Raw genomic sequence first — 113,514 nt, 5'->3', positions numbered from 1 at the left:
GGTGCGGATCGCCAAGATCGAGGAGCCCTGGATCAAGGCGACCATCATGCTGCCGGACGAATACCTGGGCAGCGTGCTCCAGCTCTGCACCGACCGGCGCGGCGAGCAGATCGAACTGACCTATGCCGGCAGCCGCGCCATGATGATCTACCGCCTGCCGCTGAACGAGGTCGTGTTCGACTTCTACGACCGGCTGAAGAGCATCAGCCGGGGCTATGCCAGCTTCGACTACCAATGGGACGAGTACCGCGAGGGCGACCTGGTCAAGCTGTCCATCATGGTCAACGCCGAGCCGGTGGACGCGCTGAGCACCATCGTCCACCGGGCGGCCGCCGAGAAGCGCGGCCGTGCCCTGTGCGAGCGGCTGAAGGAGCTGATCCCCCGGCAGATGTTCAAGATCGCGGTGCAGGCCGCCATCGGCAGCCGGGTCATCGCGCGCGAGACGATCAGCGCGATGCGCAAGGACGTCCTTGCCAAGTGCTACGGCGGCGACATCAGCCGCAAGCGCAAGCTGCTGGACAAGCAGAAGGAAGGCAAGAAGCGGATGCGCCAGTTCGGCCAGGTCGAGATCCCGCAGAGCGCCTTCATCGCCGCGCTGAAGATGAACGACAACTGAGACACCGCCCCCGGCCAAGCCGGGGGCGGTCTCTACGTCAGGGCAGCAGCAGGATCGCGCCAGTGGTGGCGCGGGATTCCGCCGCCCGGTGCGCTTTCGCCGCCTCGGCGAGCGGGAAGCGGCGGCCGATATCCACCTTGACCATGCCTGCCGCGATGGCGTCGAACAGGTCTGCCGCGTTGGCCCGGAAGGTAGCCGGATCGGCATTGTGCGGGAAGACCGACGGCCGGGTGAGGAACAGGTTCCCCTTCTTGTTGAGAAGTTCCGGCTCGATCGCGGGGGCCGGGCCGGACGCCGCGCCATAGACCACCACCAGCCCAAAAGGGGCCGCGCAGTCGAGCGATTTGAGGAAGGTGTCGCGGCCGACCGAGTCATAGACGACGCGCGCCTTGCGGCCGCCGGTCTCCTTCAGCAGCCTGTCCGGCCAGTCCGGGTCCGTGTAGTCGATCGCGACGTCGCAGCCGGCGGCCCGGGCGATCGCGCATTTCTCCGCCGAGCCCGCGGTACCGACGACCTCGGCGCCCAAAGCCTTGGCCCAGCGGCACAGGATCTGCCCGACGCCGCCGGCCGCGGCGTGGACCAGCACCATGTCGCCGGGCTGCACGGCATGGGTCTTCTTCAGGAGATACTGGGCGGTCAGGCCCTTGAACAGCAGGGACGCCGCTTGCTCGTCGGTCACTTCCGCCGGGATCTTCACCAGTTTCGCGGCCGGAACGTTCCGGATGTCGGCATAGGCGCCCAGCCCGGCGTTCATGTAGGCGACGCGGTCGCCCACTTCGAGGTCCGCGACCTCCGGCCCGACCGCCTCGACCACGCCGGCCGCCTCGTGACCGAGTCCGGTCGGCAGCGGAAGGGGGTAGACGCCCTTGCGCTGGTAGACGTCGATATAGTTGAAACCGACCGCGGTCTGCCGGACCTGAGCCTCGCCGGGACCCGGCGGCGGCAACTCGGCCGTTTCGAGGCGCATCGCGTCGGGCGATCCGAACTCCGTGATGCGGATCATGCGGGCGGTGGTCATGGGGTGCTCCGTGGTTCCGTTGGGTATCCGCCGCTCAGGCGCAGGGGCGCCAGGGCCTCTGGCAGGCGATGCGGGCGTGGCGCGCGTCGCGGTGGCGCGGGTTGATCAGGATATTGTGGCTTTCCGGCATGATGGCCGAGGGGACGCGCAGCAGGGCGGAGCGCCCCTCGGACAGCCAGCGGTCCCCGAAGGCACGGCAGGCATCCCGGCCATCCAGGTGGGGCGCATCCTCGAAACCGAGATAGTTGGTGTCGATGCCGAGCAGGACGTAGTCGTCCGGCACCAGCGAGAAATCCAGGTCCAGGTTGGCGCGCAGTTCCAGCGCGGCGAGCGCCGCGTCCATGGCGGCATAGACCACCGGCGTCCGCGGCGACGTCCACCGGCCGCCGAGAAGTTCGGCGCCGGCACCGGACAGGTCGGCGAAGGGAAGGCGGGTCAGGCGCCAGACTCGCATCAGGCGGCCAGGCCGTGGGCGATGCGGCCGAGCAGATGTTCCACCAGCCGCGCCCCCTCCTCGGTATCGAGAAGATCGAAGGGCGCCTCGTCCTCCAGGGCCCTGGACGGCCGGCGGAGCCAGGTCAGCGCCTTCTCCCGGGAGCGGAAGGTCTCCGTCGCGTCCGCGATCACGCGGGCGATGCGGACCACCCGCCCGGACTGCTCGGGCGTCAGGCGATTCTTGCGCCGCCGTTCGGCCATGACCTTGGGCGGTGCCACGATGCGATCCAACTCGGCCTGGCTGATCGCCTGGAGCTCAAGCAAATGGTCGATCACGTCAACCGGCAGGCCGTCGCGAACCAGGCGCGCGATGTCCAGGTCACTGGAAAGCGTGCGGCCAACGGTCTTTTCGCCCCCAAGAAGGGCGATCACCTGAGCGGCGCTGATCATACCTCAACCTCTCGGCCGACAGCCACGGGGCGCGGCGGCCTGAGAGCTTAAGGCGAAATCCCGAACCCATCAAGCGGAGGTATCATGCCGACGCGGGAACCACTCGGAAATAGGTGCGGTCGGCCTTTCCGGCGCTGCCGAGCCGGGACTGGAGGTCCCGGGCCACGATATCCCCGGCGACCTGGCTGGGCAGTTCAAGGATCCGATGGTCCATCGTGCCGTGCCCATCGGACGTGCCGAGTATCAGGAAGACCGGTCGGGAAGTTTCTTTTTGCATGGCATTTCCTCCTTATTGAGAAGCCAGCTTAATGCATGTTTGTGACGTTTTGCATTTTACCGATCGGTTTAGTGCCATGCGGCATTCTGCCGCTAAAGAGATTACGATTTAGTTTTAATGGGTGCATCGCTCCGCCAGCAGATCGTTCCAGTCATACCGGACCATGTTCGCCGGCACTTCCGCGGGCGGGCCGATGCGGGGGCCGCCCAGATAGGTCACTCCGGCGGATGCTGCGGCCCGGGCCTGCTCGATGGTTTGGATGCCGACGAGGGCCACGCGCGTGCCGGCATGTTCGAGCGCCCGGCAGGTCCGGTCGAAAGTGCCGGAGAAGCCGGTGCAGGGACCGCCGGAAAGATCGAAGCTGACGCCGTGCAGCCCGCATTCCCGGGCATGGACGATGCCGCGGGCCTGCGGATCGGCCGCCAGCAGGATAGAGCGGCAGAAGGGGCGCAGCATGCCGGCGAGATCGAGCAGGCGGGTCCGCGAGATGTCGCCGGGCACCCCGTACATCTCCAGCACCAGGAAGCGCCGTATCGTCGAGTCGGTACCGTTCAGCAGGTCGAGGATGCCGCTCCGGGTGCTGCGGGCGCACAGGCTTTCGAAATGCACCGGCGCATTGACGAAGACGCTGAACCGGTTGGCCAGCAGGTCGTCGAGGTCGGCGAGCGCATGGCCGAGGGTCATGCGGTCCAGTTCGGCGAAGCGGTGAGCGCCGGCATCGCCGCCGAGCACCGCGTACCCCTCCACCGGCGGACCCGCGGCCGGCCGGGTCACCGGAATGCAGCACCATGTCGACAGCACGTTGTGGCGCCTGTCCAGCACCGGGCGGTACCGCCAGTCGAGACGCAGGTCGCGGCCCGGCCGGTTCAATCCCAGCGCGGGGTTGGGCTGGGCGGCCAGCGGACCGAGGCCGGTCGCCATCGCGCCCAGGATATCCTGAAGCGACTGCTCCTCGAACACGACGCTGCCGTCCAGCCGCCCGACCGCCGACCGGATCACGATCCCGTCGAGATCCTCGTCCCCGAGGAAATGCCTGTAGAGGGACTGGGCGATGGCGACCGACTTCAGCCGGGCGGCCTCCGGGCCGAGGTGGGCGAAGGCGATCAGGTAGTCGAGCGCGCCGTAGCGGCAGAACACGTCGTCCGGTGCCAGGTGCTGGGAGATCGCCTTCGATGCAAGGAGATGGATGCCGTCCTGCAGCCGGGGCCACCGGTCGCCCAGCCGAGCCCGGATGGGTTCGAGGCCGATCAGGTGGATCCGCCCGGCGGTTGCCTTGGGATTGCCCGCCAGCAGGCGCGCCAGTTCCACCGTGAAGTCCGATGGAGAGCTACAGCCCATCGGAGCGGACGAGGCGGCGGGAGCGGCCCCGGCGGGGGGCGGGGCCGGGCGTTCGTCCTCCGCCAGGAGGCTGTAGAGACCGGTGGTTATCCTGCCGATGATTTCGCTCGCGGCCATGTCGCGGCCTCCCGGATCTGCATGGCCATCCGGTCGGATGCCCATGGACTCCATCTGCGGCATGACGACGCGGGTTGTTAGTATGCTTCCGTATGGAGGCGGAACGCTTGCGGTCAGTCCGCCGTATGTCCCTCCTGCCGCAGTTGGTCGCGCAGCGCCGGGCGGTAGTCCGGGTATTTCAGGGCGACGCCCAGCTCGTCCTTGATCCGTCCGTTGCGCACCTTCTTGTTGTCCGCATAGAAGCTGGCCGCCATGGGCGACAGCTCGGCCTGGTCGAACGGCACCAGAGGCGGCGGCTGGACGCCCAGCAGCTCGCAGGCGAAGGCCGTCACCTCGTGCCCAGGGGCCGGATTGTCGTCGCACAGGTTGTAGGCGGCGCCGGGGTTGGGCCGGTCGATCGAGGCGCGCAGCGTCCGCGCGATATCGTCCACATGGATGCGGCTGAAGACCTGCCCCGGCTTGTCGATGCGGCGCGCGGTCCCATTGCGCACGCTGTCGATCACGCTGCGGCCGGGACCGTAGATGCCGGCCAGGCGGAACAGGTGGACCGGAACCCCATGGTCGTGCCACAGCCGGAGCCACGCCTGCTCGGCCTCGGCCCGCTGCTTCTGGCGGCGGCCGGTCGGCCGGAGGGGCGTCGATTCGTCCACCCAGGCGCCGCCATGGTCGCCGTAGACTCCCGTCGTGGACAGGTAGCCGGCCCAGCGCAGTCCCGGCATCAGCGCCGCGATGTCGGCCGCGTGGTGGTCGAGCACCGGATCGCCGTCGGCATCGGGCGGCACGGCGGTCAGGAGGTGGGTCGTTCCGGCGAGGGCCGCGGCGGCATCGTCCAGCGGCCGGCCGCGGTCGAACAGGTGCGTCCCGATGCCGCGCGCGGAGAGGGCGGCGGCCTTGTCCGGGCTGCGCGTGGTGCCGGCGACATGCCAGCCTTCGGGCCCATGCTCGCGCCGGACGAGGTCGATGAAGGCCAGCGGGCTGAAGCCCAGACCGAAGCAGAAGAGTCGGGGCGTTTGCGGTTGCTGCATGATGGTTGGCCTTGCGCTCGGAAACTCCAGGCCCGAACTTAAGGGCCACCATGACCAGATACAATGTTCCCCCGAACCGTCCCGCCACCCGCCGCTTGCCGGCGCTGGCCGTGCTCGCGATCCTGGCGGCGGGTCCCGCCGCCGCCGCCGACCGCCAGGCGGTCGAGCATGCCCGCGAGGCGGCCGCCTGCATGCAGCTGGCGGAGAAGCGGCCCGACGCGGCCTTCGACAGCGCCCTGACCTGGGAGGACCGCGGCGGCGGCGACATGGCGCGCCTGTGCCAGGCGATGGCGCTGTTCCACCAGGGTCAGTTCCAGGCGGCGGCGACGCGGCTGGAAGAGCTCGTGCCGACCCTCGGCAAGGATACGCCGGAAGGGGCGTCGAGCCTGCTGGCCCGCGCCGGCTGGGCCTGGCTCCGGGCGGGCGACACGGCCAAGGCGGAAAGATCCTACACCCAGGCGCTGGGCTACAGCCCCCGCGACCCGGAGCTGATGATCGACCGGGCCTTCGCCCGGGCCGAGGCCCAGCGCTACTGGGAAGCGATCGAGGACCTGGATCGGGCGATCGACCTGGCGCCGCGGCGGGCCGACGCCTACCTCTACCGCGCCGGGGCCTATCGGGCGCTGGGCAACGACAGCAAGGCGCTCGACGATGTCGGCGTCGCCCTGCAGCTCGAACCGTCGAACCCGGAAGCGCTGCTGCTGCGCGGCAACCTGCGCGCGGTGACCGGCAACGCGGAGGGGGCGAAGGCCGACTGGAACTCGGTCATGCGGATCGATCCCGACACCACCAGCGCCCGGGCCGCCGAGGACAACCTGAAGCGGCTTCGCGACGGGCAGGCGGCCCCGCCGGCCGCCGGCGCGCCGGCGGCGCGGTAGGGAGCGCGATAGAGCGGTCCCCGATCAGGTTGAACCGCTCCGGTCCTCGCAGCCGGCCGTTCCACTCGCCGCGCTGTGTTGCGCCATGGGCGCAACCTACGGCTCGATGCAGGTCGGAGGTGATGCGGGCCGACGATCGTAGGTTGCGCCCATGGCGCAACGCATCGGATCGGCTGTCTCGGGCGGATCGACCTGATCGGGTACAGCCCTGGGGGGGCGCCTATCCGGCCGGAGACTGCTCCCGGCAGCCCTCGAAGATGTCTTCCATGATCCGGCGCAGATCGTAGCGCTGGCTCCAGCCGGGGTAGTCGCGGCGGAAGGCGCGGATGTCGCTGATCCACCAGATATGGTCGCCGATCCTGTTGTCGTCGCTGTAGGCGATGTCCATCGGCCGGCCGGTCAGCTCCTCGCAGAGGCGGATGGCTTCCAGCATGGAGCAGTTGGAGTGGCGGCCGCCGCCCATGTTGTAGACGGCGCCGGGGCGCGGCGCCTCGAACACCTGCCAGAACGCCGATACCAGGTCGTGCGAGTGGATGTTGTCGCGCACCTGCTTGCCCTTGTAGCCGAACACCGTGTAGGGCTTGCCGGCGACGGCGCATTTCATCAGGTATGACAGGAAACCGTGGAGTTCCGCCCCGGAATGGCCGGGGCCCGTCAGGCAGCCGCCGCGGAACACGGCGGTGCGCATGCCGAAATAGCGGCCGTATTCCTGCACCAGCACGTCGGCCGCGACCTTGGAGGCGCCGAACAGGCTGTGAAGGGTATGGTCGATGCTCATGGTTTCCGGGATGCCGTGCTCGGCCCAGGGATGGTCCGGCGACAGTTCCCAGCGGGTCTCCAGCTCGACCAGCGGCAGCGCGTTGGGCGTGTCGCCGTAGACCTTGTTGGTGCTGGTGAAGATGAAGACGGCGTCGCCGCAGGATTTCCGCGTCGCCTCCAGCAGATTCAGCGTGCCGTTGGCGTTGGTGGTGAAGTCGGTCACAGGCTCGCGCGCGGCCCAGTCGTGGGACGGCTGGGCCGCGGTGTGGACCACCGCCGCGATGTCCGCGCCGTACCGTTCGAAGATCGCCTCGATCGCGGCGGCGTCCCGGATATCGACGGCATGGTGGCGGTAGGCCGGGATATCGCGGGCCAGTCGCTCCAGGCTCCACCGCGTGCTCGCCCCGTCGCCGAAGAAATAGCGCCGCATGTCGTTGTCGATGCCGACGACGTCCAGCCCCTTGGCGTGGAAATAGCGGGACGCTTCCGCGCCGATCAGGCCGGCCGACCCGGTCACGATGACGATCGCCATGGCCGCGTTTCCTTCCGAGGAGGTTATGCCGAAAGCAGGAGGCCGAAAGTAAGGGGCGTTAGGTTAAGCGCCGGTTAGCGCGTGCCCGGACTCCCGGCGGCGCCGGTCCTCCCGGACGCCGTCCAGCAGGCCGACCAGCCTGTCGCCCATCGCGCCGAGATGGTAGCCGTCGAGCACGGCCGCATAGGCGCGGTCGGCCATGGCGCGGCGCAGGTCGCCGTCCAGGATCAGGGTTCCCATCCGCCGCATGTAGCCGGGGAGGTCGGATGCCAGCATCCCGCTCTCCCCGTCGCGGAGGATGTGCGCGGCCTCGCCGACCGGGGTGCCGAGCACGGCCACCCTCATGGCCATGTACTCGAACATCTTGGTCGGGCTCTTGCAGTGATTGAACGGGTTGTCGGCCAGGGGCAGCAGGCCGATGTCGCACCGGGCCAGCAGGCCGGGCGCCTCGGCCGGGGCGATGCGCTCCCGGAAGACCAGGTTCGGCAGGTCGCCCAGCCGGGCGGCCAGGGTCGCCTTGAACTCCGGCCAGAAGTCTCCGAACCCGATGATGGTCAGCCGGGCGAGGTCGCGGATCGATGGCGGCAGCGCGGCGAAGGCTTCGACCGCCATCGTCACGTCGGCGACGATCTGCGGCCCCCAGATGTCGCCCAGCCAGATCAGTTCGACGGGATCGCCGGGGCCGCGTCCGGCCGCGTCGCGCAGGGCGACGTCGAAGACCGACAGGTCCGTTCCGGTCGGGACCAGTTCGCACCGCTCGTTGAACTGGCCGATGATCTCGACCAGGCGACGGCTGGCGCAGACGCACAGGTCGGAACTCCGGGCCATCTCGGCGGTCGCCGGGACCGGCCCGATGCTGGGCATGAACCGCGTCATCCCCGGCATGAAGGGCGAGCGGAAATCGAAATCGTCATAGTCCAGGACGACGGGGTTGCCGTTGGCTCCCGCGGCCAGCGCCACCGCGAGGCTATGGTAAGACACCTTCTGCATGTACAGGATGGCGGTCGGGTTGAGCTTGAGGATGTCGGCCCCGAGGGCGGCCAGCCGCAGCTTTTCCTGCTCGTCCATGCGGTAGGCGCCGGACCCCTGGCCGGAGGCGCCCAGGTGATCGAAGAAGGACAGCACTTCGGCATTCAGGCCCCGTTCCCTGCACGCCTTGGCGAAGCTGTAGGCGCGGATCCGGCTGGGGGCCAGGGTATAGCCGTCGGCCGCGACGAAGATGACGTCGGCCCGGCGGAACGCCTTGATCTGCGCCTGGGAAAAGCTGACTTCCTGCACGTCGGGCCACCCACGGTCGGTCTATGAGGATAGTCCAAGCTTTCGGGTAATCGGTTAAGATGACATTAGCCGAACCGCCTAATTCAGGCTTGACCTGAACGGGGAGTTGCGGCTTCCTGGGGCGATCGAATTACCTCCGGTGGAGAAATGCGTATTCTGGTGACGGGCGGGGCCGGGTTCGTCGGATCGAACCTTGCCACCTTCTTCAAGCGCGACATGCCGGACGCCGATGTCGTGGCGCTCGACAATCTGCGGCGCCGGGGCAGCGAACTGGCGCTGCCCCGGCTGAAGGCGGCGGGGGTGGAGTTCAGGCACGGCGACGTCCGCAATCCCGAAGACCTCGCGGAGATCGGCGATTTCGACCTGATGCTGGAATGTTCGGCAGAGCCGTCGGTCCATGCGGGCTACGGCGCTTCCCCGGCCTATGTCGTCAACACCAACCTCGTCGGCACGGTCAACTGCCTGGAGGCGGTGCGCCGGTGCGGTGCCGCGCTGGTCTTCCTGTCCACCAGCAGGGTCTATCCGATCGCCGGGCTCCGGGGCCTGCCGCTGAGGATGGTGGACAAGCGCCTGGAGCCGGTCGAGGGCGCGGCGGGGCCGGGCTGGTCGGCGGCCGGGATCACCACGGCCTTCCCCATGGCCGGCAGCCGGTCGATCTACGGGGCGACCAAGCTGGCGTCCGAGCTCCTGATCGAGGAATACGGGGCGATGTACGGGACGCGCGCGGTGGTAAACCGGTGCGGCGTGCTGACCGGCCCGTGGCAGATGGGCAAGGTGGACCAGGGCTTCGTCGTGCTGTGGGCGGCCCGGCACCTGTTCGGCGGATCGCTGGCCTATATGGGGTTCGGCGGGACCGGGGTGCAGGTGCGGGACATCCTGCATGTCGCCGACCTGTACGATCTGGTCCGGCTTCAGGTGGACCGGATCGGCGAGCATGCCGGCCGGACCTACAATGTCGGGGGCGGGGCGGGAGTGAGCGTCTCGCTGGCGGAACTGACGGACTTGTGCGTGCGCCGCTGCCAGCGCGTCGTCGAGATCGGCCGCGATCCGGAAACCCGCGCCGCCGACATTCCGTACTACGTGACGGACAATGCCGAGGTGACCGCCGCTTCCGGCTGGAAGCCGACGCGCGGAGTGGAAACGATCGTCGGCGACATCTTCGCCTGGCTGGAAGCCCACGGCGCCGAGGTCCAGCCGATCCTGCGCTGATCCTCCCTGCGCATTAGAGGTGCATTTAACGCTTCTTTATCCATTGCCTCCTACTTTTGGTCGATCCGGCATAGCGACCCATTGCCGCAGGAGGAGAAGCCCCCATGAAGGTTCTTTTCAGCAATCCGCCCTGGTGGCTGGAGCAGGCCACCGTCAGCCAGAACGGGACTTCCCGCGACATCTGCCTCGCGGGCATCCGCGCCGGGTCGCGCTGGCCGCACACGATCCATACCTATTCGACGCCGGACAATTTCGTCTTCGGCGGCTACCTGCCGTATCCGTTCTTCATGGGCTACGCCACCACCTATGCCGCGCGGGCGACCGGGGTGGAGGTGGCGATGCGCGACAGCCTGGCGCTGCGCGAGAGCTATGCCAGCTATTTCAATCATCTGCGCGAAGCCAGGTACGACTATATCTTCATCGAATCGGCGTCGCCGAGCTGGGACCATGACGGCAAGATCATCTTCGCGATCAAGAAGGTCGTCCCGGAAGCCAGGATCGTGGTGACCGGCCCGATCTCCTCCAAGGGCAAGGAGATCATGGAGAATTTCCCGGTCCACGCGGTGATCAAGGGCGAGTACGAGAAGGGATCGGTCCGGGTTTTGGAAGGGGAGGAGGGCGTGATCGAGCACGACCTGCTGACCCTGGAGGAGATGAACAACGCCCCGTTCCCCTACTACGACTCCGTGATCGCGCACCGCTACTGGGACGACAATCCGCGCGGCCAGACCGCTCCCCACGCCCAGGTCTGGTCGAGCCGGGGATGCCCCTTCAAGTGCATCTTCTGCGTCTGGCCGGCGACCATGACCGGCAACGACCCGGACGGCACGGCCAAGCGGTCGGTCCGCCACTACTCGCCCGACTACATGGAAGCCTTCCTGTCCGAGTTGGTCGGCCGGTACGGCTACAGCTCGATCTATTTCGACGACGATACCTTCAACATCGGCAACGCCCACGTGCTGAAGATGTCGGAGGTGATGTCCCGGGTCGGCCTGCCCTGGTCGGCCATGTGCCGGGCAGACACCTCGCGCATGGAAAGCTGGAAGGTGATGCGGGATTCCGGCTGCTACGGGGTGAAGCTGGGGTTCGAGTCCGGCAACCAGTGGGTCGTGGACAATATCGTCAACAAGCACCTGGACCTGGAATACGCCACCAAGGTGGTCCACGAGATCAAGCGCCTGGGCATGACCTGCCACGGCACCTTCACCTACGGCCTGCCCGGCGAGACCAAGGAGCAGATGCTGGATACCAAGCGGTTCCTCGCCTCCCTGCCGCTCGATACCTGGCAGGAATCCGGCTGCGCCGCGATCGAGGGCACGCCCCTGTCCAACCTGGAGGAGGAAAAGGTCCAGAAGGTCTTCCCCGGAGCGGTCGCCGACGACAATTACGTGGTCGAGGCGGACGGCGCCAAGAAATGGCGCGAGCTGGCGTTCAGCCTGGCGAACTCCTGACCCGGAGGGGCGGAAGCGCGGAGCGGGCTCTGCGGGAATGGGTGTCAGCGACCTCGAGTCGCTTTCGCCCGGCGGCCGTTTCCGCTAGGAATGCGCCTCCCTTCCGGTTTCCAGGCCCTCGTCACCCGCCATGCCAAACGGCCCTCTAGCGCTCTACCGTTCCCGCCGGGGTACCGGCACCCTGAAGGCCGATGCTGCGCAGGAATATGCGGCCCAGAGGCTGCAATCCCTGTTCCAGGGCCTGAAGGACTATAAGCCCGCCATGGGCAAGGTCGGCTGGCGCGCCCGGTTCGGGCTGACGCGCCGGCCCGACCCCGCTCCGCAGGGGCTGTACATCTATGGCGACGTCGGCCGCGGCAAGTCGATGCTGATGGACCTGTTCTTCGAGACGGCGCCGGTGGAGCGGAAGCGCCGGGTCCATTTCCACGCCTTCATGATCGAGGTCCATGACCGCATGCACCGGCAGCGCCAGGCCTCGAAGGAGGAGGGCAACTCCGGCGGCAAGAGCGTGGACGAGACGATCCCCGACTTGGCGAAGGCGCTCGCCGACGAGGCGTGGCTGCTGTGCTTCGACGAGTTCCACGTCACCGACATCGCCGACGCCATGATCCTGGGGCGGCTGTTCACGGCGCTGTTCGACCTGGGCGTCGTGGTCGTGGCGACGTCGAACTGGCCGCCCGACGACCTCTACAAGGACGGGCTGCAGCGCGACCTGTTCCTGCCGTTCATCCGGCTTCTCAAGGAGAAGGTGGACATCGTCGAGCTGACGGGCCCCACCGACTACCGGCGGGATCGGTTCAAAGGCGCCAAGGTCTATTACTGCCCCCAGGGCCCTGCCACCGACCGGGCGCTGTCGGAGTTGTTCGACAGCCTGACCGAGGGCGCCGTGGCGTCCCACTGCAGCCTGACCGCCCAGGGCCGCAAGGTGGACGTCCCGAAGGCGGCCAAGGGCGTCGCCTTCTTCAGCTTCCACGAATTGTGCGCCCGGCCGCTCGGGTCGGCCGACTACCTCGCGATCGCGACCCATTTCCACACCGTCATCATCGACCGGGTGCCGAAGATGAAGGAGGCGCAGCGGAACGAGGCCAAGCGCTTCATGACGCTGATCGACGCCCTGTACGAGCACAAGGTGAAGACCATCATCGCCGCCGCCGGCCCGCCGGAAAGCCTGTACGACGAGGGCACCCACGCCTTCGAGTTCCAGCGCACCGTCAGCCGCCTGATGGAGATGCAGGCGGAGGATTACCTGGCGCTGGATCACCTGACCTGAGCGGCCGGGACGGGCGACGCCGGCCCCGGCCGCCAGACGCTCCGTCCAGGGGTCAGCCGGCCTCCGCCACCCACAGCGAGACGGACGGAACGGTCCGGCCGGGCGGCGTGCCGCTCGCCTGGGTGACTGGACCGAAATCGAGCGTGTAGAGATTGTGGTACGGGTCGACGGCGAGGCGTGCCGCCGGAATCCCGGTCACCGTCACGACCGGGTCCGTGGATGTGGCGGTCGCTCCGAACGGATAGACCGCGATCCCATAGTTCGCGACCTCGTCGTAGGTGCCCGTGCAACTGGAGACAAAGATGAAGCCGCCCTGGGCGTCTCCGACCACCGCGATGTCGAAGTAGTGGGCGCCGGGCGGCAACTCCAGGGTGGCCGAGGTGGTGCCTGGCGCGCCGCCGTTGAACATCTGGCTGGGCTGGCCCGTGATCGAGAAGGCCTGGAGCCTCGGCGTGGTGGTCGTCGAACTGCCCAGTTCCAGGACGAAGATGATGCCGTCGGAACTGACCGTGACCGCAAGCGGGTTCGCCAGCAGGCCGACGCGCAGGACTCCGTCGTCGCCCGTGGCATGTCCGGCGTTCAGCCGGGCCACCGGGGCGTCTGCCTGGGTCGTGCCGGCCGAGGCCGGTGCAGGCAGGATGAAGAGGTTGCCGTTGGTGCTGTTGACGGCGACGACATGCCCGCTGGGATGGATCGCGGCATCGGCGATGTTGCCGCTCAGCGCCTGGATCTCGGCTCCGGCGGCGGGCACCCGCCCCCAGCTTGGCGGCGTGGCGTTGCCCGGCGACGGCAGCGAGGCGAAGGCGTTCTGATCCCCCAAGGCCCCTACTTGGCGCGCGTGGTAGCCGGGAGCATCCTCCTCGTCCGCCCCCAGCGGGGTGGCGTCGATCACATAGCCCGGAGCGCTACCGGCCTGGGGGCCGGTTCCCGTCGGCCCCGCGATCGTCGAGCCCATGGTGCTGAGCCCGTTGGCCGGGAGTTGCAGCGTGACGGTATCCTGGGTCGCGTCGGACAGCAGGGCGAAGGCGATGATCTGGCCCGATACGGTCGACCCCCGCTCGTCCGTCAGCCCGGTCCCGGCCGATCGCCACCCCAGGGTCAAGCAGTGACTGGCGGCATTCAGTTCCAGCGCCAGAAGCTGGCTGATATCGCCCGCGTCGTATCCCGAACTCGGGTTGAAGGTGGCGCCCAGCGCCGCGACCGTGTCGTTCCACTGGTAACCCGGGTCCGTATAGCAAAGCCGAGACTGAAACGAATAGGTCAGGCTCGACGTGATCGGGACCGGCAGGTCCGTCAGCGTTACGGAGAGGGACGAGTTCGCCGTCAGGTTGGCCGGCAGCAGTTGGTACGCCGTCGTGGTGCCCATCGCGGAGGTCCAACTCGTCAGGGACGGCGCCACGGGCAGCAGCTTGACCAGGAAGCAGACGGTCGAGCCGTCGGCCAGGATGTTCGACAGTGTGACCGATACGGTATTGTCATCCTGGGTCAGGTCGATGTCGGGGAAGGTCCAGGTCTGGAACTGCCTGTTGGCGTTCGCCCCGGCCGATGGCCCGTCATACTGGCCGATGACCTGAAGCGTCCAGGTCGCTCCGTCGGGGCAGAACGGCACCGGGTCCGGGACCGTCACGGTCAGCGCAAGGCTTCCCGAGTAGGTTGCCGACGTGACGATCTCCTGCTGTGCCGAGCCGATGGAGGTGATGGTCGCACAGAGGGCGGCCAAGTCCGAGACCACGGCCAGCGCCGCCAGCCCCCACCCGACGAACGGGATCGCCTCCAGCAGTTCCTCGCCCGTGATCTCCTCTCCCAGCCATGTGGCGATCGCGGCGAAGGCGTCCGAAGTCCCGACGGCCAGCTCGCTTGCGAAGGACTCCGCCAGGCTTTCGACCGTATCGGCGTCGAGGCTCAGGTCGCCGTCCACCAGTTCGGGCAACTGCTCCTTGACGAAGTCGATCAGGGACTCCGACATCGACTCCACGTTTAACTCGATGGTCTCTTCTCCGATTTCCTCTACCGCCGCGGCGAGGAAGATCGCCGGGATCATCAGGTTGAAGATGGCCGTCATGGCGGCCCCGCCGATGAAGGCCGTGGCGTTCGTGAAGGTCCCGGCCATGCCCAGGCTGTCCGTGTAGATCGCCGCTCCGATGGCGTCGGTGCCCAGTGCAACCGACGCGACCTGCATCATTCCCGGTTCGTCCGTGTCGGCGAAGCCCAGGGTCGAATCGCAGGGCGGGCACAGCGCCACGGTGGACGACGGCCAGACCGATGCGCCGAGGCTTCCGTCGGCATTGACCGGCAGGATGTCCAGCCCGAGCCAGCGCAGCATCGTGTTGGAGAACGACACCGACAGCGTCAAGACGCCGTCGACGACCGACAAGACCGGCGTCACCGTCACGCCGTCCATCGGACCCATCGGCGACACGATCGTGGAGGAGCCGGCGGAGGTGGTGGAGTCCGCGAGGGTGGCGCCGCCGGCGAAATCCTCCACCGCGCCGGTCGATGCCGATGCGGTGGCGTTGCTGACCGCGGCCGCATAGTTGATGGTGTAGAGCGAACCATTGAGAGCGGTCGAGTTCTGGGCTGCCAGGGTCAGCGCCTGGACGGCCGCCGTGGCGGCGTCCATGACCGACGGATTGCCGCCGCTGCTCGACGTGTCCCAGACATTCGGCACGCTCGGCGTGACCGGCGTCGCGGAGGACGAGAACTGGACGGCGGTTCCGTCCAGCCATTGATCGTCCTCGCTCAACGCGGAGAACGACACGACCAGGGTGTTCAGGGCGGTGAGCACCGTGGGATCGGTCTCGAGCGCCTGGACGGCTGCGTATGCTGAGATCTGGGCCTCGTCCGCGTCGGAGCCGCCATCGGACGGGATAGCGACCATGTCGGGATGATGGCAGAGATAGGTCCACAGGGTCGTCAGGTAATCGATCCGGACGTTGGCGTCCCGGCGGGTGATCAGCGCCGTGCGGCGGATCGTCCACGCGCCGCTCTCCGCGTCGAAGAATCCGACCGTCGCACGCCGGGCCACCCTGCGGGCCGGCGGCCGGTCGATCGGAGTCGGCGTGTAATGGGACAGGCGGTCGATGCCGGCTCCCCATTCCGGTTCCGCGGCGAGCAGGGCGGCGCGCGATTCGGCGGTATGGGGAACCAGGGCATGGAACATTCCGCCATAGGATACCGCGTAACGGCGGTCGGCCGGCAGATCCGTCAGGTCGGCGTGAAACTGGATGGTCGTCATGATCTGATCACTCCTGCAAGGGGTGTGACGCTTCCGGACCGTTGGAGTGCGATGCCGGCCGCTGGAGGGGAGGGGATGGAAGGAACGATGAACTATTCGGTCTGCGGCGACGGTGACTCGCAGGTCGGCGCGCTCTGATTGCCGCAGCCGGATCCTGTACAAAGGGCCGAACTGCTGGGTATATCCAGGGAGGTGCAGTTGAAGTTGGGGTTGCCGGAAAGGTTGAGGACCGTCAGCGCGCCCTGGCCGTCGTCATAGAGCGCCGCGACCGACCCGATGCTGGTCAGCTGGTTGAACGACAGGTTGACCGAGGCGAGGCTCCAGGGGGACCCGGCGGCGAGGTTCAGCGACTGCAACTGGTTGGTGGAGAGATCCAGGGAAACGAGGTTGAACTGGAAGAGGAGCGAGATGCCCTCGATCTGGTTGCCCGACAGGTTCAGCATGGTCAGGGCATCCAGGCCGGTCAGGGTGACCTGGGTGATCTGGTTGTCCGACGCGCTCAGCGTCAGAAGCGTCGGCGGAAGGTCGGACGCCTCGATGCTCGTCAGCCGATTGCCATCGATGTTCAGGGTCGTCAGCGACGTCAGGGCCGACAGATCCGGAATCCCGGTGATGTGATTGTCGCTCACGTTCAGGGCGGAGAGGTTCGTGAAGGCGGCGAGTCCGTCCAGGGACGCGATGCCCATTCCGGGACAATCGATGCTCTGGGTCGCCGCGACCTGTGCCTGGGTCAGTTGGGTTCCCGGCGCCAGGCCGTTCGCCTTGTCCAGGCAGGCGAGCAGGTTCTCGTCGGTCACCGTGACCGTTCCGCTTGAGGAGCAGGTCAGCGGAGACACCGACGGCATGTTGCAGCCGGAGCGCGACCAGGGAACGCTGGTGCCGATCAGCCACCCCGTCGATGTCGCCGCTCCGCAGGGGCTGGCACCTCCGTTGGGACAGGTACCCGCGATGCCGGACGTGTCGTTGGGAAGCTGCGTCAAGCCGTAGGTCGTCAGGCCGTAACTGTTGTACCCATCCTGAACATACCCGCAGGTATATTCGCCCACCTCGCCGGCGACGGGGCAGCAGGTGGTCAGCGTTTGCTGGCCGATCTGGTAGCTCGCCTGCGGGAGCAGGAGGGCATTCGTCAGGTCGACCGAGTTGGGGGCGGTCCCGGACGTCAGGAAGATGGCCTGGGACAAGTCGGCACCGCCCATCATGGCGCAGGTGAAGTTCGTCAACTGGGAGTCGTTGGCGTAGGTGTTCGCGGAAATGGCGGCCGTGCCGAAACTCGCGTTGCTCAGGTCGGAGTTCAGGAAGTTCGTGCCGGCGATCGTCGCGGCGGAGAAGGAGGCGCCGACCAGGGATGAATTGCCGAGGCCGGCGCCCACCAGAAGGGCGCTGTCGAAGCTGGCGCCCGCGAAATCATTGTCGTCGAACTGGACATAATCCAGGCAGGCGGAGTTGAAGTTCGGCGCCGGGCCGAAGTCGGTTCCCTGCACGGACGCGACGACGACGTCGTTGGACAGCACGACCGAGGCGAAATTCACGCCGGTGGTGCCGTCGGACGGCGCGAAACTGGCATAATCCAGGTTGGTGCCCAGGAAAGCGGTTCCCTCGAAGGGCGTTGGCGGCGTCGTCTGGTTCGAACCGTCCCACGGGGCGCCGCCGCCGACGCCTGTGCATGGACCCTGGGCCGAGGACGCCGACGTCAGCTTGCCGGCCGGTTTCTCCCGACCTTGCCGCTCGGCGCTCCGGTGGTCGGCAGCCGCCGGGGGACGGCGCTTGCGACGGTCCCGCTTCGAGAAGGTGTTCTGCGCAGCGCCGGCGCCTGTGGTGGAGCCGGAAGCGGTGCAGGTGGCGGTCGTGCCGGCGTCGGGGGCCACTATGATGTTGGCGTTCTCGAATGTGGACTGAGAGTCGAAGGTCGCCCCGGCGAAGAAGGCGTTCTGGATCACCGTCTCGGAGAAATCGGTGCCGGTCGCGGTCATTCCGGCCAGGTTGACGTTGCAGAGTTCGAGGCCCTGGAAGGTCACGCCGTCGACGATCGTGTTGGTCAGGTCCACCATGCTCGGCATGGCCGCCGTGGTCAGGTCGAGGGTTTTGAGGGTGGCGCCCGTCAGGCTGAGTTGCTGCTGTCCCGCCGCCCAGGAAACATTGCCCATGAGGGTCTGCGACAGGGTCACGTCGCTCAGGTCCGGCGGAAGGATGCTGTTCGACAGGTCGGCGCCGGTCAGGTTGGCGCCTGTCAGGGTGAAGGACGACAGGTCGACCGAGTTCAGCACCACGTTCGAAAGATTGGCGGATGCGAGCGAGTTACCGGCTATCCCTTGCAGATAGCCGAGAGGTGCCGACGGCTGGCCGGGGTCCATGAGCGTCGCACCGGTCAGGTTCGTGCCTTCGAGGGTGGCGCCGGTCAGCGTGTAGCCGTAGAGAGCCAGTCCCGACAGGTCGGCGCCGGTGAAATTGACGTTCGTGAGATCGACCGGCAGCTTCGTGTTCGTCGCACTCGTCAAGGTGGTGTTGCTCAGGTTGGCTCCGGTCAGCGTGGCCTGGGAAAGATCGAGCCCCGACAGGTCGGCGCCGGTGAAGTCGACGTTCGTGAGCTTGGTCGGGAGCTTCGTGTTCGTCGTACTCGCCAAGTTGGTGTTGCTCAGGTTGGCTCCGGTCAGATCGGCCTTGGAAAGGTCGAGCCCGGTCAGAACGGCACCGCTCAGGTTGACGTTCGCAAGCTCGGCTGGAAGCGTCACCTGGGTCAGATCGACACCGCTGAGATCGACGCCCGAGTACGTCGACGACAGGATGTTGGTGCTCAGGTCCATGGCGCCGAGAATGGCATTGCTCAAGTTGGCGCCGCTGAGGTCCTGGCTCGCGAGATTGGCTCCGGTCAGGTTCACGCCGGTCAGTTGGGCCTTGCCGATCGCGGGCTCGCAGGGTACGCCCGTGCAGGACAGATCCGCCTGGCTGAGCGTGGCGCCGGAGATGGTGAAGGGTATTCCCTGGCTCGGCAGGTCGAGGATCGCTCCGAGGTCCAGGCCGGCGAGGTCGGCGTCATCGAACTTGGCTGAAATGACCGCCCCGCCCCTGAGTTGATTCAGATAGCTCAGGAAGCTGCCGAGCGATGTCTGATCCAGCGTCGATCCGGAAAAGTCCACGAGATCGACATCGGACTTCATCACGGCCGAGCCGACCTCGTTGTAGATGAAATTCTGGAAAGTCGAATTGGAAAAGCTGATCGTCTTCGGAGAGAAGTTAGCCGCTTGATAGGGAGCGCTGCATGAACTTACACCAGAAGCGGTATTGTAGGAATTGAGAGTGAGATTGGTGACGGTAGAGTATTGTATATTCAGGCACAGGGCCGAGAGGCTCGCCGGCTCCCCATTGTTCAGAGGCGCTATTTCGATGTTTGAAACATCGCTCTGATAGATCGATACCGTGGCTTGGGGATTGGCCGAGAATGTGATCGTGCTCAGGGATCCGGTAGCGCCGGTATTCTCCATGAAAACCCGGTCCAGGGTCACGAAGGCCGGTTGCTGCTCGCCGGCTGCCGCCGTCAGCGCCAACTGCACGGAGGGACCGATGAAGGACTGGGCCAGCACGATGTTCGACGACGTGACCGTGAATGTGCCCGTGTCGAACTCCTCGGCGAGCATCACGGGCCCGACGAGCGGGTTGGTCAGAGCATCCTGGCCGTTCGCGCACCCGTTCAGTTGGATCTGGTCCAGGATGGGTGTCGTGCAGCAGTACAGCGGTATGGTCAGCTTCGTCAGCAAGTCCTCGGCGCTATAGACGGAGCCGTCGGTCACGCACTGCACGCCGGTGATGCCTTCCCCCAAGCCTCCGCAGAAGTTCGCGGTGCTGGGATAGATGGCGAATTGGGGTGTGCTGCTATTGCAAGCCGGGTTCGTGGCCGCCGCGCCGGCGTGTGAGATGCCGGCTGCCGGCATGAACAGGCAAGACGCTATCCAGACGATCAGGTGGCGCATCGACGACGATCTTTCGGCAACCCTGCTGCCTTGACACGCGTCCGCAAGGGCATGGCAGGGGCTGCGCGCCCGGGAGGGAGCGGCCGGGCACGGGGACAAGCGTGTGGTGAGGCGGGACTTGCCGCGGCGTCACGTCCCCAGAGTGCCGGGGCGTTGTTCGGCGCTGTCGTAGAGGTTCGGCATGTCCGCTAGATCATGGCTCGGCTGTCAGGAGTTCACGCTCGGACGCGTGTCATGAAAGCTTGTCCCGCCCGGAGCGGCCGAGAGCGAGAAGTGTCGCCGCGTCTTGCTGATTGGGGTCAAATTCACTGACCAGTGAATCTAGAGCAATCATCTGTCTTCCTTAGTATGCTACAGATTTAGCGAAATCAGCAGATGTCCTAGAAGACTGCTATACCCGGCCAGCCATTGAGTCCATATGAGGACGACGTTTCTATGTACTTAGCTATGTTGATTATCAGAGTACTGTGAGAAGGAGCATATCACTGCATGATTTCTCGTGCGGAGATATGTTTTTGCCGCGATGCACTGCACGTTTTGATCTGCGCATGCGCCATTGCCGGCTGTTCCCGACGCAGCCGGTCGGAGATTCCGACGGGCGACTCGAAAGTACGGAGTATGACCGCGACTCCGTCTTCCAGTCACTGGCTGCGATCGACCGTCTGCGTCGTGGTCGGGCGCTCCATCAGCGGCTGGATCACCGGCGCCAGGGACTTCAGCAGCTGCGATGGCAGGGCGCTGGTGAATTTGTAGCGGGCGGCTTCCGGCCCGGCGACGTGGGCGGTGATGGTGCCGAAGAAGCGGTCGCCGATGAAGAAGACGAAGGTCGCGGTGCGGGCCATCACCCGGTCGGCGTAGCGGTGGTCGCCGGTGCCGGTCTTGCCGCCGATGGGGAGCACCTGGCCGTCCGGGGCGGCGAAGGCGCCGCGCACGCGGCGCGCCGTGCCGTTCTCCACCACGTCCTGCAGGGCGCGCCGGACGGTCGCCGTGATCTCCGGCGCCAGCACCCGCTCGCCAGGCTTCTGGTCGAAGCCGAGAACCGCCTCGTAAGGCGTTCCGGTCGCGAAATGAAGGCGCTCCACCCGAAGCGTCGGCACCCGGATGCCGTCGGACACGATGATTCCCATCAGGTCGGCTAGCGCGCCGGGACGGTCGGCGGAGCTGCCGATCGCGGTCGCGTAGGAGGGGGTCAGGCTGTCGAACGGATAGCCCAGCCGCTTCCAGGACTTGTGGATGCGCTGGAACGCCTCGGCTTCGAGAAGGATGCGGATGCGGGTGTCCTGAGCCTGCTTGCGGCTGGTCTTGAACAGCCAGGCATAGGTCTCCTGCCGCTCGTCGGCGCTGGCCTGGAGCACCTCGCTGCGCTTCGCCTCGGGATGGTGCTGGAGATGCTCCACCAGCCAGAGCTGGAGCGGGTGGACCCCGGTGATGTAGCCCCGGTCGGCCAGGATCCACTTGTCCTTGGCGTACTTGTCGAACAGCCGTTCCAACACCTGGTCGGTCAGCTCGCTCTTGGGCAGGCGGTCGCGCATGAAGCGGGTGAATTCCGCGAGGCTGGCCTTGGGACGCACCGACAGGAAGGCGGTCGCGAGGCGGTGCGGAACCGGCCGGACCCGCGTCGCGAGGAGCGCCAGCGCCTCGTCCGGCGTCTTGCCGCGGTAGTCCGTATAGAACCGGTTGAGGAAATGGCTGCCCTCCTTGTCGGCGAACTGCTCCAGGTAGGCCTGGCGCGCCGGGTTGGACGGATCGGTCAGGATCGTCCCGCCGGCTTCCTCGGCGCCCTCGGCGACATAGTACTGGACGATGTCCCGCATCATGCGGATGAAGGGCAGGTTGATGGAGCTGCGGAGCGACTCGGTCACGGTCGGGATCGAGCCGTTGTCCTTGTCGTCGAAATTGACGAAGCTGTGGACGCCGCCGCCGGTGAAGAACCGTTCGCCGGGGCTGGCGGAATAGCGCCGCTCCATGGCGGCCGCCAGCAGGGTGGCGAGGCTGCGGTCGGCAGCGTCGGACAGGTATGTGGAGACCCAGCGCGTCAGGTTGTCGGTCGCGTCCAGGGATACCGAGCGGAGCTGCTGGCGGGGCAGGTGGCCGTAGCGGCCATGCAGTTCCGAAATGATCTCCAGATAGGTGATCAGCGTGCGCAGCTTGGCGGTCGAGCCCAGGTCGAGCTTGGCGCCCTCGTTGATGTCGAGCGGCCGGTCCAGGTTGTCGGCCTGGATGCGGACATAGTTGGCGTTGGGGCCGCGCTCGTACAGCATGACGCTGTAGATCACCTTGTGCAGGTCGTTCTTGCCGGCATCCAGGAGGCGGAAGCCAGCCATCCCCAGCGTCTCGATGAAGCCGGGCTCGTTCAGCTTGGACAGCACCTCGACCATGCGCTGCTGGGTCGGGCCGTCCAGGCTGGTTTCCGCCGTCAGGTCGTAGCGGTCGAGCTGGTACAGGCTGGGGACGTTCAGCATGCCGAGCAGCCGGGTCCGGATCGCGTTCGCCGCCTTCTGTTCCACGAACGAAACGGGCGGCGGAAGGGGTGCGTCGTTCCGGAAGCGCAACTTGATATCGAGCGCCGCGTCGCGCAGGTCCTCGGAGATCGTCCCCTGGGATGCCAACAGCCGCAGATGGCTGTCGGCCAGCTCGTTCAGGGAAGCGCGGTCCGCGATCAGGTAATGGGTCGGCCGGCGCTGGGCCAGCAGCAGGCTCAGCACCTGCTTGTAGATCTCCGCCTGGCGGAGCCGTTCCAGGCCGTTGCGGGGCGTCTGCTTCAGGATCGCGTTGGCGTCCTTGAAGTCGGTGCCGTACCAGGCCCACAGGCCGTCGCCCAGCCCGTTGACCTCGCCGAAGCCGAGGCGGGCGGTCAGCGGCGTGGAATTCAGGTAATCGACGACGATGCGCCGGCGGGCGAAGGTGGTGTCCTGGCCGTCCAGATAGGCCCGCACGCTGGCCGAGACCATCTGGCGCAGCTTCTCGGTCGCCCCCGAGGTCTGGCCATCGGGCGAGTGGCGGTACTTCTCGATCTGGGTCGCCAGGGTGCTGCCGCCGGGAATGCGCATGCCGGGATTGAGCCACTGGGCCGGCAGCCCCAGGATGGCGAGGGCGAAGCGGTCCCACTCGACCGCGGGGTTCCGCTTGGGGTAGGTCGGGTCGAGCAGTTCCCGGTTCTCGATGAAGAGCAGGGTGCCGACCACCAGGGGCGGCACGGAGTCGAAATCGTCGTAGACCCGCTCGGGATAGCGGGCCGTGTAGAGGATCGACCCGTTGCGGTCCTTGAGGGTCAGGCCGGCGCGGGTCTTCTCCCGGAAGACCGCGAAGCCGCCGTACTCGACGAAGTCGGCCAGTTCGGGCGAGGTCCGCGCCTGCTGCTCGATCCGGAAGCCGTTGCCGGTGAGCGCCTCGATGGACTTCGGGATCGCGGTATAGCCGAGCCGCTCGTTGTAGGGACCCTGGGTCGGATACTTGACCAGGGTGCTGGCGCCCGGCTCGACCTGGTAGGTGAGCCTCTCGCCGTACTTGGTCAGAACCCCCGCCTGCAACCAGGAGGTCCGCATCTCCTGGTAGCCGACCCAACCGGTGCCCGTGGCTGCGGCGACAAGCACTCCACAGATCAGCCAGCGCTCCCAACCGAAGCGACGCATCAAGACATGCCTTCCCGAAACGATATTGGCACCGGCCCGAAACGATCGCCGGATCGGCTTTATCAAAAGCTAGGCTCGCGTGGTTAACAAACTGTTTTCAGCGGTACTTCCACTTCCGAAAAGGTCAGGTGTCCCCATTATGTGACACCCGATGGGTGAGACCTCCGGCCGGGCATGGAACGACTTCGGGAAGTCGATGAGCGGCATTTTAGATAAACCTGCTCACTTCGTCGGACTCACCGCGAAAGCCCCGGGTCTCTTCGGCGGCACCCCCGGACGATACAGCCATAGAGTGCGGAATTATGTGATTGCGTTCATACCCGGGCGGCCAAGGATGGGGCATGATGGCCCTCAGTTGCCCGTCGGCAGCAAGCGGGAGCGATCTCAGATCAGCCGGGACCATGACCCGGCTTCTCCGTCAGAGGAGACCCCGGATTGGACCAGGCTCCACCGTCCGTAGACACTGCCCTGGCCGCGGGCGGTGGAGCCTCGTCGATCACCGTCCGGTTTTCGCCAGCGCGGACTCCAGCGAGGCGATGAAAGCCCGGACCTTGGGCGGCACCAGCCGGGAGCTGGGATAGACGGCCCAGATGGAGATCTCCTGCGGGATCAGCGCCTCGAAATCGATCCGCACCAGGGCGCCGGAAGCGAGCTCGGTCACGACGTCCCAGCGGGACAGCAGGGCGATCCCTAGCCCGCCGATGCAGGCTTCGCGGATCGCCTCCACGCTGTTGCTGGCGAAGCGTCCCGAAATGCGGATTTCCCGTGCTTTCCCTCCGGAATCGAAGGGCCAGGACCCGGTGCCGCTCAGCACCAGGCACTCGTGCCCGGCCAGCGACTCCACCGCATGGGGAGTTCCGCGGCGCTCCAGGTAGGACGGGGCCGCGCACAGCACCCGCGTGTTCGGCGCCAGCCGGCGGGCGATCAGGGTGGACTCGCGCAGGCGCCCGATGCGGATGGCGACGTCGATCCCGGCGGCGGCGATGTCCACCACGCTGTCGGTCAGTTCCAGATCGATGCGCAGGTCCGGATTGGCGTCGAGCAGGGCCGGAACGAGCGGGGCGACCACCTTCCGGCCGAAGGAGGCCGGCGCGGTGACGCGAAGAAGGCCGCTGACCCCCTGTTCCGCCGGGGCCAGGCTGGCGCGCGCCGCTTCCTCGATCTCCAGCATGGCCTGGGCATGGGGCAGGAAGGTCTCCCCCTCGGGCGTGAGGGAAACCGACCGCGTCGTCCTGTGCATCAGGCGGACGCCGAGGCGTTCCTCCAGGGCGGCGAGGCGCCGGCTGGCGACGGTCGGGGTGACGCCGAGCCGGCGGGCCGCACCCGACAGGCTGCCGGCCGCGACCGCCTGCACCAGGACCGAGAGCTCGTCCGTTTCCATGGATTATGTCTGATTTCGATAAACCGGCTTGTCAGAATAGGGTGGTACAACGGATTCCGCCACAGTGCCATGTGAGGGGGCGAACTTCTTTGCCTCGGGGAATCCAAGCATGTCAGTCGAGTCCCTCTTCACGCCGGTCCGTGTCGGTGCCGTCAGCCTGTCCCACCGCATCGTCATGCCGCCGCTGACCCGCATGCGGTCGCGCCAACCGGGCGACGTGCCGCAGCCGATGAACGCCCAGTATTATGCGCAGCGGGCCACCCGGGGCGGACTGATCATCGCCGAGGCGACCGACGTGTCGGAACAGGCCCGGGGCTATCCCGGCGCGCCCGGCATCTATTCCGCCGAGCAGGTGCAGGGCTGGCGTCTGGTGACCGATGCCGTGCATGCCAAGGGCGGCGTGATCTTCCTCCAGGTCTGGCACACCGGCCGGATCTCGCACTCGTCCATGCAGCCGGGCGGCGTCTTGCCGGTGGCTCCCTCGGCGGTCGCCGCCGCCGGAATGCACATGACCAGGACCTTCGAGCCGGTCGCCTTCGAGACGCCCAGGGCGCTCCGCGAGGACGAGATCCCCGGCATCGTGGATGACTTCCGCCGCGCCGCGATCAACGCGCGGGAGGCCGGCTTCGACGGCATCGAGATCCACTCGGCCAACGGCTACCTGATCGACCAATTCCTCCAGACCGGCACCAACCGGCGCGAGGACCGCTACGGCGGCTCGATCGGGAACCGCGCGCGCCTGCTGCTGGAGGTCGTGGACGCCGTGAGCGCCGCCTGGAGCGCCGACCGCGTCGGCGTGCGGCTGTCCCCCTGGGGCCGCTTCAACGACATGAGCGACGAGAACCCGGGCGCCCTGTTCGACCATGTCACGACGGAACTGGGCCGGCGGGGCCTGGCCTACCTGCACCTGGTCGAGCCGCGGGCCGACCAGAACAGCGACACCAACGCGCTCGACCCCGAGGCGCCGGACGCCTCGTCGCGTTTCAAGAAGAGCTTCGGCGGCACGATCATCGCGGCCGGCGGCTTCACGCGGGAGACGGCGCCCCAGGCAATCGCCGAGGGCAAGGCCGACCTGGTGGCGTTCGGCCGCCTGTTCGTCGCCAATCCGGACCTGGTCGAACGGCTGCGGCGCGGCGCTCCGCTCAACCGCTACGACCGTCCGACCTTCTACGGCGGCGACGCGCGCGGCTACATCGACTATCCGGCGCTGGCGGACGCCTGAACGCGGACCGAGGAGAGCCGACGCAACTCCGGGGCGGTTCCGGCGGTTCTTCTGATCCAGGCAGAGCGCCTGGATCAGGCAAGACCCGTCGTCAAGGACCGAAATGGCCGGAACTGCTCCACCCCGCTGGTTTCATCCCCTCGTCGGCGCCGACCGCGCCACTCTCCGCTGGGCGCTGTCGGCCAACGGGCCGATAGCTTCCGATCGCCGGGCCGCGGTCTGGGCGACGCGGATCGGCGCCGCCTACCGCCGGCCCTTCGTGGCGTTGGAGAAGAGGCGGGTACGGCGGCGTCTGGACGAGGCCCCGCCGATGGCGCCGCCGGTCTTCATCGTCGGGCATTGGCGCAGCGGAACGACCCATCTCTACAACGTCCTCAGCCGATCGCCGCAGTGGGGATGGGTGCCGCCCTTCGCCGCCGCGCTGCCGTGGGATTTCCTGGGGATCACCGGCCCGATCCGGACCATCCTGGAAGACCACCTGCCGAGCGACCGGCTGATCGACAACATCCCCGTGACGCCCGACTCGCCGCAGGAGGACGAACTGCCGCTGGCATTGATGACCGGCGTCTCCTACTACCACGGCCTGTTCTTTCCCAGCCGGTTCGAGGAGCATTTCAACCGCGGCATCTTCTTCGACGGCTGCACGGAGGATGAGGTCGCGGAGTGGCGCGCCGCCTTCGGATATTTCCTGGCCAAGGTTTCGCTGATCCGGCCCGGACTTCCTCTGCTGCTGAAGAACCCGGTGCATTCCGCCCGCATCCCGCTGCTGCGCGCGATGTGGCCGGAGGCCAAGTTCATCCACATCCACCGCAACCCGTTCGTGGTCTATCCCTCGACGCGCCGCACCTTCGCCACGCTGCTGAACAGCTTCGCGCTGCAGGACACGTCGCGGGTGGACCTGGACCGGATCGTGCTGGACCTCTATCCGCGGCTGATGGACAGGCTGCTGGCCGACGCCTCGGCCTTGCCGGAAACCCAGTACGCCGAGATCCGCTTCGAGGATTTCGAACGGCAGCCGATCGCGGAGCTGGAGCGGGTCTACCGCACGCTCGGGCTGCCGGGGTGGCCCGACGCGGAGCGGCATTTCCAGGTCTACCTCGACGGAATACGGGGTTATGCGAAGAACCGCCACCGATATCCGCCCGAAGAGGTGGACCGGGTCGGCCGGCACTGGGGTGCCCTGATCGACCGCTGGGGCTATGCGCCGCCCGCGGGATGAAGCACCCGATGATCCGGATGCCCGATGACCTGGACGATCGGGAGGGCGCATTTCCGGCGGGACGGGGTTATCGTCCCGTCATCCTGCACAGCATCGGGCGACCGCCATGACCGACTCCCTGCTTCGCCTCCACACGGAAAACGTCCGGCCGGAATGGATCGACTATAACGGCCACATGAACGTCGCCTACTACGTGCTGGCGTTCGACCACGCGACCGATCGGCTGCTCGACCATGCGGGCCTGGGAGCGGCTTATGTGAAGGCGGAGAACCGCTCGGTGTTCGTGCTGGAGATGCATGTGACCTACGAGCGGGAGGTCAGGCAGGGCGACCCGCTGGCCTTCGGCACCCGCATCCTCGGAGTCGATGCGAAGCGCGTCCACCTGATGCACGCCATGCATCACGGCACGGAAGGATGGCTGGCGGCGACCAATGAGCTGGTGCTGATGCATGTCGATCTCGGGACCCGGCGTTCATGTCCCCTGCCGGATGCGGCGCGCCTGCTGCTGGAGGGGATCGGAGCCGCCCAGTCGGCCTTGCCCATGCCGCCGCAGGTCGGCCGCGTGATCGGCCTGGGATTCCGCAAACCGGACCATCCGCCCGCGTGATGTCGTCCGTACGATCGCCTCAATCCGAGATTAATTTGGCTTCCGGGTTTGTGTGACCTATCTAGGGCATCATGAAGCGTACCATCTCCGCCGTGCTCGCGGCAGCTCTCCTCGTGGTCTCAACCTCCAGCGCCATTGCCGACTGCACGGACCCGGCGAGCCCGGACGTCAATTGGCGGCGGTGCTATCTGGATGGACGGGATCTGCGCAACGTCAACCTGCAGGGTGCCATGCTGCGGGATGCCACCTTCCTGAGGGCGAAGCTTAGCGGCGCCGACCTGACCGGCGTGGATGCCTATCGCGCCAAGTTCTTCAGCGCGGACCTGACCGGCGCCAAGCTGGACGATGCCCGGCTGATCGAGGCCGACCTCACCCGGGCCGTGCTGACCGATGCCTCCCTGGCCGGCGCCGACCTGCGCAATGCCCGTTTCATCGACGCCAACCTGCGCAATGCCGACTTCACCGGCGCCCGGGTCCAGGGGACGCATTTCCGCAACGCCGACCTGACCGGAGCGACCTGGGTTGACGGCAGGACCTGCGCCGAATCGTCCATCGGGCAGTGCAACTGACGCAGCACACCCCGCGCCGTGGGTATCGTCGCTTGCAAGTTCCTAGCCCTTAGGTCATAGCCTACGCCGGAAGTTCAGGTTCTGGCGGAGATGGCGGCATCATGGAGCAGGCGACCAACTGGGCTGATCGGGCCATGGCGCGGATGGCCGCCGAATCGCTGCCGCCCACGCCCCAGCATTTCGCCATCTGGTACAGCTATTACAGCGGCGACCTGCCGGACCTGAACCGCGCCCTGGATAAACTGGCGGAAGCCGGGCACGGCGTCACGGCCGAGCGTCTGGCGGAACTCCACGACAGGTTCTTCAGCCTGGACCACGAGAAGCAGGCGGTCCGCGAGGCGGGCGCCCGGATCCAGGGGGCGCTGAGCCACCTGCTGGAGCTGCTGCGCGCGTCCGGCGCCGGCAGCGACCGGTACGGCAGGGCGCTCCAGCAATTCGGCGAGGATATGGAGGTGCGGGGACTGGAGCAGCTGAGCGCGCTGGTCGACGCGATCGCGGCGGAAACCCGGCTGATGGCCGAGCATAACCGCGAGCTGCACAGCCAATTGCAGTCTTCCAGCAGCCAGATGGACGAGCTGCGCCGCAACCTGGACGTCGTCCGCCAGGAGGCGATCACCGACTCCCTGACCGGGCTGTTCAACCGGCGCCTGTTCGACGCGTCGCTGGCCGAGGCCGTGGCCCGCGCGGCCCAGACCGGCCGGCCGCTGAGCCTGCTGATGACCGACATCGACCACTTCAAGCAGTTCAACGACGCCCATGGCCACACCATCGGGGACCATGTGCTCGCCCTGGTCGCGCGGACGGTCAAGGAATCGATCAGGGCGACCGACACGGCGGTCCGCTACGGCGGCGAGGAGTTCGCCGTGATCCTGCCGGACAGCCGGATGGCCGACGCGGCCAGGCTGGGAGAGCAGATCCGGAAATCCGTCGCGTCCAAGAAACTGGTCAACCGGTCGAGGAACGTGACGCTGGGCACCATCACCCTGTCGGTCGGAGTCGCCCAGCTCGCCCGCGACGAGACGCCGGCGGACCTGATCAAGCGGGCCGACGCCGCGCTCTATGACGCCAAGCAATCCGGACGCAACCGGGTCGTGGCGATCGGGAGTCGGGACAGGGATACGGGGCAGGGCGGCTAGGCCCGCACCCGGGGAAGCCGCGTGGCGCCGGTCAGGCCGGCTTGCGCGGCTTGGCGCCGCGGTTGTTGATCGCCCCCAGCAACCCGGTCGCCGGAGGTGCGGTCGGCCGGGGCGCGCGCAGCTTGGGAAGCTTCATGGTGCTGGTGGCTTCCAGGGCCGCGTCCGTGGCGTCGTCCGCGATCCGGCGCCGGACGTCGGGCTCCAGCGTCGCGAAGGCGCGCGACGCGAAGTCCATGCCGATCTGGGACCGCGTCTGCTGGACTTGGCGCAACGCCTTGGAAACCAGGGTGCACTCCAGGGAGGTCATCCCGCTGAAACGATCCAGAACGTCGGCGAGGATCCCGATGGCTTGAATCGTATGGTCGTCATCGAGGCGCAAGGACGGCATGGGCGACTCCGGTCAACAATCGCTATCTTCTAACATGGGCCGCCGGGTCCGGTCGAGGGCAACCCACCCCTTTTGAGCGCTCGGCGTACGATTGTCATCGGGGTCGCTCCAGATCATGTCAGGAACCTTCAACAAGTCCTTAAACTCGGGACCGCCGGCGGAGTATAGTCCTGCCCATGTCCGATCCATTCCACTATGACGACCCGCTGAACGACGCCGTTCCTGCGGTCTCACCGGCGACGGCCCCGGCCGCGCAACGCTTTACCTACTTCGACGGCCTGAACGAGGTTCAGCGCGAGGCGGTCGAGACGCTGGACGGCCCCGTGCTGGTCCTGGCCGGGGCCGGCACCGGCAAGACCCGCGTGCTGACGACCCGGCTGGCCCACCTGCTGATGACCCGGCGGGCGTCGCCGTTCCAGGTGCTGGCCGTGACCTTCACCAACAAGGCCGCGCGCGAGATGCGCGAGCGGGTCGGCGCGCTGATCGGCACCCCGACCGAGGGATGGTGGATGGGCACCTTCCACGCGCTCGCCGCCCGCATCCTGCGCCGGCACGCCGAGCTGGTGGGGCTGAAGGGCAACTTCACCATCCTGGACAGCGACGACCAGATCCGGCTGGTCAAGCAGCTCCTCAAGGCCGAGAACATCGACGACAAGAAATGGCCGGCGCGCGCCGTGCTCGGCGTGATAGAGCGGTGGAAGGACCGGGCGCTGACGCCGGACAAGCTGAAGCCCCAGGATGGCGGCGACATGGCGGGGGGCCGCGTGGTCCAGCTCTACCGGACCTACCAGGAACGGCTGCAGAGCCTGAACGCCTGCGATTTCGGCGACCTCCTGCTGCACAACATCACCCTGTTCCAGGCGAACCCCGAGGTGCTGGCGGAGTACCAGCAGCGTTTCCGCTACCTGCTGGTCGACGAGTACCAGGACACCAACGTCGCCCAATATCTCTGGTTGAGGCTGCTGGCCCAGAAGCACAAGAACATCTGCTGCGTCGGCGACGACGATCAATCAATCTATGGTTGGAGAGGGGCAGAGGTCGGCAACATCCTGAGGTTCGAGAACGACTTCCCCGGCGCGAAGGTGATCCGGCTGGAGCAGAACTACCGCTCCACGGGCCATATCCTGGCCGCGGCGGCCGGCGTCATCTCGAACAACCAGGGCCGCCTGGGCAAGACGCTGTGGACGCGGTCCGACCATGGCGAGCGGGTCAAGGTCAGGGCATTGTGGGACGGCGAGGAGGAGGCTCGCTGGATCGGCGAGGAGATCGAGGCGCTTCAGCGCGCCAAGGTGCCGCTGAGCCAGATCGCGGTGCTGGTCCGCGCCGGTTTCCAGACCCGCGAGTTCGAGGAGCGATTCATCACGCTGGGCCTACCGTACCGCGTCGTCGGCGGGCCGCGCTTCTACGAGCGGCAGGAGATCCGCGACGCGATGGCCTATCTGCGCATCGTCGTCCAGCCGGACGACGACCTGGCCTTCGAGCGGATCATCAACGTGCCCAAGCGCGGCGTCGGCCCCGCGACCATCCAGCAGCTCTACCAGCTCGCCCGCGCCCGGGGCATCCCGCTGACCGAGGCGACCTGGCAGCTCGTCCAGACCGACGAGCTGAAGCCCAAGATGCGGACGACGCTGCGCAACCTGATGACCGACTTCGACCGCTGGCGGACCCTCGGGGCCAGCACGCCGCACACCGAACTGGCCCAGATGGTGCTGGACGAGTCGGGCTATACCGACATGTGGAAGGTGGACAAGACGCCGGAAGCGCCGGGGCGGCTGGAGAACCTGAAGGAACTGGTCGCGGCCATGGGCGAGTTCGAGAACCTCGCCGGGTTCATGGAGCATGTCAGCCTGGTGATGGACAATGCCGAGGCCAGCGGCACCGAGATGGTCAGCGTGATGACCCTGCACGGCGCCAAGGGGCTGGAGTTCGACTATGTCTTCCTGCCCGGCTGGGAGGACGGCCTGTTCCCCAGCCAGCGCTCCATGGACGACACCGGCATCGCCGGGCTGGAGGAGGAACGCAGGCTGGCCTATGTCGGGCTGACGCGCGCGCGGCGGCGCGCCCATGTCAGCCATGCCGCCAACCGGCGGATGCACGGCTCCTGGGTCACGGCGATCCCGTCGCGCTTCGTCGGCGAACTGCCCGAACAGCACATCGAGACCGACGCGGCTCCGGGCCTGTCCGCGGCTCCGGCGCCCACCTTCGGCGGAGCGGGCGGGTTCGGGAGCAGCTTCGGCGGCTTCCGCGATTTCGGCGGCGGTTTCGGATCGAGGCCGCAGCGGCAGCCACCCGGCCCCCGAACGGGTCCGGTGATCGAGGGCAGCGCCTTCGAGGTGGCGCCCCGGAGGCGGCCGGACCAGCCGCTGAAGCGCGGCATGCGGGTGTTCCACCAGAAGTTCGGCTATGGCACCGTCAAGGCGGTCGACGGCGACAAGCTGGAGATCGACTTCGAGCAGGCCGGTACCAAGAAGGTGCTGGACAGCTTCGTGGTCCCCGCCGAGAAGGCCGGCTGATACGGTCGGGGGCGGACCTTCCGGCAGGTTTCCGTTAACGCTTCAGCAAACAAACCCGCTGTCCAATGGCCCGATCGGGATCGCCGGTCGGGCACCGGCGGCCGATCACGTCTGGTGGGCGGGGTGGATGGTCAAGAATCGCCAGATTACCTATGAGACCCTGATCTGCCGGGAGGGACGCTGGCTCATCCACTGCATCGTTCCCGAGGAGGAGGACGCGGTCGCGATCGGCCGCCATCTCCTGTCGGAGCCCGGCATCGAGGAGTTCAAGGTCGTTCGCAACCGGACCATGCTGTCCGGCTTCACCACAAAGCGGGAGATCCTCCACGAGATCCGGCCGCCTGTGAAGGAAAAGGCCATGGTGATCAAGGGCCGGATCGACCGTCCCGTGGTCTGCGAGCAGTTGGAGGACCTCTATGGCTTCCAGAGCCGGATGATCATGGGACGGCTCTTCAGGCTGTTCCTGGACAAGTACCAGATCACCGCGTCCGAACTCCTGCACAACTGGACCTACCTGCGCAAACTGTCCGAAGCGGGCAACATGATCCATGCGGCGGTCCATCAGGTCGCCATGGCGCAGGCGGACGAATTCAACATTCCGGCGAAAGACCGGATCCGTCATGTGGAGGGCCTCGTCCACCAGGCGATGAACCGGTCCCGCGACTTCTACGCCGAGCGGCGGCGCCTGCCCCGGTTCGAGACCGCCAACCTCGACCATGTCAGCCGGCGCATCCATGCCCGGTGCGGGCCGGAGAACTGGTCCTTCACGATGCTGTGCCTGCTGTCCCAGCATCTGATGGGCTACGGTTCGGTCGGGGGCAAGATGGAGATGCTTCTGACCCTGATGACGGAGGATCTGGATCCCGGCCTTAACACGCTTTTCGAAGGCGTCGTCGCGGACGCGCTGGTCGCCTCGGACATGATCAAGGACCTGCTCGGCCCCCATGCGAACCTCGCGGAGTCGCTCTGCGCCCTGGCCGATTTCCTGCACGGGCGCAGCGATCCCAAGCGGCTGAACCCGAACCTGGCCAGGATCGGCGCCTTGATCGCGCGCGGTGCCGGCGAAAGCTGCCGCCGCGTCCTGACGGAGCGCCTGCTGGCCGAGCTGAAGCGCGACCACCCGCTCGACCGGAAATGCCCCGAGGCCGACGGCGCGCTCCTGGAAAGCGTGATCGGGCACCTGCGCGGTCCCGACGGGAAACTGCTGGGCGGCGATGCCGCGGAAGCCGCCATTTCCGAGCGGCTGGTCCGGCAGCGCCAGGCTTTCCTGCGCGACCTGGGCATGGTCGAGGTCGCGGACCAGCTCCCCGGCAAGTGGAAGCCGAACGTGGTCTAGAGCTTCAGCCGATCAGTTCGATCCACCCGAGGCAGCCGATCCGACGCGTTGCGCCATGGGCGCAACCTACGACCGTCGGCCGGCATCACCTCCGTCCTGCATCGAGCCGTAGGTTGCGCCCATGGCGCAACACGGTGCGGCGACTGGAACAGCAAGGCGCGTGAACCGAAGTGGTTCAACCTGATCGGGTATAGCTCCAGGCATGTGGTCTTGGCGCGGGATCGCCGGACGGGGCGCCTTGCGCCCGCTCCGGCCATCGCCCATAAACGCGGCTTCCCTCAACGCCGGGTTTTCCGTGTCATGACCATTCCCGATCTCTGGCGCATCGCGCTCACCGTGCCCGAAAACCTGGTGGCCTTCTTCGCCGACGCCGTGGGCGACCATGCGGTCTCGGTCTCGACTTTCGAGGTCGAGGAGGGGGTGAGCTGGCTGGTCGAGGCGATCTCCCACGGGGAGCCCGACCGGGCCTGGCTGACGGCGCGGATCGCCGTCCTGGCGGAGGCGATGGGAATCGCCGAGCCCGAGATGGTGATCGAGCCGGTCCCCCAGCTCGACTGGCTCACCCGGTCGTACAAGAGCTTTCCGCCGATCCGCGCCGGGCGCTGCTTCATCTACGGTTCGCACCACGAGGGCGGGGTGCCGCCCTCCTCCGTCGGGCTGCTGGTCGACGCAGCGACCGCCTTCGGCTCCGGCGAGCATGCGACGACCTACGGCTGCCTGGTGGCTCTGGACCGGCTTTCCAGGCGTTTTCCGGTCCGGCGGGCACTCGACATGGGCTGCGGGTCGGGAATCCTGGCGCTGGCGATCGCCAAGCTCTGGCATGTCCCGGTCGTGGCTTCCGACATCGACGCTGAATCGGTGCGCGTCACCCGCCTGAACGCCAGGCGCAACCAGGTTTCGTCCCTCGTCCGGGCGGTCGGCGGCAACGGCTACAAGGTCGAGGCGGTCCGGCGGGGCCGTCCCTACGACCTGATCGCCAGCAACATCCTGGCCCGGCCGCTGGCCCGCATGGCGCCGGACCTGCGCCGCGCGCTGCGTCCCGGCGGCTACGCGGTGCTGTCGGGACTGCTGGACCGGCACGAGAACTGGGTGCTTGCCGCCCACCGGTCCCAGGGATTGCGGCTGGTCGGCCGGATTCCGGTCGGCGAGTGGCGGACCCTCGTCCTGCGCGGCTGAGGCGGGCCGGGACGTCCCGCTTCCCGCCTGCATTCGTCCTTGCGCGGCGGGGTAGGGGGTTCTAGCCTTCCGGACAGCAGGCAGTTTCGGCAACCAGAGGAAGGTTCTCCCGTGGAGGGCATCGCGACGGCTTCGGGCGAGTATGGCGGAGACGATTCCCTTGACCGGCTGCTCAGGCAGGCCGGGCTGGGCCGCTCGGCGGCGGAGATCCGGGCCTTGGTCGCCGGGGTCGTCGCGGCACCGGTGGGAGCAGATCCGGACGCCTGGCTCGAACTGCTGGGAGGGGCGCGCCTGCCGGCTGCCCTGGCCGCGGAACTGAAGGCGCTGCGGGCCGCGATGGCGGCGGAACGGCATTCCCGATCGGCCGCCGTCCCCGACCATGCCGCCCGCATCGCGGCGCTGCGGACCGAACTGTCCAGGCGCGGGTTGTCTGGGTTCGTGGTGCCCCGGTCGGACGAGCACCAGGGTGAGTATGTTCCGGCACGCGCCGAGCGGCTTGCCTGGATATCCGGGTTCACCGGCTCCGCCGGGCTGGCCGTCGTGCTGCTCGACCAGGCCGCCATCTTCGTGGACGGGCGCTATACCCTGCAGGTCCAGGCGGAGGTGTCATCGGCGCTGTTCCAGTACAAGCACCTGACCGAGGATCCCCACGCGGAATGGATCGCCGCGGCGTTGCCCCGGGGCGGCCGTCTCGGATACGATCCCTGGCTGCACACTGTCGGCTGGGTCGAGCGCCTGCGCGCCGTCATGGGGCGCGTCGGCGGAGACCTGCTGGCGTGCCCGGACAACCCCGTCGATGCGGTCTGGCCCGACCAGCCGCCGGCGCCCCTCGCTCCCGTGGTCCCCCACGACCTGCGCTTCGCCGGCAAGCCGGCGGCGGACAAGCAGGCCGACATGGCCGCGGCCCTGAAACAGGCGGGGCACGCGGCGGCGGTGCTGACGCAGCCCGACTCGATCGCCTGGTTGCTCAACATCCGCGGCGGCGACGTCCCGCACACGCCGCTCCCGCTGTCCTTCGCGATCATCGACGACGAGGGCGCCACGGATCTCTTCATCGATCGCCGCAAGCTGGTGCCCGGCCTCGAGGAGCATCTGGGAAACCGCGTGGCGATTCGCGAGCCGGACGAGTTCGGCCCGGCGCTCGACCGCTTCGGCGGCATGGCCGGCGCGAAGGTCAGGGTCGATCCGGCCTCCGCCGCGGCCTGGATCTTCGACCGGCTCCTGCTGGCCAATGCCAAGGTGGAGCGCGACTCCGATCCCGTCATGCTGCCGAAGGCGCGCAAGAACGAGGTCGAGCTGGCGGGTACCCGCGCGGCCCACGCGCGCGACGCGGTCGCGGTCACCCGCTTCCTGGCATGGCTCGCCTCGGCCGGCCCCACCGGAGAGGTCGGGGAGATCGCGGCCGCGGCCAAGCTGCTGGATCTGAGGCGCGGGGGAGGCCTGTTCCGCGACCTCAGCTTCGAGACCATCTCCGGATACGGGCCCAACGGCGCCATCGTCCATTACCGGGTATCGCCCAGGACCGAGCGCCGCTTGGTCCCGGGCAGCCTTTATCTGATCGACAGCGGCGCGCAGTACCTGGACGGCACCACCGACATCACCCGGACGATCGCCATCGGGGAGCCGACACCCGAGATGCGGGAGCGCTTCACGCTCGTGCTGAAGGGTCACATCGCCATCGCGACCGCCCGCTTCCCCAAGGGCACGACCGGGTCCCAGCTCGACAGCCTCGCCCGCCATGCCTTATGGCAGAAAGGCCTGGATTTCGACCATGGCACCGGCCACGGCGTCGGCAGCTACCTGAGCGTCCACGAGGGGCCGCAGCGGATCTCCAAGGTCGGCAACACGGTCGCGCTGGAGCCGGGCATGATCCTGTCCAACGAGCCCGGCTACTACCGGACGGGTGCTTACGGCATCAGGATCGAGAACCTGGTCGCGGTCCAGCCCTGCGCGGACCTGGAGGGCTCGGAGCGGCCCATGCTGTCGTTCGAGACGCTGACCCTGGCGCCGATCGACCTGGCGCTGGTCGAGCCGACCCTGCTGACCTCGGCGGAGATCGCCTGGCTCAACGCCTATCACGCCCGCGTCCGCGAGGCCCTGGTGCCGCAGCTCGACCCCGCGACCGCCGCCTGGCTGATCCAGGCCACGGACCCGGTCATGGCCTGACCGCCCGCGTTCCGTCGGGACGGATCCCGGTATGCGGGCCGGGTCGGCGGATGGGCATATCCGTGCCGGTTTAAACGCAATATTTACGCTCGCACAGCATGGTGGACGCTGCAGCATTCGGCCATAGCCGTCGGGTCGCATGCTGCCGCGAATTCTTCGAATGGCGGCGTCCGGATCGGCGGAGTCCGGGCGCTGCTGATGGAATGGGCGGGTTGCGGCGACCGGATGGATCGCGTGGCACGGCCATCGTCAACGGATGTATTTTGGAGCACACCATGAAGATCCTTGTGGTCGATGATTATGCAACCATGCGGCGTATCGTCCGTAACCTGCTGACCCAGATCGGCTATTCCGATATCGAGGAAGCGGGCGACGGCGTCACCGCGCTCGCCAAGCTGCGCGAGAGCAAGTTCGGCCTGGTGATCTCCGACTGGAACATGGAGCCGATGACGGGTCTTCAGCTTCTCAAGGAGATCCGCGCCGACAACAAGCTGAACGGCACGCCCTTCATCATGGTCACCGCCGAAAGCAAGACCGAGAACGTCGTCGCCGCCAAGGAAGCCGGCGTCAACAACTACATCGTCAAGCCTTTCAACGCCGACACGCTGAAGCAGAAGATCCAGTCCGTCATCGGTGGGTGACCGGAACGGATACGGGGGCGGTGGTGGACAGGCTGTTGCAGCTCACCGAAGACGAGTTCGAGCATATCGAGGATACCGTCGCGCGCACCGCGAAGGGCCGTGCCTTTCTGCGGCGCTACGCCCAGCGTGCTCAGGGCGGCGTGGCGGACGATATCCGGATCATGCTCGAACAGATGCGGTGCCTGCTGAACCAGGGCACCCCGATCTCCGGCGGAGCGTCGCATCTCGAGGTCCTGCGGCGCGAACTGCTGGAGATGGCCGGCTCGATCGAGAAGGCTCGCCGCGAGGTCGCGGCACTCCAGCCCCCGGACAGCGGCAACAACAAGATCCTGTCGGCGACGAACGAGCTGGACGCCATCGTCTCGGCGACGGAACGGGCGTCGTTCGACATCCTCAATTCCGCCGAACGCCTGATGGACCTGGGCGCCAAGCTTCGCAAGGGCGGGGCCGACCCCGATCTCTGCACCGAGGTCGAGTCGGAGGTGATGAACATCTTCACCGCCTGCTCCTTCCAGGACCTGACCGGGCAGCGCACGAGCAAGGTGGTCAATGCCTTGCGCTACATCGAGCAGCGCGTCAACGCGATGATCGCGATCTGGGGCGTGGAGGGCGTGAAGCCGGCCGACGAGGTACCCGACGTCTTCATCGACAAGCGCCCCGATGCGCACCTGCTGAACGGCCCGGCCCTGGACGGCCAGGGAGTCAGCCAGTCGGATGTCGATGCCCTCTTCGCCGATCCGCCGCCGGCACCGGCACCACCGCCGAAGCCCGCCAAGGCGGCGGTCCCGGTATCGCCGCCGCCTCCGGTTCCGGTGACGCCGCCACCCACGCACCCGCCGGCCCCTCCCGCCGTCGCGGTTCCGGCTCCGCCGAAGGCTGCGCGCAAGGCGGAGAAGGCTCCGCCGAAGCCGAAGGCCGCGGCCAAGCCGACGCCACCGCCGCCCGTCGACAAGGCGGCCAGCCCGCCGGCACCCAAACCGCCGGCTGCGCCTCCGGTAGCCAAACCACCTCCGGCACCGGAGCCGCCGGTCGTCACGGCGCCTCCGCCCACGGCACCGGCACCTCCGGCCCCTCCGCCGCCAGCACCTCCTCCGCCAGCACCTCCTCCGCCAGCACCTCCTCCGCCGCCCCCGGCCGCCGCACCCGCGCCGAAGGCGGCGCTGGACCAGTCCGCGATCGATGCCTTGTTCGGATGAGAGCGATTGACGCAGCGAGCATACTGGTTTGTGCGAGTTCAAACGATTTTAACGAAATGCGGGTAACCTGACCCGCGTACGAGGCAATTCACGGTCCCGGTACCAAGTCGAGGGCCGCAGAAATGGGAAAAGGGGCAGGGGATGATGGTCGAGACTACCGGGCGGAGCGCGCGGAAGCCTTTCATGGCGGAGTTGCAGCAAGCCCGGCGGGCCGCGGCACCCGGCGCCCCGCAGGGCGAACCCGCGGGCCTGATCTCCGGTCTGTCGTCGGACGCGGGGGTTCCGGCGGGTCCGATCTCAGTCGAGGTCGATCACACTCCCGTCCTTCGATCGATCGCGGAGCTTCATGCCAAGTTCGACCGGTTCATGAGCAGCGACCGGACCGACATCGAGCAGATCCAGGTCGAGATCGCCGACATTTCCGGCCGGATCAAGGCGACCAAGGCGGAAATGGCGGCACTCCGCCATCCCCTGGCCAGCGAAGACAAGTTCCAGCAGGCGTCCGAAGAGCTGAGCGCCGTGGTGAGCGCCACGGAGGCGGCGACCAACACGATCATCTCCTGCACGGAGGAGATCGAGGAGATCGTCCAGGAACTGAGGGCGCAGCTGCCCGATGGCTACCAGTCGAGCCGCGTCAACGACATGAACGAAATGATCGTCCGGATCTTCGAAGCCTGCAACTTCCAGGATCTGACGGGGCAGCGCATCACCAAGGTGGTCCGCGCACTCTCCTTCATCGAGGAGCGGGTAGATGCCATGATGGGCGTCTGGCACAAGCGCGAGTTCGAGACCATGCCGCTGCCCCCCGGCATCGCCGCCAAGGACGGCGACCTGGAACTTCACGGGCCGAACAAGGTCGATCCCAACAAGGGCATGATCAGCCAGGCGGACATTGACGCGCTGTTCGGGTGATTGGCGCGCGAGTTTTTCGGGCACGACTTTCCCGTTGGTGACGGGCCATTATCATAGTACAAAAGATATACCTATATCGTTTCAGGTATATCGTGTCCGTCGTACGTGCTTATCTCCGGTCGCTTCATGAAATTCGTTCCCTGCGGGCCGGCACTGGGGAGCGGTCTTACTATCCGGCGCTCCAGTCGCTGCTGAACGCCATAGGCGAGCAGAGGCGGCCTCGCGTGCTCTGCATCCAGGAACTCGCCGACCAAGGGGCCGGCCATCCCGATTTCGGCCTGTACAGCGCGACCCAGCTTCCTGCCCGGCAGGGCGAGCCGAGGCCGGGGACCTTGCCGGAACGCGGCGTCATCGAGGCCAAGCCGCCCCATGTCGCCGTCCACACGATCGCCGTGAGCCGGCAGGTCCAGGATTACTGGTCCCGCTACGGGCTCGTGCTCGTCACCAACTTCCGGGCCTTCCTGATCGTCGGCCGCGACCAGTTCGGCCACATGGTCAGGCTGGAGGAATTCACCCTGGCGGACAGCGATGCGGGGTTATGGGACTTGGCGGCGCAGCCGGCCCGGCTCAGCGAGGAACTGGAGACTCGGTGCGGGGAGTTCCTGATCCGGGCGCTGCTGCACAATGCTCCCCTGTCCCAGCCCAAGGACGTGGCCTGGTTCCTGGCGTCCTACGCGCGCGATGCGCTGGCGCGGCTGGAAGGGGCGAACGCGGGAACGGGTCAGTCCCTGGGGCGGCTGGACTCCGTGCGCGGCGCGCTGGAGGAGGCGCTGGGGATCACCTTCGGTGACGCCAAGGGCATTCATTTCTTCCATTCCACCCTGGTGCAGACCCTGTTCTACGGCCTGTTCTCGGCCTGGGTACTGTGGTGCAGGCAACATACCGACCTCCAAGCCCGCAAGGGGTTTTCCGCCAATGGGGCGGCATGGCATCTCCGGCTTCCGGTCCTGCGCGGCCTGTTCGAAGCGGTCAACACGCCAGGCGCGCTGGGGCCGCTGTGCCTGGACGAGGTCCTGGAATGGGCGGCGGGCACCCTGCGGCGGGTGGACGACGCCGCGTTCTTCAGCCGCTTCCGGCAGGACAGCGCGGTGCAGTACTTCTACGAGCCGTTCCTGGAAGCGTTCGATCCGGAACTGCGCCGGCAACTCGGCGTCTGGTACACCCCTCCTGAGGTCGTCGACTACATGGTCGAGCGGGTGGACCAGGTCCTGCGCCGGGATCTGAACCTGGCGCGCGGTCTTGCCGACGAAAGGGTGGTCGTGCTGGACCCCTGTTGCGGCACCGGTTCCTACCTTGTCTCGGTGCTGAACCGCATCGCCCGGACCCTCAGGGAAGAAGGCGAGGATGCCCTGGTCGGATCCTTCGTGAAGGAGGCGGCGATCCGGCGCATCCACGGCTTCGAGATCCTGCCTGCTCCCTTCGTCGTCGCGCACCTCCAGATGGCATTGATGCTCGAAGCCTTCGGCGCGCCGCTGGCGGCGGAGGGGTCGGCGACGTGGGAGCGGGCGGAATGGCCGAGCATCCGCCTGACCAATGCCCTGACCGGCTGGGACCCGGCCGCCGACGGCGAGGACTATCTGGCGCTGCCGGACCTTCAGAACGAGATGGACGCCGCGCGCCGGGTCAAGCGCGACGACGAGATACTGGTCGTCCTGGGCAACCCGCCCTACAACGGCTTCGCGGGCATCGGCGAGTCCGACGAGGAGCGCGGACTGACCCAGGCGTACCGGCAGACCCGCCGGGTCCGCCCGCCCGAGGGGCAGGGGCTGAACGACCTGTATGTCCGTTTCTTCCGCATCGCCGAGCGCCGGATCGCCGAACAGACCGGGCGGGGCGTGGTCTGTTTTATCACCAACTATTCCTGGCTCGATGGGCTCAGCTTCACGGGCATGCGCGAGCGGTACATGGAGGTGTTCGACCGTATCTGGATCGATTGCCTGAACGGCGACAAGTTCAAGACCGGCAAGGTGGCTCCGGACGGCCGGCCGGACCCCAGCATCTTCTCCACCGAGCGGAACCGCGAAGGCATCCAGATCGGCACGGCCGTGGCGCTTCTGGTGAGGCGCGACGACCCGTCGCCGGATGGTCGCGGGCGAGCCCCGGCGGAGATCGCGTTCCGGCATTTCTGGGGCCGCGACAAGCGCGAGGAACTGCGCATCCTGGCCGAGGGAGGCGACGGCCCGGCCTATGAGCCGGTGAGGCCGGCCCTGGATCTCGGATTGCCCATGATGCCGACGGCCTCGGCGGCGGATTACTTCGACTGGCCGTCGCTGGTGGAACTCATGCCGACGTCTTTTCCGGGCGTGAAGACCAGCCGCGACGACTTCCTGGTCGCCATCGACCGGGAAAAACTGGTCGAGCGGCTGACGGTGTATTTCGATCGCGGTTTGAGCAAGGGACTGTCGGGAATTCCGTGCTTGGCGGGGCGGGTTCAGTATCAGGCGGTCATCGCCTTTGCGAACCGGTCGCCGAAGATGACAGCCATCTGGGCTTTGGCGGCCGTCCATTCCCGGGGCGGCATCTTCCAGTCTTTCTCCGCGCGGTTCAAGACGAGAAACAGGAGCTTCAGCGCGGCCTCGTCATTGGGGAAATGCCCCCTGGCCCGGACCGCCCGGCGCAGCTTTGAGTTCAACGCTTCAATGGCATTGGTCGTGTAAAGGATGCGCCGGACCTCGCGCGGGAAGGCAAAGAAGGGGATGACCTCCGGCCACGCCCGCCGCCAAGCCTTGCCGATGGCCGCGTATTTTTCGCCCCAAGGCCCGGTCTCAAAGGCGCTCAGAGCCATCTCGGCGGCCTTGTCGTCGACAGCGTCGTAGACCGTCTTCAGGGCGGCGGCGATGGCCTTGCGGTCCTTCCAGGACGCGAACTCCATGCTGTGGCGCAGCAGATGAACGACGCAAGTCTGAACAATCGTCTCCGGATAGGCAGCCGCGATCGCCTCGGGAAAGCCTTTCAGCCCATCGACGACGGCCAGCAGGATGTCCTCCACACCCCGGTTCTTCAACTCGTTCAGGACGCGCAGCCAGAACTTGGCGCCCTCGTTCTGTTCGATCCACAGGCCCAGCACCTCCTTGGCGCCGTCGGCCCGCACGCCGATGGCGACATGGATGGCCTTGTTGCGGACCAGACCTTCGTCGCGGATCTTGACCCGGATGGCATCCAGGAACACCAGGGGGTAGATCGCCTCCAGCGGCCGGTTCTGCCAGGCCGTCACCTCCTCGATCACGGCGTCCGTCACCGTGGAGATCAGGTCGGCCGACACCTCGATGCCATAGAGCTCCCGCAGGTGTCCCGTGATCTCCCGGGTTGACATGCCGCGTGCGTACATTGAGATGATCTTCTCGTCGAAGCCGGGGAAGCGCCGCTGGTATTTGCCGATCAGCGCCGGATCGAACGTCCCCGACCGATCGCGGGGAATGGACAGACCCATCGAGCCGCCATCGGTCAGCACCGTCTTGTGGCCGTAACCGTTGCGACGGTTGCCGCTCTCATCTCCAGCCAGATGATGATCCAGCTCCGCCTTCAGCGCCCGCTCCGTCAGCGCCTTCTTCAGCTGGTCGAGCAGGCCGTTCTGGTCGAATGCCGTCTTCGCATCGGCTCCAGCCAGCAGCTGGTCAAGGATCGCGTCAGGGATAACAGGATCTTTGCGTCGGGCCATTCAGGGTCTCCTTCTGTTTCAGGATAACCCCGCCAAGCACGAAATTCCCGATAGTCCCTTGAGCAATGGCACCGTGCGGGAACATTATCCGGAAATCATGACGAGCGGGAACCGCTTCGACGCAGAGGCGACTCGCTCATATTTGGTCGCCAGGGGAATGTTGACTGAGAACATCATGCGATATTGTTACCGGCCTTTCGATATCCGGTGGATCTACTGGGAGCCTGAAACAAAATTGTTGGATGAGAAACGTGCAGAATACATGAAAGATATATCGGATAAGAACCATTGGTTAGAACTTCGCGAAAAACAGACTAAAAGCAACTTCGATCGAGGATACGTTGTTCAAGCTTTGGCCGACAACATGGGCAACGGGCTTTCGAGTTACTTTCCGCTTTATATCCAAGACGGCAGCTTGTATGCCAATCAGGAGATCGGTTCGTCTCAGACATACCGTAAAGATCCCGTTGCATCGGTGCTCGGTTCATCTTCGCAGGGCCAATCAACCTTAAGGTGTAATGTAACGGGGCGGGCTGAAAAATACCTCCATGCCGTAGGTTGCCCTGCGAATGACATGTTCTTTCATGTGGTCGGGATACTCAATTGTAACCTCTACCGAACACAAAACGCTGATCCTCTCCGTCTTGACTGGCCGCGGATTCCGCTTCCTCAGTCGGCTGATTTGATTTCTGCATCCGCTCAATTGGGGCGCAAAGTTGCGGATTTGCACAATCCCGCAGTTCACATCGATGGCGTTTCCTCCGGAAAAGTAGCGCTGGAGCTGCGCTCGATCGGCACGTTGCGCAGACTGGGCGACGGTCCCCTGGATCTCGGCCTTACCGCCCGCTGGGGCTATGCGGGCCAGAAGGGCGTCACCATGCCGGGGCGGGGCGACGCGCGGGAGCGGGAATTCTCCGACGACGAGATGGCGGCGCTCACCGAAGCGGCGGCCGTGCGGGGCCTGCTGCCCGGCGACCTTACGGCGCTGCTGGGCGGGTCCACCTACGATATCTTCCTGAACGGGACCGCCTACTGGTCGAACGTTCCCGCGCGTGTCTGGAACTACACGATCGGCGGCTATCAGGTGATCAAGAAGTGGCTGAGCTACCGGGAGCAGGCCCTGCTCGGACGTCCCTTGAAACCGGAGGAGGCCCGTTACGTGACCGAAGTGATACGGCGGATCGCGGCGCTGCTCCTGCTGGAACCGGCCCTGGACGACAATTACCGCGCGGTCGCCGCCGCCGCCCGCCGCTGGACCGAGTAACTTCATGGGTCGGGGCTGGTCACGGCTGCTGACCGGGGCTCCCCGGCCGCTCCGGCTGGGCGACATGTTCCGGGTCGGGCATGGGTTTCCCCGCCGCCGCGTCGATGAGGACGAGATCGACTTCCTGCGGGTGCATTACGAGACGGATTGCCCCGGTCTCGGCCATGTGGTCGAGATCGTCGACGACGGCATGATCTTCGAACTGTGGGGCCATCTCTTCACGACGTCCGAACCGCCAGCCTCCTCCCGGATCCGGCCGCTCAACCGGCTCGGACGGCTCCTGGCGCCAGAACGTGCGGGAGAATTCATCCTGCGCCGGGAGGTCCGCAGGCATCAGGTCACGATGGATCCCGCGCCGCGACGCTCCAGGCAGTGGCTTGTCCGGACATGGCTTCGCCGCACCCGCGGAGAACTTCCCATCCTGGAGGCCCTGGGCGGACGCATCCACCCTCCCGTCCGCCGCTGGCTCAAGGCCTGGACCTTCCGGCGGTTGCGGCGGCTGGGCGTCATGCCGCCCCATTCCGGCTTCCTAGATCACGGCATGCTGATCGACCGGATCGGCGCCACGGTCGAACTGACCTATGCCGGACGCGAACGCACCCTCTGGCTCGACCATATCCTCCTGCACAAGAACCATTCCATCCATCTGACCGGAATCGACCTGGAGATCGACGAGAAGCGGACGTTCCGCCTGGACAGGGTACAGGAATTGGTGCTTCCCGGAGTCGGATCGGTCAGGGACGAAGACCTGTACTGGGAACTGAACGCCCTGCTCTCGTCCCGGGAAAGCTGGCTTCGGCACTGGAACCGGCGCCAAGGCGAACTGGGGCGTCCGCCGGGGCCGCCGATCGGACCCGTCGGGCGTGCAGTGACGCGGGGGATGGCCCTGGCCGGCGCCCTGGCGCGCTCCTGCTCGCCCGAGGTGCTGTCGCGGGCCATCCGTTCGGCGGTCGGCAAGGCCAGGAGATGGCTGGCCGGAACCATCGGGTGGCGGCTGCGGGTTCTCCGGGAAGTCCGCCGCCGTCCGGTTCGGGCCGTGGTTCGGCGATCCCTTCCGGCGGCCGGCATGCCGGCTTGGAGACGGCGGTTGCTTCGGGCCGTCGAAACCCTCGAGGCCGGGGGCCGGGAACAGATCACCTGCCTGCTGCCCCTCGGCAGGCTGATGGATGATCCTGCCCTGGGGCACGCTTTCCTCAGGCATCTCGCCCGCGTGACGCTGACCGAGGCGATCCTTGATCCCCATGGGCATCCCCTGGCGCCGCGACTGCTGACCGAGGCGCTGATGCTGTCTTCCGGCATGCCACGCCCGGTCTCGGAGATCGAGTGCGAGAAGGCCCGGTCGCTCTTGCGGCGGGTCCGGGACTTGCAGCCGGGCTGGAGGAGGAAGGGACTCCCCACCGCTTGTCAATGATCCGAGTAGTGTCTGGGGGTGCCCCTTACGTCCGATGATTATGGTTCCCGACGGCCCGACACGCGTCAAGCCTGACCCTGCGGGTCACCGCCGATGGCGGCACGGGCTTGACTCGTGCCGTTCCGCCGGAAGCGCCGCCTCCATCGGATGTAAGGGACAGTATCACCTCCGCCCAGTTTCAGAGGCTTGCTTCAGGCGGCTTGGCGTGTCCGCCCGGCGCGTTGCGGGTCGTACAAGCCGCGGCCACGCAACATGGCGCAAGCGGTTTCCAGCAGCCGGTCGCCGACCGTGCGCAACGCCCGGCCATGACTGTGGCCGGCTTTGCGCAGGGCTTGATAGCGCACCTTGCAGGTGGCGTCGCATTGGACCGCGACACGGCTCCAATGATAGACTGCGTCGCGCAGACGCTGGCAACAGGCCTGACGCATCAGCACGATGCAACTCTTGCCACTACGCCGGGTCACCGGCGCCACGCCGGCCAGCGCCCGCAGGGCTTGATGGTCACCCGCCTTCAGGGGCTCGCCGGCCTCGACCAGCAGAGTGGCGCAGACGATCCTCCCAACCCCCGGCAAGGAGCGCAGGATCGTCACGTCGCTCTGCTGTGGCGGCTGCCCCGGCACCGCCTCCGGTTCCTCTGGAGAGGCCGCCAACTCGGTCAGGATCTGGTCGACCCGCCGCTCGGCCGCCGAGATCTGGCGGTTGACGAGGCGCAGCCGGTCGCGCAAAGCGCCGACATGGGCGCTCGCCGCCTCGACCGTGCCGGACGCCACCGTCAGCGCCGGACGACGCAGGCGTCGCACCACTTCGGCGGCGTCGAGCCGGCGAATCCGATGCTTCCTCAGCAGCTTGGCGATCGTGCTCTCGCGCACCCGGCGCGCCTTGGCCGGCGTTGGCGCCAGCGCCCAAAGATCCAGCAACCATGCCGCCGACAGATCGTCGGATAGGTCCAGAATCTGCGGGTAATAGCGCCAGAGCTGCTCGCGCATCCGATTGGTCAGGCGAACGCGCTCGTGCTTACACTCCTCGGTCATGCGCAGCCGTTCGCGCAGTTCGATCATTCTGGGCTCATCCCGCCTCAGGCGCCGGAAGCAGCGGGTATCGGTGCGCAGGCTGTCGCCCAACACCCGGGCATCGCGCCGGTCGTCCTTGGCTCCGGAAACTGAAAATCGGTCCCGGAAGCGGTCGAGTTGCTTGGGATTGATGGCGTGCACCGCGAAGCCGCGTTCCATCAGGCTCTCCACGACCGGACCGTGGGGCAGTTCGATGCCAATGCCGATGCGTTCCGGAGCGGCGCCCGTGGTCTCGATCAGCCAAGCCGCCAGACCGGCCAGTTCCTCGCCACTGTGGCGCACCGCGCGCTCCCCGCGTACCACGCCACGATCATCGACCAGGCAGACCTGATGAACCTCGCTCGCCCAGTCGATGCCGACATACCAGTCGAACATCTCACTCATTCAAGGGCTCCCATCCAAATGGGCCGCCGCAGCCTGGATCCACCCCTGTACTGGCGCTCGCTTGGCGCTGACTCCCCACTGGGCCTCAGCCGCGGCCTTGAACCGCCCCGGGATTCCCGGAGGCCGATTTAGTTGAGTCACGCCGCTATGGCGACGTCCTCGGTTTGAGCATAGTAGCGCGCTTCGGCCTCGGCGGGCGGGATATTGCCGATGGGCTCGAGCAGGCGCCGGTGGTTGAACCAGTCCACCCATTCCAGGGTGGCGAACTCGACGGCTTCCAGGGTGCGCCACGGTCCGCGGCGCCGGATCACCTCGGTCTTGTAGAGGCCGTTGATCGTCTCGGCCAAGGCATTGTCATAGGAATCGCCAACGCTTCCCACGGAGGGCTCGACGCCAGCGTCGGTGAGACGCTCGGTGTACTTGATAGCGACATATTGCGACCCGCGATCGGAATGATGAATGAGACCGCTGCCTTTGGCAGGTCGGCGGTCGTGAAGCGCCTGCTCCAGGGCATCCAGCACGAAGCCGGCGTGGGCGGTGCTGGAGACCCGCCAGCCGACGATCCGCCGGGCAAAGGCGTCGATGACGAAGGCCACGTAGACGAAGCCCTGCCAAGTCGCCACATACGTGAAATCCGCCAGCCACAGGGTGTTCGGGCGGGGCGCCCGGAACTGACGGTTCACCCGGTCGAGCGGACACGGCGCCGCCAGGTCGCTTATCGTCGTCCGTACCGTCTTGCCGCGTGTCACCCCCTTCAGCCCCATACGCCGCATCAGGCGGGCTACCGTGCAACGCGCCACGGCAAGGCCTTCCCGCCGCAACTGCCGCCAGACCTTCCGGACCCCGTAGACCTGGAAATTCTCATCCCAGATCCGCCGGATAACCACGCTTATCTCGGCATCGCTTCGCCAGCGGGCCGGCGCCTTTGACGGGTCAGTCCGCCGGGCGGCATGGGCGCGGTAGGTCGACGGGGCGATCGGCAGCACCTTGCAGATCGGCTCGACCCCGTGGACGGCGCGCTGCTCGTCGATGAAGGCGATCATTTCCGGAACGGGCGGTCGAGCTCCGCCTGGGCGAAATACGCCGATGCCTTGCGAAGGATCTCGTTTGCCTGGCGCAGCTCACGGACTTCGCGCTCCAGCGCCTTGATCCGCTCCTGCTCGTCCGTTGTCGGACCAGGCCGCTTGCCCTGGTCGCGCTCGGCCTGCCGGACCCAGCCCCGCAGCGTCTCCGCCGTGCAGCCGATCTTGGTCGCGATCGAGCTGATCGCCGCCCACTGCGACGCGTGCTCGCCTTCGTGCTCGAACACCATCCGAACCGCGCGTTCGCGGACTTCAGGGGCGTACTTGGGTGATGCCTGTTTCGTCATGATGACCCCAGTCTCTCAAGAAATGGGGCCTCCGGTAAACCCGGCGCGGTTCACCTGCCGCCGGGGCACGCGTCCCCCCCAGGTGTTCGTGACACAGGGGGCAAAAGGTTGCTCCCGGCGGATCGGCCCGATCAGTCAACGGCGCTATGATACCGCTGACCATTCGACCCGTGAAGGGTACAGGGGGCTATGCCGGGCATCGTCCGGGCAAGGACAACCGGCTGGTGCTTTGCGACTGTTATCTCAATGCGCTTTATGCGAACGAATGGTCGTTCGAGAGGCAGGAGATCGGCGGCGAATGGTTCGAATTCCCGGTGGATGCTCCCCTTCGCCGCTACCGTTACCGCACCGTCGCCCACTTCGTCGCACGGTGGGAGAACTCCCGCTATCGCCTAGACCGCACGTCCATACCGCGGATCTGCATGATCATCGACTGGTGGGACGCCGCCCTGGACCGCCCCTCCGACTCGGTCGGGTGAGGATTGTGCGGCCACGGAACCGCGGAAGGCAGCTGTCCATCAATCGGTCCTGCGCGGCGCGAAGACCGCTTTCAGGCTGGCTGTGTCGAGGATGCGGTCGGCCCACAGGTCCAGATCGTCGTCGGGTGCCCGGAGCACGCAGTGGAGAGTAGTCTCCGGCAAGTTTCCGAAGCGGCGGCGAAGCTGGCGCAACAGGATTTCGGCCTTGCCCTCGGCTCTACCCTCGGCCTTGCCCTCGGCCTTGCCTTCGGCTCTACCCTCCGCCTTTCCCTGGACCCTGCCGATCTGGATGCCTTCGGCCATCCATTGTTCCGACGCGATGGACATGACCCTCTCCTCCTGGCCCGGCAGGATCTCTCCGAGCATCCTGCTCAGCAGCCTTCGAAATCCCCTACACTGCAGAAGCCATCAAGCTTGGCTGAGCATTGGTCCGTCAATTAATTCTGCGCGGCGCGAAGATCGCCTCCAGATTCGACGCATCGAAGATGCGATCGGCCCACAGGTTCAGATCGTCGTCGGTTGCCTTGAGCACATGCTGAACCGTAATCTCCGGCAAGGTTCCGAAGCGGCGACGAAGCTGGCGCAACAGGATCTCGGCCTTGCCCTCGGCTCTTCCCTCAGCTCTTCCCTCGGCCTTGCCCTGAACCCTGCCGATCTGGATGCCTTCGGCCATCCATTGTTCCGACGCGATGGACATAACCCTCTCCTCCTGGCCCGGCAGGATCTCTCCGAGCACCTCTCTCAGCAGCCCCGGCGGTATCTCGTTGGGCTCGGCGACAATGTAGCGCACGAGGGTTATCAAGTCATCGACGCTGAGGGCCGCCGCCGCGCGGCCGAGCGTCAGCAGCTTGGTCCGCAGGTCGCCGTTTCCATCCCCGTGCTTGAGGATCAACAAACCGATCCTCAGGGCCTTCTGGCGGGACAGGACGGCGTCGTCGATGCGGCCCAGGTCGGCCAGGGAGTAGCGGAAATCGACAACGTGGGGCCGCAGCGCCTCGTCGTCGAAATCGAGTGCGTCGGCGAAGCTGAGCGGCACCTGCCACTCGGACCGTCCGTGATAGACCACCAGCGGCATGATCAGCGGCAGGCGCCGCCGTCCGTCGTCAGCGCTGGCGCCGGCGTGCCGCAGCCACCATTCCCAGATCCGGACCATGTATACCAGGAGCTGCAGCCCGACGTCGGGATCGGGAGAGGACTTGTGCTCGACCAGGACGAAGATGAAGGCGTGCCTGCCGTCCCGGATGCGGACCCGATAGAGACGGTCGGTGCGATACTCCCGCAGTTCGCCGTCGACGAACGACGTGTTCACCAACTCCGGCGCGTCCGGCCCGAGCCGGTCGGCGACCTCGGCCGGCAGCCTTTCCTTCAGCAGTGTACCGGCGGCGCCCGGCTGGTCGAGCAGGAGCTTGAAGAACTGGTCGTGGCGCCGGATGATGCGGGGTGACATGGGGTGGTTGCCGCCGTATGCGAAGGAATACTTCCCTTACGCGCAGCGGCGGCAACTACGCAAGCATGCCGGGCACCCGGCCCGGCCTCCCGGCCTGCGGCATCTTCACACCGTCAGGTACCGTCTTACTTCGGTTTCCACCATGCCGGCCTTGGGGCCGGCCAGCACCACCTCGCCGCGGTCCATCACGGCGAAGTGGTCGGCGAGGTCGCGGGCGAACTCGAAATACTGTTCGACCAGCAGGATCGCCATGTCGCCGCGATCGCCGAGCTTCCGGATCACCGCCTCGATCAGCTTGATGATGGAGGGCTGGATGCCTTCGGTCGGCTCGTCCAGGATCATCAGGCGCGGGCGGGTGACCAGGGCGCGGGCGATGGCGAGTTGCTGCTGCTGTCCGCCGGACAGATCGCCGCCGCGCCGGTTCAGCATGGTCTTGAGCACGGGGAACAGCTCGAAGATCTCGTCCGGGATCGTGCGGTCCTTGCGAGGCAGGGGAGCGAAGCCGGTCTGGAGGTTTTCCAGCACGGACAGCCGGGGAAAGATCTCGCGCCCCTGGGGCACATAGGCGATGCCGCGCCGGGCGCGGTCGTGCGGCGACAGGCGGGCGATGTCCTGTCCCTCCCACAGGATACGGCCGTGGCGGATCGGCTCCAGCCCCAGCACCGCGCGCAGCAGGCTGGTCTTGCCCACGCCGTTGCGCCCGAGCAGGCAGGTGACGGCGCCTTTCGGAGCGTTCAGCCCGACCCGGCGCAGGATATGGCTGGCGCCGTAATAGAGGTCCACGTCTTCGACGGTCAGCATCGTTTCAGCGCCCCAGATAGACTTCGATGACGCGATGGTCGGCCTGCACGGTGTCGATCGACCCTTCGGCCAGGACCGATCCCTCGTGCAGGACCGTCACCTTGGCGCCCAGCGCCCGGACGAACTCCATGTCGTGCTCGACCACCACGACGGAGCGTTCCCGCGCGATGTCGAGCAGCAGGCGGGCGGTCGTCTCGGTCTCGTGGTCGGTCATGCCGGCGACCGGTTCGTCCAGCAGCAGGAGCTGGCCCTCCTGCATCAGGAGCATGCCGATCTCCAGCCACTGCTTCTGGCCGTGGCTGAGCGCGCCGGCCTTCTCCGTCCGGCGGTCGCCTAGCCCGATCACCCCCAGGATCTCGTCGATCCGGCGGGCCTGCTGCCCGGTCAGATGGAAGAACAGGGTGGCGAAGGTGCCCCGATCGGTCTTGAGCGCCAGCTCCAGGTTCTCGAACACGGTCAGGTGCTCGAACACCGTGGGTTTCTGGAACTTGCGGCCGATGCCCAGGTTGGCGATCGCCGCCTCGTCCAGCCTTGTCAGGTCGACAGTGCCGTTGAACAGCACGTCGCCGGTGTTCGGCTTGGTCTTGCCGGTGATGACGTCCATCATGGTCGTCTTGCCGGCGCCGTTCGGGCCGATGATGGTGCGCATCTCGCCCTTGTCGATGACCAGGCTCAGGCTGTTCAGCGCCTTGAACCCGTCGAAGCTGACCGAGACGCCGTCCAGGTACAGGATCGAGCCGGCCGGCTGGCGGACGGTGCGGACCGGCGTCGCCTCGACCGGCAGGGCCAGTTCAGCGGCGTCAGGCGCCGTGCTTGCTCGCAGCATTGCCGCCGATCTCCTTGGATGCCGAAGTGGTTTTCAGGGCGATCCTGTCCCTGAGCTGGCCCGCCAGCCCGACGATCCCGCGCGGCAGGAACAGGGTGCAGACGATGAAGAGGGCGCCCAGGAAGAACAGCCAGAATTCGGGCGCCGCGCCGGTGAAGAAGCTTTTGGCGCCGTTGACCGTGAAGGCGCCGAGGATCGCGCCGAACAGCGTGCCGCGCCCGCCGACCGCGACCCAGACCGCGATCTCGATCGAGTTGCCGGGCGAGAACTCCGACGGGTTGATGATGCCGACCTGCGGCACGTACAGCGCTCCGGCGACCCCAGCCAGCATGGCAGACACGGTGAACACGAACAGCTTGGCGTTGGTCACCGAATAGCCCAGGAAGCGGACGCGGCTTTCCGCGTCGCGGATCGCCATGAGCACACGGCCCAGCTTGGACGTGACGATGAAGCGGCTGATCAGGTAGCCCAGCGCCAGCACCAGGGCGGACGCGACGTACAGCCCGATCCGGGTTCCCTGGTCCTGGATATTGTAGCCCAGGATCTCCTTGAAGTCGGTCAGGCCGTTGTTGCCGCCGAAACCCATCTCGTTGCGGAAGAAGGCCAGCATCAGGGCGAACACCATCGCCTGGGTGATGATCGAGAAATAAACGCCGGTGATGCGCGACCGGAAGGTCAGCCAGCCCAGCGCGAAGGCCAGCAGGCCGGGCACGGCCATCACCATCAGCATGGCGAACCAGAATTGGTCGAACCCCCACCAGTACCAGGGCAGCTCGCTCCAGTTCAGGAACACCATGAAGTCGGGAAGCTCGGCATTGCCGTAGACTCCCCGGGTACCGATCTGGCGCATCAGGTACATGCCCATGCAGTAGCCGCCGAGCGCGAAGAACGCGCCGTGGCCCAGGCTGAGCGCCCCGGCATAGCCCCAGATCAGGTCCAGGCTGAGGGCCAGCAGGGCGAAGCACAGGTACTTGCCGAGCAGGCTCAGCATGTATGTGGGAACGTGGAACGGGCTTTCCGGCGGCAATGCCAGGTTCAGCACCGGCACCAGCACGACGGTGAGCGCCAGGAGGATCAGGAAGACCTGCCAGCCGCGGCGGGATTCCAGGGTCGCGAGACGCGACATCAGCAGCATGGCTTCAGGCCTCCGCGGCGCGGCCCTTGAGCGCGAACAGGCCGCGCGGGCGTTTCTGGATGAACAGGATGATGAAGACCAGGATCAGGATCTTGCCGAGCATGGCGCCGGCATAGGGTTCGAGGAACTTGTTGAAGATGCCCAGCGTCATGGCGCCGGCCAGCACGCCCCACAGGCTGCCGACCCCGCCGAACACGACCACCATGAAGCTGTCCACGATATAGCCCTGGCCCAGGTTGGGGCTGACATTGCCGATCTGGCTGAGCGCGACGCCGGCCACCCCGGCGATACCGGAGCCGAGGCCGAAGGTCAGGGCATCGACCCAGCCGGTGCGGATGCCCATGGCCGACGCCATGTTCCGGTTCTGCGTCACCGCGCGCATCTGCAAGCCGAAGGGCGTGTAGCGCAGCAGCGCCGCCAGCCCCGCCAGGACCGCGATGGCGAACAGGATGATCGCGATTCGATTGTAGGTCAGCACCATGCCGGGCATCGCCTCCCAGGCGCCGGTCATCCAGCCCGGGTTGGAGACCTCCTTGTTCGGTGCGCCGAAGATCGCGCGCACGGCCTGCTGGAGCATCAGGCTGATGCCCCAGGTCGCCAAAAGCGTCTCCAGCGGCCGCCCGTACAGGAATCGTATGATGCCGCGCTCCATCACGACGCCGACGGCGCCCGCCACCAGGAAGGCGGCCGGGATGGAGACGATCAGGTACAGGCCGAAGAAGTCGGCGGGAATCCATTCGCGGAAAAGCTGCTGCACCACGACGGTGGTATAGGCGCCCAGCATGATCATCTCGCCATGGGCCATGTTGATCACACCCATCACGCCGAAGGTGATGGCGAGGCCGATCGCGGCGAGCAGCAGGACCGAGCCCAGGCTGATCCCCTGGAACAGGTTGAGTGCAAGCTCGGTCATGGCCAGGCGCGTGTCGATCCGGGCCAGCAGGTCGGTCGCGGCGGCGCGCACCCGGGCATCCGGCTCGGCGAAGCTGCCATCGCCGTTGACGGCGGCCAGCGGGGTCACCAGCGCGCGCACCTCGGGGGTCAGCCGCCGGGACAGGTCGTTGACCGCGGCCAGCCGCTCCTCCGGGTCGGGGCTGCCCAGGCTCATCTTGGCGAAGGTCAGCGCCATGGCGGCGCGAACGTCCTCGACCGTCTCGCGGGCCAGCGCCTCGCGGAGCAGCGCCGCGGCCTCGGGCGTGCGGTCCCTGGCCATGGTCTCGGCGGCGGCGAGCCGCTTGGCCGGATCGGGGTTGTTGATCTGCAGCCGGCCGATGGCGCCGGCCAGCGCGGTGCGCAGCGCGTTGTTCACGTTGATGCGGGTCAGGTCGCGGCTCGATGCGGTTCCCAGGGACTCGCCGGTGACGGCGTCGGTCAGGGCGATGTCGCGCCCGGAGCCGCCGATCACCAGCCGGCCGTCGTCCTTGCGGGTGTAGAGACGGTTGTCGGACATGGCCTGGAGGACCGGCGTCGCGCGATCGTCGCCCAGCCGCGCCAGCGCTTCGATGGCGGCCACTTTCTCGGCGAAACCCGGGGCGGCCAATCCAGCGACGGCGTCGCCATAGTCGTCAGCCCAGGCGGACGAGGCGGCGAACGCGCCGAGCGTGATGCCGAAAGCGGCGGGACCGCAAACCACCAGGGCGGCCAGCATGACGGCATGAAGGCCGCGCAGGACCCGGGCGGCCGTCGCAAGGCATGGATTCAGGATGGTCAAGGAGCTTTCCCCCGGCGTGCGGCCCGCTGAAGGGCCAGATGGCCTCCCTCCGGAACGGGTCCGGAGGGAGGCCACGGGACGGGCCGTTACTTGGCGTAGGCGCTGAACTTGGGGTCGGTGCAGTTGCCGCAGACCCAGGGGAAGGTCCAGTCGGCCGTCAGCTTTGCGGACTCGGGGATGTAGGGGCTCCAGGCGGCGCCCTTGATCGCCTCGTCGGTCTGCGACACGATCGAGAACTGGCCGTCGGCCTGGATCTCGCCGATCATCACCGGCTTGGACAGGTGATGGTTGGTGTTCATCACGACGTCGTAGCCGCTGGGGCTGCGCACCTTCTGGCCGTACATGGCCTGGCGGACGGCGTTCACGTCCGTGGTGCCGGCCTGCAGGACGGCCTGGGTCCACATCTTGAAGCCGATATAGTGGGCTTCCATCGGGTCGTTGGTGACGCGCTTCTCGTTCTTGGTGAAGGCGTGCCACTGCTTGATGAAGGCGTCGTTCTCCGGCGTGTCCACCGACATGAAATAGTTCCAGGCGGCGAGGTGGCCGACCAGGTTGGACGTGTCGATGCCGGCCAGTTCCTCTTCGCCGACCGAGAAGGCCACGACCGGGATGTCGGTCGCCTTGATGCCCTGGTTCGCCAGTTCCTTGTAGAACGGGACGTTGGCGTCGCCGTTGATGGTGGAGACGACGGCGGTCTTCTTGCCGGCCGAGGCGAACTTCTTGATGTCGGCCACGATCGTCTGCCAGTCGGAATGGCCGAACGGCGTGTAGTTGATCATGATGTCGTCCTTGGCGACACCCTTGGAGATCAGGAACGCTTCCAGGATCTTGTTCGTCGTCCGCGGATAGACGTAGTCGGTGCCGGCCAGGACCCAGCGCTTGACCTCGCCGCCCTCGGGACCCATCAGGTACTCGACCGCCGGGATCGCCTGCTGGTTAGGAGCGGCCCCGGTGTAGAACACGTTGCGGGACGACTCCTCGCCCTCGTACTGCACGGGATAGAACAGCAGCCCGTTCTTCTCCTCGAACACCGGGAGCACCGACTTGCGGCTGACCGAGGTCCAGCAGCCGAACACGGCCGCGACCTTGTCCTTCTCGATCAGCTCCCGCGCCTTCTCGGCGAACAGCGGCCAGTTGGACGCGGGGTCGACCACCACGGCCTCGACCGGCCGACCCAGCAGGCCGCCCTTCTTGTTGAGGTCGTCCACCATCATCATGATGGTGTCCTTCAGCGTCGTCTCGCTGATCGCCATCGTGCCCGACAGGGAATGAAGCACGCCGACCTTGATCGGTTCCGCCGCCTGGGCCACCCCCGCAAGCAGTGCCGAAACCGCGACGGCGCAGCCCAGCGCCGCAGACTTGATGCCGCTTTTGAACAGTCCCATGCTCTCGCCTCTAACTTTTTCGTGTTTAAAGCCCGGCGGCGCAGGAGCAAATTCGGGGCCAGAGAGGCAAGGGCAGGGCAAGGGACGGCATCGCTCGCCCGGAGGCGGTTACGACGAAGGTGGTGCCTCCGTCATGTGGCTAATTTTCGGGCATGAGATCAAAACTGCGGCAAAAAACGCCGCATTTATGCAATGGGCGTTGTGTTTGGAAGGTTTGGCGGCGCGGCGGCGAAAGATCTGCTCTTCCGCCGCCGTTCAGCCCGGGAACGGCGTCAGCCGTTCGACGGGGAACTGGAGATGTCCTGGACCGTCTGCCCGACGACATCGTCGTCGTTGGTGCGGGCCGCCAGGTCGCCCAGCGAAATGATGCCCACCAGCCGCTTGTCGCTGTTCAGCACGGGCAGCCGGCGGACATCGTTCTCCGCCATCAGCTCCGCGGCTTCGCTGCTGTCCTGGTCCTCCATGCAATAGACCAGCTTGTCCGACATGGCCTCGCGGACGCGGGTGACCTTGGGATCGTGCCCTTCCGCCACGGCGCGGATGGTGATATCGCGGTCGGTCAGCGTGCCGACCAGGCGGTCGTCCTGTCCCACCGGCAGGAAGCCGGTATCGACATCGCGCATTTTTTGGGCGGCATCGCGCAGCAGCGTATCCGGATGGACGAGTTCGACTTCCGTGGTCATGATGTCCCGGATCTTCATCGTCATCTCCTTTCAGGCCAGACACCTCGTCGTCTGCCGAAAACCGGGCGTGGAAACGGAAAGTTCCCCGTGTCCGCCCGCGTCATTCGACTCCGTGATAGGTCCCAGCAAGGCCACAGGAACTTTCCTCCGGGCATTCCGTTGCACACCTGACGGTCCAGGTCGACTTTCCGATCGGGCGGACAGACCGCGGCATTCGAACCGCGAAGACCACTCCCGACTCCCCGAGAGACCACGCCGTTGCCTCAGTTCCAATGATGGAAGGGGTTGCGCATGCACCACTGGCTGTTGTGGAGCCGGTTCGTCGCCTTGAACATGGTCGGCGTCGCCGGGCTGTTTCTCGTCTGGGTCAATGGGTGGGTCGATCGCGTCCTGGTGGCGGACAGCAGCCGGATCAGCGTGCTCATCTTTCTGCTCTTCGTCGTCGGCCTGATGGCCAGCGCCTGGCGCATCAACAAGGTGACGCAGGAACTCGACAACCTGCGGACCGGCAACACCCCGATCTCCGAAGGCGGGCGGCTCGCGACCTACCGGCGGGCCCTGGAGACCGGCGGCGCCAGCGCCACGCGCGCGCTCGAACTCCGGCTCTTCTCCCGCATCGCCTTCATCCGGCACATCGCCAACGCCCTCGTGCTGCTCGGGCTGGTCGGCACGGTGGTCGGGTTCATCATCGCCCTGGGGCAGGTGAACGCGGCCAACGCCAGCGACGTCAACGCCATCGGCGGCATCGTCGGCACCCTGATCGAGGGCATGGGCGTGGCCCTTTACACGACCCTGGTCGGCTCCGTCCTCAACCTCTGGCTGGCGGCGAACTACCAGCTCCTGGCCACCGGCACGGCGAACCTCGCCGCCGCGTTGATTGACGCCGGCCATGCATGACCCATGGGATCCCGGAGACGACAGCGGAACGGTATTCCGGGACGTCATCCTGCTGGCCCTGGCGGGCTTCATGTTCGTCACCGTGCTGCTGCTGCCCCACGTCAATCCGAAGGGCAAGGAGTCGGAAGGTTCGACCGATCCGCCCGGCAACGTGATCGTCGAGCTGCGCTGGGACGACAAGCTGCGCACCGACGTCGACCTATGGGTCCAGGCCCCCGGCGACGTCCCCGTGGGATATTCCAACAAGAGCGGCCTGATCTTCAACTTGCTGCGCGACGACCTGGGCAGCCACGCCGACCCTACGGAAGTCAATTTCGAGACGTCGTTCAGCCGGGGCATTCCACCGGGCGAGTATACCGTGAATGTCCACCTGTTCCGAAATCTGGAAAACACATACCCTATCAACGTGCGGGTCGTGGTGCGGGTGAAATCCGACAACGAGGCCGGTGCGCGGCCTATCGCGGCTACTACGGTGAGACTTGATCGCGAAGGTCAGGAACTGACCGCCTTCCGGTTCCGTTTGACTGAAAAAGGCGAACTCGTGCCTAACAGCCTGAACAGCGTCTTCAAACCGCTGCGTTCGGCCAAGACATTTTAAATAAAAGAGGCTTGCTTGAGACGCTGAACCGACATCCGACTTCGTCAGGAACCCGCCATGGAAAACTTGACCTACCTGTTCGTCTTCGTCGCTGCCGTCAGTCTGATGCTTGTCTTGGTAGCGCTACGCTGGACCCGCTCACGGCTCGCAAGGGCATTGATCCTGGCCCTGTTCGCCCTGCTTCTGCCCGCGGCCTATGCCGCTCCGGCGTCCCTGCTCGGGCGGGCCAAGCCGGTCAGCCTCGAGTGGCTGGGCGCCCACGTCAAGGAAGCCTCCATCCTCAGCGCCTCCTACGTGGAGGGCGAGGCGATCTACCTGACGCTCCAGTGGGCGCAGGTTCCCAACCTCTACCGCATTCCGTGGGACCGCGACGCGGCGGAACAGCTCCAGCAGGCCATGCGGGATGCCCAGCGCGACGGCAGCACGGCGATGATGCGCCTGCCGTTCGAGCCGAGCTGGGACAGGAACGAACCCCGCTTCTACGCGCTGCCCCAACCCAAGATGCAGGAGAAGCAGGAGCCCGGCGGCGGCGGAGGGATCGAGTACCAGCGTCCCGGCCAAGCGGCGTGACCCAACGCTTTCCATCGGCATAATCCGATGCTGTGCATCCCTCGGATGCGTGCTAGGCTGATCCGGTTAGGACCGGCAACCAGCGTCGTTCGATATCATGCAGATGGATTATGAGAGCGCCGCGGAGGCACTCCCGCTCACTCGCCGAACGCTTGTCGGCTTGCTGGATCTCGCCGCCCATGCCATGGGGGCGCCGGTGGCCGTGCTGTGCCTCGACGGCGCCGGATCGATCTCCGTCGCCGCCTGTTTCGGCATCCCCGACGACAGGGCGGAGGCGCTGGCGCCGGACTTGACGGGGCTCCGCGACCGCCTGGACGCCTCCGGCCTGCTGGTCGGGCCGCTGCCGCTCGGCGGCAGTCCCGCCGCGGGCCTCCAGGTCCTGGCGGGGGCCGCCGTCGCCGGACCCGGAGGGGAGACGTTGGGCAACCTCTGGCTTTGCGGACCCGCCGGCAAGTTCGATCCGGACCGGCGGCAAGTCGAGAGCCTGCGCCGGATCGCCGGGCTGATCGGTATCGAGATCGCCGAACAGGTCGCCATGGACGGCCGGCTGGCGGCCGCCAGGGCGGAAGCGGAACGGGCGACGCGGGCCAAGTCGCGCTTCCTGTCCGCGGCCAACCACGACCTGCGCCAGCCTTATCAGGCCATCCACCTGTTCCTTCACCTGCTGCAGACCAAGCTTTCCGACACGGGCCAGCAGTCGCTGGTCACCCGCATCCAGGAAGCGGTGCAGTCGGGCGAGACGCTGCTGACCTCGCTGCTGGAATTGTCCACGCTTGACGCCGGGACCGTGCGGCCGGCCGTGGCCAGGGTCGCCGTGGGCGAGACGCTGGAGCGGATGATCCGGGAGTTCGAGGGGCCGGCCCTGGCCAAGGGATTGCGTCTGCGCTACGTGCCGTGCACCGCCACCGTCGTCACCGATACGGTGCTGCTGGAGCGGATGCTCAAGCACCTGATCGGCAATGCCGTCCGCTTCACGACCAAGGGCAGCATCCTGATCGGCTGCCGGCGGCGCGGCGACCGCCTGCGGATCGAGGTCTGGGATACCGGCCCGGGCATCCCTGAGGACAAACGGGCTGCCGTTTTCGAGGAGTTCGTCCAGATCGCCGGCGTGGGACCGCGCGACCGGGGGCGGGGGCTCGGCCTGGGGCTGGCGATCGTGGAGCGGACCGCGCGGCTGCTCGGCCATGGCATAAACGTCAGGTCGGTCGTGGGGAAGGGATCCGTCTTCGCCCTCTCGATCCGCATCGCCAAAGACGTCGCCGAACAGCCGGTGCCGGATCGGATCTCGGTCCTGCTCCTGGGCGACGACCCCGTCCAGGTGACCGCGCTGCGGGTCATGCTGGAAAGCTGGAATTGCCCGGTCGCCACGGCCGCGGCACCGGAAGCCGGCGCCGCCCCTCCGGATGTCGTGATCGCCGAGCTTAGGCCGGAAGGCGGCGGCAACGGCCTGGAGGTGGTCGATGCGGTACGCCGGCGCGCGGGACGGGCGATCCCCGGCGTCGTGATCTCGGGCGAGGGCGGGCCGGAGCGCGTGAAGCTGCTGGGAGACGCCGACGTCTCCGTGCTGCTGAGGCCGTTCGGTCCGGATCATCTGAAGAACGTGCTGGAGGCCGTACTGATGCGCCCGGTCGGACCGCGATGATCAATTACGTGTGAAACAATCCATTAACATTGACAGTCACTCTCCCGGTCGGGCTATTCTGCGGGCCATGACATCTCGGCGCCGGTAGTCGCGCTTGAAAGAGCTGTCCGAAGAAAAGACGCTTACAGGAGGCTTATAATGCATCAAGCACTGCGCGGAGCAGCCCTCGGGTTGGCTCTCGCGGCGGGCTTCGCTTCACCGCTCGCGGCAAAAACTCTGGTTTATTGCTCCGAAGGGAGCCCGGAGGGTTTCAATCCTGCGTTTTTCACGGCGGGCACGACATTTGATGCGACGTCGCGGCAGGTCTTCGACAAGCTCGTCCATTTCGAGCGCGGCACGACCACGATCGTTCCCGGCCTGGCCGAGTCCTGGGAGGTGTCGGAGGAGGGGCTCGAATACACTTTCAAGCTCCGCAAGGGGGTGAAGTTCCACACCTCCAAATCGTTCAAGCCGACACGCGACTTCAACGCCCAGGACGTGGTCTTCTCGTTCGAGCGCCAGTGGAAGTCCGAGCACCCCTACCACGCGGTGTCCGGTGGCGCTTACGAGTATTTCAACAGCATGGACATGCCCAAGCTGCTGAAGAGCATCGAGGCGGTGGACGACTACACGGTCAAGTTCATCCTCAACGAGCCCGAGGCGCCGTTCCTCGCCAACCTCGCGATGGATTTCGCTTCCATCCAGTCGGCCGAGTACGCCGACCAGATGGCCAAGGCCGGCACCCAGACCAAGGTCGACCAGGAGCCGGTCGGCACCGGCCCCTTCCAGTTCGTCGGCTACCAGAAGGACGCCGTCATCCGCTACCGGGCCAACCCCGAGTACTGGGCGGGCAAGGCGCCGATCGATACGCTGGTCTTCTCGATCACGCCCGACGCCTCGGTCCGCTACGCCAAGCTGAAGGCCGGCGAGTGCCATGTCATGGCCTATCCGAACCCGGCCGACCTCGCCGCCATGAAGACCGACCCCGCCGTCAACCTGATGTCGCAGGAAGGCCTGAACGTCGGCTATCTCGCCTTCAACACCGAGAAGGAGCCCTTCACCAACGCCAAGGTGCGGCAGGCGCTGAGCATGGCGGTCAACAAGGACGCCATCATCGAGGCGGTCTATCAGGGCGCGGGCAAGAAGGCCAAGAACCCGATCCCGCCGACCATCTGGTCGTATAACGACGCGGTGGAGGACACCAAGTACGATCCGGAGGCCGCGCGCAAGCTGCTGGCCGACGCCGGGTTCCCCAACGGGTTCGAGACCGACCTGTGGGCCATGCCGGTGCAGCGGCCCTACAACCCCAATGCCCGCCGCATGGCCGAGATGGTCCAGGCCGACTGGGCGAAGATCGGCGTCAGGGTCAGGATCGTCAGCTACGAGTGGGGCGAGTACCTGCGCCGCACCAAGGACGGCGAGCACCAGACCATGCTGATGGGCTGGACCGGCGACAACGGCGACCCCGACAACTTCCTGTACGTCCTGCTGGGCTGCGAGGCGGTCGGCAGCGCCAACCGCGCCCGCTTCTGCCACCAGCCGTTCAACGACCTGCTGATCAAGGCCAAGCGGACGCCCGACATCGCGGAGCGCACGAAGTTCTATGAACAGGCCCAGGTCGTGTTCAAGGAGCAGGCGCCGTGGGTGACCGTCGCCCACTCCGTCGTCTTCGAGCCGATCCGCAAGGAAGTCCAGAACTACAAGATCGATCCGTTCGGCGGCCACATCTTCTACGGCGTGGACCTGCAGTAGAACCGATCGGAAGCTGAAGACCCCCCCTGTCCGCCGGGCAGGGGGTGATCTCGCTTTTCCGCAGACATAAAGCTGACCATGTTCCGTTTCATTCTGACCCGGTTCAGCCTGATCATTCCGACGTTCATCGGCGTGACCCTGCTGACCTTCGCGCTGATCCGGCTGGTCCCGGGCGACCCGGTCGAGCTGATGGCCGGCGAGCGCGGCATCTCCCCCGAGCGCCATGCCGAGCTGCGGGCCGCCATGGGCCTGGACAAGCCCCTGATGGTCCAGTACGGCACCTACATCGCCGACGTGGTGCGCGGCGACCTCGGCCAGTCGGTCGTGACGCGCACGCCCGTCCTGGACGAGTTCCTGACCCTGTTCCCGGCGACCATCGAGCTGTCGGTCTGCGCGATCCTGTTCGCCATGATCATCGGCCTGCCCCTGGGCATCCTCGCGGCGGTCAAGCGCGGGTCGATGTTCGACCACAGCCTGATGGGGATCAGCCTGACCGGCTATTCCATGCCGATCTTCTGGTGGGCGCTGCTGCTGATCCTGCTGTTCTCGGTCAACCTGGGCTGGACGCCGGTGTCCGGCCGCATCTCCGTGATGTACTGGGTGGAGCCGGTGACCGGCTTCATGCTGATCGACAGCCTGCTGTCGGACGAGGAGGGGGCCTTCGCCTCGGCCCTGTCCCACCTGATCCTGCCCGCCATCGTGCTGGGCACGATCCCGCTCGCGGTGATCGCGCGCATGACCCGGTCGTCGATGCTGGAGGTGCTGGGCGAGGACTATATCCGCACCGCCCGCGCCAAGGGGCTGGCGCCCTTCCGGGTGATCGCCCAGCACGCGCTGCGGAACGCCCTGATCCCGGTGGTGACCGTCATCGGCCTCCAGGTCGGCGTGCTGTTCGCCGGCGCCATCCTGACCGAGACCATCTTCGCCTGGCCGGGCATCGGCAAGTGGCTGATCGAGTCGGTTGCCCGGCGGGACTATCCCGTGCTCCAGGGCGGCGTGCTGCTGGTCGCCGCCGTGATCATGCTGGTCAACCTGCTGGTCGACCTGACCTACGGCATCCTCAATCCGCGAATCCGCCACGGGGGGCACTGAGCCATGGCCGTAGAGACACAGATCGACGCCGCGGCACCGGCCGGAGCGCCCTTGCCGACCCAGCGCCCACCGTCGCAGTTCGGCGAGTTCTGGCACTACTTCGCCCAGAACAAGGGAGCCGTCGCCGGGCTGGTGGTGATCGTGATCGTGGCGCTGGCCGCGATCCTGGCGGACGTGGTGGCGCCCTACTCGCCGACGGAGCAGTTCCGGGACTCCATCCTCCGGCCGCCGTTCTGGGCGGAGGGCGGCTCGCTGGCCTTTCCCATGGGGACCGACGACGTCGGCCGGGACATCCTGTCCCGCATCATCCACGGCGCCCGGCTGTCGCTGTTGATCGGCATCATCGTGGTGACCCTGTCGCTGGCGATCGGGGTGATGCTGGGGCTGGTCGCCGGATTCGCCCGCGGCGTCACCGACATCGCGATCATGCGGCTGTGCGACATCATGCTGGCCCTGCCGTCGCTGCTGCTCGCCATCGTCATCGTCGCGATCCTGGGACCCAGCCTGACCAACGCGATGATCGCGATCAGCCTGGTCGTGCTGCCGCACTATACCCGGCTGACCCGGGCCGCCGTCATCACCGAGCTGTCCAAGGACTATGTCGTGGCCAGCAAGGTCAGCGGCGCCGGCGTGCTTCGGCTGATGTTCATCACGGTGCTGCCGAACTGCACGGCGCCGCTGATCGTGCAGGCCACCCTGGGCTTCTCGACCGCGATCCTGGACGCGGCGGCGCTGGGATTCCTCGGCCTCGGCGCGCAGCCGCCGACGCCGGAGTGGGGGACCATGCTGGCCTCGGCCCGCGAGTTCGTCAGCCGCGCCTGGTGGGTGGTCACGTTCCCCGGCCTCGCCATCCTGATCACGGTGCTGGCCTTCAACCTGCTGGGCGACGGGCTGCGCGACGCCCTCGACCCGAAACTGAAGCGATAAGGGCACTCCATGCCTCTGCTCGATATCCGAAACCTGTCCGTCGAGTTCTCGACCCGCGCCGGTACGTTCCGGGCGGTCGACGGCATCGACCTGACGGTGGACGAGGGCGAAGTCCTCGGCATCGTCGGCGAGTCCGGCTCCGGCAAGAGCGTCACCTCGCTGGCCGTCATGGGCCTGATCGCCAACAACGGCCGCGTCGTAGCCGACAAGATGGAGTTCGACGGCCGGGACCTCCGCACCCTCACCGAACGCCAGCGCCGCAAGCTGACCGGCAAGGATGTGGCGATGGTCTTCCAGGAGCCCATGACCAGCCTCAACCCGTGCTTCACCGTCGGCTTCCAGATCATGGAGAGCCTGAAGGTCCACGAGAACATGGGGCGCACCGAACGCAAGCGCCGGACGATCGAACTGCTGGAACAGGTCGGCATCCCGGCGCCGGAAAGCCGGCTGTCGTCCTTTCCCCACCAGCTTTCCGGCGGCATGAACCAGCGGGTGATGATCGCCATGGCGATCGCCTGCAATCCGCGCCTGCTGATCGCCGACGAGCCGACCACCGCGCTCGACGTGACGATCCAGAAGCAGATCCTCGACCTGCTGCTCGACCTCCAGAAGGACCGCGGCATGGCGCTGATCCTGATCACCCACGACATGGGCGTGGTCGCCGAGACGGCGCAGCGCGTCTCGGTGATGTATGCCGGCCAGGTGGTGGAGAACCGCTCTGCCCGCGACCTCTTCACCCATCCGCAGCACCCCTATACCGGGGCGCTGCTCGACGCGCTGCCGGAGCGGGCGATCGGCAAGCGGCGGCTGCCGACCATCCCCGGCGTGGTGCCCGGCATCGCCGACCGGCCGCGCGGCTGCCTGTTCAATCCGCGCTGCGCCTTCGTCCAGGAGAAGTGCCGCACCCATGCGGTGCCGCTGTTCCCGGACGAGAGCGGGACGGCCCGCTGCTTCTACCCGCTCCAGGTGACCGGCGGGGTGGCGGCATGACCGCGGCCCCGAAGACGCCGGACTGGCCGGCGGCCCGCGCCCGGCGCGAGACCGTGCTGGACGCCGTGGACCTGAAGAAGCATTACCGGCTGAAGCGCGGCCTGTTCCGCGCCGACGCCACGGTCAAGGCGGTGGACGGCGTGTCCTTCGCGCTCCAGACCGGCCGGACGCTGGCGGTGGTCGGCGAGTCCGGCTGCGGCAAGTCCACGCTGGCCCGCATGGTGACCCTGATCGACCCTCCCACGTCGGGCCAGCTGAAGTTCGACGGCAGCGACGTGACCGGGGTGAGCCGGGCGGAGGCGAAGGCTTTGCGCCGCAAGGTGCAGATGGTTTTCCAGAACCCTTACGGCTCGCTCAATCCGCGCAAGCGCATCGGCACGATCCTGGAGGAGCCGCTGGTCATCAATACCGGCCTGGGCCGGGCGGAGCGGCGCGAGCGGGCCTCCGCCATGATGGCCAAGGTCGGCCTCCGGCCGGACCAGTACGACCGCTATCCCCACATGTTCTCCGGCGGCCAGCGCCAGCGGATCGCCATCGCGCGGGCGCTGATGCTGAACCCGCGGGTGGTGGTGGCGGACGAGCCGGTGTCGGCGCTCGACGTATCGATCCAGGCGCAGGTGCTGAACCTGATGATGGACCTTCAGGAGGAGCTGGATCTCGCCTACCTGTTCATCAGCCACGACCTGAGCGTGGTGCGGCACATCGCCGACGACGTGATGGTGATGTATCTGGGCCGCCCGGTCGAGCACGGGCCGAAGGAAACCGTCTTCGCCCACCCGCGCCACCCCTACACCCGCGCCCTGATGGCGGCGACCCCCCGGGTCAACGCGGCGCTCCGCCAGGAGATCCCGCCGCCCTCCGGCGAGCTGCCGTCGCCGATCAACCCGCCGTCGGGCTGCCCCTACCACAAGCGCTGCCCGCACATGACCCAGCGCTGCGCCGACGAGGTGCCCGCCCTCCGGGAAGTCGACGGCAGGCGGGTGGCCTGCCACTACGCGGAGCGGATGGACTGACCCTGCCGCATGCGGCCAGCCCTCATCCCGGCGATGCCGCCCCCGCAGCATGGTCGGGCCATGTCCGCGGATGCCATCATTTCGGGAGAGGGCTGCGCCGGCAAGGGGCCGCGCCGCATCCGCCGCCCCGCCAGCTTTGTCCTATTTCCATGTCAAGGATCCCGCGGGGTGAACGCCCGCGAGATCCTATAGCACAGCGCCTTAGGAATTTCATCCCCTGAGATCGATCCGCGTCGTGCGGCGTATATCGTGACGGAGCCTTCATTCGCCTGCAAGATCAGCCCCCATGAACCACCGCCTCGCCATCTTCGACTTCGATGGAACCCTCGCCGACTCCCTTCCCTGGTTCCGGTCCGTCTTCGGCCAGGTGGCGGAGCGCTACCGGCTGAGGGCGCCCGATGCGGCGGAGTTCGAGGCCCTGCGCGGACTGGGTAACCGGGAGATCCTGCGGCACCTGGAGGTTCCGGTCTGGAAGCTCCCCCTGATCGCCCGGCATATGAAGGGGCTGATGGCGGCGGACATCGAGCGCATCCCGCTGTTCGACGGCGTGCCGGAGATGCTGCGTGGCCTGAGGATCGCGGGCATTGGGCTGGCCGTCGTCAGCTCCAACTCGGAAGCCAATGTCAGGCGGGTCCTGGGACCGGACAATGCCGCGCTGATCGGCCATTACGGCTGCGGCGCGTCGATCTTCGGGAAGGGGGCGCGGTTCAAGGCGGCGCTCCGCCACGGCGGCGTGGCGCCGGCACAGGCGATCTGCATCGGCGACGAGGTCCGCGACGCCGATGCCGCCCGCGCCCAGGGCATCCCGTTCGCCGCGGTGGCCTGGGGCTACGCCACGCCCGCGGTGCTGGCGGATCAGGCGCCGCTGGTGCTCTTCGAGCGGGTCCGCGAGATCGTTCCGGCCCTGGTCAGGCGGAGCGGCGGGCCTGCCGGGTGAGGCGGGCGTGGAGGTCGCGCAGGTACTTGGAGTCCATGTCGGTGAACTCGCCGTCGGCGATGTCGGACTTGAAGTCCAGCAGCTCCTGCCGGGTGCCGGGCGACAGGGTGTCGTGGGCGAGGAGTTCCTCGATCAGGGTCAGGTCGTTCGGATAGCCGCCGGGCCGCCGGGCCGGTTCGACTTCCAAGGGATCGTCGTCGGTGAACGCGCCGTGATAGTCGTCGTCGACGGCTCCGGGCGGCGGAACCAGCAGGTCGTTCCAGCCGATCCCGCTCTCCCGGACCCGCCGGTCGATCTCCCGCGCGCTTGCCAGGACCGCGGCCTCGTCAGGATCGCCGAGGCGGTCGAGCAGGGCGATGAAGCTGTCGCGGTCGAGATTGGGCATTCCTGGTCTCCTCTGGTGGGGCCTTCCGGCGGAACATCGGTAGAATAGCTGTGCCCTGGCGGCGGTCTTTCAACACTCCGCACAGTATGGTTTTGCCGTCCGGCGTGCTAGGGTCCGATCGGATTCCAGAAGCACAAGAATACGAGTGGGGCCATGCCGTCGTTCGATATCGTTTCCAAGACCGAGATTGCCGAAGTCGACAACGCCCTGGACGGGGTGACCCGCGAGATCGGACAGCGCTACGACTTCAAGGGGTCGCACTGCTCGATCGAGCGCAAGGACAACGAGCTGACCGTCGCGGCCGACGACGACCTGAAGCTCAAGCAGATGCACGAGCTGCTGGTCGTCCACTTCACCCGGCGCAAGCTCGATCCCGGCGCGCTCGACTACGGCAAGCCGGAGAAGGCGGCCGGCAACTCGGTGCGCCAGGTGATCACGGTAAAGCAGGGGATCGACAAGGAGCTCGCGAAGAAGATCACCAAGGCGATCAAGGACAGCAAGATGAAGGTCCAGGCGTCGATCCAGGGCGACGAGCTGCGCGTCACCGGCAAGAAGATCGACGACCTCCAGTCCGCCATCGCCCTGGTCAAGGGACTGAAGATCGAGCAGCCCCTGCAATACATCAATTTCCGGGACTGAGCCGGCTGGGGCGTCAGGTCGCCAGGAAGCGGCGGCGGTCGCCCTCCAGCACCAGGCAGGTCAGGTGGCCGCTGGCATAGGCCCCGGTGTCGATGCCGATGCGGTTGCTGCGGATCTCCGGCAGGTCGGTGATGGTGTGGCCGTGGACCACGATCTTGCCGTGGTCCGCGGTCGAGTTCAGAAAGTCGTCCCGGATCCACATCATGTCGTCCTTGTCCTGGCGGTTCAGCGGAACGCCCGGACGAACCCCGGCATGGGTGAAGAAATAGTCGCCGATGGTCAGGCTCGGCCGCAGATGGTTCAGGAAGCTGACATGGGCGGGCGGAACCACGCGCCGCAGCTCCTGCTGGGCGTAGGAGATCCGCTCCTCCGGCGTCAGGCCCGAGGGGATCTGGATGCCGTAGCTGTGCAGCGTCGCCAGGCCGCCATACTTGAACCATCCCGAGCCGGCCGCCGGAGTCGTCATGAACTCCTGGAAGGCGGCCTCGTGGTTGCCGCGCAGATGAACCGCCCCGAAGGTCGCCGGCGGGCCGCCGATCATCAGGTCGATGACCTGGCGGGAGTGCAGGCCGCGGTCCACGTAGTCACCCAGGAAGACTAGATAGTTGACCGGCCCCGGCGAGGCCCTGGCGTCGTCGGTCACCATATCGAGCAGGCGCATCAGGAGATCCGCGCGGCCGTGGATGTCGCCGACGGCATAGACGCGGATGCCCTTGGGCACCGTCGCCGCCACCTGTTCCACATCCTGGCGCTTGCGCAGAAAACTCAACACCACGTTGCCTGATCTTTCCGGTACGCTCATCAGTCCCCCTTCTGTCACAGAAATAAGCGCTGCAGGGTCCTTCTGCGAGGGTTATCGAGGGCGGTCGAGCAGCTTTGTCGAGGGGCGGCGGCGATCCCTGAAGCAGTACCGATACCGTCGAAACCGATCGGGGCGGCCGAGAGGAAGGAAGCCTCCGCCTGTTGCCAGTTCGAACCGGTCCAGCAAAGTCCGGGCCAGCAGCAGATATCGAGGAGAGTCGAGGAATGGCGTACTGCTTTACGCCGGAAGAGACCGTGCCCCAGGGCGTCCGCCGCATCGCCCTGGAGCAGATCGACAAGGCCGAGGCGGCCCTGACGGGCGGCGCCCAGTCTGGAGGCAGGGAGCGCCACAAGGCGGTGCACGATGCCCGCAAGGGGTGCAAGAAGATCCGGGCGCTGCTGCGGCTCGCCCGCGGCGGGCTGGGCAATGCCTATGTCCGGGAGAACGGGTTCTTCCGCGACGCCCAGCGCAGGCTGTCCGCCGTGCGCGACGCGTCGGTCATGGTCGAGACCCTGGACAAGCTGGTCGGGCGCCAGGGCAGCGACGGCGCCGGCGGGTTCGTTCAGGTCCGGGGCGTCCTGGTCGAGCGGTGCGAGCGGGCCTCCGCCGAGCACCTGGAGCAGGAGCGGACCACCGAGGAGGTCGCCGGCATGCTGCGCGAGGTGCGCGGCCGGGTCGAGACCTGGACCCTGCGGAGCCCCGGCTTCAAGGTGCTGCGGCCCGGCCTGCACAAGGTCTACCGCGACGGGGCGAGGCGCCTGGAGGCGCTGGGCGACGCGCCGACCGCCCATGACTTCCACGACTGGCGCAAGCAGGCGAAGTATCTCTCCTACCACCTGAGATTGTTGACGCCGGTTTGGCCGGGCACGGTCCGCGCCCTGGCCGGGGAGTTCGGGGAACTGGGCAGCCTGCTCGGCGACGAGCACGACCTCGCCGTGCTGTGCTGCATGCTGGAGGCCGAGGAGCAGGCCTTCGGCGGCCCGGTCCTGGTGCGGCCGCTGGCCGGCATGATCGACCGGCGGCGGTCCGAGCTCCAGGCGGCGAGCCGCATGCTGGGCGCCCGGCTCTATCTCGACAAGCCCAAGACCTTCATGACCCGCATGGAAGCCTGGTGGGACCTGTGGAAGAGCGAGCCGGTCAGCCGCGCGGCGTGACGGCTCACTCCCCCGCCGCGATATGCACCTCCACGTCGTGGGCCGCCAGCACGTCGGCCAGCGGCGCCGGGGGCGCGCGATCGGTGAAGAGGGCCGAGACCTCGCCGATATGGCCGAGCCGCACCATGGCGTTGCGGCCGAACTTGCTGTGGTCGGCGCACAGGAAGACGGTGCGGGCGTTGCGGATGATCGCCTGGGCGACCCGAACCTCGCGGTAGTCGAAGTCGAGCAGGGTGCCGTCCAGGTCGATGCCGCTGATCCCGATGATACCGATATCGACCTTGAACTGGTTGATGAAGTCGATCGTCGCCTCGCCGATGATGCCGCCGTCGCGGTTGCGCACCAGCCCGCCGGCCACCAGCACGTCCAGGTCGGTGCCGGCCGCCAGGAAGGCCGCCACGTTGAGGTTGTTGGTGATGACGCTGAGGTTCTTGTGGCCGACCAGCTCCTGGGCGACCGCCTCGGTCGTGGTGCCGATATTGATGAACAGCGAGACGCCTTCCGGCACGTGGCGCGATACCAGCCGGCCGATCGCCCGCTTGGCCTCCGACCCCAGCGCCTTGCGCTCCACATAGTCGACGTTGTGGGTGGTGGAGCGGGGGACGGCGCCGCCGTGGTGGCGCTCCAGCAGGCCCTGCTCGCAGAGCTGGTTGATGTCGCGCCGGATGGTCTGGGGAGTCACCTCGAACTGGCGCGACAGCCCGTCGATCGAGACGAAGCCCTGGCGGCCGGCAAGGTCGAGGATGCGCTGCTGGCGGGTGTCGCTCTTCACCGGGCCGCTCCCGCCGGGGCCGCCGAGGCCGCCGAGGTGCTCATGCCGCAGCCGCGCAGCACGAACGCGACGACCTCGGCGGTCGCCTCCTCCCACGCCGCGTCGCTCAGGCTTTCCACCTCCATCACCGCCCGGATCTGGACGGCGAAGTCGGCGTAGGTCTGGGTCATGCCCCACAGCATGAAGAAGAGATGCCGGGGATCGAGGGCCGCCATCCGCCCCTCCGCGATCCAGCCCGCGATGATCCGGGACTTGGCTTCCACCCGCTTCCTCAAGTCGATCTCCAGATAGTCGGTCAGGAACGGCGCGCCGCTCAGCAATTCGTTGGCGAACACCTTGGACGCCAGCGGCCGGTGCCGGGAATGGCGCATCTTGGCACGGACATAGCCGGAAATCGCCTCCGCCGGATCGCTTTCCGGGCGGATCATGTCGGTGGCGTCCAGCCACAGCTCCAGGATGCCGGTCAGCACCGCCTGGTAGAGCTGTTCCTTGGTGCCGAAATAGTAATGCAGGTTGGCCTTGGGCAGCCCCGCCGCCTGGGCGATCTGCGCCATGGTGGCCCCGGCGAGCCCGGTCTCGGCGAAGACCCGCTCGGCCGCCTCCAGGATGCGAGTCTCGTTCTCCCGCCGGATGCGCCCCCGTGGAGCGGGAGCGGCGCCGGAAGCAGCCGAATTATTCATCACGTCGCCCATTCGAGCATCATTCCGTCCCATGGATGACCATTTTTGAAACAAGTTGACCAAGCGGTCAATTTGTTTATAGCATTCGTCAAAAGACGCCGACCAACGGCCCGACAGGATCGGATCAACGGAACAGGAGAAGGCGGGATGACGAGCGTGATGGACGTGCCGGCGGACATCGCCCCCAGGCGGCTGTCGCCGCGGGAGTACGAGGCCAACTTCGAGGATGCCACGCCGCCGCTGAGCCGCAAGCAGGCGCTGATCGAGGCGGCCCGCTGCTATTACTGCTACGACGCGCCGTGCATGGAGGCCTGCCCGACCGGCATCGACATCCCCAGCTTCATCAAGAAGATCGCCGGGGACAACGTCAAGGGCTCCGCCGTGACGATCCTGGAGGAGAACGTCATGGGCGGCATGTGCGCCCGGGTGTGCCCGACCGAGATCCTGTGCGAGCAGGCCTGCGTCCGCACCGCGCAGGAGCACAAGCCGGTCGCGATCGGCGCGCTCCAGCGCTACGCCACGGACTGGCTGTTCGAGCGCGGCATCCAGCCCTTCCAGCGGGCGGCCCCGACCGGCCGCAAGGTCGCCGTGGTCGGCGCCGGCCCGGCCGGCCTGTCCTGCGCGCACCGGCTGGCGATGCACGGCCACGAGGTGACCGTGTTCGAGGCGCGGGAGAAGCCCGGCGGCCTCAACGAGTACGGCATCGCCGCCTACAAGGTGACCAACGATTTCGCCCAGCGCGAGGTGGATTTCATCCTGTCGATGGGCGGCATCACCATCGAGCACGGCAAGGCGCTGGGACGCGACGTCACCCTGGCGGAGTTGCGGGCCGGCTACGGCGCGGTGTTCCTGGGGCTGGGCCACAACGCGGTCAACGCTCTGCGGATCGAGGGCGAGGAGCTGGACGGCGTCGTCAACGCGGTCGATTTCATCGCCGCCCTGCGGCAGGCGCCGGACAAGTCGGCGCTGCCGGTCGGGCGCCGGATCGTCGTGATCGGCGGCGGCAACACCGCCATCGACGTGGCGACCCAGTCGAAGCGGCTGGGGGCGGAGGACGTCACGATCGTCTATCGCCGCCGCCCCGACGCCATGTCGGCGACGGGCGCCGAGCAGGAATGGGCGCAGACCAACGGCGTCCGGATCAAGCACTGGGCGCAGCCGCGCCGGGTGATCGGGGCGGGCGGCCATGTCCGGGAGGTCGAGTTCGAATACACCGTCCTGGACGAGGCCGGCCGGCTGGCCGGCACCGGGGAGCTGTTCCGCATCCCGGCCGACATGGTGTTCAAGGCGATCGGCCAGTGCTTCGTTCCGGCCGCGGCCGGCGACGCCGAACTGGCGGAGCTGCTGGAGTTCCGGCCCGACGGCCGTTTCGCGGTCAACGAGGACCGGCAGACCTCCCTTCCCAACGTGTTCGCCGGCGGCGACTGCGTGCCGGGCATCGACCTGACCGTGTCGGCGGTGCAGGACGGCAAGGTGGCGGCGGAAGCGATCCACCGCCTGCTGGGCGCGTCGTGACGGCCGGGGTCGGATCGGGCGGAAAAGGGAAGTTCGGGACAGGGAAGGGGAGATAGCGTCATGGCAAGTCTGGTCAGCAACTTCGTCGGCATCCGGTCGCCCAACCCGTTCTGGCTGGCCTCCGCGCCGCCGACGGACAAGGAATACAACGTCGTCCGCGCCTTCGAGGCTGGCTGGGGCGGCGTGGTGTGGAAGACGCTGGGGGAGGACCCGCCGGTCGTCAACGTATCGTCGCGCTACGGCGCCTTCAGCTACAACGGCACCCGCGTCGCCGGGTTCAACAATATCGAGCTGATCACCGACCGGCCGCTGGAGATCAACCTTCAGGAGATCAAGTCGGTCAAGCAGAGGTTCCCCGACCGGGCCATGGTCGTGTCGCTGATGGTCCCGTGCGAGGAGGAGAGCTGGAAACGCATCCTGCGCCGGGTCGAGGAGACCGGGGCCGACGGCATCGAGCTGAACTTCGGTTGCCCGCACGGCATGTCGGAGCGCGGCATGGGCTCGGCGGTGGGGCAGGTGCCCGAATATGTCGAGATGGTCACCCGCTGGTGCAAGCAGCACAGCCGCATGCCGGTGATCGTCAAGCTGACGCCCAACATCACCGACATCCTGGGTCCGGCGCGGGCGGCGAAGCGCGGCGGCGCCGACGCGGTGTCGCTGATCAATACGATCCAGTCCATCATGTCGGTGGACCTGGACGCGATGGCGCCGACGCCCACGGTGGACGGCAAGGGCACCCACGGCGGCTATTGCGGCCCGGCGGTCAAGCCGATCGCCATGCGCATGGTGGCCGACATCGCCCGCGACCCGGAATGCCAGGGCATGGCGATCAGCGGCATCGGCGGCGTCTCCACCTGGCGGGACGCGGCGGAGTTCATCAGCCTGGGCGCCAGCACGGTCCAGGTCTGCACCGCCGCGATGCACCACGGCTTCCGCATCGTCGAGGAGATGGCCGACGGGCTGGCCAACTGGATGGACGGCCGGGGCTTCGGGGAGGTGAAGGACTTCACCGGGATGGCGATCCCGAACTATGTCCACTGGGAGGACCTGAACCTCAACTACAAGATCGTCGCCCATATCGACCAGGACAGCTGCATCAAGTGCGGCCTGTGCCACATCGCCTGCGAGGACACCGCGCACCAGGCGATCGGCGCCCTTCGGACGGCGGGCGCGCGGCGCTATGAGGTGATCGAGGAGGAATGCGTCGGCTGTAACCTGTGCATGCATGTCTGCCCGGTCGAGAACTGCATCACCATGGAGCGGCGCGATGAGGGCAAGCCCTTCCTGACCTGGAAGGACCATCCCAACAACCCGATGCGGCGGGAGGCGGCGGAGTAGCGAGCGGGGCGGAGGGTGCTGGGGCGATGGTGACCCTCCGGTGAGTACGCCGCAGGGGTCGATGTTGGTCATCATCGGTCATCCTCGTTGCGGTGGACCGCGACGATTTCAGATCGGGCCTGAAGCGTTTTCCAAGGGGGCTTTCCTTCATTCTTGCCGTCATCCGCGGGCTTGACCCGCGGATCGCCCTGCAGGGAGGCACGGTGACACCCCCGGGGAAGGCCGCGGATGTCAGCATTCGTCATCATGGCTCATCCTGCCGCGGCGGGTAGCGCCGGCCATTGGCTGCGCGGGAGCAGCCGGCCTTTCCGGTCGAAGTAGCGCAGGGCCTGGCTGGTCTGGGAGAGCCGGCAGGCGATCTCGGGGAGGTGGTCCTCCAAATAGGCCATGCAGCGCAGCATGCGGCGGGCCGTGGCGACGGCGGACTCGCTGTCCTCGTGGTTGTAGTCGATTTCCTCGGGCGGCGGGGCCGGTTCGGGTTCCGGCTCCGGTGGCGGTTCGGGGGGTGCCGCGGGACCATCGTCGTCGGTGTCGAAAACGGCGAGGGGGTCGCGGGACGTGGGCAGGAGGTTGCGGAAGCGGGCGATCCGATCGACGGCCCGTAGCACGGCGAAGTGATTCTGCTTTTCCAGGGCGTCGAGCATCACCCGCTTGAGCGCGCCGACCATCTCGTCCGTTTCCTCGCGCCGGCGGGTGTCCTCGGCGTCGATCAGCTCCGCCACACGCGCCGCGACGCGGGCATCGCGCATCAGCCGCGACCCGGCCTGGCGGGCGCTGTCCCAGGCATAGCCGGAAAGCCGGGCGGCCGCCGTCAGGCTCCGGCCGGAGGCGACATGGCGGGCGAAGGCCTCCTGCCGGTGGGGGAGGTCCTGGTCTGCGGCGGTATCGGGCATGCGGGTGCGCTCCGGGTGGACGGGTGGTGCTTGGGATAGGTGTATTGTCTTAGATTGTCGAGGATATCAATCCTTTGCGATGGGGTATTGCGGGGCGGAAGACGCTGCGGAGGGGCGGCGTCCCGCCGCCCGTGGTGCGCGGGACGCGCACCCTCCAGTACGCCGGACCGCGTGCGGGATGGTGGGGATTTGCTCTACTGAGACGGGAGAACTGATTCGACGCCTTCCGATTGCCGCCTCCGCACGGGGTTGACCGCGCCGCTTGCGGTTGAGGCGGAGAATGCGCCTAAACTTCTCATCAAGATTGACTTATGCGGACTCCCGTCGCAGAGTCCGCATGCCCATGCACCCGCAGGGCGGTCGGACGAGGAGCCTAGGAACTCCTCAGCCCGACCTGACCACCGATCTCCTGGGTTAAGGAAGCAAATCGATGGCTATCACCAGCTTTAGCACAACCGGCGCGTATCTGCGCCACTCATTGTTCTCCGCCGCCGCAGTGGTCCCGACCGCTGCGGCGGCGGGAACACCCGTTCCCGATCCGTCCCCGCACGCCGGCTGAACCGCCGCGCCTGACCCTATCCGGCTGAACGGCGGCGGCTTTCGCCGCGACCGTTTTCCCGTATCCGGACCATGACCGGGCCGCACGTCACGGAACGCCGGCGGCTGCCCGATCCCGGGCCCGAACCCGGCACGATTCCGGCCTGTTCCGTACAGCCCGGCGGCGGAGGAACGACTCGACATGCAATACGACGACGACCCGGACGGGGCGGCGGACGCCCCCTCACGCCTGCTGGACACCGCCCTTGGCATCGTCGAGGCCCTGAGGGACTACAGCATCACCGTGACCGAAGCGGAGCCGACCGACGCCATGGTGGCGGCCGGCATGGCGGTGTCCGGCCTCGGCGCGGAACAGGTCCGCGCGATCTTCAGGGCGATGCTCGCCGCCAACGCGCACCCGCCCGGTCGGATGCAGTAGGCGCCTGCATGGCCCGGTCGTTGGAGACCTTGACCATGGTTGTCCGTTTCGATCCGCTGGAATACCGGTATCCCTGCTGCGCGTGGCTGACCGGTCACCCGCCGCTCGACCATCTGCTGACCGTCCGGCGCGGCAACCAGAACCGGCGCGAAGGCCGGCCGCCGCGCTGGTCGGAGATCCGCAGGCATTTCTGGAACACCGACGCCGGGGAGCCGGCATGCATGGACTTCATGCTGGTGTACGATCCCGGCGGCATGCGTTGCGACACCATGATGCCCGTGGCCTCCGCCCTGCTCGGCCTGCCCTTGTTCTTCGCCGGCACGGACTGGCGCGACGGGGCGCGGACGCGCAAGGTCGCGCCGTTCGTCCGCCGGGTGGCGCGGAGCCAACGCGCGATGAGGGGTTTCCTGACGCCGGGGGCGCGCGCAGTGCATGCGCGGGCCGGGAGGTTGCTGGCCGTGGCCGGCGTGCCGCTCGCGCCAGAGGCGGGGGGTGCGGGGGAGGGGGCACGCGGGAGGTTGGTGCTGATGACAGTGGCGTGGGCGGACGAGGAGGTGCGGGCGGAACGGTCCGACCGCCAGGATCGACGGTCCGGAGCCCGTGCTGATGGCTGCTTCGGTGGATCGGCAAGCAGGCTATGCGGCGTACAGATTGTGCTTTGGATCAAGCCAGATGACGTAAAATGTGTCGTCTATGAAAAAGCCGTGGACACGGCCGTGTTCGTTGGCCGACAGGCAGAATTGCCATCCCTGGATCTGGCGAAGCTGGTCGTTCAGATGCTTGAATCCCCCTGGCCTGGAAGTCTTTCCCCAGTCGTGGGGGTGTGCGCGAAGTGTCTTCCCGCGGTCTCCCCTAAATTCATTCATGGTCATGCCGTTCAGGTCGCGGAGCCGTTCCAACAGGCATATCAGATAGCCGTCGCCCACAGCGTTCGTCGAGAAATCGTCATCGGTATGAAGGTCGATATACTTGAAGGAGAACTTGATACCTGTTTCGGTTAGGACTGTGCGGTTCTTGATAGAATCATCGCTTTGAACTCTGCTCTTTCGGATCTTCGGCATCGCCCATCTTCTTATAGAATTGTAGCATGTCCATGTCATTGATCGGATTGCGGCACTCTTGATCTTCAGGAATTCCGCCCCTGGCCTTCAGCCATGGCTCTTCCTGATGCGTCATTCTTTCGAGTGCGTATGCTGTCTCGATGCCGTAAACCTCAAGGACCTCATCCAGGTGCTTCCTGATGTCGTCTGGAAGGTCGGGTTCCCGAGGACGCTCGCTGATGGGGTTCCATTTGTACCCTCGGAACTCCTGATACAGCGACGGGACCACAGGGCCATGCACCCACGCCTCGATCCTCTCGGAGAAGAGCGGGCGGCCGGTCAGGGCCAAATGCCAAGCATGTGAATAGTATACGAGTTTTTGCAATTTCAAGTTGGTGATCGGATCGCCTCTGTCCTGGCTGAAACGAATGATGTAGTCGGCGATCTGCCGTGCCGTTGCCATGTCGCACCTTGCACAGGGATAGTGGCCTGCTATTCAATCGGCCTTCCGTTCTGGCCGGAATATGGTCCCGGGAGGTCATTGGCTGCAATAGCAAAAAGCCTCGACGGGACTGAATCGATCCCCATGACCGTCTGTATCCGACAACTTGAACCAACTCGACCCCGGCCCGCTAAGCAGTTGATTAACCGGCGCTGTTGGCTTGATATCAAATGATTGTGATTGGATTGTAGTTTTTCCATCATACGATGAGGTGGAACTTGGAGCGGTTGATGCCGCTATCTCTGCTTTGGAAGTTCCGGAAGAACTCAACGACGCTTCTCTTTCACGGTGGAAAAGCAGTCGGTGGCTCGAAAGTGTGCACCTTTGGGCTTAAGGATCGCTCAGGTTCCCCTTCCCATCGGGAGAGCATGCAGACAGGCGCCGAGCGAGGTCTGCTCCCGCAAATCCAGACGCGGTTTGGCAGGAGCGGTAGCAACTCAGCGCTGGATAATTCCCAAAAAGTCACTCTGACCCCTTTAATCAATGGCCTTGTTGAGGTCGCGATAGACCTCTTCGAAGCTGGTTCCCGCGACGGCCAGATCCAGATCGAGGCAGAAGGCTTCCCACTCGCCGTCACGTCCTTCGGCAATGCAAGCGAAAGCGCGCCTCATCGTCCTGCTCCCCATGTCCATGGACATCTATGCCGTAGGGCTCCCGGATCAGCCCCGGGCCGGTCTCCCGGTGCGGGAATCCCCGATCATGAAGCTGCCGCTCCACTCGACAAAAGTAGTGCCATACCACTGATCGGTCAATCGGTTCGGACGGTGGCGCACGAGGCGGTCCGCCCGCCCTCACTCCTCCACGCGGGCGTAGTCGCCCTTGTAGTAGAGCAGGGGCTTGCCGTCCGCCAGGGAGGACAGGCGCTTGACCCGGCCGACCAGGATGACGTGGTCGCCGCCGTCGTGGACGGCTTCGGTGGTGCAGTCGAGGGAGGCGAGGCAGCCTTTCAGGATAGGGGCGCCGGTCTCCCAGGCTTCCCACTCGACGCCGTCCCAGCGGTCGCCGATCGCGGTGGAGAAGCGGACGGACAGGTCGCGCTGGGTCTCGGCCAGGACGTTGACGGCGAAGCGGCCGGAGGCGGTGAAGGCGTCCAGGGCGTTGGACGAGCGGGCCAGGCAGAACAGGACCAGGGGCGGGTCGAGCGACACCGAGCTGAAGGAGTTGGCGGTCAGCCCGAACGGTTCCCCGGCGTCGTTCGCCGTGGTGACCACGGTGATGCCCGTGGCGAAGCATCCAAGGGCGTTTCGGAACGCCCGCCGGTCGAAACTCATCGCGCTGGACTCATTGCCGTGGGCTCGGGGTGCATGTCGCGTGCTTCGGTATAGCAGGCGGGGACGGCGCGCAAGCCTCATGTACCCCGGCGAATCCTACTCCCGCACGGTCACTAAGGGCTTCTTAACGAAACTGAACGACTCTGCGGGTCGGTTTCCCTGACCTTCACGCGGTGGCTGCTCCTCGATATGCTTTTCATCATAGGCTCCATCACCGTCCTGGCCTGCGTGCTGGGCGGCTACGCGGCCATGGGTGGGCATCTCGCCGTGCTGTGGCAGCCGTTCGAGGTCGTCATCATCGTGGGCGCCGCGATCGGCGCCTTCATCATCTCCAACCCGAAGACGGTGCTCGGCCGCTGCGGCAAGGCGATGGTCACCCTGCTGAAGGGGTCCCGCTACAACAAGGAAAGCTACCTGGAGCTGCTCAGCCTGCAGTACCAGGTCTTCAAGATCGCCAAGACGCGCGGGCTTCTGGCGCTGGAGCAGCATATCGAGAAGCCCGAGGAGAGCTCGCTGTTCCAGCAGTTCCCGAAGTTCCACTCCGACCACCACGCCGTCGTCTTCCTGTGCGACTATCTCCGCCTGATGTCGCTGGGCTCGGACAATCCGCACGAGCTGGAAAGCCTGATGGACGAGGAGCTGGAGACCCATCACCAGGAGCATGCCCAGATCTCGGGCGCCATCCAGACCATGGCCGACGGCATGCCGGCGCTGGGCATCGTCGCGGCGGTGCTGGGCGTGATCAAGACCATGGGCTCCATCACCGAGCCGCCGGAAGTGCTGGGCAAGCTGATCGGCGGCGCGCTGGTCGGGACCTTCCTGGGCGTCTGGATCTCCTACGGCTTCATCGCGCCGATCGCCAGCTCGCTGAAGGCGGTGTACGAGGCCGAGGCGAAGTATTTCCAGTGCATGAAGGCGGGCCTGCTGGCCCACCTGCACGGCTACGCCCCCGCCGTCTCGGTGGAATACGCCCGCAAGGCCCTGCTGTCCGACGTCCGGCCGACCTTCTACGAGGTCGAAGAGGCGACGTCGGCGCTGCCGCCGGCCTGAGGAGGCGGCCCCGCCATGGCGCCTCCGCAGTCCTCCCCGCCGTCCGGCGGCCAGCAGCCGGTCGTCATCATCAAGCGCAAGAAGAAGTCGCGCCACGACGCCCATCACGGCGGCGCCTGGAAGGTCGCCTATGCCGACTTCGTGACGGCGATGATGGCCTTCTTCCTGCTGCTCTGGCTGCTCAACGTCACCACGTCGGAGCAGCGCCAGGGCATCGCCGACTATTTCAGCCCGGCCAGCGTGTCGCGCTCGACCAGCGGCAGCGGCGGCGTGCTGGGCGGGCTGACCATCACGGTGCCGGGCGCCATGATCTCGCCCGGAGCCCCGCTCAACGTCGCCCAGCCGACCCCCAGCCGGGCCGGCGAGTCCGACCGGGAGCCCGACCTGAACTCGGAGGAGCTGTACGACCGCGCCGGGATGAGCGCCCGGCAGATCGAGGAGCGGGCGCTGCGCGAGGAGATGGCGCGGCGCGAGCAGCGGCAGTTCGAGGAGGCGGAGAAGACCCTGCGCAAGGCGATCGAGGGCGTGCCGGAGCTGGCCCAGCTCGCCGAGAGCCTGATGATCGAGCAGACGCCGGAGGGGCTGCGCATCCAGATCGTCGACCAGGCGAACTATTCCATGTTCCCGCTCGGCAGCTCCCAGATGTACGCGCCGACCCGCCAGCTCCTGGGACTGGTGGCGCAGGCGGTGGGCCGCCTGCCCAACAGGCTGTCGATCAGCGGCCACACCGACGGGACACGGTTCGCCCGGGGCGACGTGTACGGCAACTGGGAACTGTCCACCGACCGGGCCAACGCCAGCCGGCGCGCCTTGATCGCCGGCGGCATCGACGAGAGCCGGATCGAGACCGTCGTCGGCCGCGCCGACCGCGAGCACCTGTTCCAGGACGATCCGCAGTCGCCGCGCAACCGCCGCATCAGCATCGTCCTGCTGCGAGACGCCAAGCCGCCGCCGCCCCGGCGGTAGGATTGATCCGATGCGTTGCGCCGTGGGCGCAACCTACGACCTTTGGCCCGAATCACCTCCGCCCTGCATCGAGCCGTAGGGTGCGCCCATGGCGCAACACGGTGCGGCGAGTCAGGCTGCCTTGACTTCGGCGATCGCGAAGCCGCTGTTCGGCATCGTGGGCAAGCGCGACATCGGGACGTCGAGGTCCTGGCGCGGCACGTCGTAGCGCATCGCGGTGGTCAGCATCCGCACCGCCCGCTTGATCAGCTCGATGGTGATCCATTCCCCCGCGCAGCGGTGGTCGCGCCCGAAGTCGCCGCCGCCCTGGGGGATGAAGTTGAACGGGCTGCCGTCCCAGCCGACGAAGCGTTCGGGATCGAACCTGCCGGGGTCCTTCCAGGTGCGGGGGTCGTGGTTGGTGCCGTAGAGGTCGAGCAGCACCCAGTCGTTCCGGCCGAAGCGGTGGCCGCGCCACTCGAAGGGCTCCATCACCCGGCCGCCGACCAGGGGGAAGAAGGGATAGAAGCGCCGGACCTCCTGGACGAACATCTCCAGGTATCGGTCGTCCTCCGCCGCCTGGCCGCGCGTCCCGGGATGCTGGTGGAGCGCCAGCGCCGCGAAGGTGACGAAACGGTGGACGGCGACCGTCGGCCTCAGGATGTTGAGCAGCTCGACCGCCGCCGCGTCCGGCGGAAGCTGGCCGCCGTCCTTGCCCCGGAACCGGGCGATGACGTCCAGCGCGGTCCCCGGAGGCGCCGGCAGGTCGCCGCTCCGGACCCGCTCGACCAGGTCCCGCGCCCATTTCTCCGTCCGGCGGCGCAGCATCAGGCCCCGCCAGTTGCGAGGGCCCACGGCGCCGGCGCCGTCCACCATGGCGCCGAACTCGCGCGTCCGCTCCGGGAGCTCGGCGTCGTCCAGGGGCACGCCCGCCCAGTCGCAGGCCGCCCGGCACAGCACGCCCTGGACCTCGTCGTGGAGCACGACCCTGTCCATGCCTTCCCAGGCCGGCAGCCGGGCGCGCCAGGCCCGCTCCAGCGCGTCGCCCATCCGAACGACCGCGTCGGGCGTCATCAGCGACATGAACATGCGCTTGCGGTCCTGGTGGGCCTCACCGTCAAGCGTCTGGACGCTGCCCTTGTCCTGGAGCAGCATCAGCGTCGGCTTCGGAACAGCCTGCTTCCGCGTGAACCGGCCCGGGCTGTAGAACTCCCGCGCGGCCTCCGGGCCGCTCATGCACACGGCCGGGCGGAGCATCAGGCGGGTCCTGAAGATATCCGACCCCAGGCGGCGGCAGCGGTTGGGGATGAACAGGTAGCCTTCCTTCAGCAGCGAGAGCGTGCTGTCCGGGGACTTGTCGCGAGGGATGTCCGGCATCGGGTCTCCATGGGTCGGGGTTGGAACTGCCCCGGTCAACCGGCCGCCGGCCCGGCCGTTTCACCTGCTGCCGGATCGGGCGGCGGGGGAGGGCGCGGTCGCGGCGGTCCCCAGATAGATTCCCGGCAGGATCAGCGCGAGCCCGGCGAGATGGTAGGGCCGGGGCTGCTCGCCCAGCAGCAGCCAGGCCAGCCCGGCGATGTAGACCGGGACCAGGTACATCAGCAGCCCGGTCCGGCTCGGCCCGACCATCGCCACCAGCTTGCCGTAGAGCAGATAGGCGCCGATGCCGGGCACCAGCGCCAGGAAAACCCAGATTCCGACGGTCCGCGCGTCGAACAGCGCCCGCTCGCCCAGCGCAGCCTCGATCCCCAGGAACGGCACCAGCACCAGCACGCCGCCCAGCGTGATCGCCGTGAACCTGACCGTCAGGTCCAGGCTCGACGGCCGGTGCTTGAGGAGCACCGAATAGAGCGCCCACCCCAGGGTCGCCAGCACGGTCCACAGGTCGCCCGCGGTGAAGGACAGGGTCGCCAGCGTCGCCGGGTCGCCGCGCGTGACGATCGCCAGCACGCCGGCGAGGCACAGCGCGATCCCGGAAGCCTGAAGGACCGACACCCGTTCGCCCCAGAAGATCCGGCCGAACACCACGATCAGGATCGGCGTGGTCGAGTAGATCAGGCCGATATTGGTCGCCGTGGTGGTCACCCCGGCCAGATAGACCGGCGGCCCGCACACCCCCATGCCCAGCGCGCCCAGGAGCAGCAGCGTCGGCCATTCCGCCGCCACGGCCGACCGGCGGCGCCACAGCCCGCCCGCCGTGAAGGGGAGCAGCAGGAGCGCGGTCAGCAGCCACCGCCCGAAGGCGAGGGCGACCGGCGGAACGCTCCCCTCCACCCAGCGGGCCGCCAGCATGTTGCTGGACATCAGCAGCGGCGCGAACAGCAACAGGACATAGGCCAGGCGGTGCGGCGAACGGTCCCCCATCAGGCCGCTCCGGTTCGGGCCAACCCGGGCGAGCACGACATTATGACGCGGAGCATGATCAGGTCTTACCTCCCTTAGGTTACTACGCTTTAGCGAAGCTCGTCTAATTTGATAGTTCCAACTAGAGATATGCACGCAATGATATGCACGAGGTCGCGATGCCATACCGTAAGAAACTTCCTAAAATCTATGACCCCGTCGGCCCCCGCGAGGCTTCGCCCAGGCAGCAGGTCCAGGGAAATTTCGCGGTGGCGCTCGGCGGGCTCGCCGGCAACAACGCCCACGGCGCCGGCGTGATCGAGGCGCTTTACCGATGCGGCAAGAAACCCAGGCTGATCTCGTGCACCTCCGGCCAGATCCGTTTCACCTACGCCTACCTGCGCGGCCTGACCCCCGGGTCGGAGGTGAACCCCTATAGCATGCTGCAGCGGCATTTCAATTCGGCCCAGCCTTTCAAGGACATGACCGACGTCAACCTGAACTACAAGCTGATGACCTGGCCGTTCCAGCACATCCGGCCCTCGGTGCCGGAGTTCTCGGCCGACATGCTGGGCAACCTGACCCGGTCGATGAAGCAGTTCCTGGCCAATCCGCGCGACTTCTCGGTGTGGCGCGAGATGTACCGGATGATGCCGGCGCGGACGCTGGTGTCCCAGGACACCCTGTTCGACCCGGACGTCTTCTCCGACATCGCCGGCCTGTTCAACGCCGACACGGGATCGGACGGGCACGGCGTCGGCGTGATGTTCAACGCCTATGATTTCGTCAAGGGCGAGGAATACGTCTTCATGAACGAGACGGCCGCCGCGCTGACCGGCCACACCCCCGGCGCGGCGAGCGACAGCAGGCCCTGGATCAAGTACCGGAAGATCACGGAGGAGGCGGTCCGCAACGCGCTGCGCCTGTACGAGTACGGCTTCCACGAGGAGGGCGACCTGCTCGACGGCGCCTATTTCCGCGGCCTGATCCTCAGCGAGATCCCCAACAAGGGCAACGGGATCGATACCATCGTGGTCGGCCGCCCGCTGGCGAACCGCTGGCTGGGCGACGCCCCGTCGAGCCTGATCGAGTTGCGCGACATGCAGACCGAGGTGAATTTCCTGGGCGGCTATGAAGGGCCAGATCGAACTGATCAACCATCTCCTCGCGACCGGGCGGCCGACGGAGCCCCCGGCCAACGCGACGTACATCACCATCCTGGAGGTCGAGATGGACCGCCAGCGCGGCTGGTGGGAATATGTGCTGGAAGACGAGGCCGTCTTCAACAGCGCCTTCCACCGTACCCGCGCCGAGGTCTGCCCCCGGCTGGAGCTGCCCAGGGCGGCGTGACCGTCCGCCCGGCGGATCCTTCCTGCCGCCCCGCGCGTTCCAGTCGGACGGAGGCGCCCGGCAGGAAGGATCGACGCCATGGATACCGACGACCGCGAGGAGCGGGTGCGGCAGCGCGCCCACGAGATCTGGATCCGCGAGGGCCGCCCGGAGGGCCGGAGCGACCGGCACTGGCAGCAGGCGAAGGACGAGATCGAGGTTGAGGAGGGCGGCTCCCTGTCCGTCGCCGGCGAGGAGGACCCGGAGCCGATCGCGGCGCCTAGTTTTCCGGGCCGAGACGCCTGAATTCGTCCCGGATGATCCGATAGCAGTCGCAGGCGACCTCTTCCAGCCCGGCCGGGTCGACGATCGTGATGTGCCCGCGCGTGTAGCGGATGAAACCCGCCTTCTGGAGGAGGTTCGCGGTGACGGTCACCCCGGCCCGCCGCACGCCGAGCATGATGGCGAGATATTCCTGCGTCAGCGGGAAATCGTCGCCGGCCCGGTCGCGGGTCATCAGAAGCCAGCGGGCGCAGCGCTCGTCGATGGTGTGGAGGCGGTTGCAGGCCGCGGTCTGGGCCACCTGGTTGAAGTGCCCCTGGGCGAACCGCAGGAGCTTGGCGCGCAGCGTGTCGCTCCGGCGGACCGCCGTCCTCAGCGCCTGCGCCGGCATCCGCCAGCCGTCGCCCGGGATCTGCATGTCGCACTGCATGGGCATCCGGTCGGATTCCAGGAGGACGGGCGTGCCGACCATTCCCTCGTTCCCGATCGTCCCCACCTCGACCGCGCCGCCGTCGGGCAGGGTATTGATCAGGGAGGCGCAGCCGTGCTCGATGAAGAAGACATGCGTGATGACCTCGTCGGGATGAACGACGGTCATCTTGTGCGGGAGCTTGACGGGCTCCAGGTGGGGCCGGACCAGCGCCTCCTCCTCCGGCGAGAGGAGTTTCAGGATGTGATTGCGGCTTTCCATTCTGCTGCCTCCGGGTCGGAACAAGGAGAGTTCCATACCTTCAACGGGTGGCGCGGGGATTCGGGCTGGGACAAGTTGGGGGAGCGTTCGATAAGGTCGCGTCGCCGTAGGTCGGAAGCGCCGGCAGCCGGCGCTCGCTTTTCTCCAGGGACTTACGGCCCGCCGGCGAGGCGCGATCGGGCCGCCCGTTCCGTCACGACACGTCGTCCATCAGCTCGGCGGGATAGCCGGCTTCGCGCAGCTTCGCGATGATCGCGTCGACATGGTCGGGGTCGCGGGTTTCCAGGACCACGTCTATGTCGGCCATCTTGACCGGGACGTTGTGGAACAGGCGCTGGTGGTAGACCTCCACGATGTTGCCCCCGGCGTCGCCCAGGAACTGGGCCACCTTGGCGAGCGCGCCGGGCGCGTCGCTGAGGCCGATGCGCAGCCGCACGACCCGGCGCTGGCGGACCAGCCCGCGCATCAGGATCGAGGCGAGCACGCGGGCGTCGATGTTGCCGCCGCAGATCACGGTGCCGACGGTCCGGCCCCTGAAACGCGCCGGGTCGTCGAGCAGGGCCGCGACGCCGGCGGCGCCGGCCCCCTCGACCACCAGCTTCTGTTCGGTGACCAGGGTGTAGACCGCGCGCTCCAGGCACTCCTCGCCGACCAGGACGATGTCGTCTACCAGGTCGCGGACGATCTCCCGGGTGAGTTGGCCGGGCGCCTTGACGGCGATGCCCTCCGCGATGGTGGCGCCGGAGCAGGCGACGGGTTCGCCCGCCAGGGTCTGCTTCATGGAGGGGTACATCCCGGCCTCGACGCCGATCACCTCGATGCGGGGCTTCAGCGCCTTGGCGGCCGTGGCCATGCCGGCGATCAGGCCGCCGCCGCCGATCGGCACCACCAGCACCTCCAGGTCGGGAACGGCGTCCAGCATCTCCAGCGCCACGGTGCCCTGGCCGGCGATGATCAGCGGGTCGTCGTAGGGATGCACGAAGGTCAGGCCGTCGCGGGCGGCGATGTCGTGGGCGAAAGCCTCGGCGTCGCTCAGGGTCTCGCCGTGCAGCAGGACGCGGGCGCCGTAGGCCTCGGTCCGCTCCACCTTGGTGAAGGGCGTCTGCGCCGGCATCACGATGGTGGCGGGGATGCCCAGCCGGGTCGCGTGACAGGCCACGCCCTGGGCGTGGTTGCCGGCCGACATGGCGATGACCCCCTGGCGGGCCGCCGCCTCGTCCAGGCTGCGCAGCTTGGCCAGGGCGCCGCGCTCCTTGAAGGAGCCGGTGTGGTGCAGGCTCTCCAGCTTCAGGAACAGGCGGGTGCCGGTCTGCTCGGACAGGCGCCGGGCCGCGACGGTCGGCGTGACCGGAAGCTCGCCGGCCAGGACCGCCGCCGCGCGCCGGATATCGTCGAGGGCGATGGTCATGGGCGGGTGCTCCGATTTGGGTGGGTCAGGGCGGGGGCCTCAGGGTGGGGGGACCAGGGTCAGGCGGCCGAGGCCGTCGGCCGCGACCGCGTCCAGCGAACCGCCGATGGTGAAATGCTCGCCGTCGCGCCAGCGTTCCACCAGGTCGCCGTAATGGGGCGACAGCGGGTTGCCGGACTGGCCGGTAGCGATCATGTACCGGGAGTTCTGCGGGTCGGACATGTCGTAGACCGCCCGGTAGCCGGCGCCGTGGATATGGGCGAACGGGGTCTCGGCGTTGCGGATCGCGCTGCCGCCGCGGTTGACGGTCTGGTTGCCGCCGTCGGTCTCGATCCCGATGTCGAACAGGTCCTTGAGAACCGGCACCCGGCTGAGCACCTGATGGCCGAGCGGAGCCCGGTGCTCCAGGCCCCAGCGCCAGGCGGCGGGGTCATCCCCGTGGCGTTCGGCCAGCTCCGCGAGGGTCCGGTCGAGCGAGGCGGCCAGGACGTCGGGGCAGCTCTCCGTCCGGTCCGGCGTGGTGACGTCGTCGCACCAGCGCCGCGCGGTGCGGAGCATGTGGATGACGAGGCGGGGCGAGGAGGACCAGACGTCGGCGAACAGGTCGCCAAGCTCGTCGGCGTAGAGCGCCCGGTGCAGGTCGCGCAGCCACCATTCGAAGATCAGCGGTTCGGGCCGGTCGCGCGTCAGGGTGCCGTCCCAGGCGCGCAGCAGGTCGAGCGCGGTCCGGGCCTGGGACGAGGAAGGGTCGATCCGCAGCATCTCCGGCAGGAGCTCGAGCGCCGCGACGGAGACGTTGTCCATCAGCAGGTCTTCCGCCGCGTCCACGTCGTGGCGCCGGCCGGACCCGAGGACCTGCTCGATCCGCGCGGCGCGGTACCAGTCGTCCCAACGGTTGGTCAGGAAGTGCGGATAGTCCGGGCCGACGATGCGGTTGTTGGCATTGACGATCCGCCCGGCCGGCGGGTTGAACGACTGCGGCATCTGGTCGAACGGGACGGCGCCGGTCCAGCCGTACTCGCCGGTCCAGCCGGGGACCGGCAGGCTGCCGTCGCCCTTGCGGCGGATCGGGACCAGCCCCGGGGTGTAGAAGCCGATATTGCCCTGGATGTCGGCGTAGACGATGTTCTGGAGCGGCGCCTGGAAGTGCCGGAGCGCCGCCTTGAAGCCTTCCCAGTCGGGTGCCCGGGCGAGGCGGTAGAGCGCTTCGGGCGTGGTGTCGCGGTCGCTGAGGCCGGTGAAGGCCAGGGCGACGACGTGCCCTTCCGGGGCGGCGCCGAGGGCGTCCGGGTCGATGTCGGACAGCACGGGGCCGTGCCGGGTGGTGCGGACGGTCAGCGTCTCGTCCGGCGCGTCCTTGACCCGGATGGTCTCGTCGCGCCGGGCGAAGGGTTCGGGGCCGTCGGGCGTCAGGTACCGGGAAGGATCGGCGGGATCGAGCCGCTCGACGAAGAGGTCCTGCACGTCTCCCCCGGTGGTGGTGAAGCCCCAGGAGATGCGGTCGTTGCGGCCGAGCAGGTGGAACGGCACGCCGGGAACGGTAGCCCCGGTGACCGAGAAGCCGGGCGCCTCGATCCGGGCCAGGTACCACAGGATCGGGGCGCCGAGCTGGAGGTGAGGGTCGTTGGCCAGCACCGGCAGGCCGGTGCCTGTCCGATCGCCCGCGACGACCCACTCGTTCGACGCGGTCGCGGGGCCGAGCGGCGGGGGCAGGGCGGCGGCCAGCCGGTCGAGATCCAGGTCGGGCAGGCCGGCGGTCAGGGTGACCGGGGCGGAAGCGGGATAGTCGGGGAACAGGTCGCGGATCCGGTCGGGCGGCAGGCGCTGCATCATCCGGGCGCGCAGCAGTTCCTCGGTGTAGTTGCCGCTGAGCTGGAGCGCCATCAGCTTGCCCCAGACGATGCTGTCCGCCGGACGCCAGGGTTCCGGCTCGTAGCGGAGGACCTGGAACTCGATCGGGAGGGGGCCGCTCCGGTTGGCGAGCCAGGCGTTCACCCCGGCGGCATAGGCTTCCAGCGCCATCCGCACCTCCGGCGCCAGGGCGCGGACGCTGGCCTCGGCGTCGCGGTAGAATCCCAGGGTCCGCATCAGCTTGTCGTAGCGGAGGCCGCCGGCCCCGATCAGCTCGGACAGCCGCCCGGCGCCGATCCGGCGGTTCAGGTCCATCTGCCACAGGCGGTCCTGGGCATGGACGTAGCCCAGGGCGAAATAGGCGTCCTCCTGGGTCTGCGCGAAGATGTGGGGGACCGCGTTGGCGTCGCGCGCGATCTCCACCTTCGCCACGAGTCCGGGCAGGGAGACGGTGCCTTCCAGGTCGGGCAGGCCGGAGCGGAGCCACAGCCAAGCGGCCGGAACGCCGAGCAGCGGGACGGCGGCGGCGATCGCCAGGATTGCCAGGATCGTCCGCCGTAACCGCCGCATCGCCGCCTTCCCCGCCTCAGACCATGTTCAGGATGATCGTCTTCTTGTGGGTGAAATGTTCCAGCATCGCCTCGAGGGAAGCCTCCTTGCCGAGGCCGGAATGCTTGACGCCGCCGTAGCTGAGGCCGGGCTGGACCACGAGGTTCTGGTTGACCTGGACGAAGCCGGCCTCCAGCCGCTGGGTGGCGTCCAGCGCGGTGCGCAGGTCGCGGGTCCAGATGGTGGCGGCCAGCCCGTACTCGCTGTCGTTGGCCTGCTCGATCGCGCTGTCGTAGTCGGTGAAGCGGATGATGCAGGTGACCGGGCCGAAGATCTCCTCCCGCGCCAGCCGGCTGTCGTTGCCGAGGCCGGTGAAGATGACGGGGCGGACGAACAGGCCCTTGGCGAGCTTGGGGTCGTCCGGCATGGCCGAGCAGGCGTGCGCGGTGGCGCCGGGGGTCGCGGTGCCGAGCTCGATGTAGGAGTTCACCTTCTCGAACTGCTGGGGCGACACGATGGTGCCGATGTCGGTCGCCTCGTCCAGCGGGTCGCCCATCTTCATCGCGTCGACGCGGGCCTTCAGGCGGCCGACGAATTCGTCGTGGACGCTGTCATGGACGAAGATGCGGCTAGCCGCCGTGCAGCTCTGCCCCTGGCGGGTGAAGCGCATGCCGGCGACGGCGCCGTCGATCGCCTTGTCCAGATCGGCGTCGCCCATCACGATCATGGGGCTCTTGCCGCCCAGCTCCAGCGTGACCGGGATCAGCTTTTCGGCCGCCGCCCGGTAGATGATCCTGCCGGTCTCCACCGAGCCGGTGAAGGTGACCTTGCCGACCTTGGGGTGGGCGACCAGCGGCCCGCCGCATTCCGGCCCCTGGCCGGACAGGATGTTGAAGACGCCCTTGGGCAGGATCGTGTTCATGATCTGGCAGGTGCGCAGCACGGCCAGCGGCGCCTCCTCCGCCGACTTGACCACCACCGTGTTGCCCGCGACCAGCGCCGGCGCGATCTTCAGCGCCATCAGCATCATCGGGACGTTCCACGGGATGATGGCGCCGATCACGCCGATCGGGTCGCGCTGGGTGACGGTCAGCATCTTCGGATTGAAGGGAACGGATTCGCCCTTCAGCTCGGAGCCCAGGCCGCCGTAGAAGACGAAGGCGTCGGCCAGCACGCCGGACTCGACCCGGCTCTCGGTGCGCAGCGCCTTGCCGGTCTCCAGCGCCACCAAGCGGGCCAGCTCCTCGGCATGCTCGGTCAGGCGGCGGCCGCATTCGGTGACCAGACGGCCGCGCTCGCGCGCGGTCAGCTTCGACCAGGGCTTCTGCGCGGCATGGGCCGACTGGACCGCGACGTCCACGTCGATCGCCTCGCCCTCCGCCGCGTCCGCGATGGTGGCGCCGGTCGCGGGATTGACCACGGCGAAGGTCCTGCCGGAGCGCGCGGGCACCAGTTCCCCGTCGATCAGCAGCTTGCCCGACAGCTCCCGCGCCAGCGCGTGGGGGTCCAGGGTGAGGGTGAGGGTTTGCGGCGCCACGATCGATCCTCCTGATTTTCTTGGCCTTGCCGCGCCTTCGCCAAGGGGCGGCGAGCGGCCGGCGGCATGGCGTCGTTGTAGCACCCGGCGGGGCTCGCGGGAACGGCTGCATTGCAGCATGGGGGGCACGGCTGTCAAGCGGGGCTATGCCGAAGAGAAGCTTCGGCTTATCCGTAAAATGAAGTATAAATCCCGCGGAGGCGCTGCATTAACTGAGTCTTTACCCTGGAAAAATCATAAAGCGATCAATATCGCTCCCGTGGCGGGCGAGGCAGGTGACGGTCGGCTCTTTCCGTCATCGACAGTGCATTTCCCCAGTACATCCAGAACGATGGAACGCGCGCCTATGTCTTTGCCCTTCACCGCTCCCCTTGCCGCTCACGAGCATGCCGCTTATGCGGATGCGGCCGCGATGGTCGCGGCGCTTCGGCCGGAACAGCCGGTCTATTGCATCCGCCCGCACGTCCTGAGGGAGGCGGCCCGGCATTTCGTCGAGACATTCCCCGGCAAGGTGCTCTACGCGGTGAAGTGCAACGCGGAGCCGGCGTTCCTCGATGCCCTGCACGAGGGCGGCATCCGCCACTTCGACACCGCGTCGCTGCCCGAGATCTCGGTCGTCGCCGAGCGGTTCGCCGACACCACGTCCTATTTCATGCATCCGGTCAAGCAGCGGGGCGGCATCCGCGCGGCCTACGGGCAGCACGGCGTCCGGCACTTCGTGGTCGACCATGCCGACGAACTGGCGAAGGTCATGGTGGAGACGGGCGGGGCCGCCGACGCGGTGATCGTCGTCCGGCTCGCGACGGCGCGCGGCGCCGCGGTCTATGACCTGGGCGGCAAGTTCGGGGCGTCGCCGGCCCAGGCCGCGGCCTTGCTGAGGCAGGCTTACGGGGCGGGACGCAGGGTCGGCCTGTCTTTCCATGTCGGCTCGCAGTGCCTGACACCGGGGTCCTACACGGCGGCCCTGCGGCTCGCGGCGCACACGCTCGACCTTGCCGGGGTGCCGTTGAGCGTGATCGACGTGGGCGGCGGCTTTCCCGTCGCCTATGTCGGCCTGCACCCGCCGCCGCTGGAGGACTATGTCGCCGCGATCCGGGCCGGGCTGGCCGGGATGGAGCTTCCGGCGGAGTGCGAGCTGTGGTGCGAGCCCGGCCGGGCGCTGGTCGCCGCGGGCGCGTCGCTGGTGGTCCGGGTGGAGCTTCGGCGCGACAACTTCCTGTACATCAACGACGGCGTCTACGGCAGCCTGTCCGACCTGAAATATGCCGGGCTGCGCTTTCCCATGCGCGTGCTGCGGCCTGTCGGGGACCGCGTCGAGGTGCTGGAGGAGAACCTGGGGGAGTTCAGCCTGTTCGGGCCGACCTGCGACGCGGTCGACGTGATGGAGGGCCCGTACCGGCTGGCGGCCGACGTGCGGGAAGGCGACTATATCGAGATCGGGCAGGCCGGCGCCTATACGCTGGAACTGCGCACCGACTTCAACGGCTTCTGCCCCGACCGTTTCGTGGAGGTCGGCGACGGTGCCTTCCTGCCGACGGCCGAGATGGAACCGGTTCCGTTCCTGAGCGCCGCCGCCGAGTAGGGCGAGGGAAGGGCCGGCATCATGCCGCATGGGCGGGCGGGCGGAAATCGGGTTCCATCCGCCGCCCGTCTCCTGCCATGGTATGCGCCGCCCGATGTCCGCCGTCCACGACTCGCTGTTCCGCGCCCTGATCGACGACCCGGTGCGGGCCGGCGTCCTGATCCGCGACTTCCTGCCGCCGGACATCGCAGCACGGCTCGCCGACGAGCCGCCGACGCTGCTGGACGGCAGCTTCGTCGATCCGGAGCTGAACCCGAGCCAGAGCGACCGGCTGTTCAGCGTAGCGCTGCGCGCCGGCGGCTTCGCGCTGCTCTATATCCTGATCGAGCACAAGAGCTTTCCCGACCCGCTGACGCCGATCCAGGTGCTGCGGTACCGGGCGGAGATCTGGCGCCGCTTCGCCGAGGCGGGCGGCCGGGGCAGGTTGCGGCTGCCGCCGATCATCCCGATGGTGTTCTACCATGGCAGGGGGCCGTGGAACGTGCCGACCTCGGTGACCGCCTGCCTGGACGCCGACGAGGACCTGAAGCAGGTGCCGGGCGACATGGGATACATCCTGTGCGACCTGGGACCCATACCCGACGCGGAGCTGTCGTCCGACGGCGAGGTCCGCGCCGGGCTGCTGGCGCTCAAGCATGTCTTCCGTCCCGGCGATCCGGAGGCGCTGCTGGCGGAGATCCTGTCCGCCCTGCGCAGCGGAACGACCTTTGAGGAGCAATTGATCCGCTATATGATCCTGACCTATCCGGCCATCACGGCGGACATGCTGTCCAGGGTCGCGCGTCGGGTCGATCCGCATCGGGAGGGGAAATTGATATCGCTCGCTGCACAGGAATGGCTCCGCCAGGGTGAGGAGAAGGGCTTCGCCAAGGGCAAGGCCGATACGATCCTGATCGCCTTGGAAATGCGGTTCGGGCAGGTTCCGGCCGCGTTGGAGGATCGCGTGCGGGGATCCGAGCCGGAGGCGATGGACCGCCTGTTCCGGCGAGCCATGACCGCGGCCTCCCTCGACGACCTGTTCGCGGAGGACCTGCGGCACTGACACGCACTTCCGCGCGTGACGCATCGCGGCGGCGTTGGAACCGCCCGGCCGGTGTGCTACGTTTTTGTGTATGCACGCTTATCGAGAAAAGAGCCTTCGCGGGCTGAACGTCGCCGGCTTCCACCGGATCGGCTATACCGAGTGGGGACCGGAGCGGTCCGACCGGACGGTCGTCTGCGTCCATGGCCTCACTCGCAACTCCCATGATTTCGACTGGGTGGCGCCGGCGCTGGCCGAGCAGGGCTTCCGGGTGGTCTGTCCCGATGTCGCCGGGCGCGGGCGGAGCGGGTGGCTGCCGGTCGCGGCGTCCTACGGCTTTCCCCAGTACCTCGCCGACATGACGGCGCTGATCGCCCGCCTCGACGTGGAGAGGGTGGACTGGGTCGGGACCTCGATGGGCGGCATCATCGGGATGATGCTGGCGGCCCAGCCCGACACGCCGGTCGCCCGGCTGGTGATCAACGACGTGGGTGCCTTCGTCCCGGCGACGGCGCTCGAGGCGATCAACGCCTATGTGTCGAAGCAGCCGGCCTTCGACGACGTCGTCGGCGTCGAGAGGGAGCTGCGGGCGCGGCTGACCGGTTATGCGCCGGTGACCGACGCGCAGTGGCGCCGGCTGGCCGAGGTCGAGGCGCGGCGCGGCGACGACGGCAGGCTGAGGCTCGGCTACGACCCCGCCATCGCCTCTGCGATGGCGGCGGCGGGGCCGGCCAAGGACGTCGATCTCTGGCCGGTCTACGACCGCATCTCCTGCCCGACGCTGCTCCTGCGGGGTGCCGACAGCGCGTTGCTGACGGCCGGCACGGCCCGCGAGATGACGGCGCGCGGGCCGCGCGCGAGGCTGGTGGAATTCGCCGGGGTCGGGCATGCTCCGCCGCTCATGTCGGACGATCAGATCGCGGCCGTCCGCGATTTCCTCGTCCAAGGGACGGAGCACCGATGACAGCGTTTCCGATACCGAGACCGGCGCAGTCGGCCTGCGAAGGCTTCGACGAGGACCAGACCCGCCTGTTCGACAGCCTGGTTGAAATCCTGGCCGAAGAGCCGACATGGAAGCAGCGGCGCGCGGTGTTCTTCCAGATCATCGAACGGCTGCGCAAGGCCTTCGACCGGAACCGGCAGGACCCGGAAAGCCGCGGCGACATACCGTTCGTCGCCGTGCTTCCGCTCCACATCGGCGCGATCCTGGAAAAGATGGGCGAGGAGGAGATGATGTCGGTCGATCAGGCCGCATTCTACCTCCTGTCGATCCATCCCGAGCACCAGCAGGCGGCCGATCAATGGATTCAGGGCGACAAGGCCAACCTGAAAGCCATGACGAAGTTCATCGATACCAACCCCTTCTACGCCGCACTGCACCGCTCCTATGAACAGTATTCCGCCGAACCCGACGACCGCTGAGACCGCTGGCGAAGCCGGCGGTGCCACCGTGCCCGTGGACCTGACGTCCGCCGTGGCCGCGGCACCCTTCGACTTCCCGTCCTTCACGCCGCGCGCCCCCTGGTGGGGCGCCGATCTCCAGACCGTGCGCAGCGTGCTGATGCGGCAGCGCTACCGGCCGGAGGACCATCCGCAGAAGCAGATGCGCTTCCGCATGCCGGACGGCACCGGCGACGTGCTCCATGCGACCCTGAACCGCCCGGCGGAACCGGCCCCTGACCTGCCGCTGGCCGTCCTGGTCCACGGGCTGACCGGCTGCACCGAGAGCCATTACATGCGGGCGACGGCGGCGGTGCTCCTGCGCCGGGGCATGAGGGTGCTGCGCGTCAACCTGCGCGGCGCCGGTCCGTCGCGCCCGTTCTGCCAGGAGCAGTACCATGCCGGCCGGACGGAGGACCTGCGAAGCGTACTGGCGCAGATCCCCGAGCCGCTGACCCGGTCGGGCATCGTCCTGGTCGGCTATTCGCTGGGCGCCAACCTGACCCTGAAGCTGCTGGGCGAAGGGACGCCCGCCGGGGTGGTCGCCGCCGCGGCGGTGTCGGCGCCGATCGACCTGTCGGAGACCAGCCGGCGCATGATGAGCCGCCGCAACTTCTTCTATCATCGCCGGGTCGTCGCCCGCATGAAGGAGGAAGTCCTGGGCATGCCGATCCCGGAGCACTTCAAGGCGGCCGTCCGCGAGGTGCGGAACTGCTACGAGTTCGACGACCGGTTCACGGCGCCGCGGAACGGTTGGCGCAGCGCCGACGAGTACCACCAGGTGAACTCGGCCGTCCGATTCATGGGCGGCATCCGCGTGCCGACGCTGGTGATCCACGCGCTGGACGATCCCTGGATCCCGGCCGACGCCTATCTCAGCTTCGATTGGGCCTCGAGTCCCGGGCTGACTCCGCTGCTGCCGCGGGGCGGCGGCCATGTCGGATTCCATGGCGCCGGTGCGGACCCTTGGCATGACCAGTGCCTGGTGAAATTCCTGGAGGCCGTCGTCGGCCCGCTCGGCGAAACGGCCGTACCGCTCACCGCCGCCCGGGCGGGTTGAGGTCAGGCCGGCCGAAGTCGGGCAGGCTGGGCGCCCGGGCGACCAGACCTTCGATCATGGCGAGCACCCGCTCCACGGCTTCCAGCAGGCCGCCGGTCAGGAGCGCCGCGTGCTCCGGCTGGCCGGTCACCCGGTCTCGGACCTCCGACAGGGTCCGCAGTTCCGGCAGGAACAGCTCGCGGGCGCCAAGCGGCAGGGCGTTGGATTTCTCGACGAGGGCGTAGAACCGGGTGCTGGTCCGGACCAGCATGACCAGCACGGCGGCATCCAGTTGACGGAACTTCTCCCGCAGTTCTTCCGCCTGCTCGTCCTCCATGCGTCCCAGCCGCTCCTCGATCAGCGCGATCAGCGCCTGGAGTTCGTCCACCTTGGCCCGGAAGCGGAAATAGGCGGCGTAGGAGTCGCGGCCGGCCTCGCCGTGGGCCCTGTCGGCGAGAGACGCGGCCTCCTTCGCCTGTTTCTCCAGGGCCGACAGCATCGAGGCGATCTCGCGCCGGTCCGGTGCCTTCCCGATGACGTACCGCCTCACCTGATCTGTTCCCGAACTGCCGATGCCGGACTGCATGAACCAGTCGGTATAGGAGTTTTCAGTACGGGGTGAAATCGCTGCCGCCTTGGGCATACCGTGGCAAATCAGCGCTCGCGTCCAGGGCCGGGACGGCGGCGGCGCACCAGCTATGGTGTTGCGGCGCCACCGCGTTCGGGTCGTCGAGGGTCGCCAGCGTGACGTCGACCGTCTCGGGACCTTCGGTGTAGTTGAAGGTGAGCTGGGTGCCGCAGGCCGGGCAGAAGCGCCGGACCCCCTTGGGCGAGGACAGGTACTCGGCGGGCCGGCCGTCGGTGAACCGGAAATCCGCCGCCCGCCAGGTTCCCCAGGCGACCACGGGCGCGCCGCTGGCCCGGCGGCACAGGCCGCAATGGCAGAATCCCGCCCCCTCCGCCGTGAGTTCGCCGTCGATCCGATAGCGCACGGCGCCGCACAGGCACCCTCCGGTCAAAACCATCACGCCCCCCCCGAAACCGGCCGGCCTCTCACGGCTGTCCCGCACGTTTATTGCTTACTGCTCACAAGCCTGAACTCAAGGCAGAACTACCCCTTTTTCGTCATGGCCGGACTTGATCCGGCCATCGTCTCACAGGTCTCACGGGGGCTCCGTGGCTGGAGATGCCCGGATCAAGTCCGGGCATGACGATAATGGGAAGAGGAAGTATCCTGAGCATCAGCTTGGGGTTGATTAGCAATCATCGTGCCGGACAGCCGTGGCCGGCCTCTCCGAAAATTATCACCCGCCGGGCTTTGAACCCTTTTTGCTCCCTGCGTCGTTCCTCTTCAACATTCTTGACTGGCCAATCAAACTGGGGGGGAAAGCGGATGCAGTGGCGTGGGCGCCGGCAGAGCGATAATATCGAGGACCGGCGCGGCATGGGTCCGGTATCCGGGTCGGGCCTGCCGGGCGGCATGCTCGGCGGCCGGGGGATGCGGCGGGGCGGCTTCGGCCTCGTGGGGACGGTGGTGATCCTCCTGCTCGGCTTGGTGTTCGGTTTCGATCCCAGCTTCCTGCTGAACGGCGGGTCGGGCGGCGGCCCCGGTGGAGGCTATGTGGAGGCGCCGCAGCCGCGCATGGGCACCGCTTCCGGACCGAGGTCGAGCGGGGACCAGGATCTCGCCGACTTCGTCAGCGTCGTGCTGGCGGAGACGGAGGATGTCTGGGGCGACATCTTCGCCCAGTCCGGCCGGCGCTACGAGGAGCCGGTGCTGGTGCTGTTCAGCGGTGCCGTGCAGTCCGCCTGCGGCTTCGCCCAGGCGGCCATGGGGCCGTTCTACTGCCCGGCCGACCGCAAGCTCTACATAGACCTGAGCTTCTACCGCGACCTGCGAACCCGGATGGGGGCGCCGGGCGATTTCGCCCAGGCCTATGTGGTCGCGCACGAGGTCGGGCACCATGTCCAGAACCTGCTGGGTGTCTCCGGCGACGTGCAGGCGGCCCAGCGGCAGTCGTCGCGCAGCGACTCCAACGCGCTGTCGGTCCGCCTGGAACTCCAGGCCGACTGCTTCGCCGGCGTCTGGGCCTTCCACATGGCCCGGCAGGGTCAGGTGCTGGAGCCGGGCGATATCGACGAGGCGCTGAACGCGGCCAGCGCGGTCGGCGACGACCGGTTGCAGGAGCGGGCGACCGGCAGGATCACGCCCGACTCGTTCACCCACGGCAGCTCGGCCCAGCGGGTCGAGTGGTTCCGCCGCGGGCTTGAGTCGGGCGCTCCGACCTCGTGCGACACGTTCCAGGACGGATGACCGGAGGGGGCCGTAGGTCGGACTTCGCCCGAAGGGCGAACTCCGACGTTATGTGGCAACGTTGGGGTCCGGTGTCGGCGTTCGCCTTACGGCGAAAGCTGACCTACGGTTGAACGTCTGTCGCCGGCGTCAGTCCGCCAGTTCCAGGACGACCGGGGTGTGGTCCGACGCTTTCTCCTCGCCGCGCGGGCCGCGGTCGATCCGGCAATCGGCGAGGCGGTCGGCGGCCTGGGGCGACAGCAGGAAATGGTCGATGCGGATGCCCTGGTCGCGCGGCCAGCGGCCGGCCTGATAATCCCAGAAGGTATAGGCGCGGGCCTCGTCGGGATGCACCGCGCGGAAGGCCTCGGTCAGGCCCAGGTTGAGCAGGGCGCGGAACTGGGCGCGGGTCTCGGGGCGGAACAGGGCGTCGGTTTCCCACGCCTGCGGGTCGTAGACGTCCTCGGGGGCGGGGATGACGTTGTAGTCTCCTCCCAGCACGAAGGGCTGCTCGGTCTTGAGCAGTTCCGCCGCGTGACGGCGTAGCCGTTCCATCCAGCGGAGCTTATACGGGTACTTCTCGGTCCCGACGGGATTCCCGTTGGGCAGGTAGAGCGAGGCGATGCGGACGCCGGCCACGGTGGCTTCGACATAGCGGCCCTGGGTGTCCTCGGCGTCGCCGGGCAGGTGGTCCAGCACGTCCTCGGCCGGCTGCTTCGACAGCAACGCCACGCCGTTGTAGCTCTTTTGCCCGACGACGGCACAGCTATAGCCAAGCGCCTCGAAATCCTGCTTCGGGAAGGAGGCGGTCTCGCACTTGATCTCCTGGAACAGGACGACATCCGGCGACGCGCGCTCAAGCCACGCCAGCACGTTGGGCAGGCGGGCCTTCACGGAGTTGACGTTCCAGGTGGCGATCTTCATGGGGGTGTCTTCCTTGACGGTCCTGGCGGCACATGCGTTCGATGGCCGGCATGGAAGACGAACCGGCAGCGGAACTCAAGGTCCACGTCGGCCGGCGACGACATGGACCCCGGAATCACATCACACCGCGAAGGACGAGCCGCAGCCGCAGGACGCGGTGGCGTTGGGGTTCTTGATCTGGAAGCTGGCGCCCATCAGGTCCTCGACGAAGTCGATGATCGAGCCGTTCAGCAGGTCGAGGGAGACGTCGTCGGTCACGACCGAGGTTCCCAGGTGCTCGAATACGTAGTCGTCCTCGTTGACGGTCTTGTCGAAGCCGAAGCCGTATTGGAAACCCGAGCAGCCGCCGCCGGATACCGTGATGCGCAGCATCAGGGCGTCGTCGCCTTCCATCTGGCGGAGCGCGGCGACCCGCCGGGCGGCGCTGTCGGAGATCGAGAGGGACCGACCGCCCGAACCCACGGCGGCGGCTGAGTCGGTCTGCGGTGTGTCGAGCGCCGTGTCGGTCATGGTCTTCTCCTTGGGTTCCGCGCGTTTTCCGCGGGAGGTCGGTCGGAAACGGGCCTGAAAAATGCCCGTCTCGGCAAGTTTATCCTTACCCTATGTAAGCAGACCAGGCCGTCCGTTCAAAGGGGCGGGCGCGCGGCAGGTCAATAGGTCGCGATGGTGATTGAAATATGAACCCCACTATCGGTAGTGTCCGGGCATGATCGCCGATCAATCCCTTCTCCGGAACGCCGAACCGGGACCGGCCGCCTATGCGTGCCGGCCGGAGCTTACCCGCGGCCGGCTGAAGCCCGAGCCGGAAAGCCCGACGCGGTCGATGTTCCAGCGCGACCGCGACCGCATCATCCATTCCGGCGCGTTCCGCAAGCTGAAGTACAAGACGCAGGTCTTCGTCTATCACGAGGGCGACTATTACCGCACCCGCCTGACCCACAGCCTGGAGGTCGCCCAGATCGCCCGCTCGGTCAGCCGCACCCTGGGCCTGAACGAGGACTTGGCGGAGGCGGTGGCGCTTGCCCACGACCTGGGCCACACCTGCTTCGGCCATGCCGGGGAGGAGGCGCTGAACGAGGCCATGAAGCCCTACGGCGGCTTCAGCCACAACGACCAGACGCTCCGCATCCTGACCCGGCTGGAGCGCCGCTACGCCGAGTTCGACGGGCTGAACCTGACCTGGGAAACGCTGGAGGGGGTGGTCAAGCACAACGGCCCGCTGCTGCCCGAGCTTCCCGGCCACGGCCTGCCGACGACGATCCGCGAGTTCCAGCAGGAGATGGACCTGGAGCTGGGGACCAATCCCGGCATGGAGGCGCAGGTCGCGGCGCTGGCCGACGACATCGCCTACAACAACCACGACATCGACGACGGGGTGCGCGCCGGCCTGTTCACGCTGGAGGAGATCGCGGAGCTGCCGCTGCTGGGCGGCATCGTCCGGGGTCTGCACGACCGCTATCCGGGGCTGGACCGGACCCGGCTGGTCCACGAGACGATCCGGCGCATGATCGACCACATGGTGACCGACCTGATCGCCGAGACCCGGCGGCGGATCGCCGAGGTCGGGCCGCGCTCCGCCGCCGAGGTGCGCGCGGCGCCCCGCGCCATGGTCGCCTTCAGCGACGGGATGCGCGACCATGATCGGGTCTTGCGCGGATTCCTGAAACAGCGCATGTACCGGCATTACAAAGTGAACCGCGTCACCAGCAAGACGCGGCGCGTGGTCTCCGAACTGTTCGCGCTGTTCATGGCCGAGCCGGAATGCCTGCCGACGGAATGGCAGGCCGACCTGGCGGCCGGGGGCGGCACCGACGAAAGATCGCGCGCCCGGCTGGTGGCCGATTATATTGCAGGCATGACCGACCGCTTCGCCCTGGCGGAGTACGAGCGGATGTTCGACATGGAATCCAAGACCTGATGAATCTGTTCAACGAGTTCGCCAAAGACCTTCGCGTCATCCTGGATGACCTCGCGGCACGCGGGCAGCTTCCGGGCGGGCTCGACCTGTCCAAGGTGACGGTGGAGCCGCCGCGCGACGCGTCCCACGGCGACCTGTCCACCAACGCCGCCCTGGTCCTGGCCAAGCAGGCGGGATTGAAGCCCCGCGAGATCGCCGACATGCTGGTGGAGCGGCTGAAGGACTTGGCCGACGTCGTCTCGGTCGAGATCGCGGGTCCCGGGTTCGTGAACCTGCGGCTGTCCGACGACACCTGGCGCCAGCGGATCGGCGACATCCTGGTGGCCGGCGTCACCTACGGCAACAGCAGCGTGGGCGCCGGGTCGGCGGTCAATGTCGAATATGTCTCCGCCAACCCGACCGGCCCGCTGCACGCGGCGCACGCGCGCGGCGCCGTGGTCGGCGACGCGCTGGCGTCCCTGCTGGAGAAGGCGGGCTATACCGTCACCCGCGAATACTACATCAACGACGCCGGCGCGCAGGTCGAGGTGCTGGGCCGTTCGACCTACCTGCGCTACCGGGAGGCGCTGGGCGAGACGGTCGAGATCCCGGCCGGCATGTATCCGGGCGAATACCTGAAGGACGTCGGCGCCGAGCTGGCCGGGCGGGACGGGCCGAAGTGGCTCGACGCTCCCGAATCGGAGTGGCTGCCCGCCGTGCGCGACTTCGCGATCGAGCGGATCCTGGCCGGGATCAAGGACGACCTGGAGGCGCTGGGCGTGCGCCGGCAGGTCTTCTCGTCCGAGCGGAACCTGATCGCCAGCGGCGCGGTGGAGGACGCCTACCAGTCGCTGGTCGACCAGGGGCTGATCTATACCGGCGTGCTGGAGCCGCCGAAGGGCAAGAAGCCCGACGATTGGGAGCCGCGGCCCCAGACGCTGTTCCGCGCCACCCGGTTCGGCGACGACGTGGACCGCCCGCTGAAGAAGTCGGACGGCAGCTGGACCTATTTCGCCAACGACATCGCCTACCACCTGGACAAGTTCCGCCGGGGCAGCCCGATCCTGATCGACGTGCTGGGCGCCGACCACGGCGGCTACGTCAAGCGGATGCAGGCGGCGACCACGGCGGTGACCGGCGGGCAGGGCTCGCTGGACGCCAAGATCTGCCAGCTGGTCCACCTGCTCCAGAACGGCGAGCCGGTCAAGATGTCGAAGCGCGCGGGCACCTTCGTGACCCTGCGCGACGTGATCGACCAGGTCGGCCGCGACGTGGTCCGCTTCATCATGCTGACCCGGCGCAACGACCAGACGCTGGAATTCGACTTCGCCAAGGTGACCGAGCAGTCCAAGGACAACCCGGTCTTCTACGTCCAGTACGCCCATGCCCGCTGCTGCTCGGTGCTGCGCCACGCCAAGGATGCCGACCCGGAGCGCAGCCTGAACCCCGACGACTTGGCGGCGAACGCCGTGCTGTCCCGCCTGGAAGCGCCGGAGGAGCTGGCGCTGGTCAAGCTGATGGCGAATTGGCCGCGAATCGTCGAATCGGCGGCGCAGGCCCACGAGGCCCACCGCGTCGCGTTCTATCTCTACGACCTCGCGGCGGCCTTCCACGGGCTGTGGAACAAGGGCAAGGACGACACGACCATGCGTTTCCTGCTCGATGAAGACCCTGAGCTGACCACCGCCCGGCTGGCGCTGATCAAGGCGGTGTCGATCGTGATCGCATCCGGTCTGGATGTGATGGGAGTGGAGCCTGTCGAGGAACTGCGCGGATGAGCCAGTACGATCGCCGAGACCCCTATGGCCGGGACGACCACGGACCGGAGGGCGATGGCCGGGACGAGTATGCCGCCGGCAACGGTCCCGACGCCGAGGACGCCCGCTACATGCCCCGCGACCTGCGGGTCGAGCCGCGGGTCTACCAGCGCGGCTCCTACCGGCCCAATCCCGACGCGCGGCCGGCGCGCGGCCGGCGCCGGCTGCTGGCGCCGATCCTGGCCGGCGTGGGGCTGGTGCTGTTCTTCGCGATCGTCTGGCTGACCTATACAGGCGGCACGGACGGCGGCACCGACGGCGGCATGCCGCTGATCAAGGCCGACGGCTCCCCCGTCAAGATGCGCCCGGACCAGCCCGGCGGCATGGCCGTGCCGCACCAGGACAAGCTGATCTACGACCGTCTGAAGGCCGAGACCGGCAATACCGAGACCGCGGCGGTCGAGCGGCTGCTGCCCCCGCCGGAAACGCCGCTGCCGCGCCCCGAGCCGCCGCAGGCGGCGCCGGAGCCGGTCCCGCAGATACCGCCGGCCGCGACCGGCGCGCCGGTGCCGCTGTCCCAGGACATGGCCGCCTCGGAGCAGCCGGGCCTGGTGGAGGACGACGAGCCCGCGCCGCCCGCGGCGATCCCGGCGCCTCCGCCGCCCGTGGCCGCCGCTCCGGCGCCGCCGCCCCCCGTGGCCGCGGCGCGGCCGGTGCCGCTGGCTCCTCCCGCGGCACCCCCGCAGACGGCGGCCCTGCCGCCGCCTTCACCTCCGGCGCCGGCGGCATCCGCGGGCGGGAGCGGCTTCCGCCTCCAGATCGCCTCGGTGAAGTCCGAGGAGGGCGCGCGGGCCGAGTTCCAGCGGCTCCAGCGCCGCTATCCCGAGATCCTGGGAGGTCTGGGCGTCAATTATGTCCGGGCCGACCTGGGCGAGCGGGGCGTCTATTACCGGGTGCAGGCCGGGCCGGTGGACGAGGCCCGCGCCTCGTCGATCTGTTCGTCGCTGAAGGCCCAGAGCGTCGGGTGCATAATTGTCCGCCAGTAAGTCCGTTCTCTCCGGGAAGCGTCCCGCCGCCGTCGTCTATGGCTGTGCCGGCCTGAGCCTGAGCGAGGAGGAGCGGGAGTTCTTCCGCCTCGCCGATCCCTTCGGCTTCATCCTGTTCCGCCGCAACTGCCAGTCCCGCGATCAGGTCCGCGCCCTGGTCGCGGAGCTGCGCGCCTCGGTCGGCCGGGCCGACGCGCCGGTGCTGATCGACCAGGAGGGCGGCAGGGTCGCGCGCATGCGCCCGCCGGAATGGGCGGCCCATCCGGCGGCCCGGCGGATCGGCGACCTGGCGGTCGGCGATCCGGAGGCCGGGGCGGAGGCGGCGTGGCTGAACGCCCGGCTGCTGGCCGCGATGCTGCACGAGGTCGGCATCACGGTGGATTGCGCGCCTGTGTGCGACGTGCCGGTGGACGGCTCCCACGACGTGATCGGCGACCGCGCCTTCTCGGACGATCCGGAACTGGTCGCGAGCCTCGCCCGGATCTCCTGCACGGGGCTGCTGGACGGCGGCGTGCTGCCGGTGATCAAGCACCTGCCGGGCCACGGCCGGGCGCTGTGCGACAGCCACCTGGAGCAGCCGCTGGTGGAGGCGGGCCGGGCGGAACTGGCGCGCAGCGACTTCCTGCCGTTCGAGGTGGTGTCGGACATGCCGCTGGGCATGGTCGCCCACGTGGTCTACCGGGAACTGGACCCGGTCCACCCCGCGAGCACCTCGCGCATCGTCATCCAGTCGGTGATCCGCGAGCAGATCGGCTTCGACGGGCTGCTGTTCTGCGACGACCTGTCCATGGAAGCCCTGGCCGGCACCGTCGCGGAGCGCGCGACCGCCGTGCTGGAGGCCGGCTGCGACGTGGTCCTGCACTGCAACGGCAGGCTGGAGGAGATGCGCGACCTGCTGGGCGTGGTGCCGCCGCTGACCGACTCCGCCGCCGTGCGGTGGGAGCGTGCGCTGACCTTCCTGAAGCCGCCGGGCCGGGGCGACGTGGACGCCATGCGCGAGCGGCTGGACGGGCTGCTGGAGGGCGACGCCCTGGACCCCGGCGCGGACCTGGTGGCCTGATGCCGGATATCGGGCAGTTCCTGTTCACCGCGTCGGTCTGGGTGATCCCGGTCATCGTGGCGATCACCTTCCACGAGGCGGCCCACGGCTATGTAGCGTGGAAGCTGGGCGACGACACGGCGAAGGTGCTGGGGCGGGTGACCTTCAACCCGCTGCGCCACGTCGATCCGTTCGGCACGGTGGTGCTGCCCGCGATCATGTATTTCACCACCTCCTTCCTGTTCGGCTGGGCCAAGCCGGTCCCGGTGAATTTCAGGCGGCTGCGCAACCCGCGCTACGGCATGGTGCTGGTGGCGCTGGCGGGGCCTGCGATCAACATCGTGCTGGCCTTCTTCTCCGCCTGGGCGCTCCGCTGGGTCGGGCTGGTGCCCGACGAGGCCCTGCTGTGGGTCCAGCAGAGCTTGGTGATCGCGGTCCAGATCAACGTGATCCTGGCGGTCTTCAACATGATCCCGCTGCCGCCGCTGGACGGCGGAAGGGTCGCGGTCGGGCTGCTGCCGCGCCAGCTCGCGATGCCGATCGCCCGGCTGGAGCCCTACGGGCTGTTCATCCTGATCGGCGTGCTGTTCATCGTGCCGCTGATCGGGACACAGCTCGGATATAATCTCAGCGTTCTGCCCTGGCTGCTCGGGCCGCCGGTCGAGTACGTGATCCGGCTGCTCGGCTTCGTGACCGGGCACGGCTGACGCCCCATGGCCGACCAAGCGATCCTGGAAGCGGAAGGGCAGCTCGTCCTCGACCTCGACGGGTACGAGGGGCCGATCGACGTGCTGCTGACCCTGGCCCGCGACCAGAAGGTGGACCTGACCCGGATCTCCATCCTCCAACTGGCCGACCAGTACCTGGAGTTCGTCGCCGAGGCGCGGCGCATCCGGCTGGAACTGGCGGCCGACTATCTGGTGATGGCGGCCTGGCTGGCCTACCTGAAGTCGCGGCTGCTGCTGCCCGAGCAGGACGCGGAGGAGCCGAGCGGCGAGGATCTGGCCCAGGCGCTGGCCTTCCAGCTCCAGCGGCTGGAGGCGATGCAGGAGGCCGGGGCCAAGCTGCTCGACCGGCCCCGGCTGGGGCGGGACGTGTTCGCGCGCGGCGCGCCGGAAGGCATCCGGATCGTCACCCGGTCGATCTTCGACCTGTCGCTCTACGACCTGCTCCGGGCCTATACAGAGCACAAGCGGCGCGAGGAGTTCGGCACCTGGCGCATCCAGCCGACCGAGCTCTATTCGCTGGAAGACGCGCTGAAGCACCTGTCGGAGATGCTGGGCCGACTGCCGGATTGGACGGACCTCGCCAATTTCGTCCCGGGAGCGGGCGGCGGCACGCTGCTGAGCCGGTCGGCCCTGGCCGCCCATTTCGTCGCCAGCCTGGAGCTGACCAAGGCCGGGAAGCTGGAGCTTCGGCAGGAGGGCGTCTTCTCGCCCATCTATCTGCGCCGCGTCCGGTCGCCGTCATGAACCCGCAGCTCCGATTGCTGGAGGCCCTGCTGTTCGCCTCGGCCGAGCCGCTGGACGCCCGCAGCCTGGCGGCGCGGCTGGGGCAGGGCGCCGACGTGGACGCGCTGCTGGGCGAGCTGGCGGCGCATTACGCCGAGCGGGGCATCAACCTGGTCTGCACCGGCGGGCGCTGGTCGTTCCGGACGGCGCCGGATCTGGCCGAGAAGCTTCGCGTGGATGCCGAGGTGCAGCGGAAGCTGTCGCGGGCCACGGTCGAGACGCTGGCGATCATCGCCTACCACCAGCCGGTGACCCGCGCCGAGATCGAGAGCATCCGAGGCGTCGCGACCAGCAAGGGCACGCTGGACATCCTGATGGAGGCGGGCTGGATCCGTCCCGGCAAGCGGCGCGAGACGCCGGGACGGCCGCTGACCTGGATCACCACCGACGGCTTCCTCGACCATTTCGGCCTGGAGAGCCTGCGCGACCTGCCGAACCTGGAGGACCTGAAGGCCTCGGGCCTGCTGGACTCCCGGCCGGTGCTGGCGGCGGTGGGCGGCGGCGAGGGGCTGCCGGCGCGCGAGGAGGAAGGATAACGACCATTGACATCGCCGACGAGGGTTGTCGGGGTCGGACCACCATTTCCCATAGGCTTCCCTGAACGGCAGCTTCCAGGGGAAATGGTGGTCCGACCCCGATAACCCGGTTCCGGCCGATGGTCTGTCGCTCAGTGCGTCAGGTCGTGCATGTAGCCGAGCTTCGCGATCACCGCCGGGGACAGGATGAACGGGTAGAGGTCGGGTTGGCCCATGCTGCGGTTGAGGGCGTTGACCGCGTAGGTCAGGGGCAGCCAGTTGTCGATCAGGTCTTCGATGTCCCTCGCCTTGTGCGGGTCGAAGTCGACTTCGGCCTGTAGCTCGTGGCCCTTGCGGATCCGCGGGCGGATCTTCATGCCGAAGGAGCGCGCCGTCTCCAGCGTGTCGACGATGTGCAGGTAGTGCGCCCAGGTCTCCGCGAAGTCCTCCCACGGGTGGGCGGTCGCGTAGGTGCTGACGAAGTTGTCCTGCCAGTCGGCCGGGGGGCCGTTGTTGTAGTGGGTCTGGAGCGCCTGCCCGTAGTCCGCCCGCTCGTCGCCGAACATCTCGCGGAACTTGGCGAGGCTTTCCTCGCCGGCGTCGCGGACCAGCTTGTCCCAGAAATAGTGGCCGACCTCGTGGCGGAAATGGCCGAGCAGGGTCCGGTAGGGCTCCTGCATCTGGGTGCGGCGCTTCTCGCGCTCGGCGTCGTCGGCCTCGGCGACGTTGATGGTGATCAGGCCGTTGTCGTGGCCGGTCAGAACCGTGGTCACGTTGCCGTCGGCATCGACCTGGTCGGACAGGAAGTCGAAGGCCAGTCCGCCCTCGGGATCGTCGGTGCGGTTCTTCAGCGGCAGCTTCAGCTTCAGCATCGTGTAGAACAGGTGATGCTTGGCCATCTCCAGCTTGCGCCAGCGCGCCATGTTCTCCGCGTCGGAAAGGTCCGGGATGGTGCGGTTGTGGCGGCAGGCGGCGCAATGGGGCTCGGCGGAATCGGCGGGCAGGAGCCAGTTGCAGGCGTCCACCTCGGCGTTCCGGCAGAACTTGTACAGCGTGCCGGGCGCGCCCAGCGCGCGCCAAGCCTCGCCTTCCGGCTCCAGGGCCGTCACCTTGTTGACTTCCGGAACATAGCCCAGCCGATGGCCGCAGCTCTCGCACACCGTATTCTCGAAATAGAGCGGCTGGCCGCAGCTCTCGCATTCAAACAGCTTCATGTCACCTTCGCCTTGCCGGAAGAAGCCCGCCTCAGTCGCCCAGCAACGCTCTGGAAGGTGCGGTGTTCCAGCAAATGGCAGCCATGTTTGAAAGGAATGGCCGGTCGGTGGGCGGTACTGCGCAATAAAGCTTTAGAGCTGTACCCGATCAGGTCGATCCGTCCGAGACAGCTGATCCGATGCGTTGCGCCATGGGCGCAACCTACGATCGTTGGTTCGCATCAGCTCCGCCCTGCATCGAGCCGTAGGTTGCGCCCATGGCGCAACATGGTGCGGCGAGTGGAAAGGCCGGCTGCGAGCACCGAAGTGATTCAACCTGAACAGGTACCGCCCTGGACGGCGGGCACGATCAGGGGCCGGTCCAGGTCGGTCCGCCGCGACACCAGCACCGGGTGGTCGAAGGCGGCGGCCAGGCAGTCCGGCGTCATGACAGTCCAGGGGGAGCCCGCCGTCAGCACGCGGCCGTCGCGCATCAGGACGATGGTGTCGGCATGGACGGCGGCGAGGTTGGGGTCGTGCAGCACCGCCATGACGGCCCAGCCCCGGCGGGCCAGGCCGTGGGCCAGCCCGAGAAGCTGGGCCTGGTGGCGGATGTCCAGGCTGGAGGTCGGCTCGTCCAGGAGGAGGTAGCGGGGGGAGGGGTCGGCATCGTCGTCCAGCTGGGCCAGCACGCGGGCGAACTGGACCCGCTGCTGCTCGCCGCCGGACAGGGACGGGTAGGAGCGCTCCGAGAGGTGCAGCGCGTCGGCCGCCAGCAAGGCCCGCTCGACCGCCTTCAGGCTCTCGGCCCGGGTCGCGCGAGCCCGGTGCGGCGCCCGTCCCAGCATCGCCACCTCGGCCGCGCCGAGCGGGAAGGACAGGGTCACCGACTGGGACAGCACGGCCCGGCGGCGCGCCAGCATTTCCGGCTCCCACTCCGCCAGCGGGCGGTCGTCGAGCGTGACGGTGCCGGCGTCGGGCGGCGTCTCGCCCGACAGCAGCCGGACCAGCGACGACTTGCCGGCGCCGTTCGGCCCGAGCACCGCCGTCAGCGTGCCGGGTTGCAGGTCCAGGGAGACCCGGTCCACCAGCGCCCGGCCGCGGCGCCGCAGGGTCGCCTCCGTCGCCCGGATCATGACGGCGCCTCGCGCCGCCGGCGGATCAGCAGCCACAGGAAGAACGGGCCGCCGATCAGCGCGGTGACCAGGCCGATCGGCAGTTCGGCCGGCGCCACCACGGTGCGCGCGACGATGTCGGCGATCAGGACCAGGGTGCCGCCGAGCAGGGCCGAGGCCGGCAGCAGCAGCCGGTGCCCGGCCCCGACGACCAGGCGGACCAGATGCGGCACGACCAGCCCGACGAAGCCGATCACACCGGCGACCGCGACGCTGGCGCCGACCGCGGCGGCGCAGACGGTCACGATCCCGGTCTTGGCCGGTTCCACCCTGAAGCCCATCAGCGCCGCCTCCCGCTCGCCCAGAAGCAGCGCGTCCAGCACGCCGGCCCAGCGCCCCGCGGCCAGGACGGCGCCCAGGGCGAAGGGCGCCAGGGCCAGCACCACCGGCCAGGCGGCCCCGCCGAGGGATCCCATGGTCCAGAAGGTGATGTCGCGCATCTGCCGGTCGTCGCTGCCGAAGACCAGGTAGCCGGTCCCCGCCGCGGCGATGGCGTTGACCGCGATGCCGGCCAGCAGCAGGATCGCCACGTCGGTCCTGCCGTCGCCGCGCGCGACCCGCTGGACCGCCAGGATGGTGACGAGGCTGCCGGCGAAGGCCGCGGCGGGCAGGGCGAAGGGGCCGGCCAGCCCGGCGACCGCCGTGGGAACGCCCAGCACGATCACCGCGACCGCCGCCAGCGCGGCGCCGCCGGAGATCCCGATCAGCGCCGCATCGGCGAGAGGATTGCGGAACAGCCCCTGCATCATGGCACCGCTGACCGCCAGCGCCGCCCCGACGCCGAACCCCAGCAGCGTGCGCGGCAGCCGGAGCTGGAGCACGATCGCGGCGTCCCGGTGCGCGACGTCGCCCCCGAAGAGCGCCGCGAGGACGGTCCCGGGCGACAGGGCGGAAGCGCCGATCGCGAGGCTCGCCACCACGGCGGCGCAGGCGAGCGCCGCGAGCAGCGCGAGAACGCCCCATTGGCCGAGCCCGGCCGCGCCGTCGCGCGCCGTCAGGCAGGTCATGAACGGTCCCTGGGCGGCGTCGGGAAGGCGTCGGCCCGGTCCGGGTGCAGCGCGCGGGCGAGGTCGGCCAGGGCCTGGGGAAGGCGGGGGCCGAAGCCCAGCAGGTAAAGGGTGTCCATCGCGACCAGCCGGCCGTGCCGCGCCGCCGGCGTCCCGGCGAACTGGGGCATCGCCAGGATCGCGTCGCGCCCGCCGGCGGCCTCCACCGCGTCCGACGGCAGCAGCAGCACGTCGGGAGCCGCCGCCAGGATCGCTTCGCCCGACGCGGGCTTGTAGCCCTCGTATCCCTCCATGGCGTTGATCCCTCCCGCCAGCCGGATCATGGCGTCGGCAGCGGTGTTCTGCCCGGCCGCCGTCGGGGCGCCCTGGCCCAGGCCCATCAGGAACAGGACGCGCGGGCGGTCGGGGATCTCCGCGACGACGGCGCTGACCGCCTCCACTCCCCTGGTGATGTCACGAGCCATGGCTTCAGCCTCCTCCTGCCGGTCCAGGAACGATCCGACCGCGCGGACCTTTTCCGCGACGCCCTCCACGGTCGGCCGGTCGGGGACCATCCGGGTGGGAATGCCCAGGCCTCGGATCTGGGCGATCACCGGCGGCGGGCCGGCATTGTCGCTCAGCAGCACCAGATCGGGGCCGAGCGCCGCGACGCCCTCGGCGGACAGCGCCCGCATGTAGCCGACCTGCGGCAGCTCCCGCATGGCGGGCGGGTGGAGGCTGGTGCTGTCGACGGCGACCAGGGTGTCGCCCAGACCGAGTTCGTTGACGATCTCGGTGACCGCGCCGCCGACCGAGACGATCCGCGCGGGCGGTTCGGCCGCGGCGGCGATGGACGCCAGCACCAGGGAGAACAGGACGGGCGGCCATGCCTTCATGGCGCCGCCTCCGGCGCGGCGAGGCCGGCGGCCAGCGCGCGCCAGCCGTCCAGCTCGGGTTCCGACGGTTTGCGGCGGCCGAACAGGAAGGCGATGGTCTCCCCCGCGGCGTCGAACAGCTCCAGCGAGGTGACGATCCCGTCGGCCGTGGGCTTGCGCACCACCCAGGCGGTGGCGATGCGGTCTTCCCGGAGATGCAGGTTGAAGCCGGGATCGAGCACGTTCAGCCAGGGACCCATGGCCTTGATCCGGTGGACCGGCCCGGTATGGATCCCGATGCAGCCCCGGTTGCCCACGAACACCATGATCGGCAGCCCGCTGCCGGCCGCGGAGCGCAACACCGTCGAGAGCGCCGACGCCGCGACCGGGCGGGCGCGGTCCGGTCCCGCCAGCCGCAGCGCCTGGACGCGGCCCAACCCGAAGCGGCGCAGCAGGCCGAAGAACTCATGGGTGTCCTCCAGCGCGTCCCAACCGGCATGGAAGCCCGCCAAGTCGATCCGTTCGTCCTCGGTCGGGGCGGCGGGACTCGCGGGCGGCTCGGCGTCGAACGCGGTGGTCTGGTCGTCGGTCCTCCGGGCGGCCGCGAGCCGGTCGAAGGCCTCGCGGTCGCTGTTCTCGGTCAGGTAGATCTTGTGGACCGCGGTGCCGGTGCCGTCGAACACCTGAAGGCTGAGGCGAGCGTTGCCGTGGCTGTCCTCCCGGACCATGAACAGGTGGCGCCAGTGGTTGAAGAACAGGCGCAGGTCGATGTCCGGGTCCAGCACCAGCCCCATGGCCGGCCCGCAGTCGATGTTGCGGTAGGTTCCCGTCTTCTCGATCACAGCATGCTCGTTGCGGGTCAGCGCCATGACCGGGCCGAGCGTGCCGACCCCTTCCAGGAAGGTGCCCCAGTCGCCGGAGCGCAGGCGCAGGCTGATCCGGCCGCAGCCGCTGGCGATCAGCGCCGCTTCCGGAACCTCCAGTTCGAGCGCCGCGTCGCGGGCGCGGATGCCGGGGCGGTCCTTGCGCAGCACCTGCCAGCAGTCCCACAGCAGGTCGTTGGCGGGCAGGGGCAGGCCGGGCAGGGCTTTCAGGTCGGATCGGATGTCGGGACTCATGGCTCACCACTTCACGATGGCATTGACCGCGACGGTGCGGCCGGGTTGGGCATAGCGTTCGATGCTGGTGGATGTCCGGCTCTGGCCGGTGACGTCCTGGGGATTCCAGTAGCGCTCGTCGGTCAGGTTGAAGAGCCCGGCGTTCACCGTGACGTTCGGCGTCACGTCCCAATAGGCCATCAGG

The 113,514-nt window shown here is 67.7% G+C and carries 101 protein-coding genes, 1 pseudogene and 1 other annotated feature (2 of these 103 running past the window's edge); of the genes and pseudogenes, 54 read left to right on the top strand and 48 right to left on the bottom strand.

Going from position 1 to position 113,514, the window contains the following annotated elements:
* Positions 1-616, top strand: the end of a protein-coding gene (gene lepA, locus IGS68_RS17870) for a translation elongation factor 4 (RefSeq protein WP_201072177.1). Its footprint begins 1,187 nt before the window's first position; only the last 616 of its 1,803 coding nucleotides appear in the window; the start codon falls outside the window, past its left edge; it ends in the stop codon at positions 614-616.
* A gap of 37 nt (positions 617-653) precedes the next feature.
* On the opposite strand, the gene IGS68_RS17865 is transcribed toward lepA, so the two are convergent.
* The 6 genes from IGS68_RS17865 to IGS68_RS17840 all read right to left on the bottom strand — a co-directional run bounded on the left by IGS68_RS17865 (position 654) and on the right by IGS68_RS17840 (position 5,276).
* Positions 654-1,634, bottom strand: coding sequence for a quinone oxidoreductase family protein (locus tag IGS68_RS17865; RefSeq protein ID WP_201072175.1), 981 nt, complete (start codon positions 1,632-1,634; stop codon positions 654-656).
* A gap of 34 nt (positions 1,635-1,668) precedes the next feature.
* Positions 1,669-2,088, bottom strand: a complete 420-nt coding sequence (locus IGS68_RS17860) for an RES family NAD+ phosphorylase (protein WP_201072173.1) — start codon at positions 2,086-2,088, stop codon at positions 1,669-1,671.
* A complete protein-coding gene (gene parS, locus IGS68_RS17855; RefSeq protein ID WP_201072171.1) occupies positions 2,088-2,519 on the bottom strand; it encodes a type II RES/Xre toxin-antitoxin system antitoxin in 432 nt (143 codons plus the stop codon). Before parS ends, IGS68_RS17860 begins: the two co-directional genes overlap by 1 nt.
* A gap of 82 nt (positions 2,520-2,601) precedes the next feature.
* Positions 2,602-2,796: a hypothetical protein gene (locus tag IGS68_RS17850; RefSeq protein WP_201072168.1), complete on the bottom strand. Its 195-nt coding sequence runs from the start codon at positions 2,794-2,796 to the stop codon at positions 2,602-2,604.
* Between the two features lie 114 nt (positions 2,797-2,910).
* The gene (locus IGS68_RS17845; protein WP_201072166.1) at positions 2,911-4,251 is read right to left on the bottom strand and encodes a hypothetical protein; all 1,341 of its coding nucleotides are present in this window, start codon (positions 4,249-4,251) and stop codon (positions 2,911-2,913) included.
* A gap of 113 nt (positions 4,252-4,364) precedes the next feature.
* Complete coding sequence (locus IGS68_RS17840) at positions 4,365-5,276, bottom strand: SDR family oxidoreductase (protein WP_201072163.1); 912 nt, start codon at positions 5,274-5,276, stop codon at positions 4,365-4,367.
* 50 nt (positions 5,277-5,326) lie between these two features.
* On the opposite strand from IGS68_RS17840, the gene IGS68_RS17835 reads away from it, so the two are divergent.
* On the top strand, positions 5,327-6,154 hold the full coding sequence (locus tag IGS68_RS17835; protein WP_201072158.1) for a tetratricopeptide repeat protein: 828 nt from the start codon (positions 5,327-5,329) through the stop codon (positions 6,152-6,154).
* Positions 6,155-6,374: 220 nt separating this feature from the next.
* Here the strand turns inward: IGS68_RS17835 and IGS68_RS17830 are convergent, their stop codons facing one another.
* Positions 6,375-7,445, bottom strand: a complete 1,071-nt coding sequence (locus IGS68_RS17830) for an NAD-dependent epimerase/dehydratase family protein (protein ID WP_201072156.1) — start codon at positions 7,443-7,445, stop codon at positions 6,375-6,377.
* 63 nt (positions 7,446-7,508) lie between these two features.
* Positions 7,509-8,723 carry a glycosyltransferase gene (locus IGS68_RS17825; protein WP_201072154.1) on the bottom strand — a complete coding sequence of 405 codons (1,215 nt, stop codon included), beginning with the start codon at positions 8,721-8,723 and terminating at the stop codon, positions 7,509-7,511.
* Positions 8,724-8,870: 147 nt separating this feature from the next.
* Here IGS68_RS17825 and IGS68_RS17820 point away from each other — a divergent pair, with 147 nt between their 5' ends.
* The 3 genes from IGS68_RS17820 to zapE all read left to right on the top strand — a co-directional run bounded on the left by IGS68_RS17820 (position 8,871) and on the right by zapE (position 12,653).
* Positions 8,871-9,932, top strand: a complete 1,062-nt coding sequence (locus tag IGS68_RS17820; protein WP_201072151.1) for an NAD-dependent epimerase/dehydratase family protein — start codon at positions 8,871-8,873, stop codon at positions 9,930-9,932.
* Between the two features lie 104 nt (positions 9,933-10,036).
* The gene (locus tag IGS68_RS17815) at positions 10,037-11,383 is read left to right on the top strand and encodes a B12-binding domain-containing radical SAM protein (RefSeq protein ID WP_201072142.1); all 1,347 of its coding nucleotides are present in this window, start codon (positions 10,037-10,039) and stop codon (positions 11,381-11,383) included.
* 130 nt (positions 11,384-11,513) lie between these two features.
* Positions 11,514-12,653, top strand: coding sequence for a cell division protein ZapE (zapE, locus tag IGS68_RS17810; RefSeq protein WP_201072132.1), 1,140 nt, complete (start codon positions 11,514-11,516; stop codon positions 12,651-12,653).
* A 52-nt stretch (positions 12,654-12,705) separates the two neighbouring features.
* Here zapE and IGS68_RS17805 read toward each other — a convergent pair whose 3' ends face one another.
* The 4 genes from IGS68_RS17805 to IGS68_RS17790 all read right to left on the bottom strand — a co-directional run bounded on the left by IGS68_RS17805 (position 12,706) and on the right by IGS68_RS17790 (position 24,866).
* Positions 12,706-15,888, bottom strand: a complete 3,183-nt coding sequence (locus IGS68_RS17805) for a hypothetical protein (protein WP_201072130.1) — start codon at positions 15,886-15,888, stop codon at positions 12,706-12,708.
* A gap of 92 nt (positions 15,889-15,980) precedes the next feature.
* On the bottom strand, positions 15,981-19,673 hold the full coding sequence (locus tag IGS68_RS17800) for a pentapeptide repeat-containing protein (protein WP_201072126.1): 3,693 nt from the start codon (positions 19,671-19,673) through the stop codon (positions 15,981-15,983).
* An 821-nt stretch (positions 19,674-20,494) separates the two neighbouring features.
* On the bottom strand, positions 20,495-23,485 hold the full coding sequence (locus tag IGS68_RS17795; protein ID WP_201072111.1) for a transglycosylase domain-containing protein: 2,991 nt from the start codon (positions 23,483-23,485) through the stop codon (positions 20,495-20,497).
* A gap of 496 nt (positions 23,486-23,981) precedes the next feature.
* Positions 23,982-24,866 carry a LysR family transcriptional regulator gene (locus IGS68_RS17790; RefSeq protein WP_201072093.1) on the bottom strand — a complete coding sequence of 295 codons (885 nt, stop codon included), beginning with the start codon at positions 24,864-24,866 and terminating at the stop codon, positions 23,982-23,984.
* A gap of 109 nt (positions 24,867-24,975) precedes the next feature.
* Between IGS68_RS17790 and IGS68_RS17785 the strand changes: the two genes are divergently transcribed.
* The 5 genes from IGS68_RS17785 (at position 24,976) to IGS68_RS17765 (ending at position 29,619) form a co-directional block, all read left to right on the top strand.
* The gene (locus tag IGS68_RS17785; protein WP_201072090.1) at positions 24,976-26,088 is read left to right on the top strand and encodes an alkene reductase; all 1,113 of its coding nucleotides are present in this window, start codon (positions 24,976-24,978) and stop codon (positions 26,086-26,088) included.
* Positions 26,089-26,191: 103 nt separating this feature from the next.
* Entirely contained in the window at positions 26,192-27,307 is a 1,116-nt protein-coding gene (locus IGS68_RS17780) for a sulfotransferase family protein (protein ID WP_201072088.1), read from the top strand.
* A 106-nt stretch (positions 27,308-27,413) separates the two neighbouring features.
* A complete protein-coding gene (locus tag IGS68_RS17775) occupies positions 27,414-27,914 on the top strand; it encodes a thioesterase family protein (protein WP_201072086.1) in 501 nt (166 codons plus the stop codon).
* 71 nt (positions 27,915-27,985) lie between these two features.
* Complete coding sequence (locus IGS68_RS17770; RefSeq protein WP_201072084.1) at positions 27,986-28,483, top strand: pentapeptide repeat-containing protein; 498 nt, start codon at positions 27,986-27,988, stop codon at positions 28,481-28,483.
* A gap of 101 nt (positions 28,484-28,584) precedes the next feature.
* Entirely contained in the window at positions 28,585-29,619 is a 1,035-nt protein-coding gene (locus IGS68_RS17765) for a diguanylate cyclase (protein WP_201072082.1), read from the top strand.
* Positions 29,620-29,650: 31 nt separating this feature from the next.
* Here IGS68_RS17765 and IGS68_RS17760 read toward each other — a convergent pair whose 3' ends face one another.
* Positions 29,651-30,007, bottom strand: coding sequence for a hypothetical protein (locus IGS68_RS17760; RefSeq protein WP_201072073.1), 357 nt, complete (start codon positions 30,005-30,007; stop codon positions 29,651-29,653).
* Positions 30,008-30,183: 176 nt separating this feature from the next.
* On the opposite strand from IGS68_RS17760, the gene IGS68_RS17755 reads away from it, so the two are divergent.
* The 8 genes and pseudogenes from IGS68_RS17755 to IGS68_RS35605 all read left to right on the top strand — a co-directional run.
* Complete coding sequence (locus IGS68_RS17755) at positions 30,184-32,520, top strand: UvrD-helicase domain-containing protein (protein ID WP_201072072.1); 2,337 nt, start codon at positions 30,184-30,186, stop codon at positions 32,518-32,520.
* Between the two features lie 127 nt (positions 32,521-32,647).
* Positions 32,648-33,856 carry a hypothetical protein gene (locus tag IGS68_RS17750; protein WP_201072056.1) on the top strand — a complete coding sequence of 403 codons (1,209 nt, stop codon included), beginning with the start codon at positions 32,648-32,650 and terminating at the stop codon, positions 33,854-33,856.
* A 300-nt stretch (positions 33,857-34,156) separates the two neighbouring features.
* Positions 34,157-35,032, top strand: a complete 876-nt coding sequence (locus IGS68_RS17745) for a 50S ribosomal protein L11 methyltransferase (RefSeq protein WP_201072053.1) — start codon at positions 34,157-34,159, stop codon at positions 35,030-35,032.
* A 336-nt stretch (positions 35,033-35,368) separates the two neighbouring features.
* Positions 35,369-37,198 (top strand): aminopeptidase P family protein, encoded by a 1,830-nt coding sequence (locus IGS68_RS17740; RefSeq protein WP_247881391.1) that lies wholly within the window; start codon positions 35,369-35,371, stop codon positions 37,196-37,198.
* A gap of 275 nt (positions 37,199-37,473) precedes the next feature.
* Positions 37,474-37,839, top strand: a complete 366-nt coding sequence (locus IGS68_RS17735) for a chemotaxis response regulator CheY (protein ID WP_037452520.1) — start codon at positions 37,474-37,476, stop codon at positions 37,837-37,839.
* Between the two features lie 35 nt (positions 37,840-37,874).
* Positions 37,875-39,035 carry a protein phosphatase CheZ gene (locus tag IGS68_RS17730; RefSeq protein ID WP_247880952.1) on the top strand — a complete coding sequence of 387 codons (1,161 nt, stop codon included), beginning with the start codon at positions 37,875-37,877 and terminating at the stop codon, positions 39,033-39,035.
* A gap of 183 nt (positions 39,036-39,218) precedes the next feature.
* Entirely contained in the window at positions 39,219-39,947 is a 729-nt protein-coding gene (locus tag IGS68_RS17725) for a protein phosphatase CheZ (RefSeq protein ID WP_247880951.1), read from the top strand.
* A 491-nt stretch (positions 39,948-40,438) separates the two neighbouring features.
* Positions 40,439-41,785 (top strand): annotated as a pseudogene (locus tag IGS68_RS35605) (N-6 DNA methylase); the annotation flags it as partial.
* A gap of 599 nt (positions 41,786-42,384) precedes the next feature.
* Here IGS68_RS35605 and IGS68_RS17715 read toward each other — a convergent pair.
* A complete protein-coding gene (locus tag IGS68_RS17715; protein WP_201072050.1) occupies positions 42,385-43,605 on the bottom strand; it encodes an IS256 family transposase in 1,221 nt (406 codons plus the stop codon).
* Between the two features lie 58 nt (positions 43,606-43,663).
* Between IGS68_RS17715 and IGS68_RS17710 the strand changes: the two genes are divergently transcribed.
* Both IGS68_RS17710 and IGS68_RS17705 read left to right on the top strand, forming a co-directional pair.
* Positions 43,664-44,869, top strand: a complete 1,206-nt coding sequence (locus tag IGS68_RS17710; protein WP_201072047.1) for a type ISP restriction/modification enzyme — start codon at positions 43,664-43,666, stop codon at positions 44,867-44,869.
* Between the two features lie 4 nt (positions 44,870-44,873).
* On the top strand, positions 44,874-46,280 hold the full coding sequence (locus IGS68_RS17705; RefSeq protein WP_201072044.1) for a hypothetical protein: 1,407 nt from the start codon (positions 44,874-44,876) through the stop codon (positions 46,278-46,280).
* Between the two features lie 191 nt (positions 46,281-46,471).
* Here the strand turns inward: IGS68_RS17705 and IGS68_RS17700 are convergent, their stop codons facing one another.
* The gene (locus IGS68_RS17700) at positions 46,472-47,734 is read right to left on the bottom strand and encodes an IS110 family RNA-guided transposase (RefSeq protein ID WP_201070323.1); all 1,263 of its coding nucleotides are present in this window, start codon (positions 47,732-47,734) and stop codon (positions 46,472-46,474) included.
* Between the two features lie 137 nt (positions 47,735-47,871).
* A protein-coding gene (locus tag IGS68_RS17695; RefSeq protein WP_201072042.1) for an IS3 family transposase occupies positions 47,872-49,103 on the bottom strand; the annotation gives its coding sequence in 2 pieces (ribosomal slippage) (positions 47,872-48,809 and positions 48,809-49,103; 1,233 coding nt in all).
* Positions 48,703-48,819, bottom strand: a sequence feature (AL1L pseudoknot). (Overlaps the previous gene by 117 nt.)
* A gap of 224 nt (positions 49,104-49,327) precedes the next feature.
* On the opposite strand from IGS68_RS17695, the gene IGS68_RS17690 reads away from it, so the two are divergent.
* Positions 49,328-49,582, top strand: a complete 255-nt coding sequence (locus IGS68_RS17690; RefSeq protein ID WP_201072038.1) for a hypothetical protein — start codon at positions 49,328-49,330, stop codon at positions 49,580-49,582.
* A gap of 39 nt (positions 49,583-49,621) precedes the next feature.
* Here the strand turns inward: IGS68_RS17690 and IGS68_RS17685 are convergent, their stop codons facing one another.
* The 8 genes from IGS68_RS17685 to IGS68_RS17650 all read right to left on the bottom strand — a co-directional run bounded on the left by IGS68_RS17685 (position 49,622) and on the right by IGS68_RS17650 (position 57,588).
* Positions 49,622-49,909, bottom strand: a complete 288-nt coding sequence (locus tag IGS68_RS17685; RefSeq protein WP_201072037.1) for a DUF4351 domain-containing protein — start codon at positions 49,907-49,909, stop codon at positions 49,622-49,624.
* Between the two features lie 106 nt (positions 49,910-50,015).
* The gene (locus IGS68_RS17680; RefSeq protein ID WP_201072035.1) at positions 50,016-51,029 is read right to left on the bottom strand and encodes an Rpn family recombination-promoting nuclease/putative transposase; all 1,014 of its coding nucleotides are present in this window, start codon (positions 51,027-51,029) and stop codon (positions 50,016-50,018) included.
* Positions 51,030-51,134: 105 nt separating this feature from the next.
* Positions 51,135-51,830, bottom strand: coding sequence for an urea ABC transporter ATP-binding subunit UrtE (gene urtE, locus IGS68_RS17675; RefSeq protein ID WP_201072024.1), 696 nt, complete (start codon positions 51,828-51,830; stop codon positions 51,135-51,137).
* 4 nt (positions 51,831-51,834) lie between these two features.
* Positions 51,835-52,656, bottom strand: a complete 822-nt coding sequence (urtD, locus tag IGS68_RS17670) for an urea ABC transporter ATP-binding protein UrtD (protein WP_201072021.1) — start codon at positions 52,654-52,656, stop codon at positions 51,835-51,837.
* Entirely contained in the window at positions 52,631-53,791 is a 1,161-nt protein-coding gene (gene urtC, locus IGS68_RS17665; protein ID WP_201072018.1) for an urea ABC transporter permease subunit UrtC, read from the bottom strand. Before urtC ends, urtD begins: the two co-directional genes overlap by 26 nt.
* Positions 53,792-53,795: 4 nt before the next feature.
* Positions 53,796-55,502 (bottom strand): urea ABC transporter permease subunit UrtB, encoded by a 1,707-nt coding sequence (gene urtB, locus IGS68_RS17660; protein WP_247880950.1) that lies wholly within the window; start codon positions 55,500-55,502, stop codon positions 53,796-53,798.
* Between the two features lie 86 nt (positions 55,503-55,588).
* Positions 55,589-56,887: an urea ABC transporter substrate-binding protein gene (gene urtA, locus IGS68_RS17655; RefSeq protein ID WP_201072015.1), complete on the bottom strand. Its 1,299-nt coding sequence runs from the start codon at positions 56,885-56,887 to the stop codon at positions 55,589-55,591.
* A gap of 272 nt (positions 56,888-57,159) precedes the next feature.
* On the bottom strand, positions 57,160-57,588 hold the full coding sequence (locus tag IGS68_RS17650; protein ID WP_201072011.1) for a CBS domain-containing protein: 429 nt from the start codon (positions 57,586-57,588) through the stop codon (positions 57,160-57,162).
* Between the two features lie 273 nt (positions 57,589-57,861).
* Between IGS68_RS17650 and IGS68_RS17645 the strand changes: the two genes are divergently transcribed.
* From IGS68_RS17645 to IGS68_RS17600, 10 genes are all read left to right on the top strand, one after another.
* Positions 57,862-58,467 (top strand): MotA/TolQ/ExbB proton channel family protein, encoded by a 606-nt coding sequence (locus tag IGS68_RS17645; RefSeq protein WP_247880949.1) that lies wholly within the window; start codon positions 57,862-57,864, stop codon positions 58,465-58,467.
* The gene (locus IGS68_RS17640) at positions 58,460-59,065 is read left to right on the top strand and encodes a hypothetical protein (protein WP_201072008.1); all 606 of its coding nucleotides are present in this window, start codon (positions 58,460-58,462) and stop codon (positions 59,063-59,065) included. The genes IGS68_RS17645 and IGS68_RS17640 overlap by 8 nt, the downstream gene beginning before the upstream one ends.
* Positions 59,066-59,122: 57 nt before the next feature.
* A complete protein-coding gene (locus tag IGS68_RS17635; protein ID WP_201072005.1) occupies positions 59,123-59,635 on the top strand; it encodes a hypothetical protein in 513 nt (170 codons plus the stop codon).
* A gap of 97 nt (positions 59,636-59,732) precedes the next feature.
* Entirely contained in the window at positions 59,733-61,277 is a 1,545-nt protein-coding gene (locus IGS68_RS17630; RefSeq protein ID WP_201072002.1) for a hybrid sensor histidine kinase/response regulator, read from the top strand.
* Positions 61,278-61,415: 138 nt separating this feature from the next.
* The gene (locus IGS68_RS17625; RefSeq protein WP_201071999.1) at positions 61,416-63,008 is read left to right on the top strand and encodes an ABC transporter substrate-binding protein; all 1,593 of its coding nucleotides are present in this window, start codon (positions 61,416-61,418) and stop codon (positions 63,006-63,008) included.
* A 78-nt stretch (positions 63,009-63,086) separates the two neighbouring features.
* Positions 63,087-64,100: an ABC transporter permease subunit gene (locus IGS68_RS17620; protein ID WP_201071997.1), complete on the top strand. Its 1,014-nt coding sequence runs from the start codon at positions 63,087-63,089 to the stop codon at positions 64,098-64,100.
* A 3-nt stretch (positions 64,101-64,103) separates the two neighbouring features.
* A complete protein-coding gene (locus tag IGS68_RS17615) occupies positions 64,104-65,027 on the top strand; it encodes an ABC transporter permease subunit (RefSeq protein ID WP_201071995.1) in 924 nt (307 codons plus the stop codon).
* A gap of 9 nt (positions 65,028-65,036) precedes the next feature.
* A complete protein-coding gene (locus tag IGS68_RS17610; protein WP_201071993.1) occupies positions 65,037-66,017 on the top strand; it encodes an ABC transporter ATP-binding protein in 981 nt (326 codons plus the stop codon).
* Positions 66,014-67,030 carry a peptide ABC transporter ATP-binding protein gene (locus tag IGS68_RS17605; RefSeq protein WP_201071991.1) on the top strand — a complete coding sequence of 339 codons (1,017 nt, stop codon included), beginning with the start codon at positions 66,014-66,016 and terminating at the stop codon, positions 67,028-67,030. Before IGS68_RS17610 ends, IGS68_RS17605 begins: the two co-directional genes overlap by 4 nt.
* Positions 67,031-67,316: 286 nt before the next feature.
* Positions 67,317-67,967 (top strand): HAD hydrolase-like protein, encoded by a 651-nt coding sequence (locus IGS68_RS17600; protein WP_201071989.1) that lies wholly within the window; start codon positions 67,317-67,319, stop codon positions 67,965-67,967.
* Here the strand turns inward: IGS68_RS17600 and IGS68_RS17595 are convergent.
* Positions 67,939-68,352 (bottom strand): hypothetical protein, encoded by a 414-nt coding sequence (locus IGS68_RS17595; protein WP_201071987.1) that lies wholly within the window; start codon positions 68,350-68,352, stop codon positions 67,939-67,941. The two genes, IGS68_RS17600 and IGS68_RS17595, sit on opposite strands and share 29 nt — an antisense overlap.
* Positions 68,353-68,505: 153 nt before the next feature.
* Between IGS68_RS17595 and IGS68_RS17590 the strand changes: the two genes are divergently transcribed.
* Positions 68,506-68,991: a YajQ family cyclic di-GMP-binding protein gene (locus tag IGS68_RS17590; RefSeq protein ID WP_201071984.1), complete on the top strand. Its 486-nt coding sequence runs from the start codon at positions 68,506-68,508 to the stop codon at positions 68,989-68,991.
* A gap of 13 nt (positions 68,992-69,004) precedes the next feature.
* On the opposite strand, the gene IGS68_RS17585 is transcribed toward IGS68_RS17590, so the two are convergent.
* On the bottom strand, positions 69,005-69,793 hold the full coding sequence (locus tag IGS68_RS17585) for a metallophosphoesterase family protein (RefSeq protein WP_201071982.1): 789 nt from the start codon (positions 69,791-69,793) through the stop codon (positions 69,005-69,007).
* A 224-nt stretch (positions 69,794-70,017) separates the two neighbouring features.
* On the opposite strand from IGS68_RS17585, the gene IGS68_RS17580 reads away from it, so the two are divergent.
* Positions 70,018-70,947 carry a CHAD domain-containing protein gene (locus IGS68_RS17580; RefSeq protein ID WP_201071980.1) on the top strand — a complete coding sequence of 310 codons (930 nt, stop codon included), beginning with the start codon at positions 70,018-70,020 and terminating at the stop codon, positions 70,945-70,947.
* Positions 70,948-70,951: 4 nt separating this feature from the next.
* On the opposite strand, the gene IGS68_RS17575 is transcribed toward IGS68_RS17580, so the two are convergent.
* Both IGS68_RS17575 and IGS68_RS17570 read right to left on the bottom strand, forming a co-directional pair.
* Positions 70,952-71,719, bottom strand: a complete 768-nt coding sequence (locus IGS68_RS17575) for a DeoR/GlpR family DNA-binding transcription regulator (protein WP_201071978.1) — start codon at positions 71,717-71,719, stop codon at positions 70,952-70,954.
* Positions 71,716-72,411: a TetR/AcrR family transcriptional regulator gene (locus IGS68_RS17570; protein WP_247880948.1), complete on the bottom strand. Its 696-nt coding sequence runs from the start codon at positions 72,409-72,411 to the stop codon at positions 71,716-71,718. Before IGS68_RS17570 ends, IGS68_RS17575 begins: the two co-directional genes overlap by 4 nt.
* 135 nt (positions 72,412-72,546) lie before the next feature.
* Here IGS68_RS17570 and IGS68_RS17565 point away from each other — a divergent pair, with 135 nt between their 5' ends.
* A complete protein-coding gene (locus IGS68_RS17565) occupies positions 72,547-73,914 on the top strand; it encodes an NAD(P)-dependent oxidoreductase (protein WP_247880947.1) in 1,368 nt (455 codons plus the stop codon).
* 60 nt (positions 73,915-73,974) lie between these two features.
* On the top strand, positions 73,975-75,252 hold the full coding sequence (preA, locus tag IGS68_RS17560) for an NAD-dependent dihydropyrimidine dehydrogenase subunit PreA (protein WP_201071976.1): 1,278 nt from the start codon (positions 73,975-73,977) through the stop codon (positions 75,250-75,252).
* A gap of 251 nt (positions 75,253-75,503) precedes the next feature.
* Here the strand turns inward: preA and IGS68_RS17555 are convergent, their stop codons facing one another.
* Positions 75,504-76,145, bottom strand: a complete 642-nt coding sequence (locus IGS68_RS17555) for a terminase small subunit (RefSeq protein WP_201071975.1) — start codon at positions 76,143-76,145, stop codon at positions 75,504-75,506.
* A 739-nt stretch (positions 76,146-76,884) separates the two neighbouring features.
* Between IGS68_RS17555 and IGS68_RS17550 the strand changes: the two genes are divergently transcribed.
* Both IGS68_RS17550 and IGS68_RS17545 read left to right on the top strand, forming a co-directional pair.
* Positions 76,885-77,121 (top strand): hypothetical protein, encoded by a 237-nt coding sequence (locus IGS68_RS17550; RefSeq protein ID WP_201071973.1) that lies wholly within the window; start codon positions 76,885-76,887, stop codon positions 77,119-77,121.
* A 35-nt stretch (positions 77,122-77,156) separates the two neighbouring features.
* Complete coding sequence (locus tag IGS68_RS17545; protein WP_201071971.1) at positions 77,157-78,122, top strand: hypothetical protein; 966 nt, start codon at positions 77,157-77,159, stop codon at positions 78,120-78,122.
* Between the two features lie 22 nt (positions 78,123-78,144).
* Here the strand turns inward: IGS68_RS17545 and IGS68_RS17540 are convergent, their stop codons facing one another.
* The 3 genes from IGS68_RS17540 to IGS68_RS17535 form a co-directional block, all read right to left on the bottom strand.
* Entirely contained in the window at positions 78,145-78,624 is a 480-nt protein-coding gene (locus tag IGS68_RS17540; RefSeq protein ID WP_201071968.1) for a Panacea domain-containing protein, read from the bottom strand.
* 515 nt (positions 78,625-79,139) lie between these two features.
* Positions 79,140-79,274 (bottom strand): hypothetical protein, encoded by a 135-nt coding sequence (locus IGS68_RS36010; protein ID WP_256445687.1) that lies wholly within the window; start codon positions 79,272-79,274, stop codon positions 79,140-79,142.
* Between the two features lie 180 nt (positions 79,275-79,454).
* On the bottom strand, positions 79,455-79,934 hold the full coding sequence (locus IGS68_RS17535) for a flavin reductase family protein (RefSeq protein WP_201071965.1): 480 nt from the start codon (positions 79,932-79,934) through the stop codon (positions 79,455-79,457).
* 189 nt (positions 79,935-80,123) lie between these two features.
* Between IGS68_RS17535 and motA the strand changes: the two genes are divergently transcribed.
* The gene (gene motA / locus IGS68_RS17530; RefSeq protein WP_201071962.1) at positions 80,124-80,984 is read left to right on the top strand and encodes a flagellar motor stator protein MotA; all 861 of its coding nucleotides are present in this window, start codon (positions 80,124-80,126) and stop codon (positions 80,982-80,984) included.
* A 15-nt stretch (positions 80,985-80,999) separates the two neighbouring features.
* Positions 81,000-81,950, top strand: a complete 951-nt coding sequence (motB, locus tag IGS68_RS17525; protein WP_201071959.1) for a flagellar motor protein MotB — start codon at positions 81,000-81,002, stop codon at positions 81,948-81,950.
* A gap of 111 nt (positions 81,951-82,061) precedes the next feature.
* On the opposite strand, the gene IGS68_RS17520 is transcribed toward motB, so the two are convergent.
* Together IGS68_RS17520 and IGS68_RS17515 are read right to left on the bottom strand one after the other, a co-directional pair.
* Entirely contained in the window at positions 82,062-83,306 is a 1,245-nt protein-coding gene (locus IGS68_RS17520; RefSeq protein WP_201071956.1) for a cytochrome P450, read from the bottom strand.
* A 60-nt stretch (positions 83,307-83,366) separates the two neighbouring features.
* Positions 83,367-84,293 carry a DMT family transporter gene (locus IGS68_RS17515; protein ID WP_201071953.1) on the bottom strand — a complete coding sequence of 309 codons (927 nt, stop codon included), beginning with the start codon at positions 84,291-84,293 and terminating at the stop codon, positions 83,367-83,369.
* A 158-nt stretch (positions 84,294-84,451) separates the two neighbouring features.
* Here IGS68_RS17515 and IGS68_RS35600 point away from each other — a divergent pair, with 158 nt between their 5' ends.
* On the top strand, positions 84,452-85,825 hold the full coding sequence (locus tag IGS68_RS35600; RefSeq protein WP_247880946.1) for a hypothetical protein: 1,374 nt from the start codon (positions 84,452-84,454) through the stop codon (positions 85,823-85,825).
* Entirely contained in the window at positions 85,749-85,907 is a 159-nt protein-coding gene (locus tag IGS68_RS17510; protein ID WP_247881390.1) for a DUF2934 domain-containing protein, read from the top strand. Before IGS68_RS35600 ends, IGS68_RS17510 begins: the two co-directional genes overlap by 77 nt.
* Here IGS68_RS17510 and IGS68_RS17505 read toward each other — a convergent pair.
* The 4 genes from IGS68_RS17505 to IGS68_RS17490 form a co-directional block, all read right to left on the bottom strand.
* Complete coding sequence (locus IGS68_RS17505; RefSeq protein WP_201071949.1) at positions 85,882-86,574, bottom strand: Crp/Fnr family transcriptional regulator; 693 nt, start codon at positions 86,572-86,574, stop codon at positions 85,882-85,884. The genes IGS68_RS17510 and IGS68_RS17505 overlap by 26 nt on opposite strands.
* A gap of 193 nt (positions 86,575-86,767) precedes the next feature.
* Complete coding sequence (locus IGS68_RS17500; protein WP_201071946.1) at positions 86,768-87,982, bottom strand: threonine ammonia-lyase; 1,215 nt, start codon at positions 87,980-87,982, stop codon at positions 86,768-86,770.
* Between the two features lie 39 nt (positions 87,983-88,021).
* Positions 88,022-90,403 (bottom strand): penicillin acylase family protein, encoded by a 2,382-nt coding sequence (locus IGS68_RS17495; RefSeq protein ID WP_201071943.1) that lies wholly within the window; start codon positions 90,401-90,403, stop codon positions 88,022-88,024.
* A gap of 16 nt (positions 90,404-90,419) precedes the next feature.
* The gene (locus tag IGS68_RS17490; RefSeq protein ID WP_247880945.1) at positions 90,420-91,919 is read right to left on the bottom strand and encodes an aldehyde dehydrogenase family protein; all 1,500 of its coding nucleotides are present in this window, start codon (positions 91,917-91,919) and stop codon (positions 90,420-90,422) included.
* 346 nt (positions 91,920-92,265) lie between these two features.
* Here IGS68_RS17490 and IGS68_RS17485 point away from each other — a divergent pair, with 346 nt between their 5' ends.
* From IGS68_RS17485 to IGS68_RS17465, 5 genes are all read left to right on the top strand, one after another.
* Positions 92,266-93,501, top strand: coding sequence for a type III PLP-dependent enzyme domain-containing protein (locus tag IGS68_RS17485; protein ID WP_201071940.1), 1,236 nt, complete (start codon positions 92,266-92,268; stop codon positions 93,499-93,501).
* 94 nt (positions 93,502-93,595) lie between these two features.
* Positions 93,596-94,543 carry an Rpn family recombination-promoting nuclease/putative transposase gene (locus tag IGS68_RS17480; protein ID WP_201071937.1) on the top strand — a complete coding sequence of 316 codons (948 nt, stop codon included), beginning with the start codon at positions 93,596-93,598 and terminating at the stop codon, positions 94,541-94,543.
* A 70-nt stretch (positions 94,544-94,613) separates the two neighbouring features.
* Positions 94,614-95,486: an alpha/beta fold hydrolase gene (locus IGS68_RS17475; protein WP_201071935.1), complete on the top strand. Its 873-nt coding sequence runs from the start codon at positions 94,614-94,616 to the stop codon at positions 95,484-95,486.
* Positions 95,483-95,944 (top strand): hypothetical protein, encoded by a 462-nt coding sequence (locus IGS68_RS17470; RefSeq protein WP_201071933.1) that lies wholly within the window; start codon positions 95,483-95,485, stop codon positions 95,942-95,944. The genes IGS68_RS17475 and IGS68_RS17470 overlap by 4 nt, the downstream gene beginning before the upstream one ends.
* Positions 95,945-95,978: 34 nt before the next feature.
* Complete coding sequence (locus IGS68_RS17465; RefSeq protein WP_247880944.1) at positions 95,979-97,022, top strand: YheT family hydrolase; 1,044 nt, start codon at positions 95,979-95,981, stop codon at positions 97,020-97,022.
* Here the strand turns inward: IGS68_RS17465 and IGS68_RS17460 are convergent.
* Both IGS68_RS17460 and IGS68_RS17455 read right to left on the bottom strand, forming a co-directional pair.
* On the bottom strand, positions 97,000-97,551 hold the full coding sequence (locus tag IGS68_RS17460) for a hypothetical protein (protein WP_201071930.1): 552 nt from the start codon (positions 97,549-97,551) through the stop codon (positions 97,000-97,002). The genes IGS68_RS17465 and IGS68_RS17460 overlap by 23 nt on opposite strands.
* A gap of 58 nt (positions 97,552-97,609) precedes the next feature.
* On the bottom strand, positions 97,610-98,026 hold the full coding sequence (locus tag IGS68_RS17455) for a GFA family protein (RefSeq protein WP_201071927.1): 417 nt from the start codon (positions 98,024-98,026) through the stop codon (positions 97,610-97,612).
* 368 nt (positions 98,027-98,394) lie between these two features.
* On the opposite strand from IGS68_RS17455, the gene ypfJ reads away from it, so the two are divergent.
* The gene (ypfJ, locus tag IGS68_RS17450) at positions 98,395-99,315 is read left to right on the top strand and encodes a KPN_02809 family neutral zinc metallopeptidase (protein ID WP_201071924.1); all 921 of its coding nucleotides are present in this window, start codon (positions 98,395-98,397) and stop codon (positions 99,313-99,315) included.
* A 129-nt stretch (positions 99,316-99,444) separates the two neighbouring features.
* Here the strand turns inward: ypfJ and IGS68_RS17445 are convergent, their stop codons facing one another.
* On the bottom strand, positions 99,445-100,218 hold the full coding sequence (locus tag IGS68_RS17445; protein WP_201071921.1) for an exodeoxyribonuclease III: 774 nt from the start codon (positions 100,216-100,218) through the stop codon (positions 99,445-99,447).
* 120 nt (positions 100,219-100,338) lie between these two features.
* Positions 100,339-100,728, bottom strand: a complete 390-nt coding sequence (erpA, locus tag IGS68_RS17440) for an iron-sulfur cluster insertion protein ErpA (protein WP_201071918.1) — start codon at positions 100,726-100,728, stop codon at positions 100,339-100,341.
* Positions 100,729-100,924: 196 nt separating this feature from the next.
* Between erpA and IGS68_RS17435 the strand changes: the two genes are divergently transcribed.
* The 7 genes from IGS68_RS17435 to scpB are packed head-to-tail and all read left to right on the top strand — an operon-like array spanning position 100,925 to position 108,004.
* Positions 100,925-102,136, top strand: coding sequence for a deoxyguanosinetriphosphate triphosphohydrolase (locus IGS68_RS17435; RefSeq protein WP_201071915.1), 1,212 nt, complete (start codon positions 100,925-100,927; stop codon positions 102,134-102,136).
* Positions 102,136-103,893 carry an arginine--tRNA ligase gene (argS, locus tag IGS68_RS17430; RefSeq protein WP_201071912.1) on the top strand — a complete coding sequence of 586 codons (1,758 nt, stop codon included), beginning with the start codon at positions 102,136-102,138 and terminating at the stop codon, positions 103,891-103,893. The genes IGS68_RS17435 and argS overlap by 1 nt, the downstream gene beginning before the upstream one ends.
* Positions 103,890-104,918: an SPOR domain-containing protein gene (locus tag IGS68_RS36185; protein WP_201071909.1), complete on the top strand. Its 1,029-nt coding sequence runs from the start codon at positions 103,890-103,892 to the stop codon at positions 104,916-104,918. The genes argS and IGS68_RS36185 overlap by 4 nt, the downstream gene beginning before the upstream one ends.
* Positions 104,905-105,978, top strand: coding sequence for a beta-N-acetylhexosaminidase (gene nagZ, locus IGS68_RS17420; RefSeq protein ID WP_201071894.1), 1,074 nt, complete (start codon positions 104,905-104,907; stop codon positions 105,976-105,978). Before IGS68_RS36185 ends, nagZ begins: the two co-directional genes overlap by 14 nt.
* Positions 105,978-106,664, top strand: a complete 687-nt coding sequence (locus tag IGS68_RS17415; protein WP_201071891.1) for a site-2 protease family protein — start codon at positions 105,978-105,980, stop codon at positions 106,662-106,664. Before nagZ ends, IGS68_RS17415 begins: the two co-directional genes overlap by 1 nt.
* 6 nt (positions 106,665-106,670) lie before the next feature.
* Positions 106,671-107,429: a segregation and condensation protein A gene (locus tag IGS68_RS17410; protein ID WP_201071888.1), complete on the top strand. Its 759-nt coding sequence runs from the start codon at positions 106,671-106,673 to the stop codon at positions 107,427-107,429.
* Entirely contained in the window at positions 107,426-108,004 is a 579-nt protein-coding gene (scpB, locus tag IGS68_RS17405; RefSeq protein WP_201071885.1) for an SMC-Scp complex subunit ScpB, read from the top strand. The genes IGS68_RS17410 and scpB overlap by 4 nt, the downstream gene beginning before the upstream one ends.
* A gap of 131 nt (positions 108,005-108,135) precedes the next feature.
* On the opposite strand, the gene IGS68_RS17400 is transcribed toward scpB, so the two are convergent.
* The 6 genes from IGS68_RS17400 to IGS68_RS17375 all read right to left on the bottom strand — a co-directional run.
* Entirely contained in the window at positions 108,136-109,197 is a 1,062-nt protein-coding gene (locus tag IGS68_RS17400) for a zinc-binding metallopeptidase family protein (protein ID WP_201071871.1), read from the bottom strand.
* Positions 109,198-109,508: 311 nt separating this feature from the next.
* Positions 109,509-110,312 (bottom strand): heme ABC transporter ATP-binding protein, encoded by an 804-nt coding sequence (locus tag IGS68_RS17395; RefSeq protein WP_201071868.1) that lies wholly within the window; start codon positions 110,310-110,312, stop codon positions 109,509-109,511.
* Positions 110,309-111,358: a FecCD family ABC transporter permease gene (locus IGS68_RS17390; RefSeq protein WP_201071865.1), complete on the bottom strand. Its 1,050-nt coding sequence runs from the start codon at positions 111,356-111,358 to the stop codon at positions 110,309-110,311. The genes IGS68_RS17395 and IGS68_RS17390 overlap by 4 nt, the downstream gene beginning before the upstream one ends.
* Complete coding sequence (locus tag IGS68_RS17385; RefSeq protein WP_201071862.1) at positions 111,355-112,233, bottom strand: heme/hemin ABC transporter substrate-binding protein; 879 nt, start codon at positions 112,231-112,233, stop codon at positions 111,355-111,357. Before IGS68_RS17385 ends, IGS68_RS17390 begins: the two co-directional genes overlap by 4 nt.
* Positions 112,230-113,330, bottom strand: a complete 1,101-nt coding sequence (locus IGS68_RS17380; protein ID WP_201071846.1) for a hemin-degrading factor — start codon at positions 113,328-113,330, stop codon at positions 112,230-112,232. The genes IGS68_RS17385 and IGS68_RS17380 overlap by 4 nt, the downstream gene beginning before the upstream one ends.
* A 3-nt stretch (positions 113,331-113,333) precedes the next feature.
* Positions 113,334-113,514 carry the end of a TonB-dependent hemoglobin/transferrin/lactoferrin family receptor gene (locus IGS68_RS17375; protein WP_201071844.1) on the bottom strand. Its footprint extends 1,970 nt past the window's final position, so only the last 181 of its 2,151 coding nucleotides appear in the window; the start codon falls outside the window, past its right edge — the gene reads right to left on this strand; the stop codon is at positions 113,334-113,336.

The sequence above is a fragment of the Skermanella sp. TT6 genome, from assembly GCF_016653635.2.
Taxonomy (GTDB): Bacteria; Pseudomonadota; Alphaproteobacteria; order Azospirillales; family Azospirillaceae; genus Skermanella; species Skermanella cutis.
The sequence above is the reverse complement of the archived record's forward strand: the minus strand, read 5'-3'. Positions and strand labels throughout refer to the sequence as shown.

What these genes read in the sequence shown, in the direction of transcription:
- IGS68_RS36010 (WP_256445687.1), bottom strand. Translation starts at nt 79,274, where the DNA reads ATGAGGCGCGCTTTCGCTTGCATTGCCGAAGGACGTGACGGCGAGTGG.
- IGS68_RS17765 (WP_201072082.1), top strand. Translation starts at nt 28,585, where the DNA reads ATGGAGCAGGCGACCAACTGGGCTGATCGGGCCATGGCGCGGATGGCC.
- IGS68_RS17700 (WP_201070323.1), bottom strand. Translation starts at nt 47,734, where the DNA reads ATGAGTGAGATGTTCGACTGGTATGTCGGCATCGACTGGGCGAGCGAG.
- IGS68_RS17780 (WP_201072088.1), top strand. Translation starts at nt 26,192, where the DNA reads ATGGCCGGAACTGCTCCACCCCGCTGGTTTCATCCCCTCGTCGGCGCC.
- IGS68_RS17555 (WP_201071975.1), bottom strand. Translation starts at nt 76,145, where the DNA reads ATGCCCGATACCGCCGCAGACCAGGACCTCCCCCACCGGCAGGAGGCC.
- IGS68_RS17415 (WP_201071891.1), top strand. Translation starts at nt 105,978, where the DNA reads ATGCCGGATATCGGGCAGTTCCTGTTCACCGCGTCGGTCTGGGTGATC.
- IGS68_RS17580 (WP_201071980.1), top strand. Translation starts at nt 70,018, where the DNA reads ATGGCGTACTGCTTTACGCCGGAAGAGACCGTGCCCCAGGGCGTCCGC.
- IGS68_RS17830 (WP_201072156.1), bottom strand. Translation starts at nt 7,445, where the DNA reads ATGGCGATCGTCATCGTGACCGGGTCGGCCGGCCTGATCGGCGCGGAA.
- IGS68_RS36185 (WP_201071909.1), top strand. Translation starts at nt 103,890, where the DNA reads ATGAGCCAGTACGATCGCCGAGACCCCTATGGCCGGGACGACCACGGA.
- IGS68_RS17585 (WP_201071982.1), bottom strand. Translation starts at nt 69,793, where the DNA reads ATGAGCGTACCGGAAAGATCAGGCAACGTGGTGTTGAGTTTTCTGCGC.
- IGS68_RS17760 (WP_201072073.1), bottom strand. Translation starts at nt 30,007, where the DNA reads ATGCCGTCCTTGCGCCTCGATGACGACCATACGATTCAAGCCATCGGG.
- IGS68_RS17790 (WP_201072093.1), bottom strand. Translation starts at nt 24,866, where the DNA reads ATGGAAACGGACGAGCTCTCGGTCCTGGTGCAGGCGGTCGCGGCCGGC.
- urtC (WP_201072018.1), bottom strand. Translation starts at nt 53,791, where the DNA reads ATGCTGCTGATGTCGCGTCTCGCGACCCTGGAATCCCGCCGCGGCTGG.
- ypfJ (WP_201071924.1), top strand. Translation starts at nt 98,395, where the DNA reads ATGCAGTGGCGTGGGCGCCGGCAGAGCGATAATATCGAGGACCGGCGC.
- IGS68_RS17650 (WP_201072011.1), bottom strand. Translation starts at nt 57,588, where the DNA reads ATGAAGATCCGGGACATCATGACCACGGAAGTCGAACTCGTCCATCCG.
- IGS68_RS17595 (WP_201071987.1), bottom strand. Translation starts at nt 68,352, where the DNA reads ATGCCCAATCTCGACCGCGACAGCTTCATCGCCCTGCTCGACCGCCTC.
- IGS68_RS17625 (WP_201071999.1), top strand. Translation starts at nt 61,416, where the DNA reads ATGCATCAAGCACTGCGCGGAGCAGCCCTCGGGTTGGCTCTCGCGGCG.
- urtA (WP_201072015.1), bottom strand. Translation starts at nt 56,887, where the DNA reads ATGGGACTGTTCAAAAGCGGCATCAAGTCTGCGGCGCTGGGCTGCGCC.
- IGS68_RS17380 (WP_201071846.1), bottom strand. Translation starts at nt 113,330, where the DNA reads ATGAGTCCCGACATCCGATCCGACCTGAAAGCCCTGCCCGGCCTGCCC.
- IGS68_RS17835 (WP_201072158.1), top strand. Translation starts at nt 5,327, where the DNA reads ATGACCAGATACAATGTTCCCCCGAACCGTCCCGCCACCCGCCGCTTG.
- IGS68_RS17565 (WP_247880947.1), top strand. Translation starts at nt 72,547, where the DNA reads ATGACGAGCGTGATGGACGTGCCGGCGGACATCGCCCCCAGGCGGCTG.
- IGS68_RS17540 (WP_201071968.1), bottom strand. Translation starts at nt 78,624, where the DNA reads ATGGCAACGGCACGGCAGATCGCCGACTACATCATTCGTTTCAGCCAG.
- IGS68_RS17775 (WP_201072086.1), top strand. Translation starts at nt 27,414, where the DNA reads ATGACCGACTCCCTGCTTCGCCTCCACACGGAAAACGTCCGGCCGGAA.
- IGS68_RS17640 (WP_201072008.1), top strand. Translation starts at nt 58,460, where the DNA reads ATGCATGACCCATGGGATCCCGGAGACGACAGCGGAACGGTATTCCGG.
- IGS68_RS17735 (WP_037452520.1), top strand. Translation starts at nt 37,474, where the DNA reads ATGAAGATCCTTGTGGTCGATGATTATGCAACCATGCGGCGTATCGTC.
- IGS68_RS17615 (WP_201071995.1), top strand. Translation starts at nt 64,104, where the DNA reads ATGGCCGTAGAGACACAGATCGACGCCGCGGCACCGGCCGGAGCGCCC.
- IGS68_RS17815 (WP_201072142.1), top strand. Translation starts at nt 10,037, where the DNA reads ATGAAGGTTCTTTTCAGCAATCCGCCCTGGTGGCTGGAGCAGGCCACC.
- IGS68_RS35600 (WP_247880946.1), top strand. Translation starts at nt 84,452, where the DNA reads ATGCCATACCGTAAGAAACTTCCTAAAATCTATGACCCCGTCGGCCCC.
- preA (WP_201071976.1), top strand. Translation starts at nt 73,975, where the DNA reads ATGGCAAGTCTGGTCAGCAACTTCGTCGGCATCCGGTCGCCCAACCCG.
- IGS68_RS17590 (WP_201071984.1), top strand. Translation starts at nt 68,506, where the DNA reads ATGCCGTCGTTCGATATCGTTTCCAAGACCGAGATTGCCGAAGTCGAC.
- IGS68_RS17795 (WP_201072111.1), bottom strand. Translation starts at nt 23,485, where the DNA reads ATGCGTCGCTTCGGTTGGGAGCGCTGGCTGATCTGTGGAGTGCTTGTC.
- IGS68_RS17645 (WP_247880949.1), top strand. Translation starts at nt 57,862, where the DNA reads ATGCACCACTGGCTGTTGTGGAGCCGGTTCGTCGCCTTGAACATGGTC.
- IGS68_RS17770 (WP_201072084.1), top strand. Translation starts at nt 27,986, where the DNA reads ATGAAGCGTACCATCTCCGCCGTGCTCGCGGCAGCTCTCCTCGTGGTC.
- IGS68_RS17520 (WP_201071956.1), bottom strand. Translation starts at nt 83,306, where the DNA reads ATGCCGGACATCCCTCGCGACAAGTCCCCGGACAGCACGCTCTCGCTG.
- IGS68_RS17850 (WP_201072168.1), bottom strand. Translation starts at nt 2,796, where the DNA reads ATGCAAAAAGAAACTTCCCGACCGGTCTTCCTGATACTCGGCACGTCC.
- motA (WP_201071962.1), top strand. Translation starts at nt 80,124, where the DNA reads ATGCTTTTCATCATAGGCTCCATCACCGTCCTGGCCTGCGTGCTGGGC.
- IGS68_RS17785 (WP_201072090.1), top strand. Translation starts at nt 24,976, where the DNA reads ATGTCAGTCGAGTCCCTCTTCACGCCGGTCCGTGTCGGTGCCGTCAGC.
- IGS68_RS17570 (WP_247880948.1), bottom strand. Translation starts at nt 72,411, where the DNA reads ATGGGCGACGTGATGAATAATTCGGCTGCTTCCGGCGCCGCTCCCGCT.
- IGS68_RS17400 (WP_201071871.1), bottom strand. Translation starts at nt 109,197, where the DNA reads ATGAAGCTGTTTGAATGCGAGAGCTGCGGCCAGCCGCTCTATTTCGAG.
- IGS68_RS17725 (WP_247880951.1), top strand. Translation starts at nt 39,219, where the DNA reads ATGGCGGAGTTGCAGCAAGCCCGGCGGGCCGCGGCACCCGGCGCCCCG.
- IGS68_RS17755 (WP_201072072.1), top strand. Translation starts at nt 30,184, where the DNA reads ATGTCCGATCCATTCCACTATGACGACCCGCTGAACGACGCCGTTCCT.
- IGS68_RS17600 (WP_201071989.1), top strand. Translation starts at nt 67,317, where the DNA reads ATGAACCACCGCCTCGCCATCTTCGACTTCGATGGAACCCTCGCCGAC.
- IGS68_RS17515 (WP_201071953.1), bottom strand. Translation starts at nt 84,293, where the DNA reads ATGGGGGACCGTTCGCCGCACCGCCTGGCCTATGTCCTGTTGCTGTTC.
- IGS68_RS17685 (WP_201072037.1), bottom strand. Translation starts at nt 49,909, where the DNA reads ATGTCCATCGCGTCGGAACAATGGATGGCCGAAGGCATCCAGATCGGC.
- IGS68_RS17635 (WP_201072005.1), top strand. Translation starts at nt 59,123, where the DNA reads ATGGAAAACTTGACCTACCTGTTCGTCTTCGTCGCTGCCGTCAGTCTG.
- IGS68_RS17680 (WP_201072035.1), bottom strand. Translation starts at nt 51,029, where the DNA reads ATGTCACCCCGCATCATCCGGCGCCACGACCAGTTCTTCAAGCTCCTG.
- IGS68_RS17390 (WP_201071865.1), bottom strand. Translation starts at nt 111,358, where the DNA reads ATGACCTGCCTGACGGCGCGCGACGGCGCGGCCGGGCTCGGCCAATGG.
- IGS68_RS17705 (WP_201072044.1), top strand. Translation starts at nt 44,874, where the DNA reads ATGGGTCGGGGCTGGTCACGGCTGCTGACCGGGGCTCCCCGGCCGCTC.
- IGS68_RS17820 (WP_201072151.1), top strand. Translation starts at nt 8,871, where the DNA reads ATGCGTATTCTGGTGACGGGCGGGGCCGGGTTCGTCGGATCGAACCTT.
- IGS68_RS17505 (WP_201071949.1), bottom strand. Translation starts at nt 86,574, where the DNA reads ATGGAAAGCCGCAATCACATCCTGAAACTCCTCTCGCCGGAGGAGGAG.
- IGS68_RS17865 (WP_201072175.1), bottom strand. Translation starts at nt 1,634, where the DNA reads ATGACCACCGCCCGCATGATCCGCATCACGGAGTTCGGATCGCCCGAC.
- IGS68_RS17715 (WP_201072050.1), bottom strand. Translation starts at nt 43,605, where the DNA reads ATGGCCCGACGCAAAGATCCTGTTATCCCTGACGCGATCCTTGACCAG.
- urtD (WP_201072021.1), bottom strand. Translation starts at nt 52,656, where the DNA reads ATGCTGCGAGCAAGCACGGCGCCTGACGCCGCTGAACTGGCCCTGCCG.
- IGS68_RS17445 (WP_201071921.1), bottom strand. Translation starts at nt 100,218, where the DNA reads ATGAAGATCGCCACCTGGAACGTCAACTCCGTGAAGGCCCGCCTGCCC.
- IGS68_RS17605 (WP_201071991.1), top strand. Translation starts at nt 66,014, where the DNA reads ATGACCGCGGCCCCGAAGACGCCGGACTGGCCGGCGGCCCGCGCCCGG.
- IGS68_RS17840 (WP_201072163.1), bottom strand. Translation starts at nt 5,276, where the DNA reads ATGCAGCAACCGCAAACGCCCCGACTCTTCTGCTTCGGTCTGGGCTTC.
- IGS68_RS17545 (WP_201071971.1), top strand. Translation starts at nt 77,157, where the DNA reads ATGGTTGTCCGTTTCGATCCGCTGGAATACCGGTATCCCTGCTGCGCG.
- IGS68_RS17495 (WP_201071943.1), bottom strand. Translation starts at nt 90,403, where the DNA reads ATGCGGCGGTTACGGCGGACGATCCTGGCAATCCTGGCGATCGCCGCC.
- IGS68_RS17630 (WP_201072002.1), top strand. Translation starts at nt 59,733, where the DNA reads ATGCAGATGGATTATGAGAGCGCCGCGGAGGCACTCCCGCTCACTCGC.
- IGS68_RS17435 (WP_201071915.1), top strand. Translation starts at nt 100,925, where the DNA reads ATGATCGCCGATCAATCCCTTCTCCGGAACGCCGAACCGGGACCGGCC.
- IGS68_RS17470 (WP_201071933.1), top strand. Translation starts at nt 95,483, where the DNA reads ATGACAGCGTTTCCGATACCGAGACCGGCGCAGTCGGCCTGCGAAGGC.
- IGS68_RS17410 (WP_201071888.1), top strand. Translation starts at nt 106,671, where the DNA reads ATGGCCGACCAAGCGATCCTGGAAGCGGAAGGGCAGCTCGTCCTCGAC.
- IGS68_RS17845 (WP_201072166.1), bottom strand. Translation starts at nt 4,251, where the DNA reads ATGGCCGCGAGCGAAATCATCGGCAGGATAACCACCGGTCTCTACAGC.
- IGS68_RS17620 (WP_201071997.1), top strand. Translation starts at nt 63,087, where the DNA reads ATGTTCCGTTTCATTCTGACCCGGTTCAGCCTGATCATTCCGACGTTC.
- IGS68_RS17395 (WP_201071868.1), bottom strand. Translation starts at nt 110,312, where the DNA reads ATGATCCGGGCGACGGAGGCGACCCTGCGGCGCCGCGGCCGGGCGCTG.
- parS (WP_201072171.1), bottom strand. Translation starts at nt 2,519, where the DNA reads ATGATCAGCGCCGCTCAGGTGATCGCCCTTCTTGGGGGCGAAAAGACC.
- IGS68_RS17475 (WP_201071935.1), top strand. Translation starts at nt 94,614, where the DNA reads ATGCACGCTTATCGAGAAAAGAGCCTTCGCGGGCTGAACGTCGCCGGC.
- zapE (WP_201072132.1), top strand. Translation starts at nt 11,514, where the DNA reads ATGCCAAACGGCCCTCTAGCGCTCTACCGTTCCCGCCGGGGTACCGGC.
- motB (WP_201071959.1), top strand. Translation starts at nt 81,000, where the DNA reads ATGGCGCCTCCGCAGTCCTCCCCGCCGTCCGGCGGCCAGCAGCCGGTC.
- IGS68_RS17745 (WP_201072053.1), top strand. Translation starts at nt 34,157, where the DNA reads ATGACCATTCCCGATCTCTGGCGCATCGCGCTCACCGTGCCCGAAAAC.
- IGS68_RS17455 (WP_201071927.1), bottom strand. Translation starts at nt 98,026, where the DNA reads ATGGTTTTGACCGGAGGGTGCCTGTGCGGCGCCGTGCGCTATCGGATC.
- IGS68_RS17750 (WP_201072056.1), top strand. Translation starts at nt 32,648, where the DNA reads ATGGTCAAGAATCGCCAGATTACCTATGAGACCCTGATCTGCCGGGAG.
- IGS68_RS17860 (WP_201072173.1), bottom strand. Translation starts at nt 2,088, where the DNA reads ATGCGAGTCTGGCGCCTGACCCGCCTTCCCTTCGCCGACCTGTCCGGT.
- IGS68_RS17740 (WP_247881391.1), top strand. Translation starts at nt 35,369, where the DNA reads ATGGCGGCGGAACGGCATTCCCGATCGGCCGCCGTCCCCGACCATGCC.
- urtE (WP_201072024.1), bottom strand. Translation starts at nt 51,830, where the DNA reads ATGCTGACCGTCGAAGACGTGGACCTCTATTACGGCGCCAGCCATATC.
- IGS68_RS17480 (WP_201071937.1), top strand. Translation starts at nt 93,596, where the DNA reads ATGTCCGCCGTCCACGACTCGCTGTTCCGCGCCCTGATCGACGACCCG.
- IGS68_RS17535 (WP_201071965.1), bottom strand. Translation starts at nt 79,934, where the DNA reads ATGAGTTTCGACCGGCGGGCGTTCCGAAACGCCCTTGGATGCTTCGCC.
- IGS68_RS17485 (WP_201071940.1), top strand. Translation starts at nt 92,266, where the DNA reads ATGTCTTTGCCCTTCACCGCTCCCCTTGCCGCTCACGAGCATGCCGCT.
- IGS68_RS17550 (WP_201071973.1), top strand. Translation starts at nt 76,885, where the DNA reads ATGCAATACGACGACGACCCGGACGGGGCGGCGGACGCCCCCTCACGC.
- IGS68_RS17610 (WP_201071993.1), top strand. Translation starts at nt 65,037, where the DNA reads ATGCCTCTGCTCGATATCCGAAACCTGTCCGTCGAGTTCTCGACCCGC.
- IGS68_RS17805 (WP_201072130.1), bottom strand. Translation starts at nt 15,888, where the DNA reads ATGACGACCATCCAGTTTCACGCCGACCTGACGGATCTGCCGGCCGAC.
- argS (WP_201071912.1), top strand. Translation starts at nt 102,136, where the DNA reads ATGAATCTGTTCAACGAGTTCGCCAAAGACCTTCGCGTCATCCTGGAT.
- erpA (WP_201071918.1), bottom strand. Translation starts at nt 100,728, where the DNA reads ATGACCGACACGGCGCTCGACACACCGCAGACCGACTCAGCCGCCGCC.
- IGS68_RS17500 (WP_201071946.1), bottom strand. Translation starts at nt 87,982, where the DNA reads ATGACCATCGCCCTCGACGATATCCGGCGCGCGGCGGCGGTCCTGGCC.
- IGS68_RS17385 (WP_201071862.1), bottom strand. Translation starts at nt 112,233, where the DNA reads ATGAAGGCATGGCCGCCCGTCCTGTTCTCCCTGGTGCTGGCGTCCATC.
- scpB (WP_201071885.1), top strand. Translation starts at nt 107,426, where the DNA reads ATGAACCCGCAGCTCCGATTGCTGGAGGCCCTGCTGTTCGCCTCGGCC.